The organism is Luteibacter sp. TLI7-4A (assembly GCF_056754745.1).
This window is the reverse complement of record NZ_JBPGWO010000001.1, coordinates 3,979,485-4,082,500: the sequence shown is the minus strand read 5'-3', so window position 1 is coordinate 4,082,500 and position 103,016 is coordinate 3,979,485. Positions and strand designations below refer to the sequence as shown.

The following is a 103,016-nucleotide window of genomic DNA, read 5'->3' as shown; positions in this document are numbered from 1 at the left end:
CCATCTATCCCAGCGACGGCAGCGCGCGCTATGTCCTGGAATTGCCGGCAGGCACCGCGGGCAAGCTGGGACTGAAGCTGGGCGAGCCACTCACGGTCGAGGGCGAGCCCGGCGCCATCCGCTGATCCGGTGAAAGGCCGTGCTGGCAGGGAACACCCACGTGATAGGGAACGAGCGCCGCCGGATCGATGCCGGCAAGCTCGTCCCACTGGTCGTCGAAGGGAATGAATCGCTGCATGACCGCTTCCTCCACGAGTCGGCCACGTTGCGTGGCCCTGGAACCATGGAAGCAGGTTTTTCTGCGCTGACGCTGGCGAAATGGGGCGAAAAGATGTCAGCCCCATCCCTTGATGCTGTGCGCCGGCGTCGTCAGTCCAGTTCGACCATCTCGAAGTCGTCCTTGGTCACGCCGCAATCCGGGCAGGTCCAGGTGTCGGGGATGTCTTCCCAGCGCGTGCCCGGCTCGATGCCCTCGTCTGGCAGCCCCAGGGCTTCGTCGTAGATGAAGCCGCAAACGACGCACATCCATTTGCGAAGGGTGGTTTCGGTGCTCTGGCTCATGGCTTTGCGTACTGTCGTGGAACGGGAAAGTCCCACATTCTGTCACCCCCGGCGCGGCGGCGATAGCGCGGCGCCGTCACATTCCGAAGGACCACCATGACCTCCCTCCTCCGATCCCCACTCGCCGGCAAGGGCGTCTACGCCATCACCGACGGGCCCCGCGACGATCTCTTCGCCGCCGTGGAAGCCGCTCTCGCCGGTGGCGCGCGCCTCTTGCAGTACCGCGACAAGACGGCCGACACCGACCGGCGCCGCTCCGAAGCCGACGAGATTTCACGCATTTGCGCCCGCTACGGCGTGCCCTTCATCGTCAACGACGACGTCGCACTCGCCCACGAGACCGGCGGCGGCGTTCACCTGGGCCGTGAGGACGTCTCCATCGCCGAGGCCCGCGACGTGCTCGGTCCGGACGCGATCGTCGGCGTTTCCTGCTATGGCTCCATCGAACGGGCCCGGCAGCTGGCCGCCGAAGGAGCCGACTACCTTGCTTTCGGCGCGATGTACCCGTCCACGACCAAGCCCCACGCGCCGGTCGCGCCACACGACGTATTGACGCAGGCACGCTCCCTGGGCCTTCCGGTCGTGGCGATCGGCGGGATCAGCGCCGACAATGCGCAGGCCGTGATCGACGCGGGCGCCGACTACCTTGCCGTGGTCTCCGCCATTTTCGCCGCGCCCGACATCCAGACGGCGACGCGCCGTTTCGCCGACCTTTTCGACCCACGCCCCGGAATCATTCGATGACCACGAACCACGAACTCTTCGACCGCGCCCGACAACTGCTGCCTGGCGGTGTCAATTCGCCCGTGCGCGCCTTCAAGTCGGTCGGCGGCGAACCGTTCTTCACCGCCCGCGCCGACGGCGCGTATCTGTGGGACGTGGAAGGCAAGCGCTACATCGACTACGTGGGTTCGTGGGGGCCGATGATCGTGGGCCACAACCATCCCGCGGTACGCGAAGCGGTCGAGCGCGCGGTGCGGGATGGCCTGTCCTTCGGCACGCCCTGCGCGGCGGAAGTGACCATGGCCGAGACGATCGTTTCGCTGGTTCCCTCGGTGGACATGGTCCGCATGGTGAACTCCGGCACCGAAGCGACGATGTCCGCGATCCGCCTGGCCCGTGGCGCCACCGGCCGCAACAAGATCGTGAAGTTCGAAGGCTGCTACCACGGCCACGGCGACAGCTTTCTGGTGAAGGCCGGCTCGGGCGCCCTCACCTTCGGCGTGCCGACCTCGCCGGGGGTTCCCAAGGCCGCGGCCGACCTCACCCTCACGCTTCCATACAACGATATCGACGCGGCGCGGGAACTGTTCGCCGAGCACGGCGACGATATCGCCGGTCTGATCATCGAGCCGGTCGCCGGCAACATGAACTGCATTCCGCCGAAGGACGGCTATCTCGCCGCGCTGCGGGAGCTGTGCACGCAACACGGCTCGCTGCTGATCTTCGACGAGGTGATGACCGGTTTCCGTGTCGCCCTCGGCGGGGCACAGGCCCACTATGGCATCACCCCGGACCTGACCTGCTTCGGCAAGATCATCGGTGGCGGCATGCCGGTCGGCGCCTATGGCGGCCGTCGCGACCTGATGCAGCAGATCGCGCCCTCGGGCCCGATCTACCAGGCAGGCACCTTGTCGGGGAATCCCGTCGCCATGGCCGCCGGGCTCGCGATGCTCCGGCTGATCCAGGCACCGGGTTTCCACGACGACCTCGCGGCACGGACCGTGCGCCTCACCGACGGCATCCTGGGCGCGGCGCGCAAGGCCGGCATTCCGTTCAGCGTGAACCGCGTGGGAGCGATGTTCGGGTTGTTCTTTACGAACGAGACGGTGGAGACCTACGCACAGGCCACCGTGGCCGATGTGGCGTCCTTCAACCGCTTCTTCCACGGCATGCTCGAACGCGGCGTGTACCTGGCGCCGTCGGCCTTCGAGGCGGGATTCGTGTCGAGCGCGCACGGCGAGGCGGAGATCGAGGCGACGATCGACGCGGCGGCGGCGGCGTTCGCCGCGCTGTAACGCGATCCGGCCGCACCGGGGAGGCCGATTCACTATGGAAGGCCAAATTCACTGTGGGAGGCCGATTTACTGAGGGGGCTGAATCACTGTGGGAGCCGCTTCAGCGGCGATGGGCGCTTGCGGCACCCTTGCCCGCTGCCGCGGGATCGCCGACAAGGTCGGCTCCCACACGTGAAGGTCGGCTCCCACACGTGCTTGCCTCGATCACACGTGCTTACCGCATGCGGGCGCTATCAGGCGACCTTCGCTTCCTGCGCGAACTCGGCCAGCGTGGCGTGCAGGCGCTCCAGGCCCTCGGCCACCTCTTCGTCCGTGATCGTCAGCGGGGGCACGATACGCAGCACGTCCGGCCCCGCCTGGAGGATCAGCAGGCCGTGGGCGGCGGCGATGTCCAGGATCTCGCCCGCGCGGCCCTTGTATGACGCGTCGAGGACGGCGCCCAGCATCAGGCCGCGGCCACGTACTTCCGAGAACAGCTGGAATTCGTGGTTGAGCTTGTCGAGGCCCTTGCGGATGTCGTTGGACTGGCGCTCCACGTTGAGCAACACCGCGGGCGAAGCGATCTTGGCCAGAGCCACGCGCGCCACCGCCGCGCCCATCGGGTTACCGCCGAAGGTCGTGCCATGGGCACCGAACTGCATGACCTCGGCCACCTTCGGCCCCGCCAGCATCGCGCCGATGGGAAAGCCGCCGCCGAGCGCCTTGGCCAGGGTGACGATATCGGGCGTGACATGGTCGTGGCTGTGCGCGAACAGCGTGCCCGTGCGACCCATGCCGCACTGGATCTCGTCGAGCACCATCAGCGCGCCGTGCTCGTCGCACAGTTCGCGCACCTTCTTCAGGAAGCCCGGCGCGGCCGGCATCACGCCGCCCTCGCCCTGCACCGGTTCGAGCATGACGGCGGCGACGCCACCCTGGGCGAATGCTTCTTCCAGTGCCGCGGGATCGTTGAAGGGCACGTAGCGGAAGCCCCCGGGCAGCGGCTCGTAGCCTTCCTGGTATTTCGGCTGCGCGGTGGCCGTGACCGTGGCGAGGGTACGGCCGTGGAACGAGCCCTTGAAGGTGACGATCACCCGCTCTTCCGGGGTACGCCCCTGCGAGGCCGCCCACTTGCGCACCAGCTTGATCGCGGCCTCGTTCGCCTCGGCGCCGGAATTGCACAGGAAAACGCGCTCGGCGAACGGCGCGTGGTCCACCAGCTCCTGCGCCAGGCGCAAGGGCGGCTCGGAATAGAAGACATTGCTGGCGTGCCAGAGCTTGTGCGCCTGGGCGACCAGCGCCGCGACAAGGTCGGGATCCTGGTGACCGAGCGAGTTCACCGCGATACCGGCCCCGAAATCCAGGTAGTCCCGACCTTGCGTGTCCCACACCCGCGCGCCCTTGCCGTGGTCGAGCACGACGTCGCGCGGACGGTAGACCGGCAGCCAGTAACGCTTGCCCAGGCCGAGAAGGTCGGAGGGATCGACAGGATGCGACGACATCGGAACGGACTCCCGGCCCCGGCGGCGCCGGAACCCATGCAAGGATGGATGCGCATGCACGCGCGTGAAAAACGCATCGTATAAGGCGATGGGCGCCTCGACAACGTGGGACGTGTGTCTCCCCTGCAACGGCGTGTTACACGTCGCTACACCGGCTGAACGGCCGGCGTCCGGGTCGTCGCGGAAAATTCCTTGCGAATCAAAGCATCGGCATGATGGCACGACGCTTGCTCCCATCCAGGGGCAAGGCCCTGTGAAGCCGCGTGGTTCGCTCGCCCGACGACCCTGCCAAGCCGGACGAACGAATGGGGACTCCCGGTCCTTCCGAGGACCGGGAGTTTTCTTTTCCGGGGCGGGTGGAACCGGTGCCGTCAACGCAACTGATCGAGGGCCAGTTGATGCTTCTTGCAAAGCCGATAGACGGTGACGCGGGAAACGCGCAGGCGGCGCGCGCATTCGCTGATGTTGAAGGCGCTCGCGCGCAGGCAATCGACGATCGCCTCGCGCTCGGCCGAGGTGCGCGCGCTGCCCAGGCTGTCACGATCGCCAGCGGTCGCGTCCAGGCTCAACTCCAGGTCTTCCGGCGTGATCAACGCATCCTCGGCGATCACCGCCGCGCGCTGCACGCGGTTCATCAACTCGCGCACGTTGCCGGGCCATGCGAACGCGTTCATCGCCTTGCGCGCATTCGCACTGAACGCGCGGGCCCGCGTTCCGTAACTCTCGCGGAAGGCATCGAGGAAATGCTGCGCCAGCACTTCGATGTCGCCCTGGCGCTCGCGAAGCGGCGGCATGCGCAGGCGCAGCACGTTGAGGCGGTAGAACAGGTCCTCGCGGAAACGCCCCTGCATGACCGCCTTTTCCAGGTCCACATGGGTCGCGGCGAGCACGCGCACATCCACCTTGATCGACTGGCAGCTGCCGATCCGCTCGATCGTTCCCTCCTGCAATACGCGCAGCAGGTTGGTCTGCGCGTCCAATGGCAGGTCACCGATCTCGTCGAGGAAGACGATGCCGCCGTCGGCGGATTCGAAGTGGCCGATACGCCGCGCGGTGGCCCCCGTGAAAGCCCCGCGCTCGTGACCGAACAATTCCGACTGCACGAGGTTGGCCGGCAAGGCGCCGCAATTGATCGCGGCGAACGGGCGGTCGCTGCGCGAGGAAATCTGGTGCAAGGCGCGTGCGGCCATCTCCTTGCCCGTACCGGTCTCGCCCGTGATCAGCAAGGGCAGTTCCACGGGCGCGAACTTGCGGATGTTCTGCGACAGCGCGCGGATGGCCGGGCTGCTGCCGGTCAGCATGCTGGGCTGGTCGTCGACAGCCGCCGTCCTGTCCCCGGGAACGCGGGCGAGGGCGCGGCGCAAGGCGCCGAACGACGAAGGACCGTCGATGATCTCGAACGCCTGCGGCAATACATGGCGAACGGAAGGATCGCGCGCTGGCGTTCGCGCGCTGGTCAGGCCGATCCACACCATGCCGGGATGCGACTCACGCAACCCGGCGAGGACTCGCACCGCGGCTTGCGCACTCGTGCGCAAGTCCACCACCGCGATGGCGGCGTCGCCGCATTCGGGCGGTTCCGCATCCTGGCGTGCCGGGTCGGCGACCAGCGTTCGCCAGCCTGCCCGGATCAGCCCGAAGTGTTCCTCGACGCTCGGTCTACCCACCCAAACGACGCAACGTCCCGTCGATTCCCCGCGCGACATGCCTGCTCCTCACCATTTCGTGGCCTGCTGCCGGCTTCGCGGGCTCGTCTTCGGACCCGCCGCCGGCACCCCTGCAGGCCGGCAAGCCCCACTTCGCCGCCCGCATTCCCAGCAGGGACGACCGGCCCGACGTTATACCCGCTTGCCGAAAGCGGCCATACGCCAAACGAGCTAGCCTGACGAGCGGCAGTCCATCGCTGACACCGTAGTCATAGAAACAGGTCGGGTAACAGCGTATTTCCCGGTGCGACCGCGTAACGGTCGAAGTCGCGCACGCCCTCTTCCCGCAAGACGTCTTCGTCGATGCAGAAATGGCCGGTGAAGTCGCGTGACGGCTTCGTGAGGATCGCGTGAGCGGCGTCTGCCACGATCCCGGGCGTGCGGCAATGCTCAGGACGCACCGTGTCGCCGAGCATGGCGATGGCGGCGGTCGCGATCACCGTTCGCGGCCACAACGCGTTCACCGCGATGCCCATCGGGGCGAATTCCGGCGCCATGCCGAGCACGCAATGGCTCATGCCGAATTTGGCGATGGTGTACGCCACGTGCGGCGCGTACCAACGTGGATCGATGCTCGGTGGCGGCGAAAGCATCAGCACATGCGGATTGGCCGCTTCCTTGAGGAACGGCAGGCACGCCTGCGTCGCGAGGAAGGTGCCACGCGTGTTCACCTCGTGCATGAGGTCGAAACGTTTCATCGGCGTGTCCTCCACGCCGGCCAGCCAGATCGCGCTGGCGTTGTTCACCAGGATGTCGATCCCGCCGAAACGTTCCGCGGCGGTGGCGGCCGCCATGCGCACTTCGGCTTCCTCGCGGATATCCACCTTGAGCGGCAGGGCCACGCCGCCGGCGGCTTCGATCTCCGCGGCGGCGGTATGGATGGTGCCCGGCAAGCGCGGATTGGGCACGTTGCTCTTCGCCGCGATGACGATATTGGCGCCGTCACGCGCGGCGCGCAGGGCGATCGCAAGCCCGATACCGCGCGATGCCCCGGTGATGAACAGCGTCTTGCCGGCGAGCGTCGTCATGGCCGATGCCTCATGCACGTTGGAAACGCGGAAGGATATCGCGCAGTTCCGCAAGGCGTTGCAGGGGATCGGCGAGTTCGAGCATGTGCTGGCACTCGTCCGGATCCAGCGGCAGCAGCTCGGACAGACGGAACCCCACCCAGCTCGCGTCGTCCGCCTTCGCCGCCACGTCGTTGCGCCACGGCGGCGACATCTGCTCGGAGAGGCGTTCCAGGATGGTCGCCAGCAAGCCGAATTCGGCCGGCAAGGGAATGGTTTCCTCGTCTTGCCAGGTGGCGATGTCGCCGCGCACCTGGCCGTCCGAACGCACGCGCGTGCGCATCACCCGGAAGCGCCGCCCGCCCTCGGCGACGATGCCGAGCAGGCCGTCTTCACGGGTGTGGAAATCGGTGATCGTGGCCAGCGTGCCCACGGCGGCGGGGACGGCGGGCTGACCCGCCTCGCGGCCTTCGAGGATCATGCACACGCCGAAGGCCCGGCCGGTGCGCGCGCATTCGCGCACCAGGTCGATGTAGCGCGGTTCGAAGATGCGCAATTGCAGGTGACCGCCCGGAAAGAGGACGTTCGACAGGGGAAACAGCGGAAGGTCGAGCGCGGGCGTGGTCGCGGCCATGCCCGTGAGTCTAACCCGCGTCCAGCGCCGCGAAGAAGCGCCGCGGCGCTCCTTCGAAGCCGCCATTGGACATGAAGACGACGTGGTCGCCGTCGCGTGCTTCCGCCGCCAGCGCCGCGACGAGTCCGTCCACGGTGGGCGAGGTGGCGCCGCGGCCGTCAAGCGCGGAGGTGACCTTCCCCGCATCCCAGGCAAGCTCGGGCCGGTGCAGGAAGACCACGCGGTCCGCGTCGGCCAGCGAAGGCGCGAGTGCCTCGGCATGCGCCCCGAGCCGCATCGAGTTCGAACGCGGTTCCAGCGCCACGAGGATGCGCGCGCCGCCGACCTTCGCCCGCAAGCCCGCCAACGTGGTGGCGATGGCGGTGGGATGGTGGGCGAAGTCGTCGTATACGGTCACGCCACGCGCCATGCCGATGAGTTCCATGCGCCGCTTCACGCTCGCGAAGTCGCCGAAGGCGGGCAGCAACGCGACGGGATCGGCGCCGGCCGCCGTCGCCGCGGCGAGCGCGGCCAGCGCGTTCATGACGTTGTGCCGGCCCAGCGATTCCCAACGGACCTCGCCCAGCGGCATGCCGGCGCGGTGCACGCGGAAATGCGAGCCATCGGAGGACAGAAGTTCGGCGCGCCAGTCGCCGGCGTCGATGCCGAAAGTCTCCACCGGCGTCCACGCGCCCATCGCCAGCACCTCGGCCAGGTAGGCGTCCTCGGCGTTGACGATCAGGCGGCCGTTGCCCGGGACGGTGCGCACCAGGTGGTGGAACTGGCGCTGGATCGCCGCCACGTCGGGGAAGATGTCCGCGTGGTCGTATTCGAGGTTGTTGAGGATCGCGATGCGCGGCCGGTAATGGACGAACTTGGACCGCTTGTCGAAGAAGGCAGAATCGTATTCGTCGGCCTCGATCACGAACGGCTTGCCTTCGCCACGCCGCGCCGAGACATCGAAGTTCCCCGGCACGCCGCCGATCAGGAAGCCTGGCGAGAGGCCGGCGGACTCGAGCAGGTGCGCCAGCAGGCTGGTGGTCGTGGTCTTGCCATGCGTGCCGGCCACCGCCAGCACCTCGCGCCCGCCGAGCAGGGTCTCGCCCAGCCATTGCGGCCCGGAGATGTAGCGCAGGCCTTCGTCGAGCATGTATTCCACGGCGGGGTTGCCACGCGTCATGGCATTGCCGACGACGACCAGGTCAGGCGCGGGCTGCAGGTGTTCCGCCTTGTAGCCCTGCATCAGGGCGATGCCGAGATCCTGCAACTGGGTGCTCATGGGCGGGTAGACGTTGGCGTCGGAGCCTTCGACGGTAAGGCCGAGTTCGCGCGCCAGCGCGGCGACGCCGCCCATGAAGGTGCCGCAGATACCGAGGATGTGGACGCGCATGTGGGGGCTCGTCTGGCGCGGTGCGCAGGCACCGCGGAGATCCGCCGGCGTGGCCGGCGGACCAGGGGGATCAGGCGCTGGCGGCCTTGACGCCACCGGGCAGTACGTCCAGCACGCGCTGGGTCACCTCGTCGAGCTCGCCGACGCCGTCGACGACCTGCAACTTGCCGCGCTGCTTGTAGAAGTCGGCCACGGGCGCGGTCTGGTCGGCATAGATGCTGAGCCGCCTCTTGACCGTGTCCGGGTTGTCGTCCGGACGGCCTTCCTTCTCGAAACGCACTTCGCAGCGGTCGACGATGGCCGAATCGGGCACGTCGAGCTTCACCACGACATCCAGCGGCTGGCCGATGCGGGCGAGCACGGTATCGAGCGCGTCGGCCTGCGCCAGGTTGCGCGGATAGCCGTCGAGGATGAAGCCCGGCTTCGCGTCGGGCTCGCCCAGGCGATGCTCGATGATGCCGAGCATGATGTCGTCGGGCAGCAGCTGGCCGGCGTCCATGAGGCCCTTGGCCTTGAGGCCCAGTTCGGTGCCGGCCTTGATCTCCGCGCGCAACAGGTCGCCGGTGGAGATGTGCGGTACGCCGAGGCGTTCCTTGAGGCGGGTGGCCTGGGTACCCTTGCCGGAACCGGGGGCGCCGAATAGCACGAGTCGCATTGATGCTCCGTTTCGTCGGACGCACGGGGCAAACCCGCCGCCGGACACGAGAAAATGGGTCTCAAGGTAACGGCAGCGGCGCCGCCGCGTCAAACGGCTGAAATACCGGCCCCGTTCAAGCCACCGTGACGCCGGGCGCGCTACCCTGCGCTTTCCGCCCACCAGAAGGATGCGAAGCATGGCCGCCGGCAAACTCCTCTACGCCCAGTCGGGCGGTGTCTCCGCCGTGATCAACGCCACCGCCGCGGGCGTCATCGAGACGGCCCGGGACAAGGGCATCGTGGTATATGCCGCGCGCAACGGCATCCTTGGCGTGCTGCGCGAGGAGCTCATCGACACCTCCAAGGAAGCCAAGGCCAACATCGCCGCGCTGAAGCACACGCCGGGCGGCGCCTTCGGCTCCTGCCGCTACAAGCTGAAGTCGCCGGAGGAGAACCGCGCCGAATACGAACGCCTGATCGAGGTCTTCAAGGCGCACGACATCCGCACCTTCCTCTACAACGGTGGCAACGATTCGGCGGACACCGCCAACAAGGTCTCGAAGATCGGCCAGGCGCTCGGCTACGAGGTGAACTGCATCGGCGTGCCGAAGACGATCGACAACGACCTGGTGGTGACCGACACCTGCCCGGGCTTCGGCTCGGTGGCCAAGTACACGGCGATCGCCGTGCGCGAGGCCAGCCTCGACGTCGCCTCGATGATGGATACCTCCACGAAGGTGTTCATCATCGAGGTGATGGGCCGCCACGCGGGCTGGATCGCCGCGGCGGCCGGCCTGGCCGGTTCGGCGGCGGGCGATCCGCCGCACGTCATCCTGTTCCCGGAGAACGTTTTCGATCCGGAAGCGTTCCTCGCCAAGGTCAAGGCCACCGTCGAGAAAGTGGGTTATTGCACCGTCGTGGTGTCCGAGGGCGTCAAGGACAAGGAAGGGAAATTCCTCGCCGAGTCCGGCGCGCGCGACGCGTTCGGCCATGCGCAACTGGGCGGCGCCGCGCCGGTGCTGGCGGCGCTGGTGCGCGAGAAGCTGGGCTACAAGTACCACTGGGCCCTGCCCGACTACCTGCAGCGTTCGGCGCGGCACGTCGCTTCCAAGACCGACCTCGAACAGGCTTACGCCGTGGGCAAGAAGGCGGTGGAATACGCGGCGGAAGGACTCAACGCCGTCATGCCGGTGATCGTGCGCACGTCGGACGAGCCGTACAAGTGGAAGATCGAGGCGGCGCCGCTGGACAAGATCGCCAATCACGAGAAGAAGATGCCGAAGAACTTCATCTCGAAGGATGGTTTCGGCATCACCGCGGCGGCGCGCCGTTACCTCGCGCCGCTGATCCAGGGCGAGGCCCCGCCGCCGTACGGGGCGGATGGCCTGCCGGTGTATGTGACGCTCAAGAACGCGGCGGTGCCGAGGAAGTTGAAGAAGTTCGCGATCGGGTGACATCGCGCTCCAGGGGTGGGGGAGCCGCTCGTTGTGGGAGCCGCTTCAGCGGCGATGGTGCTTGCGGTGACCTGGCTCGCTGCCGCGGGATCGTCGACAGAGTCGGCTCCCACCCGGCTCCACGAGTACTCATCTACCCCAACACCTCGCGCAACCGCTTGAGGTCGCGAACGAAATCCGCGAAGCCCTGCTCGCGTGCCTCATGCCCCGGCAAGCGCAGCAGGTACGACGGATGCACCGTGGCCAGTCCACGGCGTCCGTCCGCCAGTTCGATCCAGCGCCCGCGTTCCGCCATCAGCCGGAACGACGCGCCAAACACCGCCTGCGCCGCCATCGCGCCCAGGCATACGATGCCCTTCGGATCGATGCGGTCGATCTCCGCCGCCAGCCAGGGCCGGCATGCCGCCTGCTCCTCCGCGTTCGCCCGCTTGTGCAGGCGCACCTTTCCCCGCGGCTCGAACTTGAAGTGCTTCACCGCATTGGTGACATAGAGAGCACTACGTTCGATGCCCGCCGCATCCAGCGCGCGATCGAACAACTTGCCTGCGGGACCGACGAAGGGCTTGCCGGCCAGGTCTTCCTGGTCACCGGGCTGTTCGCCGATCACCACGATCCGCGCGTGCACCGATCCCTCACCGAACACCGTCTGCGTCGCCGGCTTCCACAGGTCGCACGCCCGGCACTCGCGTGCCTGCTTGCGCAAGGCCGCGATACTGCCTTGCGGCGCGTCCACGGCAGCCTTCTGCAAGGGCGTGATCTTCTTTCCACGAATCGTCGGCTGCTTGTCGACCATGGCTTCCATCCTCGGCAACGCGTCGGCGCGGCTTGCTCCGGGTCCGCAGGGAGACTCTCGCCGTCGCGGTGCGCGTTGCGTGACGGCGCCAGCAAGGATCGGTGCATGCCAATGAACCGGCAGGCCACCCTGTGCGGGCCAACGCGGTTGGCGATGACCCGGCGGCGAAGCGGCCGGTATCATGAAGCGTCATCCTTCCCGGACCCGCCATGGACCTCATCATCCGCCACGCCAGCCTTACCGACGGCCGCACGGACGTCGACATCGGGATCGTGGACGGCCGCTTCGCGGCGATCCAACACGGCCTGCCGGCGAAGGGAGCCGAGGAGATCGACGCACAGGGCCGGCTGGTCGCGCCGCCGTTCGTCGACGCGCATTTCCACATGGATGCCACGCTGTCGCTCGGCCTGCCACGCCTGAACGCCTCCGGCACGTTGCTCGAAGGCATCGCGCTGTGGGGCGAATTGAAACCCCACCTCATCCAGCAGGCGCTGGTCGATCGCGCGATGGCCTATTGCGACATGGCCGTGGCCCAGGGACTGCTCGCGATCCGCAGCCACGTGGACGTCTGCGACGATCGCCTCCTGGCGACGGAAGCGTTGCTCGAAGTGAAGCGCCGCGTCGCGCCGTACCTTCACCTCGAACTCGTTGCGTTCCCCCAGGACGGCCTGCTGCGCTCGCCGCATGCGAAGGCGAACCTCGTGCGCGCGCTGGACATGGGCGTGGACGTGGTCGGCGGCATACCGCACTTCGAACGGACGATGGCCGACGGTGCCGCCTCCATCCGCTGGTTGTGCGAACTGGCGGCGGAGCGCGGCCTGCGCGTGGACATGCACTGCGACGAGTCCGACGACCCGCTGTCACGCCACATCGAGACATTGGCTGCGGAGACCATCCGTACCGGCTTGCAAGGGCGTGTGACGGGCTCGCACCTCACCTCGATGCACTCCATGGACAACTACTACGTGTCCAAGCTGCTCCCGCTCATCGCGGAAGCCGGCGTGCACGCGATCGCCAATCCACTGATCAACATCACCCTGCAAGGCCGGCACGACACGTATCCGAAACGGCGCGGCATGACCCGCGTGCCCGAACTCATGGATGCGGGCGTGAATGTCGCCTTCGGCCACGATTGCGTCATGGACCCCTGGTACGGCATGGGCTCCGCCGACATGCTCGACGTGGCGCACATGGGCCTTCACGTGGCGCAGATGACTTCCACGGCGGGCGTGGCGCGCGCCTTCGCCGCCGTGACCGCCAACGCGGCGCGGGTGCTCGGCCTGGAGGGATACGGCATCGCGCCGGGAAACCGCGCCGACCTGGTGCTCTTGCAGGCCGGTGACGCCTACGAGGCCATCCGGCTCAAGGCGAACCGCCTGCTGGTGGTACGCGGGGGCCGGATTCTGGCCCGGACACCTGAACGGAGAACCGAGCTCCGCCTGCCGGAACGCCCGGAAAACCTCAGCCTGGAGTTCCGCCCGGGCTCGATTTCCTGAACGCGCCGGTTCAATAGCTGTCGCGGCAATGAACGCTTTCTTGAATCTTTCATTTCGTAGGACTTCGCGTTCAGCCAACGCTGCCTAGCATCCGAATCGTCGATCGGCCGTGGTGACCCGCGGGGTGACGATCGTCCTGGGAGACCTATGATGAAAACGATGCTTCGTACCGCGTTCGCTGTGCTGGCGCTGGCCACCACCACGGCGGCCTTCGCCGACGACCATGGGCGCGGCGACCGCGACCACGGCCGTGATCGCGACCGCCACGGCTACGACCGTCGCCATGACGACCGCGGCTGGCGCCACGACAACGACTGGCGCGGGTATCGTCCGCCGCCGCGTTATTACGGCCACGGCTACGACCACCGTTATGACCATCGCCCGGTCTATTACCACCGTCCGCCACCGCCGCGTTACTACGGCCATTGGGAGCGCGGGCATCGTTACTACGGACGCAACGTGGTCGTGTACGACTACGGCAGCTATCGCCTGCGTCCCCCGCCGCGCGGCTACCACTGGGTCCGTGAGAACAACGATTTCCTCCTGGTCGCCATCGCGACAGGCATCATCTTCGACATCGCCACGCGTTAACGGGAGACACGAATCATGAAATCGTTCGGCAAACTGGTCTTTTGCATCGCCACCCTGGGCGCGATCGCGCCTGCGTTCGCTTTCGATCCGCCGCGCGGTGGACCGCCAGGGCAGGATCGCCGCGATGACAAGCGCGACGACCGCGACTGGCACGACGACCGCGGCAATCATCGCGGCCCGCCGCCGCATGCACGCAGCTGGCAGCGCGGTCATCGCTACGATGGTCCCGTCATCATCGTGAACGACTATCGCGTGCGCCACCTGCGCGAGCCGCCACGTGGTTACCACTGGGTCCGCGACGACGATAGCGACCAGTACCTGCTCGTGGCCATCGCCACCGGCATCATCCTGGATATAGCCACGCGGTAACCCGAGCGTGCGCTGCGGCACCTACGCCGCAGCGCACAACGCCTTCCCCCGCCTCCCCTGCCTATACTCGGATCGGGCCCCATGTTGGGCTCCCACAATTCGGGGAGGCTTCGATGCTGCAGCAGTACGGTTTATGGATCGCGCTGGCATGTGCGGTCGTTGCGATTCTGTACGGCGCGTTTTCGGTCAGTTGGGTCTTGGCCAGGTCGCCGGGCAACGAACGAATGCAGGAGATCGCCGCGGCGATCCAGGAAGGCGCCCGCGCTTACCTCAACCGCCAATACGCCACCATCGGCGTCGTCGGCATCGTGCTTTTCCTGCTCCTCGGCATCTTCCTCGACTGGGGTACCGCGATCGGCTTCGCGCTGGGGGCGGTGCTCTCGGGGGCGGCCGGCTACATCGGCATGAACGTATCCGTTCGCGCCAACGTACGTACCGCCGAGGCCGCCAGGAGCGGCCTTTCTTCTGCCCTCGCGGTGGCCTTCCGTGGCGGCGCCGTCACCGGCATGCTGGTGGTCGGGCTCGGTTTGCTCGGCGTGGCCGGTTATTACGGCGTGCTCACCCACATGGGCTACGAGCGCACGCATGTCCTGCATTCGCTCGTGGGGCTCGCCTTCGGGTCCTCGCTGATCTCGATCTTCGCGCGCCTGGGCGGTGGCATCTTCACCAAGGGTGCCGACGTGGGCGCGGACCTGGTCGGCAAGGTCGAGGCCGGCATCCCCGAGGACGACCCGCGCAATCCGGCGGTCATCGCGGACAACGTGGGCGACAACGTCGGCGATTGCGCCGGCATGGCCGCCGACCTCTTCGAAACCTACGCGGTGACCCTGATCGCCACGATGTTGCTGGGCGGCGTGATGGCGACCGAGGTCGGTCCCTCGGGCGTGCTCTACCCACTGGTGCTCGGCGGCGCCTCGATCGTGGCGTCGGTCATCGGCACGTTCTTCGTGAAGACGCGCGGCGGCAAGATCATGAACGCCCTTTATGCCGGCGTGGCCGTTTCCGCCGTACTGGCGGCGGTCGCGTTCTGGCCCATCACCCAATCCCTGATGGCCGATTCCGCCTTCGGCCCGGGCCGCATCTATGGCTGCGCGATCATCGGCCTGGTGCTCACCGGCGCCATGGTGGTGATCACCGAATACTACACCGCGACCGAGTTCCGCCCGGTACGCCACGTGGCGCAAGCCTCGACCACCGGCCATGCGACCAACATCATCGCCGGGCTCGGCGTTTCGATGAAATCCACCGCGCTGCCGGTGCTCGCCGTGTGCGCGGCGATCTGGGGAGCATTCGCGCTGGCCGGCCTCTATGGCATCGCCATCGCCGCCACCGCCATGCTGAGCATGACCGGGATGATCGTGGCCCTGGATGCCTACGGGCCGATCACCGACAACGCGGGCGGCATCGCCGAGATGGCCGAACTCCCCGCCGAGGTGCGTGGCGTGACCGATCCGCTGGACGCCGTGGGCAACACGACCAAGGCGGTGACCAAGGGCTATGCGATCGGTTCGGCGGGCCTCGCCGCCCTGGTGCTGTTCGCCGATTACACGCATAACCTGAACCTGCATTTCGGCGGTACCGAGGTGCGCTTCGACTTGTCCAACCACTACGTGATCATCGGCCTGCTGATCGGTGGCCTGATTCCTTACCTGTTCGCCGCCATGGCGATGGAGGCAGTGGGTCGCGCCGCTGGCTCGGTGGTGGAAGAAGTACGCCGCCAGTTCCGCGAGATCGCCGGCATCATGGAGGGAACGACCAAGCCCGACTATTCCCGCGCGGTGGACCTGCTCACCCGTTCGGCGATCCGCGAGATGCTGGTTCCCTCGTTGTTGCCGGTGCTGGTGCCCGTGGTGGTGATCTTCGGCTTCAAGTGGCTGGGCGGCCCGGAGGCCGGCGCGCAGGCTCTGGGCGGCGTGCTGATCGGCACGATCGTCACCGGCCTGTTCGTGGCCATCTCCATGACCACGGGAGGTGGCGCCTGGGACAACGCCAAGAAGTACATCGAGGATGGCCACTTCGGCGGCAAGGGCTCCGATGCGCACAAGGCGGCCGTCACCGGCGATACCGTGGGCGATCCGTACAAGGACACGGCGGGGCCGGCGGTGAACCCGCTGATCAAGATCATCAACATCGTGGCGTTGTTGTTGATTCCGTTGCTGTAGGGGCATCGCCGGCTTCAGGAGCATCGCCGACAGGGTCGGCTCCCACCAGAGCCCGGCCCACCCGGTTGTCTCCCACCAGGCTTGCTTCGCCCTGCTGCGAGGCTTGCCTCGCCTTGGTGGGGGTTTGCCTCGCCTTGGTGGGAGGTTTACCTCACCCTGGTGGGAGCCGACCTTGTCGGCGATCCCGCGGCAGCGGGCCAGGTCGAGGCAAGCACCCATCGCCGCTGAAGCGGCTCCCACAGTGAAGTGGCTCCACTGACATGCCGTCCCGGGATGGACACATCCCAGGATAGGTAGGAAGTCATGGCATCCACCGTGATGCCGCTGCGTTAAGGTCGGGCTTTCACCCCAGGATCACCGACCCATGCATCGACGCTGGATTGCGCTGGCCATCGCCCTTACCTTCAGTGGCATGACCCAAGCCCACGAAACACCCAAGACCGCCGCGCCCGCCATCGAAGCCGGCGCCGATGACGAAAACCTCTGGCTCGACGACATCGACGGTGCCAAGCCACTGGAATGGGTCAAGGCGCGCAACGCCGAGACCGTCGCCAAGTATGCGGAAGGCGAGGATTTCAAGACCCTCGACGCGCGCATCCTCGAGGTGCTCGATTCCGACGCGAAGATTCCCATGGTGTCGAAGATCGGCGACCACTACTACAACTTCTGGCGCGACAAGCAACACCCGAAGGGCCTCTGGCGGCGGACGACACTAGCCGAGTACCGCAAGGACAAGCCCGCCTGGGAGACGGTGATCGATCTCGACGCGCTCGCCGCCTCCGAAAAGGAGAACTGGGTGTGGCATGGCGCCCAGTGCCTCAAGCCCGACAATCGCCGCTGCCTCGTCTCGCTCTCGCGCGGCGGCGCGGACGCCGACGTGGTGCGTGAGTTCGACCTGTCGACGAAGAACTTCATCGAGGGTGGTTTCACCCTGCCCGAGGCGAAGAGCCAGGTCGCGTGGATCGACGACGACCACATCTACGTCGCCACGGACTTCGGTCCCGGCTCCATGACGACATCGAGCTACCCGCGCATCGTGAAGGAGTGGAAGCGCGGCACGCCGCTGTCGTCCGCCACGACGGTATACGAGGGTAAGCCGAGCGACATGTCGATCTCGGCCTTCCGCGATCTCACGCCCGGCTTCGAACGCGACTTCGTGCAGCGTGCGCTGGAGTTCTACAACTCGGAAACCTTCCTTCGTGGCAAGGACGGCAAGCTCGCGAAGGTCGACGTCCCCAACGACGCCGAGACCGACGTCGAACGCGAGTGGCTGTTGATCGAGCCGCGCACGCCGTGGACGGTCGGTGGCAAGACCTACCCTTCCGGCGCGTTGCTGGCGGCGAAGTTCGACGATTACATGGCCGGCAAGCGTGACATCACCGTGCTTTTCACGCCCGACGAGCACACCTCGCTGTCGAGCCACTCGTGGACGCGCCATCACCTGATCCTCAACCTCATGCGCGATGTCGTCAGTGAGATCCAGGTACTGACGCCGGCCTCCACGGGTGCATGGAAGAGCGAGACACTGAGCGGCGCGCCCGCGCTCAGCACGATGCAGGCCGGCGGCATCGACGCCGACGAGAGCGACGAGTATTTCCTCACCGTCTCCGGCTTCCTGCAGCCCACGACGCTCTACTACGGCACGCTGGGCAAGGGCGAGCGCGAGGCGCTCAAGCACAGCCCGGCGTTCTTCGACGCGTCGCGGTTCGTCGTGAGCCAGCATTTCGTCACGTCGAAGGACGGTACGAAGGTGCCCTACTTCGAGATCGCGCCCAAGGCGATGAAGGCCGACGGCAACAACCCGACCCTGGTCTACGGTTACGGCGGCTTCGAGATTTCCCTGCAACCGATGTATTCCGCCGGTGTCGGCCGCGCATGGTTGGAAAAGGGCGGCGTCTACGTCATCGCCAATATCCGCGGCGGCGGCGAGTACGGCCCGCGCTGGCACCAGGCGGCGCTGAAGGCGAACCGTCCGCGTGCCTACGAGGATTTCGCGGCCGTCTCGCAGGACCTGATCGACCGCAAGATCACCAGCCCGCGCCACATGGGCATGATGGGCGGCAGCAATGGCGGCCTGTTGGCCGGCAACATGCTGACGAAATATCCGCAGCTCTATGGCGCGATCGTGAGCCAGGTGGCCCTGCTGGACATGAAGCGTTATCCGCACATGTCGGCCGGCGCCTCGTGGATGGCCGAATACGGCGATCCGGACAAGCCGGAGGAATGGAAGTACATCCAGACCTTCTCGCCGTACCAGAACCTGCGCAAAGGCACCAGGTACCCGCCCGTGCTGTTCACCACCTCGACCCGCGACGACCGCGTGGGACCGGTTCATGCGCGCAAGATGGCCGCCCGCATGCAGGCCATGGGCTTCGACGCCAGCCTCTACGAGAACATCGAGGGTGGCCACGGCGCCGCGGCGGACAACAAGCAGTCGGCGTTCATGAACGCCCTGGCCTATACCTACCTCTGGGAACACCTGAAGTAAGGGAGCGCCCCGCCCCGGGGTTTCCCCCGGGGCGGGTGGCCCTATCCTATCCGGCCGACTTATCCCCGAAGAATCAAGGAATCCCATGGGTCTGCACCTCGTTCCCGCCGGTCGCAACGTGCCGGATGAAATCAACGTCATCATCGAAATCCCGAAGGATGCGGAGCCGGTCAAGTACGAAGTGGACAAGCAGAGCGGCGCGATCTTCGTCGACCGCATCCTCTCCACGCCGATGCGCTATCCCTGCAACTACGGCTACGTCCCCGGCACGCTCGGTGGCGACGGCGACCCCCTCGACGCCCTGGTGATCCTCCCCCTGTCCCTGGTCCCGGGCTCGGTGATCCGCTGCCATCCGGTCGGCATGCTGAAGATGACCGACGAGGCCGGCGCGGACGAGAAGCTCGTCGTGGTGCCGGTGGAGAAGGTGTTCGCGGGCTACGCGCATATCCGCGACATCAAGCAGGTCTCGGGCCACTGGCTGGAGCGCATCGGCCACTTCTTCGAGCACTACAAGGACCTGGAGAAGGGCAAGTGGGTCAAGGTCGACGGCTGGGTCGGCGCAGAAGAAGCCAAGGCCGAGATCGTGTCGGGCATGGAACGCTACAAGGTCGATAACTGATCGTGATCGATGTGGGTGCTTCTGCCGGTTTTGGCGAGCACCCATCGCCGACAAGGTCGGCTCCCACCAGGACCCGCGCAGGTCCTGGCGGGAGCCGATCCTATCGGTGATCCGCGCGCAGCGCGGCCCGTTCACCGCACCCCATCACCGTCACCCGCGCCCCAGCAAGCCCCGCAGATCGATGATCGCCGCGTTCGCCCGCGATATGTAGTTCGCCATCACCAGCGAATGGTTGGCGAAGAAACCGAACGGCGAACCGTTGAGCACCACCGGGCTACCCAGCGCCTTCTGCGACTCTTCCAGTTCCCGGATCACCTGTTGCAGGCTGGCATCCGCGTTCTTGCTGCGCAGGATCGGGGCGAAGTCGTGGCGGATCGCCTTCAGCTGCTCCAGCAAGGTCCAGGTATAGCCACGCGCTTCGTAGAAGTTGTCGTCGATCTTGTTCCAGGGGGTCTTCACATACACGGCCTTGGCCGGGCCCGCGTTCGCGGCCACGTCGGCATTCGGCGCGGCATCCACCTTCAACTGGCCGACACTCGCCGAAAGCCGCTGCGAGAGCGAACCAAGGCGTGCTGACACCGTCTGCAGGTAATCGGCCAGGTTGTCGGCGCGCGCGTAGAAATGCGCGTTCGCGTCCTCGGCGTCCGACAGCCGCGAGAGGTACTTTTCGAGATCGTCCGTGGCCTTCGCATACTGCGACTCCGAACTCGGCAGCAGCCATCGGTCGTTCGGACTGTTGAGCAGCGGATCCGCCTCGCCCAGGTCCTTGTCCTCGGTGGACTGTGTCTGCGAACGGCTGAAGTCGTTGCGCAGCGATCGCGCCAGGTCGCGCGAGGCGACCAGCGAGCCGAATTCCCAGTTGGGCATGTTGTCCATGAACACCCCGGGCGGCAGCTTGTCGTTGCTGAGGTAGCCACCGCGTTTGTCCAGCAGGGTGTCGACCGAGCGGATCAGTGTGTAGGTGGTGACGGCACCCGTGCTCAACGGGCGGCCGATGTCCTTCATGTGGGCCGTGGTGACGGCGACCGGATCGAACTGCTCGGGCTCCTTGTCCCACCACCACATCATGATGAGGATCAGCAGCACGAGCACCGCGACGAGCAGCGCGATCGCCATGCTGATGGGGTTCCGTCGGCGCCTGGCCGGCGCGGGCGTGGCGGTCGCATTCATGGGCCATCCTTATCGTCGCGAACGTGGGCGCCTAGCTTACCGTCAATGCGACGAGGGTGCCGCCGGCTCGCCCTTGGCGCCAAGGTTCTCCAACAGGGTCGCCATGTCCTCGGCGTGCTCTTCCTCCTGCGCGAGGATGTCCTCCATGATGCGCCGGGTGGTCGGGTCGTCGTCGCCGATGTATTGCACGATCTCGCGGTAGCTGTCGATGGCGATGCGCTCGGCGACGAGGTCTTCCCTGATCATCTCGACCAGCGTGGTGCCTTCGACGTAGTCGGCGTGGCTGCGCGACAGCAGGCCTTCCGGGTTGAAGTTCGGCGTACCGTCGAGCTGGGTGATCCGCTCGGCGATGCGGTCGGCGTGGGCCTGTTCCTGGTTGGCGTGTTCGAGGAACTCCGACTTCACGCTTTGCGAATGTATGCCCGGCGCCATGTAGTAGTGATACTTGTAACGCAGCACGCAGACGATTTCCGTGGCCAGCGCTTCGTTGAGCAGCTTGATCACCGTTTCGCGATCCGCACGGTATCCCGTGGTGACGGCGCCACGGTCGATGTGTTCACGGGCGCGCTTGCGGATGTTCTCGATGTCGCTGACGAAGGGCTTGCCGTTGGCCATTGCCTGTCTCCTCGGGAGAGTGGGTAGGAATGGCGGGAACGTTAGGACCGCTGCCGGGAAGGGCGGGTGAAGATGACGGCGGGATCGCCGCTGAAGCGGCTCCCACCACGGCATCGGCCGTCACCAGAGCACCTGCTGTCACCGGCAGGGCACATCGGTCCCCACCAGGGAACCGGCTGTCGCCGGAGCACCGGCACTCATGCCTTGTGGTAGACCTCCGCGCCTTGCGCCAGGAATTCAGCCGACTTCTCCGCCATGCCGCGCTCGGCCAGCGCGATCGCGCCCTGTTCCGCCGCGTAGTCGCGCACGTCCTGGGTGATCTTCATCGAGCAGAACTTCGGCCCGCACATCGAGCAGAAATGGGCGGACTTGTGCGCGTCCTTCGGCATCGTCTCGTCGTGGAATTCGCGCGCCTTGTCCGGGTCCAGGCCGAGGTTGAACTGGTCGTCCCAACGGAACTCGAAGCGGGCCTTGGACAAGGCGTTGTCGCGCACCTGCGCGCCCGGGTGGCCCTTGGCGAGGTCGGCCGCGTGCGCGGCGATCTTGTACGCGATGATGCCATCGCGCACGTCCTGCCGGTTGGGCAGGCCCAGGTGTTCCTTCGGCGTGACATAGCAAAGCATGGCGGTGCCGAACCAGCCGATCATCGCCGCGCCGATCGCGCTGGTGATGTGGTCGTATCCGGGCGCGATATCGGTGGTCAGCGGTCCCAGCGTATAGAACGGTGCTTCATGGCACTTCTCCAGCTGGCGCTCCATGTTCTCCTTGATGAGATGCATGGGCACGTGCCCGGGGCCTTCGATCATGCACTGCACGTCGTGTTTCCAGGCCAGCTGCGTGAGTTCGCCGAGCGTATCCAGTTCGCCGAACTGCGCGGCATCGTTCGCATCGGCCACGCACCCCGGACGCAATCCGTCGCCGAGGCTGAAGGACACGTCGTAAGCCTTCATGATCTCGCAGATGTCCTCGAAATGCGTGTAGAGGAAATTCTCGCGATGGTGCGCAAGACACCACTTGGCCATGATCGAGCCACCGCGCGAGACGATGCCGGTGACGCGCTTCGCCGTGAGCGGGACGAAGCGCAGCAATACGCCGGCGTGGATGGTGAAATAATCCACGCCCTGCTCGGCCTGCTCGATCAGCGTGTCGCGGAAGATTTCCCAGGTGAGGTCCTCCGCCACGCCACCGACCTTCTCCAGCGCCTGGTAGATCGGCACGGTGCCGATGGGCACCGGCGAATTACGGATGATCCACTCGCGCGTCTCGTGGATGTGCTTGCCCGTGGAGAGGTCCATCACGGTGTCGCCGCCCCAGCGGATCGCCCAGACCAGCTTCTCCACTTCCTCCGCGATGCCCGAGCTCACCGCGCTGTTGCCGATGTTGGCGTTGACCTTGGTGAGGAAGTTACGGCCGATGATCATCGGCTCGGCTTCCGGGTGATTGATGTTGGCGGGGATGATCGCGCGACCGCGCGCGACCTCGTCGCGCACGAATTCCGGGGTGATCCGCGCGGGCAGCGAGGCGCCGAAGGCCTCGCCGGGGTGCTGCATGCGCAGCGTGCTGTCGGCCAGCGCATCGACAAGCTGGTTCTCGCGGATGGCGATGTATTCCATCTCCGGCGTGACGATGCCACGCCGCGCATAGTGCATCTGGGTGACGTTGGCGCCCGCTTTCGCGCGCAACGGCGCACGCGCGGAGGCGAAGCGGATGGCATCCAGCCGTGGATCGCTCGCCCTGTTCCGGCCGAAGCTCGACGACAGCCCGTCCAGGCGCTCGACATCGCCGCGCTCGGCGATCCAGGTCGCGCGCAACGTTGGCAAGCCGGCGGCCAGGTCCACCACGTGTCCCGGATCGGTATACGGGCCGGAGGTGTCGTAGACGACGATCGGCGGATTGTCCTCGCCGCCGAACAAGGTGGGCGTGGCGGCTTGGGCGATCTCGCGCATCGGCACGCGCAGGTCGGGCCGGCTGCCGGTGACGTGGATCTTTCGGGAGCCGGCGATCGGCGCGGTGACGGACTGGGACAGCTCGCGCGCGGCGCGGGCCAGGTCGGTGGGCAAGGCATTCATCGGCTTCTCGTTCCTCACAGGGGAAGGGAGAAGCGGACGGCGCCGTCACGAGGCACGACACGTGCCAGGAGGGCACGCACGTCGACCGTGGACGAAGCTTCCTACGCCGGTACGGACCGGATCAGGTTCGAAGGGACTCTCTCAGCCCGCGCGTATCGCATGGGCACCCCCGCTTCGCCGGGGATTCAACCACGAAGCGGGCCGGGAAGCGAGCGTCAGACGCTCACGTGGCGCGGCGAGTACGCGCGCATGAACATGTCCACCGCGGCCAGGGCATTGGCCTTGACCTCTTCGGCGAACTGCACGGCGCAGTCTTCGCAACCGAACAGGCGCCGGATCAGGAGGTCGCCCTTGAGCAGGGCGAGGAACTGGGTGGTGGCACGCGACACGTCGGGGATGTCGAGCTGACCGCGCGATGCGGCGCCCTCGAGCAGGCGTTGCATCAACTTGTGCATGCGCGCCGGACCCTCTTCCCATACCAGGCGGCCGAAACGCGGATTGCCGCCCGACTGGCAGTCGGAGAGGATCGCGCGGAAGGTGCCCACCGATTCCGTGTTGGTTTCCATCGCCGCATGGCGGCTGGCGATGTTGGTCAGGGTGACGCGGATGTCGGCGCCCGGATTGAAATCGAACAGGTCGTCCGGCAGGCGTTCCTGCACGTGCGCGCGGATGACCTCGCGGAAGAGGTTGTCCTTGTCGCCGAAATGGCTGTACACGGTGAGCTTGGAAACGCCGGCGGAAGCCGCGACGGCATCCATGCTGGTGCCCGCGAAGCCGCCATGGGTGAAGAGCGACTTGGCCGCGTCGAGGATGGCCGCGCGCTTCTCCATGTCCTTCGGACGCCCCGGACCCTGGGTCTTCAGTTTCGGGCTGGCGTTCATGGCTGCACCTTCACAAACAGAAATTATGACTTTATTATACGCAGCGGTTCAGTTATTTCCAGCAGGCCGGAAAAACGCTGGCCGCACCGCTCGTCTACCTTAGAATGACAAGTGGGGGCGTTCGGGCGGTTACCCATGGCGGCCAAGGGTGGGCGCCGGCGCCCGTTCAGGCGCCGGCGTACGTTACCGGCGGCGTGGACCATGACTTCCGTCAGGCCGGTCCGGTGACTTCCGGCACTTCGCCGGATGGCGTCGGCACCGCAGCCTTAACACATTGGGAAAACGGGCGCTAAGCGCTTATCCTTCCGAATCTTTTTGCAGCTTTCGTACGGGATCCAACACATGGCGATGAATTTCGAGCAGGCGCGGCAGAACATGGTCGAGAACCAGGTTCGCCCCTGGGAAGTCCTCGACGCCGACGTCCTCGAGACCCTGAAGATCGTGCGCCGCGAGGATTTCGTTGCGCCGGCCCACCGGAACGTGGCATTCGCCGACCTCACCCTGCCCCTTGGGCATGGCGAGGTGATGATGAAGCCAGTGATCGAGGGCCGCGTGCTCCAGGCCCTGGCGCTCAACAAGACCGACGAGGTCCTGGAGATCGGCACGGGTTCGGGTTACCTCACCGCCTGCCTGGCCCGCCTGGCTGGCAAGGTCACCAGCATCGACATGCACGCCGATTTCGTCGAGGCCGCGCGCCAGCGCCTGGCCGCCGCGGTGGTGACGAACGTCTCGCTGGAAACCGCCGAGGCCGTCAACGGTTACAAGCCCACGGGCGTTTTCGACGCCGTCGTGGTCACGGGAGCCGTGCACACGGTGCCCGAGAAGTTCGTGCGCTGGCTGAAGCCTGGCGGGCGCATGTTCGTGGTACGCGGCGACTCACCCGCGCAAACGGCGGTGCTCCTTACCCACGAGGGTGAGGGCCGCTTCCGCGAGGAGTCGCTGTTCGAAACGGACCTTCCCTACCTGGCGCATGCCGCGCCGGTGAAGCGCTTCGTGCTCTGACCCACCAGATTCCCTATCACCCACGAGGCGAAACCATGCGCTTGAAGCTGCTCACCGTCGCGCTGGCATTGGCCGCGATGCCGTTCGCGAGCCATGCGGAAGACCTGCTCGACGCCTACCGGCAGGCACGGGCCAACGACCCGGTGCTGTCGCAGGCCGACTCCACCCGTCTCGCCACCGGCGAGAGCGTGACGCAGGCCCGCGCGCTGTTGCTGCCGCAGATCAATGCCCAGCTCAGCCTTAACCAGAGCGACCCGAACGGGCCCTCCCGCTCGATCGTCACCGACGCCGCCGGCAATCCGGTGGTCGACGGCGCCGGCAACCCGGTGCTCACCTCCGATGCGGGACACACCCGCACCCGCGAGCTGGGCGCCACCATCAGCCAGAGCGTGGTCGACTTCAGCAAGTACGCCGACCTGAAGGCGGCGCGCTCCTCGTCGGAGGCGCAGGACGCCACCTACGAGGCGGCCTTGCAGCAGCTCGCCACCCGCGTCGCCACCGCCTATTTCCAGGTGCTGACCAACGACGACGCCCTGACCTTCGCCAAGGCGAACGAGCAGGCGCTGGCCCGCCAGCTCGAACAGGCCCAGCAGCGTTTCGACGTGGGCCTTTCCGCGATCACCGACGTGCAGGACGCCAAGGCCCAGCACGACACCGCCGTGGCCGCGGTGATCACCGCCGAGAACACGCTGGCGGATTCGCGCGAGGCGCTCACCCAGATCACCGGCAAGCCGGCCGACAACCTGAAGAAGCTGCGCGAGCAGCTGCCGATGGACCCGCCCTCGCCCAACGATCCGAAAGCCTGGGTGGCCGAGGCGGTCAAGAGCAACCCGACCATCATCGCCTCGCAGTACAACGTCGAGTCGGCGGAGCACAGCATCTCGTCCGCGCGCGCCGGCCACCTGCCCACGCTCGATGCGACGGTCGGCTACAGCAAGAGCACGGCATGGACGCAGAACGCCGGCACCGCTTCCAGCGCGGGCACGCTCGGCAGCAGCAACGGCCGCGGAGCGACCAGCGTGGGCCTGACCCTCAACGTGCCGATCTTCTCCGGCGGCGCCACCCAGTCCCGCGTGCGCCAGTCGATCTACCAGCGTGACGCGGCACAGGATTCCCTGGAGTCGTCCCGCCGCCAGGTCGTGCGCGACACGCTGAACTACTACCGCTCGGTCGTCGCCGGCATCAGCAAGGTCGAGGCGACCAAGGCGGCCGTCGAGTCGTCCGAAAGCGCACGCGACGCCACGCAGGCCGGCTTCGAAGTCGGCACGCGCACCATCGTCGACGTGCTGATCGCGCAGCAGAACCTCACCCAGGCGCTCAGCGACTATTCGCAGGCCCGCCATCAGTTCATCCTCGACAAGCTGCTGCTCAAGCAGACCGCGGGCACGGTGGACGTGAAGGACCTCGAAGCGATCAACGCGCTGCTGCAGTAATTTCGCCAGGCGCGCGATGGAAGAAGAAAAGGGCCCGCGTGATGAACGCGGGCCCTTTTTTATGATCTTTGGCGGGAGCCGACCCTGTCGGCGATCCCGCGGCAGCGGGCCAGTCGAGGCAAGCACCCATCGCCGGCAGGGTCGGCTCCCGTCACTTCCTTAGCTTTGCCTTGGCATCGCTCCGGAATCGGACTACAGCTTCCTGAGTCTATCGCCTGCATTGGCGCCACTGCGCTGGATACATCATTCGTCAGCCCGTTCCGGGCGATCACGACCAAGGACGATCATGAAAATCCCCTTCCTCATCGGCGCCCTCGCGCTGGCCTCCTTCGCCACGGCCGCGAACGCCGAATCCGATCCGTACGAACCGTACGAGTACGAATTGACCTACCACGGCAGCGGCAAGCGACAGGCCTACGACCACGTCATGGCCGAGGCTCCCAGGAAATGCGACGCGGAAGGCGGTTTTGTCGCCAGCGTGCGCTACGACTACATCGGTGGCTGGGGCGCGGCGGCCAACATGCATTTCCTGAAGGCCACCGTCGTGTGCAAACCGACGCGCCCCGAGGTTCCGCCGCGGCCGGTCGCTGACCTCTCGCGCCCTGGCGCCTCGATCCTGCGGTAACGCAACGGCCCGCTCCATCGCCGAAGCCGCGCCCGCCGTCGAGGACATGGCGGGCGCGGTTATTCCTGCAGCAGGCTGTCGACCAGCTTCATCACCTTGCCGACCGAGCCCCGCTCGCTGTCGAACACATGACGTGCCGCCTCGCCCATGTGCCGACGCCGGACAGGATCGCGCAGCAGCGACAGCACCTGTTCGCCAAGCTCGTCGCCATCGTTCACCCGCTGCCCACCCTCTTCGTCGAGCAGGGCCTGGGTGATTTCCTCGAAATTGAACGTGTACGGACCGACCAGCACGGGCTTGCCCAGCGCCGCCGGTTCGAGGACGTTGTGGCCGCCGATCGACACCAGGCTACCGCCCACGAAGGCGACGTCGGCCGAAGCGAAGAAGCGCAGCAACTCGCCCATCGAATCGATGACGAAACACTGCGTGGTGTGGCTGGGAACGCCGTCACCGCTGCGCGTGGCGACCTGGAATCCCAGGCTGCGCACGGACGCCTCCACGGCCTTGAAGCGCTCGGGATGACGCGGGGCGATCAGCAGCAGGGCGTCGGGCAGGCGGCGCATGACGTCGAGGTGGGCTTCGAGCACGCACATCTCTTCGCCTTCATGGGTACTGGCGGCGATCCATACGGGACGCCCGGTCCCCCAGGCCTCCCGCATCGCCGTGCCCGCCTCGAGTGCGGCCTGCGGCACGGGCATGTCGAACTTGAGGTTGCCGCAGACCGTGAGCTGGCTGGGCTCCGCGCCCAACAGGCGGTAGCGCGCCGCGTCGGTACGCGACTGCGCGGCGATGTGGCTGACGCAACGCAACGCGCGCTTCACCAGCGAACTCATCCGCGCATAGCCGCGCAACGAACGCTCGGAAAGCCTCGCGTTGGCGATCAGCAGCGGAATGCCGTGGCGGCGGCAGGCGAAATAAAGGTTCGGCCAGATCTCCGTCTCCACGATCACCGCCAGCCGCGGCCGGGTGCTGCGCAGGAAACGCTTCACGGCGAACGGCAGGTCGTAAGGGAGGTAGACACTGTGCACGCTGTCGCCGAAGAGCTGGCGGACACGCTCCGAGCCTGTCGGAGTCACCGTGGTCACCAGCATCGGTGCCTGCGGGTAGGCCTCCATCAGCGCCTTCACCAGCGGCTCGGCCGCATTCACCTCGCCCACCGATACCGCATGCACCCAGAGGCAGCCGGCCAGCCGTGGTTCGCGGAAGCGGCCGAAGCGTTCGCGCCAGCGCACGTGGTAGTCGCCATAACGCATGCCACGCGCCATCAGGCGGAGCATCACCAGCGGCGTGAACAGGTACATGGCGAAGTTGTAGAGCAGGCGCAGCAGCACGCGGATCCCTGGTATTGCCATCGACCGGGCAGTATAGCCGCCCCCATTCGCTACAATGACCGGCCATGCCCGGTATGCCCCGCCCCCATCTCACGCGCCGCCTGCTCACGCCCAGCCACTGGCCGGCGTGGCTGGGCGTGGCCTTCATCTGGCTGATCGCGCGCCTGCCCTTCCGCCTGCTGATGCGCCTGGGCCGGCTGGCGGGCCGCCTGGCCCTGCACCTGAACCCGGAGCGGCGACGCATCGCGGCGACCAATATCGCGCTTTGCTTCCCGGAACTGGACCCGGCCGCGCAACAGGCGCTGGTCCGTGCCAACCTCTGCGACGTCGGCATGATGCTGGCCGAGTTCGCCCTCGGCTGGATGGGGTCCGACCGCGCCATCGCGCGCGTGCCGGTCACGGTGGAAGGACTGGAGCACCTGGAGGCGGCACGCCGCGCCGGCCGTGGCGTCCTGCTCGTCGGCGGCCATTTCTCGCATCTGGAACTGTGCGCGCGCTTGGTTTCCCAGCGCATCCGCATCGCCGGCATGTACCGCCTGATGGATTCGGACGTCTTCGAATTCACCGTGCTTCGCTCGCGCCTGCACTACGCCGACGCGATGTTCGAGAAGGACGACATCCGCGGCACGGTGAAATACCTGAAGGCGGGCGGCACGCTCTGGTACGCGCCCGACCAGGACATGCGCAGCAAGGACAACGTCTTCGTCCCGTTCTTCGGCGTGCCCGCGGCGACGATCACCGCCACGCACCACCTCGCCCGGCTGTCCGGCGCGCTGGTGATCCCCTTCTTCCATCGCCGCCTGCCCGGCGACGCCGGCTACGCGATGCGCCTGGACGCGCCGCTGGAAGATTTCCCCAGCAAGGACGCCGCCCTCGACACGGCGCGGGTGAACGCGCAGATCGAACAAATGGCCCGCGAAGCCCCCGAGCAATACCTCTGGGTGCACAAGCGCTTCAAGACCCGTCCCCCGGGCGAGCCGAAGATCTACTGAGCCACCGGACACCCGAAACGACTCACAGGCAAGTCGCGAGCTTTCATCGGACTTTCCCTGATCTTTCGTGATGCATAACGCCTGCACAACGACGAACCTTTCGTCCGAAATAACGAAAGCCTCGCGAAAAAACGCCAGCGTAGAAAGTGCGTCGTGCCCACAAGACGGACCTTTGCCATGCAGTCGTTTTTTCGTTTCGCGCGATCACTACGCGGCCGTGCCGGATGGCACAGCACGCGCACGCATGCCATCGGTGCGGTACTCACCTATGCGCTGCGCTGCGTGTCCCGGTGGCGCGCGCACGATGCATGGCTGGCCTTTCTCGAGAAGCCGCCGATGGCCGGCATTTCCTCCGTCGACAGCGTACTGATAGAGCGCTACCAGCATCGCTACATCAGCAAGGCGTGGAGCAGGGAGCGTCGCCTGAAGGCGCTGCGCGATCACTACGACTTCGCGCTGGCTCGGTTTCCGCGTCCGTTCTTCCACACCCTCTACCGCGAGCGCCAGGTGCTGGCCGGACGGGTGACGCTGCGCGACGGCGGCGCGCTTTCACTGATCGTCAAGGCGCCATTGCGCCGGGGCCGCGAGGGTGAACTCAGTCTTTCGCTCACCGACGAGAGCGGGCTGCAGATCTCGTACGCCACGATCTCCTTCATCGATGAAGGCCGCACGATCGTCATCGGCTGCCTGCAAGGCGCCGCGAACAACGCGGGCCGCGATGTCGTGCGCGAACTCACGCGCCAATGCCACGGCCTTCGCCCGAAGAACCTGCTGTTGTCGATGATCCGCGCCCTGGCCGACGCCTATGCGGTGGAACGCGTGCTCGGTATCGGCAACGCCGCCCATGTGTTCGCAGGCATTCCGGACAAGGTGAAGGCCGACTACGACGCCTTCTGGATCGAGTCCGACGGGGTCGCCGGTGAAGACGGCTTCTACGAGCTTCCTCCACGCGAACCCGTGCGTTGCGCATCGGAGATCGAAAGCAAGCGCCGCAGCGAGTTCCGCCGTCGCGAGGCCTTGCGCCGCGAGGCTTGCGAACTAGTCGTCGCCGCGTTCGGTTTCGAGCGGGCCGCGGCCGTCGCGCTGGCCGCCTGACCGGCGCAGTTCGTACAGCTTGGCGTACTTCAGGAACGCATAGAACGCGTGCACGCGCGCCGCGACGAAGCCCGCCCAGCCGCCGCGCCAGTGACCGCGCCAGAAGTAGTAACGGGCGAACGCCACCGCCGGGTAGAACACCATCCGCGTACGCAGGAAGCGGGGTGCACGGGTATGCCGGTCGCGCACCTGTAACGACGAGTAACGATTGGCCTTGTCGACGCGTCCTTCGATGTCGCGCTCGCCATGGTGGTCGATCACCGCATCCAGCCGCTGCACGGGGCCATCGACGACGACGCTTTCATGCACCTCGTGACCGCTCATGCGCGCCCGCGTGCGGTCGAACAGGCGCACGTAGTGGTTGAGCCGCGCTCGCTCCGGTTGCCAGCGCCAGAACACCCACTCGCGGCGGAGCAGCACGTAACCGGCGGCTTCCGGCGCGTCGAGCGCGGCACGGATGCGTTCCGCGGCCATCGCAGGTACCGCCTCGTCGGAATCGAGCAGCAATACCCATCGATGCCGGGCCAGGTCGATCGCCGCCTGCTTCTGGGCGCTGTAACCGGCGAACGGCTGCACATGCACACGGGCACCGTGGCCGGCCGCTATGTCGCAGGTTCCATCCGTCGAACCGGAATCGAGCACGACGATATCGTCCGCGAAAGCCACCGACGCCAGGCACGCCCCGATCGTGGCCGCGTTGTCGAACGTGGTGACGACGACCGATAGCGGCTCACGCGACATGCCTGGCCTCCACATCGGGAAGGTCGGCGAACAGGGCCGCGCACCACACCGACAGCAACCATGCCGCCAGCAGGCCCCACCATGCCGAATAGAACGCCATGTGGGTATTCAAGGGAAACAGGATGGCGGCCAGCGCCACCGTCGGCGGAAATGCGCGCGCACGGGCGACCGCACCGGCACGCCACCAGGCGCGCATCGCGTACACGGCGGCAGCGAACCAGGCCAGGAGGCCGAGGGTGCCGGTTTCCGTGGCGACCTCGAGCACGACCTGGTGCGCGTGGCAGGCGCCCTCGCCTTCCCCGCATTTCTCGATCGTCAGGAAGTGGTCGCCCGGTGAGGCCAGTGAAGGATAGGCGACGCGGAAGCCACGCACGCCCACGCCGTTCACCGGATGCGCGGCGTACATGCGCAGCGACGTTGTCCAGATATCGAGGCGACCCGTCAGTGCCGCGTCCATGCCCGCGGAGGTGCCCGACAATGCCGGAAGCGTATGCGCCACGCGATCGCGGAAGCGCGGCGACACCTGCCACGCCAGCACGAGGGCAAGGGCCACGACCACTCCGGCAGCGGCGCACGCCATCGCGAAGCGGCGGAACGACCCGGCTTCGCGCCAGACGAAGCACAGCGTGACGATGGCGTAGCAAAGCCACGAGGCGCGCGACCCGGACAAGAGCACCGGCCCCAGCGCGAACAGGAAGGCGGCGATGAGCCCGCGCCGGCCCCAGCGTTCACCAGCGGCCCACAACAGGAACGGTGCCAACGCGGACAAGGCGGGGCCGAGTTTCAGGTTGTCCGCGCCGAAGATGCCGGAGAGCCGCTCCGCGTCCGAGGCTCCCGCCAACCCGTAGCCCGTGAGCGCCTGCACCCAGGCATCGGCCACCCAGACCGCGACCACCGCGGCCGTGGCGAGGTAAAGCGCATGGACCTTTCCCGGCCGGCGCACGGCGAAGCAGGCGTACACGCCCAACGGGGCGAAGCGCAGGATGCCGGCGACCGTGCCCCAGCTCTTGCCGGGCGCCACCGCGTCCACCGCGGAAACCAGCGCGGCTCCGGCATAGGCCAGGAACAACCACAGGAACAGTTTCGCGCCCGGATGATGGCGCAGCGCCTGGGGCTCGCGCACGAGCAGGAGGATGCTGCCAATGAGGGCGAGGAAGACCCCGAGTTCGGCGCTGCGTCCGAACGGCAGCAAGGCCGGTACCAGCCAGACCGGCAGCAGCGGCGAGGCAAGCCCCGCCCGGATCGCCGCGCCGAAGCTAGGCCCGCTCACGCGGCTGGCACGCCTTCCACCACCTCCGCGTACAACGCCAGGGTGGCCGATTGCATGTCGGACAGGCGATAGCTGCGCGGCGGCGGGATGGACGGGGCGAAGCGAAGCAGCTCCGCGGCCCGTTCAACCAGCTTCTCGCGGTCGCCCAGCGGGACGCGGCCGGCGGGATAGAGTTCGGCCAGCAATTCGCCCACGCCGCCATGGGCGTAGCCGATCACCGGACGGCACAGCGCCAGGGCTTCCACCACCGTGCGACCGAACGACTCGGGGCGCCTGGAAAGCTGCAGCACCAGCGTCGACATCGCATAGATATCGCGCACGTCCGACCGCTGCGGCGAAATCACCACCTTGTCGTCGAGCCCACGCTGGTGGATCAGGTTGCGCAGCTCGGCCACATAGGCCTCGCGACCGGGTTCGTCGGCACCGAGCAGGAGCAGGCGGACGTCGATGGCCCGATGGGTGAGGTCGGCGATCAGCTCGATCGCATCCGCATGGCCTTTCAGCCGCGTGCCCCGTCCCGGCAGGGTGAGCAGTGGCGCACCGGCCAGCTGCGGGTATTCCTCGAAGAACGCGCGCTGCCAGCTGTCGTCCGGGCGGTAACCGTAGGGGAACGCGTCGGTATCGATTCCGCGCGGGATCACGGTGATGCGCGAGGTCTCGATATCCTTGGGATAGTGGCGCAGCACATAGTCGCGCAGGGTCTGCGAGACCACGATCACCCGTTCGCCGCGCAGGAGGATCGCGCTGTAGCGGCTTGGCGTGTTCAGGCCGTGCACGGTGGTGACGAAGTGCGGGCGCGGCTTGACGCCCCGCATCGCCCACCAGCCGATCCAGGCCGGCAGGCGCGAGCGGGCGTGCACGATGTCCGGCTGGATGTCGCGCAGCACGCGGCGCAGCTTGCCCACGGTGAACAGGGTGGCGAAAGACTTCCTGCCGATGGGCAAGGCGATGTGTTCGCTGCCTTCGGCCTCCAGCTGTTCGACCATCCGCCCGCCGGCCGAGACGACGATCGAGCGATGACCGGCCTGGACCAGGGCCCTGGCGATTTCCAGGGTCGAGCGCTCGGCGCCACCCGAATACAGGGCGGGGATGAGTTGTACGACGGTCATCGTCCGATTGGGAGAGACGGTGGCCATGGGTCGGTCCGTTTGAGAGGGTACGAAGGCAATGCACGAAACATGCCCGCGCGGGGGCCGATCAGTCTTTCAGGACGTAGGTCGCGCCGCAATAGGAGCACTTCGAGGTGCCGCCGTCGTCCTCGATGGAGAGGTAGACACGCGGATGCGAGTTCCACAGGTACATGCCCGGCATGGGACAGGACAGCGGCAGGTCGGCGCGGGTCACTTCGTAACGATTTTCGGCGTTCGCCGGGATCAGCGGGGCGGCCGCGGGATTGGGGCGCATGGGAAAACTCCGACGATGCGGTGGAACCGGGGATAGAAGGCGATGTTAGCAGGAACGAAATGCCCGGCGTGACGATGCGGCAGGACGCGATGGCCCGCCGGAAACGAAAAAACCCGCGCCGTCGCCGGCGCGGGTTTCCGATGCCCCGGCAGGGGCGGCCGGCTTACTTCTTTTCGGCCGAGGCGTCGTGCGCTTCGGTCGTGATGCGGATCTTGATCTCGTCGGAGACGTTCGGCACATACGCGCCCACGCCGAAATCCGAGCGCTTGATCGTGGTGGTGGCGTCGAAGCCGACCGTCTGCACCTTCATCATCGGGTGCGGGCCGACCTTGTTCAGGCTGACGTCGAGGGTGACCGGCTTGGTCACGCCGTGGACGGTCAGGTCGCCGGTGACCTTCAGCTTGCCCTTGCCCGCCGGCACGACCTTGGTGCTCTTGAAGGTGACGGTGGGGTACTTGGCGGCGTCGAGGAAGTCGGCCGACTTCAGGTGCTCGTCGAGCTTGGGCACGAAGCTGTCGAGGCCGGAGAGCGGCAGGGTCGCCTCGACGGTGGCCTTGGACGGATCCTTTTCGTCATAGACGAGGGTGCCCTGGACCTGGCCGAGGTTGGCCGTCGGATTGGAGAAACCGAAGTGGTTCCAGCTGAACAGGACCATCGTATGGCCCGGGTCGAGCGTGTAGGTGACCGGGGCGGCGACGGCGCTGCCGGCGGTGGCCAACAGGGCGGCGAGGGCGACATAACGAAGAGCACGCATGGTGTATCTCCTGCAGTGAGGTGGGTACGGCGGGTGACAGCGGGACCGTGCGGTCACCGCGGGAAGAGTCAGGCGATTCGTACGGCTTCGTCGAAGTCCAGGCGAGGCAGGCGTTCGAACAGGTTCTTGCCGGGATCGCCGTAGCCGATGTTGACCAGGAAATTCGACTTGACCTGGGTGCCCGCGAAGAACTCGGCGTCGACGCCGGCCTGGTCGAAACCCGACATCGGGCCGCAGTCCAGGCCCAACGCGCGGGCGGCCATGATCAGGTAGGCGCCTTGCAACGAACCGTTACGCGTACCCGACGACTGGATCATCGGCTCGTTGCCGACGAACCATACACGCGCATCGGCATGCGGGAACAGCTTGGGCAGCTTCTCGTAAAAGGCGAAATCGGTGGCGACGATCGCGGTGACCGGTGCCTGCATGGTCTTTTCGACGTTGGTCTCGGAAAGGTGGGGCTTGAGGCGCTGCTTCGCGTCCTGGGACTTCACGAAAACCACGCGCATCGGCGAGGAGTTGGCGGCGGTGGGGCCGAATTTCGCCAGGTCGTACAGCCGGTGGAGCTGTTCGTCGGTCACTTCCTTCGGCAGCCACGCGTTGTAGGTGCGGGCCTTGAGGAAAAGCTGGTCGAGCGAAGCATCGGTCAACGGAGCACTCATGGATATCCTTGTACAGTGGGTTCTACCGGAGCACCGGGATCACAACAGTGTAAGCGTCACGACGCGATCGTGGACCAGTCTGCCAGGGAACGAACTGTGCCGAAATCGATAACAATCGGCGGCGGGAGCGCCACGTGAACACCCCGTCGCGCGAGTCCTGCTGGGTGGTGACCGATGGCGCCGCCGGCAACCGGCGCCAGGCCCTCGCCCTGGCCGAGGCGCTGACGCCGGCGATCCGCGAGATCGTCGTCCAGTTGCGCGCGCCCTGGTCGTGGCTGGCGCCGCGGAACCTGCCGGGCGCGCGGCTGGCGCTCGGCCGGAACGAGGACAGCCTGCTGCCGCCGTGGCCGAAACTGGCGATCGGCTGCGGTCGCCAGGCCGCCTGGACCACCCGGCAGATCCGTCGCTGGTCCGGCGGGAGGTGCCTCACCGTGCAGATACTCGACCCCAGGATCGATCCGGCGCACTGGGACCTCGTGGTCACGCCCCGGCACGATGGCTTGAGTGGCGACAACGTACTCCATTCGCTGGGGTCGCTGAATCCCATCGACGACGCGTGGCTCGCCGACGGGCGCGATGCGTTCGCTCAGTTCGCCCTGTTGCCCCGGCCGCGACTGGGGGTGTTGATCGGCGGGGACCGGCACGGCACGCCATTCGACCCGGCCGAGGCAGACGCCTTCCTCGCCGCGATACGTACCCGGCACGCGTTGGACGGTGGTTCGATCCTCGTCGCGGTATCGCGGCGCACGCCGTCGGCCATCCTGCCTCGCATCCGCGAGATCTTCGCCGGCCTGCCGGGCGTGGTCTGGACCGGCAGCGCCGATGGCGCGAACCCCTACCCCGGCATTCTCGGCTGGGCCGACCGGCTGGTCGTGACGCCGGACTCGGTGAACATGCTCTCGGAAGCCTGTGCCACGGGATGTCCCGTCCACACGACCGCTCCGGCGTCCCTGCGAGGAAAACTCGCTCGCTTCCACGATGAACTGCGCGCCGCGGGGCTATTGCACGACATCGATGCGAATACCCCCGCCACGCAGGCGCCTCTTCGCGAAACGGCCGTTATCGCAAGAGAGGTGGCGCGACATCTCGGCCTGGGCTGACGCTCCCATACGGCGCGCACCGGCGCGCGATATCAGACAACCCCGACGAGCTTCACTCGCCATGGCGAAGGTGACGCTTTTTCAGAATCGTCTGATGGATAGCCCTGAACAGGAGGGGATAACTTGTCGACGCGCGTCGATAACGGCAACCCGATTGCCCGTAACGACGCGCGTCCACTTCAACGACAAGGTAGTTTCATGCCGATATCCTCGATTCGCCATTCGTGGCTCGCGCTGCTTTGCGGCGGCGCCGTGCTCTCGCCCGCCATGGCGCAATCCGTACAACCCCGAGCCGTCTTCGCCGCGCACGTGGATGCCGCCGGCAACGTGATCACGGGTGCCGACTGGGTCGAACGCGTCGACGTCGTCCTCGGCGAATTTCGTCCTTCGTTCTACACCGTTCGACTGTCGCCCGGCGTGTTTGCCGAGGCGCCCATCTGCACGGTCTCGCTGATCCACGAAACCGATTTGCAGGACGTCATCGGCAACGTCGCGGTGCTCAAGGCGCAACCGACCCCTTACGAGGTTCTGGTACGCATAACGGCCACCCGCATGCCGAACACCGACCCGGAACTGCTCAACCGTCAGGCATTCGATCTCGTCTGCACGTCGATGGACGGCGCGGCACCCGCGGCGGGCCGGCCTTGAATCGCCGCGGACTTGCGGCAAGCCTGCTGTTCGCCCTGTCCACCACGACCGCGAGCGCCGCATCGCCGAATACCGCGAAGCCCGTGTACGCCGCCCATATCTCCCGGGATGGCGCGATTCTCGCGGGTGCCGACTGGATCAGCGGCGTGACCATCGAAACGCGGGTCGTGGGCGGCTCGGCCTACCATCTCGCCCTGTCCAGCGACCTCGCGCCTTTCACGCCACTGTGCACCGCGTCGTCGGTCACGGACGACCTGAACCTCTACGACTACGTCGACACACGCATCGAGCCTTCCCTGCCCGGCCATGTGACGGTGAACCTGCACGCCGGCAGCCGGTTGCCGGGAGTGCCCAGTGAGGAAGTCGATCGGGCGGCGTTCCACCTGCTCTGCTTCATGCCGGGCTGAACGGGCGACAGGGTGCTCAGGCGTCCACGTAGCGGGCGGCGGCACCCACCCAGCGGGCGATCAGCAATTCGCAGCGCGCGGCGTGGTCTTTCATCATGGCCTCGGCCACGCGCTGCACTTCTGGCATAAGGTGTGCGTCGCGCGCCAGATCGGCGATGCGGAATTGAAGTTGCCCCGTCTGGCGGGTGCCGAGGACTTCACCGGGACCTCGCAGTTCGAGGTCCTTCTCCGCGATGCGGAAGCCATCGTTCGTCTCCCTCATCACTTGCAACCGCTCCCTGGCCAGACGCGACAGCGGTGTCTGGTAGAGCAGCACGCAATTGGACGCGATCGCGCCACGCCCCACCCTGCCGCGCAGTTGGTGCAACTGCGCGAGGCCCAGGCGCTCGCTGTTCTCGATCACCATCAGGCTCGCGTTGGGCACGTCCACGCCCACTTCGATGACCGTGGTAGCGACCAGCACGGCCAGCTCGCCGGCCTTGAAGGCGTCCATCACCGCCTGCTTTTCCTTCGGCTTCATGCGTCCATGGATCAAGCCGACGGCGAGATCGGGCAAGGCGGCGGTGAGTTCGGCATGGGCCACCTCCGCCGCCTGTGCATTGAGTTGTTCGGATTCCTCGATCAGCGTGCACACCCAGTACACCTGGCGGCCCTGCATGCATGCCGCGTGGATGCGCTCCATGACGTCGAAGCGCCGCTCGTTCGACAGTGCCACGGTCTGCACGGGCGTGCGTCCCGGTGGCAGTTCGTCGATCGAGGAGACGTCGAGATCGGCATAGGCACTCATCGCAAGCGTGCGTGGTATCGGCGTGGCCGTCAGGACGAGCTGGTGGGGGATAAGTTCGCCTTCAGCGCCCTTGTCGCGCAACGCCAGCCGCTGGTGTACGCCGAAACGGTGCTGCTCGTCGACGATGACGAGACCCAGCTTCGCGAAGGCCACGCCCTCCTGCATCAACGCATGCGTGCCGACGACGACATGCGCTTCGCCGCTGGCAGCGCGATCGAGCGCCTTCTTGCGCGCCCTGCCCTGCACCTTGCCGGCCAACCATTCCACTTCCAGCCCCAGCGGTTCGAGCCAGGCGCGGAAGTTGCGCAGGTGCTGCTCGGCAAGCAGTTCGGTCGGCGCCATCAGTGCCACCTGATAGCCGCTCTCCACGGCGGCGACGGCAGCCAGCGCGGCGACCACGGTCTTGCCGCTGCCGACGTCGCCCTGCACGAGGCGCAGCATGGGATGGGCCCGTGCGAGATCGCGCGCCACCTCCTTCGACACGCGCGCCTGGGCCCTGGTGAGGGCGAACGGCAGCGCCTCCAGCAACCGGTCACGCAGCGCGCCGGCACTTTTCAACGCCGGTGCCTTGCGCTTCTTCACCGCCGCGCGCATGCGCCGCAGGGTGAGGTGCTGGGTCAGCAATTCCTCGAAGGCGAGGCGTTTCTGCGCGGGGTGCCTGCCTTCGCCGAGTTCGCGGAGATCGACCTCCGGTGGCGGGCGGTGCACGTAGAGCAAGGCCTCGCGCAAGGACGCCAGGCCCATCGGACGACCGATCGACTCGGGGATGAGTTCCAGCCTGTCGTCCGCGGGCAAGTGGGCCAACGCCCGCGAGACGAGGCTGGCCAACCGTCGTGGGCCGAGACCTTCGGTGGTCGGGTACACCGGTGTCAGCCGCTCGTCCACCACCACCGGCTCGTCGGGTTCGATGCGCTGGTATTGCGGATGGACGATTTCCAGGCCTTGTGGCCCCTGGCGCACTTCGCCGAAGCAAAGCAGGCGCGTGCCCTTCGGCAACTGGTCGACCTGCGACTTGCGGAAGTGGAAGAAGCGCAGCAGCAGTACGCCGCCGGACTCGTCGCCAATGACGACCTTGAGTTGCGGCCGGAAGCGGAAGCCACGCTCGACGAACTCGACGATGCCTTCCACCTGCGCGCGGTCGCCGGGGCGCAGGTCGGCGATGGGCCGCACCTGGGTGCGGTCCTCGTAGCGCAAGGGCAGATGGAACCAGAGATCCTGCACCTCGCGCAGCCCGAGCCTTCCCAGCGTCTCGGCGAGCGCGGGCCCCACGCCGCCGAGCGTCGTCAGCGGCGCGCGCCCCGGATCCGCCACCGGCGCGGCGGGAATCGGCGATGCATGGCGAGCCACGGAAACCGCGCTATGGCTTACGGCAGGACGAGGATCGCGTCGACCTCGACCTGGGCACCCTTGGGCAGGCCCGAGACCTCGATGGTCGAACGCGCCGGGTACGGCTGCTGGAAGTACTCGGCCATCACCGCGTTCACCGCGGCGAAATTGCCCAGGTCGGTGACATAGATACCGACGCGGACGATGTCCGACAGCTTGCCGCCCGCGGCCTCGGCGACGGCCACGAGATTGTCGAACACACGGCGGGTCTGCGTGGCGATGTCGCCTTCGACGAGGTTGCCGGTGGCCGGATCGAGCGGAATCTGGCCCGAGAAGTACACGGTGTTACCGGCGCGCACGGCCTGCGAATACGGGCCGATGGCCGAAGGTGCCTTGTCGGTGGCGATGGTGCTGCGGGTCATGAAATGTCCTAGAGCGGGTGGCGGTAGACGCCGCTGACCACGCCGGTGCGGCGCACGCGGCGCATCACGTCGGCGAGGTGCTTGCGGTCCTTCACCTCGATGGCGAAGAGTAGCGTGGCCGCGGTGCTGTCACGCTCGATGTATTCGACGTTCTCGATGTTCGAACCGGCGTCGGCGATCGCGGCGGCGACGGTGGCGAGCACGCCCGGGCGGTTGAGTACCTCGATGCGCAGTTCCGCGCGGTAGTCGCCGGTGACGTCGCGATCCCATTCGATGGCGACGATGCGTTCCGGCGTCTTGCGGAACTCCGCCACGTTGGGGCATTCCACGCGATGCACGACGATGCCCTTGCCCGAGGACAGGAAACCGACGATATCGTCGCCCGGCAGCGGATGGCAGCAGTTGCCGAAGCTGAGCACGCCGCGCTCGGCGCCACTGATGCGGATTTTCTCCGCCGAATGTTCGGCGGGCGCCGGCGGGCGGCTCTCGTCCGGACCGAGCAGCGCCACCAGCTGCGTCGCTACCTGGTCGGCGAAACGGTTCCCCAGTGCGATCTCGGACAGGAGTTCCTCCAGGCGCTTGAACTTGGAGTCCTCGAGGAAGCGGTCGAGGGTGGCTCCGGGGACCGCGTCCAGGCTGAGGCCACGGGCATCGAGCGCGCGGTCGAGCATGCGGTGGCCGAAGTCCACGGCATCCTCGTGCTGCAGGTGCTTGAGGTATTGGCGGATCGCCGTGCGCGCCTTGCCGGTGACCACCGCCTCGAGCCACGCGGGGTTGGGCACGGCCGATGGCGCGGTGATGATCTCCACCTGCTGTCCGGACACCAGGCGCGTGCGCAAGGGCACCAGCTTCTTGTCGAGGCGCGCGGCCACGGCGTGATCGCCCACGTCGGTATGCACGGCATAAGCGAAATCGAGTGCCGTGGCGTTGCGCGGCAGCGAGAAGATGTCGCCGCGCGGCGTGAACAGGTAAACCTCGTCGGGGAACAGGTCGATCTTGACGTTCTCGAGAAACTCCGACGCCGATGGCGTGTTCGCCTGGCTGTCGGCCAGCGCGGACAGCCACTCGCGCGCCCGCGCCTGCGCACTGTTCGCCGGGCCGGAATCGCTCTTGTACGCCCAGTGCGCGGCCACGCCACGTTCGGCCACCGACTCCATCTCCGAGGTGCGGATCTGGATTTCGATCGGCGCACCGAAGGGGCCGAGCAGCACGGTGTGCAACGACTGGTAGCCGTTCCCCTTGGGAATGGCGATGAAATCCTTGAAGCGGCCATCCACCGGCTTGTACAGGCCGTGCACGGCGCCGAGCGCCATGTAGCAGTGCATGGCCGAATCGGTGATGACACGGAACCCGTAGACGTCCATGAGTTGCGCGAACGACTTGTGCTCGTTGCGCATCTTCGAATAGATGCTCCACGCCGACTTGATCCGGCTTACCGCGCGGCCGGGAATCTTCTCCGCGGCAAGACGGCCCTCGAGCGCCATCTCGATCTTCGCCATCGCCTCGCGGCGATTGCCCAGGGCGGCGCGGATGCGCTCGCCGATGATCCGGTGACGATCGGGGTAAAGCGCCTTGAATCCGAGGTCCTGCAGTTCGGCCTTGAACTTGTTCATGCCGAGGCGTTGCGCGATGGGCGCGTAGATCTCCAGCGTCTCGCGCGCGATGCGCCGGCGCGACACGGCATCCTTCGCGCCGAGCGTGCGCATGTTGTGCAGTCGATCGGAAAGCTTGATCAGGATGACGCGGAGATCGCGCGCCATCGCCAGGAGCATCTTCCGGAAGCTCTCGGCATCGGCTTCGGCACGACTGGAAAAGCGCATCTTGTCGAGCTTGGTGACGCCATCGACCAGTTCGGCCACGGTTTCACCGAAGGCGCCGGCCAACTCCGCCCGTTCGAGCTTGGTGTCTTCGAGCGTGTCGTGCAGGATCGCCGCGATGATCGTCTCGGCATCGAGGCCGAGTTCGGCGAGCACATGGGCCACGGCCACCGGATGGGTGATGTACGGCTCGCCTGACTTGCGGGTCTGCCCTTCATGGGCGGCGGCGCCGACCAGGAAGGCCTTGCGGATACGCAGTACCTGGTCGTGTGGCAGGTAGGCACCCACGCGGTCTTCCAGTGCCTGCACATAGGGAGGCACCGGTCCGTCATCGACCACGTCGGTCAGTTTTTTCGCAGGGATGACTTCCATGGGAGAACCTCGCGCCCTCAGGCCGCGGAGCCTCCCGCACGCGGCCTGGCAAGCCGCGCGTCAGCGTGCGCAGGGTGAGGATGAATGCAGGGCCGACAACGACCCGGCGTCATCAGTCATCTCCGCCCTTCGAGAGGTCGTCGTCCACTTCGGTGGCGGCCCACTCGAGGGCTTCACGCTCGGCACGTTCACGGGCGGCGCGGTCGATCTCGTCGATCATTTCGTCGCTGACGCGACGATCGGCGATCTCGCGCAGGGCGAGCACGGTCGGCTTGTCGTTGTTCGGGTCGAGGGTCGGTTCGGCGCCCTTGGACAACTGGCGCGCGCGCTTGGTCGCCATGAGCACGAGCTCAAAGCGGTTGTCGACTACCTCGAGGCAGTCTTCGACGGTAATACGGGCCATTTCAAATCCTTGACAATAAAGATACTTCTGACCGTGCAGTTTAGCCGCCCGGCCCGTTGGCTGGCAATCGGGGTAGGGGTATCATGCGCGGTTCTGACCAGGACGGACGGGCCCTTCGTGCAAATAATAATACCGCGCGGTACACTAAAGCACCGCCCCACCCCCAAAGCCACATCGATGCGCCCCAGAACCCTGCAACGGATCGTCCAAACCGCGCTAGGCCTCGTCGCCGCCACCCTGCTGGCCGCCTGCCACATCGCGCCCCCGCGTACCGACGACCCGAACGAGAAGTTCAATCGCAAGGTCTACGCCTTCAACGATTCGCTGGACAAGGCGATCATCCGTCCGGTGGCCGTCGGCTACCGGAAGGTGACCAATCCGCCCGTGCGCACGGCCATCAGCGACTTCTACACGAATATCCGCTTGCCGGTGACGGTGGCCAACGACCTGCTCCAGGCCCGGCCCAAGCAGGCCTTCCTGACCACCAGCCGCTTCGTGGTCAACCTGACGATCGGCTTCCTGGGCTTCAAGGATCCAGCCAGCCTGCTCGGCCTCCCTCTGGAGCAGAACGACTTCGGCGTGACCCTGGCCCGCTGGGGCGTGCCCGAGGGCGACTACCTGGTGCTCCCCTTCGTGGGCCCGACCACGGTCCGCGACGTCTGGCGCCTGCCGGTCGACAGCTATTTCTTCGACCCGCTCAGCTATTACACGCGTAACCACGACTTCAAGTACGGCCAGCAGTACGTGCCGCAGGTGCTCTATCTCGTGACCCTGCGCTCGCGCGGCATCGACGCGGAGAGCTTCCTGGCTTCCGCCTACGACCCGTACGTGTTCATCCGCGACGCCTATCGCCAGCAGCGCCTCTACAGCATCTACTACGGCAACCCACCGCCGGAAGCCATCGAGCAGATGCAGGGCCTGAATGACAGCAAGGACTTCGACCCGGACAAACTGCTCGACGAGCAGCACACCTGGGAACGGCAGAACGGCGAAAAGCCGCAGTGACGAAAAGGGCCCCTCGGGGCCCTTTTCTTTGGTCCTCGCAGAAGCTTTGGGACGGCGTTTCGGCTCGGCTTCGCCCTCGCGTTGGTCGTGTGCGGCGAGGGGAGCTGCCGGGCGCCACCCTCGGCGCGACGGTAGTCGCCGTCCCTTGGGAAGGGATGCCGCTGCGCGGCCGTGTTTGATGGCTGCGCCCCGGCGGGCTCGGACGGTCGGGCGGGGGTTTCCGATTCGCCTTCCTGGCTCAGCGGAAACGGCCGGCCATCCTTGGCCGGCCCCCTGACGGGCCTTTTCCGCCCGCCCGTCCTCGGCTCCTAATGTCGCGCCGAGGGTGGCGCCCGGCAGCTCTCTCGACCCTGGGGTGGATTGGTGGGAAGAGCACCGCTCGCCGCGTGTCGCGTGCCGCACCCGGTGGGAAGCGGGCTGGCCCGCGATTCGCCACCCTAATTTCGAGCGAATGAGGCTGTGCATCGCAACCGAGCCAGCGGTGACAAGCCTCGCCCGATCATCGCGGCCTCCTTCGCACCGGAGAGATTGAGGCCTCGCGGGCCAGCCCGCTTCCCACCCGCGTGAGGGTGTTTCACACGGAGAGGGCGTCCACCCGAGTCGCGGGCGTTGCCTTTGTCGCACGACCCCTCAGTGCCTGGGAGAGCCGTCGGCCGCCACCCTCGTCGCGACTTGTGGAACCGAGGAGCGACGGGCGAGAAGGCCCGTCAGGGGGCCGGCCTGGACGGCCGGCCGTTTCCGCCGAGCCATGGAAGGCGAGTCGGAAACCCCGCCCGGCGCGACGGGCGCGACGGGGCGCCAGCCATAGAACATGGCCGCGCAGCGGCTTCCTTTCCCGAGCGACGGTGCAACCGGAGCGACGAGGGTGGCGGCCGACGGCTCTGCCCCACGCCGCCCGCTGCCGCGGGGTCGCCGACAGGGTCGGCTCCTACCAGGTGTCGGGGCGCACTTGGGCTACAGGGCCCCATCGAGGCCACATTGGTGAATTAGAGGAAGGAGTCGACGCCGGATACGCGGGCCAGGGCTTGCAGGCCGGCGGGGGCGTGGGTGACGGATAGCGCCCTGCCCTGGCTGCGGGTGTGGGCCAGCAAGGCCAGCACGGTGGCGAGACCGGCGCTGTCCACATGGGACAAGCCGGCCAGGTCGAGATTGACCTGCCGGCCGCCATCCAGCTGGCGGCGAGCGGCATCCAGCGCTTCGGCCGCGGTGGCGAACGTGAGCGCGCCGGAGACCGTCAGGGTCTCCGGCGCCGGATTGCCCAGCTGGAAGCCCGGCTGGCTCACTTGCGGGCGCCGCCGGTCTGCTGCTGCATTTCGTCGATGGCGGCCGAACCCTTCTGCTCCAGGTCGGCGGTCAGCTTGTCCAGGCCTTCTTTCTTGATCTCCGCGTCGACCTGGTTGCGGTAGTTCGTGATGTACGAAATACCCTCGATGATCACGTCGTAGGCCTTCCAGTCGCCCGTCTTCGACTTGCGGAACGCGTAGTCGACCGAGACGGACTTGCCGTCGTCGAGCATCACCTGGGTACGCACGACGGTGCGCTTGTTGTTGAGGTCGCCACTGAACGGCAGGACCTTCACGCGGCCACGGGTGTAGTTGAGCAGGCCTTCCGCATAGCGGTGGGTGATCGAGTTGTAGAAGGCCTTGGCGAAGCGCTCGCGCTGCTCGGGAGACGCCTTGGAGGCGTTCTGGCCGAGCACGAGGATCGACGCGTAGTCGATGTCGAAGTGCGGCAGGAAAACGTCGTCGATGACGGCGATGAGCTTTTCCTTGTCGCTCTTCAGTTCGGCCTGGTGGCCCTCGATGGCCTTGGCGAGGTCGTCGGAGATGGTGGTGACGATGCCCTGCGGGGACTGCGCGTCGACCGCCGCGGCAGGTGCGGGCGCGGCCTGTGCGAAGACGGGCGCGGCGACCACCGTGGTCATGGCGAGGGCGAGGGCGAGGGAAAGCTGACGCAACATGCGGTGTCTCCTGGTCCGGCCTTACTTCTTGCCGGCGTTGTCGGGTTGGGTGGAGCCCTGGGCGCCACCGGACTTGTTGTCGCTCGGCGAACCGTTCACCAGGAACTTGCCGATCAGGTCTTCCAGCTGGAGCGCGGACTGCGTGAGCACGAAGCTGTCGCCTTCCGCCAGGTATTCCGGCGACCCGCCGGGTTGGATCGCAACATACTGGCTACCGATCAAACCGCTGGTGAATACCGCGGCCGACGAGTCATCGGGTATCTGGGAGTAGCGCTTGTCGATCGCAAGGGTCACCGTGGCTTCGCTGCTGCCGGGCTTGATCACCACCGAATCGACGCTGCCGATGGGCACGCCGGCCATTTTCACCGCCGCGCCGGGCTGCAAGGCGCCCACGTTGGTGAATTCGCCGGTCACGTGGAAGGTGCCGCCGAGGCGGTCCGGCGCGCTGCCGCCACCGAAGAACTTGCCGAGCATTTCCTCCAGCTGCTGGGCCGGACGGGTCAGGCCGATCTCGCCGCCTTCCTTCACCGGATTCTTGGAGCGGCCGAACTGGATGCCCACGTACTGGTCGCCGAGCAGGCCGCTGGTGAAGATCGTGGCGACGGAATCGTCCGGGATGTCCTTGTGCCGGTCGTCGATGGACAAGGTGACCTTGGCCTCCTCCTTGCCTGGCACCAGTTCGATCGACTGCACGGAGCCGACGCGCACGCCGGCGATCTTCACCGGGGCACGGGTCTTCAACTGGCCGACGTTGGCGAAGTGGGTTTCCACCGTGTAGCTGGAACCCTGGCTGGCGTTGGCCACCGAGGTGGTCTGCGTGGCGAGGTAAGCGAGGGCGGCGAAACCGAGCACGATGAACAGGCCGGTGCCGACGGCATAGGAACGTCTCTGGGTCACGGCACGATCCTCGAATGGGCGATGAAGGAATGACGGGTCATGGCGGGTCTCCGGTGCCTCAGATCAGGAACGAGGTGAGGACGAAGTCCAGCGCCAGGATGGCGATGGACGAGGCAACCACCGTACGGGTCGTCGCATAGGCGACGCCCTCGCTGGTGGGCGGGGTGGTGTAGCCCTGGAACACCGCGATCAGGGAGACCACGATGCCGAAGGCGATGGATTTGAGCAGCACGCCGTCGATGATGTCCTTGTGGACGTCGACGGTGGCGGTCATGTTCGACCAGAACGTACCGTTGTCGATGCCCAGCCAGGTGACGCCGACCAGGTGGCCGCCGAACACGCCCATAGCGCAGAACACCACGGCGAGCAGGGGCAAGGCGATGACGCCGGCGAGGAATCGCGGCGCGGCGACGTAGGCGATCGGATCGACCGCCATCATCTCCATGGCGTCGAGCTGATCGGTGGCGCGCATGAGGCCGATCTCGGCGGTGACCGAGGTGCCGGCACGGCCGGCGAACAACAACGCGGTGACCACGGGGCCGAGTTCGCGGTAGATCGCGATGGCGACGACGGTGCCGGTGGCTGAAGTACCCCCGAAGATCGAGAGCACGTCGTAAAGCTGCAATCCCAGCACCATGCCCACGAACAGGCCGCAGGTCATGACGATGGTGAGGCTCATCGCGCCGACGAACCAGATCTGCCGGATCGTTTCGCGGCCATGGCGCAGGCTGCGCGGGATGGCGGCGAGGATGGTCAGCAGGAAGAGCCCGCAGGCACCGATCTGCGTCAGGCTGCGAATGACGACGTTGTCGTCCTTGGCGGTCATGCCTTGCCTCCGGGGAAACCGAGCGCGGTGGCGTAGTCGCCCGCGGGATACTGGAAAGGAACCGGACCGTCGGGCTCGCCACCGAAGAACTGCGCCGTCCACGGCGAACCGTCGTTGGCGAGGGAATCGGGCGCGCCCTGCGCCACGACCTTGCCGTTGGCGATCAGGTAGACGCGGTCGGCCACTTTCTGCACGGCAGCCAGCTCGTGCGCCACCAGCACGCTGGTGATGCCCAGGGTCTGGTTGAGCGTACGGATCAGCAGCAGCACCTGGTTCAGGGCGATCGGGTCCAGCCCGACGAAGGGCTCGTCGTAGAGGATCAAGGCGGGATCGAACACGATGGCGCGCGCCAGCGCCACGCGACGGGCCATGCCGCCGGAAAGCTCCGTGGGCATCAACCGGGCGGCACCGCGCAGGCCGACGGCCTGCAGCTTGTTCAGCACGATGTTGCGAATGAGTTCTTCCGGCAGCCGGGTGTGCTGGCGCAGCGGAAACGCCACGTTCTCGAAGACGTCGAAATCCGTGAGCAGCGCGGAGTTCTGAAACAGGTAGCCGATGCGTTCGCGCAGGTCGAACAGTCGCTCGCGCGACAGCGCCGGCACGTTCTCGCCGTCCACCTCGACGCTGCCCGCGTCGCCGCGCATCTGCCCCGTGATGTGCTTCAGCAGCGTGGTCTTGCCCGTGCCGCTGGGCCCCATGATCGCGGTGACCTTGCCTCGCGGGATGTCCAGGTCGAGGTTGTCGAAGATGGTCTTGCCGTTGAGGACGGTGGTCAGGCCGCGGATGCGGACGATGGCGTCGTCGGTCATGGTGCGAGCAACTCCTCGATCAGCGATTCGTGGCGGCGGGCCGACCACGGCGTGCGCTGGCGGACGGCGCGGACGATCGCCTGGAGATCGCCCAGGGCGTCCTCGAAGCGGTCGTTGACGATGATGTAGTCGAACTCGTGCGCATGCGCGATTTCCTCGCGGGAGTTGAACAGGCGGCGCTCGATCACCTCCGGCGCATCCGATCCTCGACCCCGGAGACGGCGTTCGAGTTCCCCCGGGAGGGCGGCAGGATGAACACGCTGACGCAATCCGGCTTGCCCTTGCGCACCTGGCGCGCGCCCTGCCAGTCGATCTCCAGCAGGACATCGGCGCCTTCGGCCAGCTTTCCCTCCACCACGGTACGCGAGGTGCCGTAAAGGTTGCCGTGCACTTCGGCATGCTCTAGGAAGATGCCGTCGACGATCTCGCGTTCGAAATCCGGACGCTCCACGAAGAAATAATGCCGGCCGTATTCCTCGCCCACCCGCGGCGGCCGCGTGGTATGCGACACGGACAGCGATATACCGGGCTCGCGCTCCAGAAGCGCGTTGACCAACGTGGACTTGCCCGCCCCGGAGGGCGCGGCCACCACGAACAGGGTGCCTTCGATCATCCGCGGCTATCTCGTTGGGGGTTCATGACTCGCTCCCGGTGGCACCGGCGCACCGACCGGGCAAAAGGCGATTGTACCGGGTTTCGGCTATCGGCCACCTTTCGCCCGGGCGATCCGGGTCTCAGTCCGGCCGCTTGTAGACCACCCCGCCCTTCATCACGAAAGCGACGTGCGCGAGCGTCCCGATGTCCTTCGTCGGATCGCCGGGCACCGCGATGATGTCGGCTTGCAGCCCGTCGCGCAGCTGGCCGATCCGGTCCTGCTGGCGAAGCACCCTCGCGTCCACCGCCGTCGCGGCCAGGAGGGCGCGGGCGGGCGCCATGCCATCGCGCACCATCCACTCCAGCTCCTTGTAATTGGTGCCGTGCGTGAACACGCCCACGTCGCTGCCGTTGCCTATGGTCACGCCGGCGTCCATGGCCAGCTTGAACGCCTTCGCCGACCTTGCCATCGCCTCGGTCGGTGGCTGGCCGGGTTTCCAGCCGCCAAAGTATTCGGCATAGGCGGCGCTCGCTTCGAGCGTGGGCATGTAGGCCACGTCGTGCTTCTTCATCAGCGCGAAGACTTCCGGGGTACCGTCGTAGCCATGCTCGATGGTCTCGACGCCAGCCATGACCGACCGCCGCATGCCTTCGGCGGTCGAGGAATGCACCGCCACCGGCAACCCCAGCGAGTGCGCGGTCTCGACGGCGGCGTTCAGTTCCTCCTGGCTCAACGTCGGCATCGAGCCCTTGGCCTTGCCGCAGTGGTAGTCGGCGTAGAGCTTGATCCAGTCCGCGCCATGCGCCGCCTGGTCACGCACGGCGTCGATCATCTGCGCGGTACCGCTGACCGGCGCCGCGCCCTGCGGCAGGTCGATGTCGTCGCGGAAGCCCAGCGGACCCGGCCCATAACAATGCCCGGCCACGATCGCGCGCGTCGCCACGAACAGGTGCGGGCCCGGGATGAGACCCTTGTCGATGGCTTGTTGCACGTCCACGTCGGCATAGCCCGCGCCTTCCGTGCCCAGGTCGCGCAACGCCGTGAAGCCGCTCATCAAGGTATCGCGCGCATGCTTTACCGCTTGCACCGTGCGAAATGCCAGCGTCTCCTTAAGAACGTGGTCGTTCCACAATGTTTCGTTGTACGGATGAAGGAAGACATGCGAATGGGCATCGATGAGGCCCGGCAGCAAGGTCATGCCCGGCAGGTCGATGGTCTGCGTGCCCGGCGGTGCGGAAACCTTCGCGGACGGACCGACATCGGCGATCTTGTCACCCTGGACGAGGACCACCCAACCGGCATGCGCCTGTTCGTCACGGGCATCGAAGACGCGGTCGGCCTTGAGCAGCCACGCGTGGTCCGCACGCTGACCGGCAGCGGACGGCACGTCGGCGGCAAGCGCGAGCGTCGACGCCGCGATGCCGGACAACGCGAGAAGCACCTTTCGAATCCACTTATCCATGCGTCATGTCCCCTCACCTACCCGGATGGTACGTCCGCTCCACATGCCCTTCGAGTTCTTCAGGCCAGAAATACACCGTACGCAGGTTACCGGTGGTGTAACGCTCGGCCTCGTCATCGAAATGTTTCGACGATGGGTCGCCGCTTTCACCGCCGGCGGTGATCGCCCGCGCGTGCACCTTGTCGCCGAATTCGACCACGGCGACGAAGCTGTTGCCGCTGGTGCCGTAGTAGCGCTTCGTGCCGGGCCAGCGATGCGCACCGAACGAGGCCAGCGAGCCCCAGCGTGATGACGTGAACGGCACGGGGATGCTCGGCTTCGCATCGTCGAAGCGTTGCTTGATCGCGCCGTCGACGCGCTGGAAGCGATTGACCTCACCCCAGGGGACGCCCCAGCTGCCGAAGTCCTTTTCCAGCCGATCCGTCGCCTCGGCCAGGGCGTTCAACCGTACTTTCGGGCCCGCCTTCTCCGCCATCACGTCGTACACGGACAACCCCTCGGCCGTGTCCAGCTTGCTCGCCTTATCCCACAGAATGTCGCCCCAGAACACAGCGAGCGACGTCGGCATGGAGGCGATGCCCCAGCGGTAATCCCAGGTGCGCAGGAGCGCGACCGGACCGGCGAGCCGCCGCTTCAGGGGATCGGTGGCGGGAAGCGCGTCGTAATCGGCGATCAGGATCGGCAGTTGGCGCGCGAACGCCGGCAGGTACGGATCGAAGGCGACGTCGATCAGCGAAGCCAGCGTGAAGTCGCGCCTGCCCGTAAGGACGCGTGTCGCGTGCAGGCCACGCGGATTCTCGCCGACGGCATCCATGTAACGCGGAAAGTCGGCCTGCTTCGGGCTGTCGGGACCGGCGGCCGAGTACGGCCAGTCGTTGGTGTTGAAGATCCACCCGGTCGGCGGATCGAGCAGGTGTGGCGCCTTGTCCAACGGAAGTATTCCCTTCCAGTCCGTCGCCGGGTCGCTGCCGTCGACGGGTTTCGTATAGTCGAAGCGGTCGTCGCGGTTCGGGATGAACTGCGGATGCAGGTAGGCGATGTTGCCCTTGTCGTCCGCGTAGATCGTGTTGTTCGACGAGTTCGCCTTGAACCCGGCCACCTTCATATAGGTCGCGTAATCGTCGGCCTTGGTTCGCAGCCAGCTCTGTTGCAGGGCCTCCAGTGGTTTGTCCATCAGCGCCACGGCGATCCACTTGCCACCTTCCGACCGAACCACGGGACCGTGGTGCGTCGCGTAGACGGTGAAGCGGCGCTCCGAAAGCGATCCGTCGGCCATTCGCACCGGCACCGCGATCTCGCGAGACGTCACCGGACGTAGCTCCTTGCCATAGCGATAGAACAGCTTGCCGTCCTTGCGCTGGATGGTCTCGGCGAATTCGTCCACCACGTCGGCACCGGTGGAGGTGTGCATCCAGCCGATATGCTTGTTGAAGCCCTGGTAGATGAAGAACTGGCCCCAGGTGACCGCACCGTAGGCATCCAGTCCTTCGTCGCTCGACATCTGCAATTCGGAGCGGAAGAAGAACGAGGTATGCGGATTGATCAGCAGCAACGCGTGTCCGTTCGCCGTGAGCTTCGGTGCGATGGCGATGCCGTTCGAACCCGTCGGCTCGGCCCAGCTCGACGGCGGCACGAACTGCGCCAGGGCGCCGGCGGGATCCTTCCCGTAGAACGCCTGCAAATCGGCCGTCTTCACCCGCTCTATGTCACCGCCGATGCTGCCTTCGCTGAAGCTCAACGCCATCCACGGCTCGAAGCGCCGGATCACACGCGGCTGCACCTCCGGGTGGCTGGCAAGGTAATAGTTGAGGCCGTCCGCCCAGGCATCCATCAACCGCTTGAGCCACGCCGGGCTCCGCCTGTAGTCGGCCTTCAACGTCTCCGGGTCGACGAACAGTTTCTGCCGCAGGTCCCGCCACAACGCGGATTCCCCTTCTGCCTCGGCCGTGCGGCCCAGCGAAGTGAGATAGTTGGTTTCCACGCGGTTGAAGTCGTCCTCGGCCTGGGCATAGGCCATGCCGAAGACGGCGTCGGCATCGCTCTTGCCGTGGACATGCGCGATGCCCCAGTCGTCACGGACGATGGTGACGGCCTGGGCTTCGTGACGCCAGCGGGCCGTGTCATCCGTGGCGGCATGGACGCCAGGGGTGGCGAGCAAACCACCCAGCGATACGGCGAGCATGATGTGACGAACGGACATGGGCGCATCTTCCCCTGGATGGATCGTCGATCCTAGCCGTGCGGATCGAGGGTACGTCAAGTGCCGGCAAGGCCGATTTGCGGTACGTTTGCCCGACACTGCCTGGAGACGTCCATGCGCATCGCCCTGCTTTCGTCGTTGTTGCCCGCCCTGCTCGTCGTCAGCATGCCCGCCGCGTCTGAGGAGAAGGACGACCTGCGGAATATCCTGCAAGCCGACCACGACATCTGCGCCGCCTTCGAACGCGAGGACGCCGACTGGCTGGAGCGGCACCTGGACCCGACCTTCACGCTCACCAGTTCCACCGGCAAGGTCACCACGCGAGCCGACGAGGTCACCGATCTACGCAACGGAACGAAGTACGACGTGTTCCGCAACCGCGACGTGAAAGTGCGCCTGTATGGGGAGGCGGCCGTCGCCACCGGCATCACCCGTGTGGAGGGCAAGGCCGAAGGCAAGCCTTACGCCCTGGATTTCCAGTTCACGGATACGTACGTGCGCAAGCCGGGTGGCTGGGTGCTGGTAGCCAGCCACGCGTCACGGTTGCAAACGCCCCGGTGACGTCAGCCGTGTGCCAGCGCGTAGTCGATCGCCGCGCGCACCGCCGCCACCTGCGCGTCGTTGCACTGCTGCGGCGTGGCCCGCTGGCTGTCCGGATACACCTCGGTGGTGGTCGTGTAGCGTGCGCCGGTGATGCCCGCGCACAAGCCCAATGCCTTCAAGGCATATTCGATGACACCCGGTGCCACCTGAGGTGAGCCGATGATCTCGCCGCGCGCATCGGCGGGCGCGATATGGGTGACCTTGGCCACCGCTTCGATCACCGCCTGCTGGAAAGCGGGCTGGGGGTTCTCCGTATCGTCCACGAGGTAGAAGCCATCGGGAATCTCGCCCGGCTCGAAGTCCTTGCCATCACGTGCGGCGAGGGCGGGACGGAATTCGGATTCGTCGGAGTCGGTCGTCTCGTGCAGGTCGATGTGCATGAGGACGCGTCCGCGCAAGGGTGCCAACAGGTTCACCAGGGCCGCCGCCTCGCCCGACGGGCTTCCCTCGCGGAAATTCCGGTTGGGATCGATCGCATCGGGGTTCCAGCGATGAATGCGTTCATAGGCCCAGGGACTGACGCAGGGCACCACCAGCAGGTTCGCCCGTCCTGCATAGTCCTGAGCGTGGTCGCGCAGGAACTGCAATGCGCCGTGCACGCCGCTGGTCTCGTAACCGTGCACGCCACCCGTCACGAGCATGAGCGGCAGATCCTCGCGCCAGTCACGGCTACGGACGGCCATCAGGGGGTAATGCTCTCCTGCGTAGTCGAGCGCGCCGTATTCCGTGATGTCGAAGCGTTCGCGCAGGGGCTCCAGCGCCTGCAGGACATCGGTGGCATAGCTGCGCCGCTTCACCTGTCGCGAACGCCAGTCGGCGATTTCCACGGCACCCCACGGCTGCCCGTGGTTACCGATGGGATACGACGGCTGGCTGTTCATGGCGGCGGGAATCCTTTGTCGAAAGGACCGCCACTTTATCACTGGGCCGTAACGAATTCGTGCGGCCTGGCGATCGGGTAGGATGCATTCCTCAACAAGGGGGGACGAGATGCGACTCAGGACACGCATGGCGGCAGCGGCCGTCGCATGGGGAATTGCCGTCGCCGCGCACGCCGTCGTCATCAGCGATGTCGTGCCGGCCTCTTCTGGACGCGACGGGAAGGAGGCGGCCACCGCCTTCGCGCGACAAATGGATGCGGCGGAGGTCGACAAGGTCACCATCGACTTCAGCTGGGCCACGCTAGGCGCCGGCGCGGGTGAGACATACACGCTGACCAAGGGCCCGACGGGCTACGTCCTCAACGGCGACGCGGATGCGTCGCAGAGCACGTACGACGACAGTGGCGACGGGACGAGTTCGGACCGCGCGAAGATCACCGGTCGGCGCACGCTGAAACAGGTGAATGCATTGCGCGATCTATGGCGCGCCCGCCCGATATCACGCGACAGCGCGCTTGGCGTGGTCGCGAACGACGATTGGGCGAAGGAGAATGAAGCCTCCGCCTTTGCATCGCTCTATCTCAATCGGTGCGCGGAGTCGGAGGGGGCGTTCGCCAGGCAGTTCATGGACGCCGGCAAACGCATCGCCGCGGCGGCGGATTACTTCGAAGGCGGCTGGACCGACGACTATCCGACTTATCGCGTAAGCATCGTTCTTTCCAGCGGAAAAACGCTGTCGATGCAAAGCCGCATGCAAGCCACCCCGACCATTCAATGGTCCCTGGACGGTGTGGAAACCTGGAATCCCGACATCCCGAACCGCATCGCGGCCTTGCTTCCCGCGTGGTCGACGATGGGGCGGCGCATGACCTCGCGACTCGAAGGCAGGAACATCGCCCGTGGGTTCCGCGAGGACGATGCCATCCAGCAAGCCAGCGCGCATTGCCTACTGAAGCACTGAGGCCCGTCAGCCCGCCGGACAAGCCGGAACCGATCGGACCCTACTCGATATTCTGAACCTGCTCGCGCATCTGCTCGATCAACACCTTGAGCTCCACGGCGGCGTTGGTCGTGCGCGAATCCACCGACTTCGACCCCAGCGTGTTCGCCTCACGGTTGAATTCCTGCATGAGGAAATCGAGCCGGCGTCCCACCGGCTCCTTCAGGGCCAGCACGCGGCGGGCTTCGGAGATGTGCGTGGCGAGGCGGTCGAGTTCTTCGTCCACGTCGATGCGGGTGATCTGCAGGACCAGTTCCTGCTCCAGGCGGCCCGGTTCGACCGGCTGGCGGATATCGGCGAGGCGGGTTTCGAGGCGGGCGCGCAAGGCCGCGCGGATCTCCGGAATCCACCCGCGCACATCTCCGACGATCCTGTCGACGGCGTCCAGGCGTTCGCGCAGCATGTCGCCCAGCTTGGCGCCTTCGCGGCCGCGGGTATCGCCGAGGACGGCGAGCGCACGGTCGAGCACGTCGAGGAGCGCGCCCTGCAACGCGTCCGCATCGGTTTCCGGTTGCTGCAATACGCCGGGGAAGCGAAGCAACTCGGTGAACTCGACATGCATGCGCGGGAACCGCTGCTCCAGGTCCAGCGCCAGCTCGGACAGGCGCGACAACACCGAGCCGTTGATCCGCAGGCCTTCGCCCGAGCCCGGTTCGGAACGCAGGCGGACGGTGACGTCGACCTTTCCGCGCGACAGCCGCGCGGCGATCCGCTCGCGCACGGCGCTCTCGAAACCACGCATCTCCTCGGGCAGGCGCGGGCTGATCTCGAGGTAACGGTGGTTGACCGTGCGCAGTTCGCAGGTCAGCGTGCCGGACGGGCCGGCGCCCTCGGCGGAGGCATACGCGGTCATGCTGCGGATCATCGGATTGCCTTCGCTCACGCGTGGAGGAAAGGGGGCAATGGTAAACTGACCCACCGTCCGTGCCCAAATCAGGCCTCACATGACCTTTTCCCGTCCGAGCGGCCGCACCGCCGACCAGTTGCGCGCCGTCAGCATCGAACGCCACTACACCCGCCACGCCGAGGGCTCCGTGCTGGTGTCCTTCGGCGACACGAAGGTGCTCTGCACCGCCTCCGTCGAGGAGCGCGTGCCACCGTGGCTGCGCGGCAAGGGCGAGGGCTGGGTCACCGCCGAGTACGGCATGCTGCCCCGCGCCACCACCGACCGCACCCAGCGTGAAGCCGCCCGGGGCGGCCAGGGTGGCCGCACGATGGAGATCCAGCGCCTGATCGGGCGCTCCCTGCGCGCCTGCGTGGATCGCGCCGCCCTCGGCGAGCGCGTGATCACGCTGGATTGCGACGTGATCCAGGCCGACGGCGGCACGCGCACGGCGGCCATCACCGGGGCCTACGTCGCCCTGGTGGACGCGGTGGCGACGCTGACCCGGCGCAATGCGATCAAGCGGAATCCCATCCTCGGCGCCATCGCCGCGGTATCGGTCGGCATCTACAACGGCGTGCCGGTACTCGACCTCGACTATGCCGAGGATTCCAACTGCGACACCGACATGAACGTCGTCATGAACGACGGCGGTGGCTTCATCGAGGTGCAAGGCACGGCCGAGGGCCATGCCTTCCGCCGCGAGGAAATGAACGTGCTGATGGATCTCGCCGCCAAGGGCATCGACGAACTGGTCGCCGCGCAGCGCGCCGCCCTCGAGGCCACCCCGTGACCGTGGTCCGCGCCGCCACCGCCACCGACCTGGAGACGATCCTCGCCGTGCACCGTGCCGCCTTCGGCCGCGACGCCGAGGCCGGCCTGGTCCGCCGCCTGGTGGCGGCCGGCCGCGACACGATCTCCCTGGTGGCGGTGGACGAAGGCGATGCCATCCTCGGCCACGTGCTGTTCTCGCCGGTGACCGTGGAGGAAGGCGACGACGGAAAGGCCCTCGGCCTCGCCCCGGTGGCCGTGCTGCCGGAACACCAGCGCCAGGGAGTGGGTCGCGCCCTCATCGAGGAAGGCATCGGCGCCTGCTTCGTGCGCGAGGCACGCGCCATCTTCGTGCTCGGCTCGCCGGTCTATTACGCGGCGTTCGGTTTCAGCAAGGCGTCCAGCCATGGCCTGCACGACGCCTTCGAAGGCGGTAATGCCTTCCAGGTGCTGCCACTGACGGTCGATGGACTCGCCGGTTACCGCGGCCGCGTCGAATACGCTCCCGAATTCTCCGAAGGGCTCTGACCCGATGCGCATCGTCCTGGCTTCCGGCAACGCCGGCAAGGTGATCGAACTGGAACAGTTGCTGGCCGGCAGCGACGTGGAACTCGTGGCGCAGACGTCGCTCGGGGTCGACGATGCCGACGAGACCGGCCTCACCTTTGTCGAGAATGCCCTCATCAAGGCACGCCACGCGGCCCGCGCCACCGGCCTGCCCGCGCTGGCCGACGACTCCGGCATCTGCGTCGACGCGTTGAATGGCGCGCCGGGGCTCTATGCCGCGCGCTACGCGGGAACCCATGGCGACAGCGCCGCGAACAACGCGAAGCTCCTGCGCGAACTCGGCGGCGTGCCGTCGGAACGGCGCAGCGCCTATTTCATCGCCGTGCTCGTGCTGCTGCGCCATGCGGACGATCCCGCGCCGTTGATCGCCGAGGGCCGTTGGCATGGGCGCATCCTTGAAGCGCCGCGCGGCGAAGGTGGATTCGGCTACGACCCTCTGTTCCTCCCCGATGGCCACGACGTTTCGGCCGCGGAACTGGAGCCGGCGCGGAAGAACCGCCTGAGCCACCGCGGCCAGGCCCTGGCGTTGCTCAAGGCGCGTTTCGCCGAACTGGCATGAACCTGATCCCACCGCCGCTCTCGCTGTACGTGCACATGCCGTGGTGCGTGCGCAAATGCCCGTACTGCGACTTCAACTCGCATGGTGTACGCGGCACGCCCGCCTATGCGGATTATGTGGATGCCCTCCTGGCCGACCTCGACGCGGACCTGCGCGATTTCGGCACGGCCCTCGACGGACGCCGCATCGCCACCGTGTTTTTCGGCGGCGGCACGCCCAGCCTGTTCGCTCCGGAACTGGTCGGCCGTTTCCTCGATGGCGCACGCGAACGCCTGCCATTCGCGTCCGAAGCGGAGGTCACCCTGGAAACCAATCCGGGCACCGTGGAACACGGGCGCTTCGACGGTTACCTCGCGGCCGGCGTGAATCGCATCTCGTTCGGCGTGCAAAGCTTCGACAACGACAAGCTGCGCCGCCTGGGCCGTATCCACTCGGCCGGTGAAGCGGCCGACGCGGTCCGCCAGGCGCAGGATGCCGGCATCGGCAACATCAACATCGACTTGATGTACGCCCTGCCCGAACAGACCCTGGACGGTGCGATCGACGACGTCGATCGCGCCGTCGCGCTGGGGCCGACGCATGTCTCTCACTACCAGCTCACCCTGGAACCGAACACCGCGTTCGCCGCCAACCCGCCGCCACTGCCCGACGACGACGCCGCGTGGGCGATCCAGGAAGCTTGCGAGGCCCGGCTCGGTGAAGCGGGATACGGGCAATACGAGGTGTCGGCATATGCCCTGCCGGGGCGGCGCTGCGCGCACAACCTGAACTACTGGCGTTTCGGCGATTACCTGGGCATCGGCGCCGGCGCGCACGGGAAGATCACCGACGCGAACGGCGTGCGCCGTCGCTGGAAAACCCGGCTGCCCGCGGCCTACCTCGCCAGCGCCGGCCAGCCCGCCAGCATCGGCGGCGATAACCTCGTCGCCCTCGACGACCTGCCGTTCGAATACATGCTCAACGCGTTGCGGCTGATCGACGGGGTTCCGATGGCGGATTTCGCCGAGCGAACCGGCCTGTCGCAGGCCGTCATAGCCCCCGCCCTGGCGACCTGCGTGGCGAAGGGCTGGCTGGTCCACGATGACGCGACACTGAGGACGACCGCCCTGGGCCAGCGCTTTCTGAACGACGTGATCGAAGCGTTCATGGCCTGACCGCCCCGCGGCCTAGTCCAATCGCCCTAAGCCATAAGCGGGCCGTCGATGCGCTGGCGCCTGCATGGGATGGACTCCTAAACTCGCAGGCAAGGTCGGGGAGGACCTCTCGAATGACTGCAGGTACGCAACCGCCGTACGGCCGGACGGGACCGCATCCCGTCGCCCTGTCGCCGCGTGCGGAACGCGAAGCGCAGCAGGGGCTTTCGCTGTGCCTGACCTGGCTGGACATGCCCTTGCGCGACTCGCTGCGCGATTTCGACCAGCGCCTGTTCGCCGCCGCGGAAAGCAGCCGCAACCATCTCGAACAACAGGCCTGCTTCGAAAGCCGGACTATCGTCGAACGCGATGGCCCGGGCTTCAGGAACCGGTTCGCCGCCCATCTGTCCGAGCGCTTCCGCCGGCTCGGCGACATGGGCGAACAGAAGGCTTCCACCGCGGGCGAACACCTGACGCTCAGCCTGGTCGATCCCGAGGAGCAGGAACAGGCCGACGCGCTGGCGAGCATGGCGGCGCGCGGCGAAGCGCGCAGCGCCAGCAGCCTGTTCGAACTCGGCTACCGGCTCGCGGTATTGGCCGGCACGCCTCCATTGGAGGGCGAGGCCCTGCCCGCCGGTCCACGAGCGCTCATCGCCGCGCTGAAGGACGCTGTCATGCCGATGCCCTTGTCGATCGCGCACAGGCTGCTCCTGTTCCACGCGGTGGATGCGCGCGTGCTCGGCCACGGCGAGGCCTTCTACGGCGCACTCAACGAACATTTCCGCACGCGCGGCATCTTGCCGGGCTTCCGCGTCTACCCGAACGTGCGTGTCAGCCCGGCGCCCGCCACCGACCGCCGCGCGAACGCCACCGAGCCAGGCGCCGGCGGCCCGCCGCCCGATGCGGGCGCCGCCACGCTCGTCGAAGGCCATATCGGTGTACTGGAGGGCCTGCGCAGCCTGCTCGCCCGGCGCATGGAAACCGGACGCGGCGCGGGTTTCGCACCGGGCCGGCTGGCGTCGGACGACGAGTTGCAGACCGCCCTGCTCGCCCTGCAGGGCCATGTCGTCGACGTCACCGACGCGGCGCAACGCGAGATCCGCAGCGCGCAGGCGCTGCGCGACGAATTGATCCATCAGTTGAACCGCGCGCGTCCGGCCGGTTCACCGCCCGCCGAACTCACCCTCGAGCAAGGCGACACCGTCGAACTCACCGCGCGCCTGTTCCAGAGCCTGGGCCAGCAGCTCGGCGCGGCAAGCCCCGGTCACGCCGTCCTCGGCGGCCTGCAGTGGCCCATGTTGCGCGCGGCGGTGAACGATCGCGGTTTCTTCGACCAGCCCGAGCACCCCGCGCGCCAGTTGCTCGATACCGTGAGCGAGGCGGCGCACCACTGGCTCGACCCGGCCGAAGGCGAACCGGACGCGGCCCTGGTCCACCGCCTCGAACGACTGGTCGTGGAAGCCAGCCACGCCCAGGTGATCGACCCCGCATGGCGGGCCGACATCGAGCAACAGATCGCCCTGTTGTCGCGCAAGGCGCATGTCGCCGAGCGACGCCAGATCGAAGCCATGGAAGGACGCGACCGGCTGGAACGGGCACGCCAGCGCGCCACCGACATCATGGCCGAACGCATGGTCCGCGGCGCCGCACCGCGGGGCGTACTGCGCATCCTGCTCGAACGCACATGGGCCGACGTGCTCGCCCTGCATATCCTGCGAGGCGGCGAGAACGGCGAGGCCTTCCTCTATTGCCTGGGCGTCACCGACCAGTTGCTCGGCCGGCGGCCCATTCCCGACGCGCGCAAGCTGCGCCAGGACGTGGAGCGCGGGCTGGAGCACCTGGGCATGCATCCCTCTGAAGCCGCCCAGGTCGCGGCCGGCCTGTTCGATGGCCCCGCGCGGCATGGCGACGATAGCCTGACACCCACGGATGTCGCCGTGCGGCTCAAGCAGCGTCCACGCCTGGGCGAAGGCACCGCGCACGGCGAGCCCGCGGGCCCCGTGCGGCCGACCCCGCTCGATCCGGCCGCGCGCGCCGTGTACGACGGCCTCGCCAGCCTGCGTTTCGGCACCTGGTTCGAGTTCGTCCAGGCCGACGGCGGCATCGCCTTGCGCAAGCTCGCGTGGTTCTCCCCGACCACCGGCCGCTGCCTGTTCGTGAACCAGCGCGGTGGCCGCGGCGAGGACATGGATCTCACCCGCCTCGCCCGGCTGATCGCCAAGGGTGACGCGCGCGAATGGAAGGAACAGAAGATGTCCATCGTCGACCGCGCATGGCAGGCGGTGGCACGCAACCTCCGCCGCGAAGGCGCAGGCGATACACGCCAGGCGGGCCGCGCATGAAATCCGGATTCGAACAACGCCGCGCGCCGCGCAAGCGGGCCAGCTCGCCGATGCCGGTGATCGACGTCATGAGCGAAGGCGTGGTCGGTCAGCTCGGCAACCTCTCGGCCACCGGCCTGATGCTGCTCGTCGGCCATGCGCCGCGCAGTGGCGTGGTGCAACAGGTGGTCTTCACCCTTCCCGATGCCCAACATCGCGAACACAGGGTCGAAATCGGCATCCAGGAGCAGTGGCACGAACCGGCCGCGTCTGCGGGACAGTACTGGGCCGGATACCGTATCGTCGCGGCGAGTGAAGACGACGTGCGCGCCATCGACGAATGGATCGGACCACCCGCGGACTGAACGGAAGGCTCTCCCATGCTTTACGACGCCCCACATGGAGGACCACCATCGCTTCTCATGAGCGATGCCACCACCATCCTGGTCGACACCGACCTCGAGCGAGACGACGCCGCGGCGGCCGCGACCAGCCTGTACCTGCACCTCGTCGGGGACGGCACCATTTCACCCCTGCCCACCGGCGACGAGGAAACGCGGTTCCGCGTGCTCGACGAGCGGCTCGTGGCCGACACCGGGATCCGGGCCATCGGCCTGCATGCCAGCGGACACCGCTGGTGCGAGGACGGCAACGGCGGCGCGCGGATGGTGGACGGCGGCCGCGAGAACGGGATCTTCTGCCGCTACGACGGCGGCTTCGTCATCCGCTGTCCCGAATGCCGGGAGACACTGGCCCCCGGCGACGAGGGCAGCGAAGCCCTGGAGGAAGCACTCGCGGTATGGTGCGACGCGCCCGATTCCGCCTATGTGGCCTGTCCTTCCTGCGCCACATGGACGCCCCTGCACCTGTGGCGGTCGCCCGCCAACGATTTCGCCGTGGGCCACTTCGCCATCACCTTGTACGGCGCGCACCTCAAGGGCCTCACCCGCGACGGCGACGAACATGCCGCCACCGCGTTGCGACAGCGCCTGGGCGATATCGCCGGCGACTACACCGTGGTGTTCGCCAAGGCCTGAATGGCGTTCCGGGGTTGGCGATGGGCCGGCGGAGGCGCACCATTGCGGTTTGCCCCACGCCCCCGGAGACTCCCGATGAACGATGCGCTGGCCGCGCTTTATCCGCAGCACCTCGCCACCTTGCGCGAGCGCACCGATACCGCGCTTGCGCGCGGCGGTTTCGACCACCTGGTGGTACCGGCCGGCCGCCCGATCACCAAATTCCTGGACGACCAGGATTACCCGTTCGTCACCAACCCCCATTTCAAGCACTGGCTGCCGCTGACCGACGCCCCCGGAAGCTGGCTGGTCTACACGCCCGGCGAGAAGCCGAAACTCGTGTTCCTCCAGCCACGCGATTACTGGCACGTCGTGCCCGAGGCACCCTCCGGCTACTGGGTCGATCATTTCGACATCGTCGTGGTGCGCAAGCCCGCGGACGCCATCGCCGAGCTTCCGGCCGCCCTCTCGCGTTGCGCCATCATCGGCGACCAGTTCTGCAACCTGCAGGACGTGTGCGCGAACAACCCGGCCGCGGTGATCGACCACCTGCACTACCACCGTGCGTACAAGACGCCGTACGAACTCGAGCTGATGCGCGAAGCCAGCCGGCGCGGCACGCGCGGCCACCGCGCCGCCGAGCGAGCCTTCCGTGACGGCGAAAGCGAACTGGGCATCCACCTCGCCTACCTCACCGCCGTGGGCCAGATCGATGCCGAACTGCCCTACGCCAGCATCGTCGGCCTCAACGAGCACGGCGCGGTGCTGCACTACACGAACTTCGACCGCAAGGCGCCGGCCGAAAGCCGCGCCTTCCTGATCGACGCAGGCGCCAGCGCCGCGGGTTACGCCAGCGACATCACGCGCACGTACGCGGGTGCGCACGCGAGCGAATTCCAGGCCCTGATCGACTCGGTGGATGCCGCCGAGCAATCGTTCGTGGCCAAGGTGCGTGCGGGCCAGAGCTATCCGGAGCTGCATGTGCACGCCCATCACGTGCTGGCCGGCGTGCTGCGCGAGCACGGCTTCATCCGCATGAGCGCGGAAAGCGCCGTCGAATCGGGAGTCTCGGCCGCGTTCTTCCCCCACGGCCTCGGCCATGGCATCGGCTTGCAAGTGCACGACGTGGCGGGATTCCAGGCATCCGAGACCGGCGGAACGATCGCCAAGCCGGAGGGGCATCCGTACCTGCGCCTCACCCGGAAACTCGAGCCCGGCATGGTGGTGACGATCGAGCCCGGCCTCTACTTCATCGACATGCTGCTGGCCGAACTCAAGAACAAGCCGTTCGCGGCGGATATCGACTGGGTGAAGGTGGAGGCGTTCCGCAAGTACGGCGGCATCCGGATCGAAGACGACGTGGTCTGCACGGCGGATGCGCCGGAGAACCTGACCAGGGACGCGTTCGTGCTTCAGACCTTCAGGTAGATCCCGCGCCGATCCATCCAGCGCACCACCAGCCACCACACGGTGACGAAGACGACACCCCAGGCGGCCGACGGCACATACGGCCCGAACAAGGGCGTCATCCACGACGCGAAGGCATGGCGGTACAACGGGGCCGCCATGCCCAACGCGATCAGCAGGTACACCATCAGGCCCGAGCCGGCATACGCGGCGATCGCGTTGAGGCCGAAGGCACGGCCGGGCAGGCGCCAGCCGCGGCGATCGACCAGTTCGTGGACGACCGCCAGCAACGCGAACGACCAACCACCCGTCCACAGAACGTAGCTTGGCGTCCACAGGTTCTTGTTGAACGGCCACAGCCCCTGCGCCAGCCATCCCAGGACAAGGCACGCGACCGCCGCCGCTGCCAGCTTCCTTGTATCGCCCGCGCGTAACCAGGCACCCGCACGCATGCCGAGCAAGGTCGTCGCCACGGACGGCAGCGTCGCCAGGAGTCCTTCCGGGTCGTGCCCACGGCCGGTGGCCGGATCCGTCGCATAGACGAATGCCCCGAACACCGTCGAGTCCAGCCGGCTGGCGAGGTTCGTCCACGGCGCCATGCCGCCGGCCAGCAGCACCACCCCATAAACGGCAAGAAGAGCGACGAACAGGACATCGCGCGTGCGTGGCCGCGTGTGCACCGCGAGCAGGGCCGCCGCCGCGAAGCAGATCCCGATCCGCTGCAGCACGCCCGGAAGGCGAAGGTGTGCCTCGGGGATCGCAAGCCAGGCCACGAGGTTCAGCAGCAAGCCCAGCCCGACGATGCGCAGCGCTCGGCGCATGGCCGCCTGCCGAATAAGCGCCTTCGCGGCACCGGCCTCGATCCGGGGCACGATGGCCAGCGACACCGACGTCCCCACGATGAAAAGAAACAACGGAAAAACGAGATCGGTCGGCGTACAGCCATTCCATGCGGCGTGTTCCAGCGGCCACCAGACATGGCCCCAGTCGCCGGGATCGTTGACCAGCAGCATGGCCGCCACGGTCATTCCGCGCAGCACGTCCACTGAGGCGTAACGCACTTTACTCTCGGCCATGGAGGGATATGCTGCGGCAAAAGGGGGAAGTGGAAGGATACGCGGTCAGCCGGTTGCGACAATCGGCCACCGGCCGCGCGGGGCATGCCCGGCTTACGATGCCGTGCAGATGTTCGCAGGAACGAGGGAGTCGCACCGATGGTTGTCGACAGTCCACCCAGGCGCCGCCGATGGCGTGACAAGCCACTGCGAAAGCTCGTCTTCGAGCTTTCCGTGATCGTCGTCGCCAAGCTCGCCGTGCTCATGCTCATCTGGTACGTGGCCATCCGGCCCTTGCCCCGCGCGGACGTCTCGCCCGCCGGTATCGGCCGGGTGCTCGCGCCCGCTTCCGCCTCCACCCAGGGAATCAAGCCATGATCGTCGACCCCGATGTCGTCGGCCTGTCACGCCTGCAATTCGCATTGACGGCGCTCTACCACTTCCTCTTCGTTCCCCTCACGCTCGGCCTGGCCTTCATGCTCGCCATCATGGAAAGCGTGTACGTGATGACGCGGCGCGAGATATGGAAGCGCATGACCCAGTTCTGGGGCGTGCTGTTCGGCATCAATTTCGCCATGGGCGTCGCCACGGGCGTCACCATGGAATTCCAGTTCGGCACCAACTGGGCGTACTACTCGCACTACGTGGGCGATATCTTCGGCGCGCCGCTGGCGATCGAAGGCATGATGGCCTTCTTCCTCGAAGGCACCCTGGTCGGCCTGTTCTTCTTCGGCTGGGATCGCATCTCGCCCGTCAAGCACATGCTGGTGACCTGGTTCCTCGCGCTCGCCACCAGCCTCTCGGCGTTGTGGATCCTCATCGCCAACGCCTGGATGCAAAACCCCGTCGGCGCGGCGTTCAACGCGCAGACGATGCGCATGGAAGTCACCTCGTTCAGTGAAGTGATCTTCAACCCCGTGGCGCAGTCCAAGTTCGTCCATACCGTGAGCGCCGGCTACACGATGGGCGCGATGTTCGTGCTCTCGATCAGCGCCTGGTACCTGCTGCGCGGGCGCAACATCGAGTTCGCCAAGCGCTCGATGACGGTCGCCGCGAGCTTCGGCCTCGCCGCATCCTTGTCGGTGGTGGTGCTCGGCGACGAGTCCGGATACACCGTGTCCGAAAACCAGAAGATGAAGATGGCGGCCATCGAGGCCATGTGGGAGACGGAGCCCGCGCCGGCCTCCTTCACGCTGTTCGGCCTGCCCGACGTCAAGACCCACGAAACGCATGCGGCCATCCGTATTCCCTGGGTGATGGGCCTGATGGGTACGCGGTCCCTGGACGAACCGATCATCGGCATCGCAAGCCTGGTGGACGATGCGAAGCTGCGCATCGCCGACGGCATCAAGGCGTACGATGCGATGCTCGTCCTGCGCGAGAACAAGGACGATGCGCAGGCCCGGGCGATCCTCGCCGCGCATGACAAGGACATGGGTTACGCCCTGCTGCTCAAGCGCTTCATCGACGATCCGCGAAAGGCCACCCCGGCCGATATCCAGAAGGCCGCCGACAGCACGATCCCGAACGTCCCCGTGCTGTTCTGGTCGTTCCGCATCATGGTGGCCTGCGGGCTCTACTTCATCGCGTTGTTCGCCTATGCGTTCTGGCGTGCCAGCAAGCGCCGCCTCGACGGACGTGGCTTCCTCCGCGCCGCGTTGTGGAGCCTTCCGCTGCCATGGGTCGCCGCGGAGCTGGGCTGGATCGTCGCGGAATATGGCCGCCAGCCGTGGGCGATCGAAGGCGTGCTGCCGACGGCACTGGGAGCTTCGTCACTCACCGCGGGGCAGGTCTGGATCTCGCTCGGCGGCTTCGTGCTCTTCTATACCGCCCTCGCCATCATCGATGGCTACCTGATGGTGAAGTTCGCCCGCAAGGGCCCCGACGGTCTCGGCATGTGGCCGAAGCAAGCGGACACCCTCCCCGTTACCGCGCAGACGGCCTGAAGGAGAACCTCATGTTCGACTACGACACCCTGCGTATCATCTGGTGGGCGCTCATCGGCGTCCTCCTGATCGGTTTCGCGATCATGGACGGCTTCGACTTCGGCGTGGCGGCACTGTTGCGCGTGCTCGGCAAGGACGAGCACGAGCGCACCGTGCTACTGGAAACCATCGAGCCCACCTGGGAAGGCAACCAGGTATGGTTCATCCTGGGTGGTGGCGCGGTATTCGCCGCGTGGCCGCTGCTGTACGCGGCATCGTTCTCCGGCCTGTATGTCGCCATGTTCGTGCTGCTCGTGGCCTTCATCATCCGGCCGGTCGGCTTCAACTTCCGCGAGAAGATGCCCGATCCACGCTGGAAGGCCGTATGGGACTACAGCCTGATCGCCTCCGGCGTCATCGTGATGCTGGTGTGCGGCGTGGCCTTCGGCAACCTCTTCCTGGGGCTGCCCTTCCGCTACGACGGCGACCTGCGCATGTCGTGGGAAGGCGGGTTCTTCGGCCTCTTCCGTCCGTTCGCGCTGCTTTCCGGGCTGGTCAGCCTCAGCATGCTGCTGGCGCACGGTGCGAGCTGGGCGGCGATGAAGGCCGACCACGTCATCGCGGAACGTGCGGCGAAGATCGCGCGCATCGCCTCGCTCGTTTATCTCGTCCTCTTCGTGCTGGCCGGCGTGTGGCTCGCCTACGGCATTCCCGGGTACGCGATCTCCGGACCGGTGGTGGCGGGCGGGCTGTCCAATCCGCTGGCGAAGCAGGTGGCGGTAGGCGCGTCGTGGTTCACCGGGTACATGACCCATCCCGCGTTCTGGGCCGCGCCGGTACTCGCCTTCGCCGGTGCGCTCGGCGTGCAGCTGTACGTCGGCCGACGCGGCTTCGGCGGCTTCTTCTCCAGCTGCCTCGCCGTTGCCGGCACGATCCTTTCGGCGGGGCTCGCGCTGTTCCCTTTCCTGATGCCGTCGTCGCTGGATCCCGCGTCGAGCCTTACCGTGTGGGATGCCTCGTCCAGTCGCGGCACGTTGCTCATCATGCTCGGCGTCACCGTGGTGTTCATTCCGATCATCCTGCTCTACACGGGCTGGGTCTATCGCGTGATGCGCGGCCGCGTCACCCTCGAACACGTGCGCAAGTCGCACGACCTGTACTGAAGGAGCAACGCCATGTGGTATTTCGCCTGGATTCTCGGCCTGGGGTTGGCCTGCACCTTCGGCATCCTCAACGCGGTGTGGTTCGAGGTGCACTCGGACGACGAGGCGAGCCGTGCGCGTGAGCCGATGTCGAAGCGCGAGGGGACTTGAGGCAGGGCATCGCCGACAGGGTCGGCTCCCACTGGGCCAGGCAGGGTCTCTCTCATCAGGAAGAAAAGGCGGCTCCTGGTGGGAGCCGACCCTGTCGGCGATGGGGCTTGACTCAACCTTGCCCGCTGCCGCGGATCGCCGCTGAAGCGGCTCCCACACGTTCTGCTGATTTCTAAAAGGTCCGCCGATTCCCACAGGGTTTGCCGGCTCCGACAAAGTCTGCCGGGTTCCACAAGGCCTGCTCAGTGCTCCAGGGCCTCGGGGGACTTGGGAACCATCGCCGTCATCACCTCCGGAGCGCCCTTCGTCACCACCACGTCGTCTTCGATGCGGATACCGATGCCGCGCCAGCGCTCGTCGACGCGCTTATCGTCCAGGGGAACGTAGATCCCCGGCTCCACCGTGACGACCATGCCTTCTTCGAGGACGCGTGGTTCGCCGTCGATGCGGTAGTCGCCCACGTCGTGGACGTCGAGGCCGAGCCAGTGGCCCGTCTTGCTGGGGAAATAGGCCTTGTAGCTGCCTTCGGCGATGATCCGGTCGGCGCCGCCGCGGAGGATGCCCACCGCGCAGAGGCCTTCCGCGATGACGCGAACGGCGGCGTCGTGGGCATCGCCGAACGAACGGCCGGGCCGGACCGCGTCGATCGCCGCCAACTGGGCCTGGAGCACGATGTCGTAAAGCGCGCGCTGTTCCTTGTTGAACCGCCCGCCGACCGGAAAGGTGCGGGTGATGTCGGAAGCGTAGCAATCCACTTCCGCCCCCGCGTCGACCAGGAGCAGGTCGCCGTTCTTCAGGATGGCGCGGTTCGCCTGGTAATGCATGATGCAGGCGTTGGCACCGCCAGCCACGGTGGGTGGGAAGGCGGGCACCGCGCCACGGCCGCGGATGGTGCGGAGGATCTCGCCCTCCACCTCGTACTCGGCCACGCCGGGCCGGGCGATGGCCATCGCGGCGAGGTGGGCCGCACCGGCCACCTCGCCGGAACGGCGCATGAGGGCCAGTTCGTCACGTGACTTGAACAGGCGCAGGTCGTGCAGCAAATGCCCCAGGGCCACCAGGTCCTTGGGTACGACGCCACCTCCCCGTGCCGTGCGCAAGCGGCGCATCCAACCGAGCAGGCGGGCGTCGAAATCGGGTTCCTGGCCGAAATGGCAGTACACGCGCGCCCGGCCCTCGATCATGCCCGGGAGGATGTCGTCGATATCGTCGATCGGGAAGGCATCGTCCAGGCGCAGTTCGCGCGCGGCGCGGTCGGTGCCCATGCGCTCGCCGTCCCAGCGTTCGCGGTCGGCGTCGCGCTCGCGGCAGAACAGCACGGTTTCACCGTGGGCGCGCCCGGGGAGCAAGGCCAGTACGGCCTCCGGCTCGTCGAAACCGGTGAGGTAGTGGAAATCGGAATCCTGCCGGTACGGCCAGGGCGCGTCGGCGTTGCGCATGCGCTCCGGGGCGGCGGCGAGGATCAGTACCGCGTCCCCGCCGGCCATGCGCATCAGCTCCCGGCGGCGCCGGGCGTACTCGGCCGCGGCGATCAATGCAGGGTGTCGTTGGCCGGTCGGGACACGCGGCTCAGCTCGGCGTGCAACAGCATGGCGCCGGCGCGGACGAATTCCTCGAGTTCGATCAGGCTCTCGTCATTGATGTCGTCATCCGGATCGAACTCGAAATCGGCCGTTGCGATGCCGGCCATGTCCTGCAGGACTTCCTTCGCATCGTCGCTCATGCCCCGGTTGACCTCCACCGAACCGCCCAGGCCGAAGCCACCGAGGAAACCCTCGACCCACTCGCTGAGGCCCTCGGCGCGTTCCGGGATGGGCGCGTCGTCGTCGGGCAGCCAGGGCGAGAAGGTCAATTCGGGGTCGGCCAGCCATTCCTCGGTCTGATGCCGAAGGCGGGTAAGCATGGCCATTTCCTTGTCGCTCGGTGCCGGGTCGGGCTCGAGTTGCAGTGCCTCCAGCACGGAGCCATGCGGAAAGTGGCCACCGGCGCTGAGGTAACCCACCAGGGCACCATGGAATTCGCTGACCGACACGGACAGCTTGCAGCGGGCGATGAGCTCGGCGATCTCTTCCGGATCGACGGTCTGGTTGGCCGACATGACGGCTACTCCTGGATACGCGAAACCGAAGTCTAATGCAGGCGACTTCACGCCGCTGGCGCCTTCGCCTTCACGGGCTGCCGACAAGGCCCGACATCCTGTTATATAGTCCGCGCATGACGAACCCGGATGCCTTCAAGACCGAACTGGAAGCCCTGAGCGCGACGCTCGACCGGCTCGTCGATACCGTCCGCCGGCTGACCGAGGAAAACCGCAGCCTGCGGCACAGCCAGGAACAGCTGGCGAACGAACGTGCAGGGCTGATGGCGCGCAACGAACAGGCGCGTAGCCGTGTGGAAGCGATGATCCAGCGCCTGAAGGCGCTCGAGAACACGGGCTGATACCTCCTATGAATGCCACCGCCAGCGAACCGGTATCCCTGCGCCTGCTCGACCGCGAGTTCCATATCGCCTGCGCTCCGGAAGAGCGCCCCGGGCTGATCGCCGCCGCCCAGTTCCTCGACGGCAAGATGCGCGAGCTGAAATCGAACGCGAAGGTTCCCGGTTTCGACCGGATCGCCGTACTGGCGGCCGTGAGCATCGCTCACGAGCTCCTCACGCTGCGCAAGGAGCACGACTCGCAGGAACAGGTGCTGACCGACGGATTGGCTTCCCTGCGAAGAAAGCTTGATGGTCTGCTCGACGCATCGGTAAAATAGCGCCGGGCGTTCCCTGCGGTGTTCGCCAGCGCACTTTACATTTGCCTTGTTCCTACATACGACCCCGGGTCGGCTTTTCGCGACTGTTGTGCATGTCCGCCTCGTACGGAAAGCCTCGAAGTTGCGTAGCCCTCCCACCTGATCCTTTGGATCAAGGTCGTTTGGTGCGCAGCGGCATCGCGGAGAACGCCTCCTTATTTCCCCGGCCGGCCGGTTTCTGACCGGTCAGCGTCCCCTCCGCGGCACCGGAGGGGGCGGCTCGACGGCAACCTTGCCTGTGCCGTTCGGCTGAACGACCCATGTCAAAGCTACCCGAGAGACGTGAACTGCGAGCCGACCTCGTGCAGCGCCGCCGCCAGCTGAAGCCGGCGGAGCGTGTCGCCGCGGCACAGGGACTGCGCCAGTCCCTGGAGCAGTTGCCCGAATTCCTCACCGACGAACACGTGGCCGGCTACTGGGCCACGGGTGGCGAGCTGCCGCTCAACCTCGCCATCGCGCCCATGGCGGAGCGCGGCCAGACCTTCTACCTGCCCATCGTCACCAAGTCGGGTGGCAAGCGCCGGCTCACGTTCGCGCCCTGGACCACCGGCGAGGACGTCGAGGCCAACGAAATGGGCATTCCCGAGCCGAAGGCCGCCGAACGCATCATCGAGGCGAGCAAGCTTGACCTCGTACTGGTGCCGTTGCTGGGCTTCGACCGGCGCGGCAATCGCCTCGGCTTCGGCGGTGGCTATTACGACCGGAGCTTCGAGTTCCTCCGCGGACAACCCCGTCCGGCACGGCCGTTGCTCGTCGGCGTCGGCTACGATTTCCAGGAACTGGACGCGATCGAGACCGCCGAGTGGGACATCTCGCTCGACTACATCGCGACCGACAAGGAACTGATTGACTGCACGGGCGTCGACGCATGAAATACTGGCTCATGAAGTCCGAGCCGGACACCTTCTCGATCGACGACCTCAAGCGCAAAGGCATCGAACCCTGGGATGGCGTGCGCAACTACCAGGCGCGCAATTTCATGCGCGACGGCATGAAGGTCGGCGACAAGGTTTTCTTCTACCATTCCAACACGGACGATCCCGGCATCGCCGGGATCGCCACGGTGGCCTCGCCCGCCTATCCGGACGAGAGCCAGTTCAACCCCAGGTCGAAGTACTACGACGAGAAGAGCACGCGCGAGGAACCTCGTTGGGTGCTGATCGACGTGAAGTTCGAGCGCAAGCTCGCGCGCACGATCTCGCTGGAGGAACTGAAGGGGTACGACGAACTCGCCGACATGCCGCTCGTGCGCAAGGGCAACCGCCTGTCGGTGATGCCCGTGGCAAAGAGCGATTGGGACTTCATCCTGAAGCTGGAAAAGTCATGAGCCAGGACAACGAGAAGCGTCTAGCCGCCGAAACCGCCGCGTTCCGCTACGTCGGCAATGGTGGTTTCAAGGACGGCGTCATCGGCGTGGGTACCGGCTCCACGGTGAATTTCTTCATCGACGAACTCTCGCAGTACCGCGACCGCATCAAGGCCGCCGTATCCAGTTCGGAAGCCTCCAGCGCACGCCTGCGCAAGCTCGGCATCGACGTGATCGACCTCAACGCGGCGGGCCGGCTCGACCTCTACGTCGATGGCGCGGACGAATGCGATCCGCACAAGCGCCTGATCAAGGGCGGCGGCGCCGCCCTCACCCGCGAAAAGATCGTGGCCGCCGCGTCGGATACCTTTGTCTGCATCGTGGATGCGAGCAAGCTGGTCGACGTGCTCGGCAAGTTCCCGCTGCCGATCGAAGTGATCCCCATGGCGCGCAGCCACGTGGCACGCGAGATCGTCGCCCGAGGGGGCAACCCGGTGTGGCGCGACGGCGTGGTGACCGACAACGGCAACTGGATCATCGACGTGCACGGCTGGCGGATCGCCAATCCGGTGGAACTGGAAGCCGATCTCAACCAGGTCGTCGGCGTGGTCACGGTCGGATTGTTCGCCAGGCGCCCGGCCGATGTCGTCATCGTCGGCAATCGCGAGCTCTGAGACGCCCATCCCCCAGTCTGACGACGCCTCCTGTGGGAGCCGCTTCGGCGGCGACGGCTTCGCCAGGAGCCACCAACACAGGTACCCTCTCGCTCCATGACGCTCGAAACCATCCTCCTGATCGCCCTGCTGGCCGTCGCCCTGGCCTGCCTGGGCCTGCTGATCGCCCTGCTTTCCCGTGGCGGGCAGGACGATGGCAGCGCGCTTCGCCTCGACGCGCTGCGTGAGGACAACCGCCGGCTGGAAGGTGTCATCCGCGAAGAACAGCGCGCGGGCCGCGGCGAACTGGGCGAGAGCTTCGGACAATTCCGCGGGCACGTGCAGGAACAACTGCAGATCGCCGCCGAACGCCAGCATGAGCGCATCGAGGGTTTCGGCCGCCGCCTGGACCAGCTCACCGAGCGTACCGACATCGGCCTGCAATCGCTGCGCCAGGGATTGGCCGACGATTCGCGCAAGACCCGCGAGGAATCCGCCCTCACGTTGAAACATTTCGGCGAATCGATCGACCAGCGTTTCGCCGCGCTCACCGCCGAGAACGAAAAGCGCCTTGGCGATATCCGCGCCACCCTGGAAACGCGACTTGCCGCGATCCAGCAGGACAACGCCGCCAAGCTGGAGCAGATGCGCGCCACCGTGGACGAGAAACTCCAGTCCACCCTGGAGACACGGCTGGGCCAGTCGTTCCAGCTGGTGTCGGAGAGGCTGGAAGCCGTGCAACGCGGGCTCGGCGAAATGCAGGCGCTCGCCGCCGGCGTGGGCGACCTGAAACGCGTGCTGACCAACGTGAAGACCCGTGGCACGTTCGGCGAAGTGCAACTGGGCGCGTTGCTCGAACAGATCCTCGTGGCGGAACAGTACGCGTCCAACGTGGCCACGGTGCCCGGATCGAGTGAACGCGTCGAGTACGCCATCCGCCTGCCCGGCACCGAGGAAGGCACGCCGGTCTGGCTGCCGATCGACGCGAAATACCCCGTGGAGGATTACCAGCGCCTGCTCGACGCGCAGGACGCGGCCGATGCCGAAGGCGCGCTGCTCGCCGGCAAGGCGCTGGAATTGCGCGTGCGCGAAGAAGCCAAGCGCATTCGCAGCAAGTACATCGCGCCGCCGCACACCACCGATTTCGCGATCCTCTTCCTGCCCACCGAAGGCCTCTATGCAGAGGTGATCCGCCGCCCCGGGCTTTCCGAGCAGTTGCAGCGCGAATGCCGCGTCACCGTGGCGGGCCCCACGACGCTTACCGCCCTGCTCAACAGCCTGCAGATGGGCTTCCGGACACTGGCGATCGAGAAACGCTCGTCCGAGGTCTGGCACGTGCTGGCGGCGGTGAAGAACGAGTTCGGCAAGTTCGCCACGGTGCTGGAGAAGACCCGGAAACAGCTGGACACGGTACGCAACAGCATCGACAGCGCGGGCATCCGCACCCGCGCCATCGAGCGCAAGCTGCGCGGGGTGGAATCGCTGGGCGCGGACGAGTCGCAAGTCCTGCTCGAACTGGCGCCGGGCCTGGACGATACCGACGCCGAGGGCGAAGCGGCCCCCACCCCACCCTCCGAAGACTGATAGCCAGGTGGGAGCCGACCTCGTCGGCGATGGGTGCCTGCCTCGCCCCTGCCCCTTGTGGAAGCCTGGCCCCTTGTGGGAGCCGGCTATGCCGGCGATGGGTGCTTGCCTCGACCTGGCCCGCTGCCGCGGGATCGCCGGCAGAGCCGGCTCCCACTACAATGGCCCCTTTGCTTTCACCAAGGAATCCGTCCCGATGAGCGACGACGCCAAGTACCGCCCGGTCAGCCGTGAACAGGCCGAGGAGGCCGTGCGCACGCTGTTGCTGTGGGCGGGCGAGGATCCGAACCGCGAGGGCCTGCTCGATACGCCCAAGCGCGTGGTCAAGGCCTATTCGGACTGGTTCAAGGGCTACGACGAAGACCCGGCCGACTACCTGCGCCGCACCTTCGAGGAAGTGGCCGGGTACGACGAGATGATCGTCCTTCGCGACATCGAGTTCGAAAGCCATTGCGAGCACCACATGGCCCCGATCATCGGCCGCGCGCACGTGGGTTACGTTCCCACCGATCGTGTCGTCGGCATCAGCAAGCTCGCCCGCGTGGTCGACGGTTTCGCCCGTCGCTTCCAGGTGCAGGAAAAGCTCACCGCGCAGATCGCGCACTGCATCGAAGACACCCTGCGCCCGCGCGGTGTCGGCGTGGTGATCGACGCCAGCCACGAATGCATGACCACCCGTGGCGTGCACAAACGCGGCGTATCGATGATCACCAGCCAGATGCTCGGCAGCTTCCGCGAAGATCCCCGCACGCGGGGCGAGTTCCTCCGCTTCGTCGGCGTCGACCGCCGCTGACCTTGAACGGTCCGGTCGATACCACCGTCCACGACGAACGCCTGCAGGATCTTTTCCGCGACGGCATCGTCGTCGAGGACCTTCCTTCCGTGTTCCCGTTGTTGCGGGGGCGCGGCCTGCTGCGCACGTTCTCCACGTTGTTCCACGGCAGCGAGGCACAGGTGCTGCTGCGCCTTCTGGTGTTGCGCACGCTGGGTGGCCGCTCGCATGCGACGGAATGGACGCCGCAGGAGATCCGCGACCACCTGGCTTTCGTCGACCCGGTGAAACTCGAGACGGTGGTCCAGCGGCTGAAGGACCACGACCTGCTGGTCTACGACAGCGAGACCCAGCGCTACCGGGTGGGCCCGCTGGGCCGCAAGGCGCTTGGCGCGCTCGCGGCGATGCTCGAGTTCGAGAACGACGACGATGACGGCCTCGGCTACCTCACGGCGCAACTCGCCGCGGGGCAGGCCATGGGGCGCGTGTCGGTCGACGAACTCGGCCACCTGCTGTCGCGCCTGACCGAACTGAAAGAGGACTTCGACCGCGCGGTGCTGTCCGGGTCCGAACACCGTATCCGTCAGGCCGCCGAACGCCTCGATTCGGTCTGGACATGGGTGGAGAAAGGCACCGAGGTGGTCGCCGGGATCACGGAGAAAGACGACCTGGAGCCCGCCGCGCATCGCCTGGCCCAGGCCGTCGGCCGTGCGCAGAGCGCCTTGTTGCGCCAGGCCGGCACGTTCCAGCGCGAACTCAACAAGATCGACCAGCACCGCGTGCACCTGGGCCGTACCGGCCTGTCCTCGTCGGACCTCGTCGGCTGGCTGCGTGCGCAGGACATCGACACGCTGGCCGCCTTCGAGGACGGCCAGCTCCTGCTGCCCTTGCCCGCCCCCTTCATCCATGACCAGATCGCGCTCGACGTCGCCGAGTTCGAGTTGCTGGAACGCGAACGGCTCGCGGCCGAGAGCACCGCGCTGCCAGGCGCGGAAGAACCGCCCGATACCGCCGACCTGCCGATGGACGAGGAAGACCTGCGCTTCCTCGACGACTGGCGCGCCGAACTCGCGACCATCGACGAACCGCGCGAACTCGAAGACACCCTGATCGGCGACGACTATGCCCTCTCCGCCTATCGCCTCTCCTTGCTTGGCCTGCTGGGCGACCCCGAGTCGGCGGCACTGGAAGGCGGCACCGCCGACCTCGCGCGCCTGCCGCTCGCGCTGGAAATCGAAGCACGACTGATCGAGACCGACCTGCCCCAGATCGCGCTGGTCAGCGCCGGACGGCTGCGTCCGCGCGACGCCGCGAAGGACACCCATGATGCATGACGATACCGCCAGCCTGATCACCCGGCTGCTCGCCCAACGCTGGTTGCCGCGCGACGACGCGCAGGCACGCAAGGCGCTGCTCGACGAAGGTTTCCGTGAGGAACTCGACCGCCGCCTGGAAGCTGTCGGCCTCGAATTGCGCGAACATCCCTATGCCGCCTACATCGGCCTCGCCGTGGCGCGAAAGAGCGAGCGCACCGTCTTCGGCGGCAGCGACAGCTGGATATCGAACACCTTGCAACTCGACCGCGATGGCGTGGCCCTGCTGGTCGTCATCTGGGCGCTGATCGTGCTGCCGAAGCGGCAGCGCCAGGTCGAGCGGCAGGATGCGGAAGCGGCCGCTTCGCAAAGCCAGATGTTCGCCGAGGACAAACCCATACCGCGCGATCCGGCCATCTCCCCCGTGATCGCCGAACGCACCCTGCTCGCCGATTTCGGCAACAAGCTCGGCGGCAAGACGCGCGTGGGCTTCAACCTGGGCACGCTGAACCGCCTCGGCTTCATCGTGCGCCGCAAGGGCGAGGTGGCGGAGGGTCCGCTGCTCGACCTCGCCTTCGACTACGAACGCACGGCACGCCGAATCCTCGATGGCGCGCTCGGCGACCTGCTCGCGGATGCCGCCTCGCGTCCCGCCGGGGAGAACATCGATGTTTGATTTCCGCAGCCTCGAAGTGGTGCATTGGGACTACTGGCAGCGTTTCAGCCTGCCGCTCGATACCAACATCGTGACCGTGGTCGGCCCCAACGGCTCCGGCAAGACGACCTTGCTCGATGCCTTGCGCACCCTGCTCACCATCGACTGCGCCGGCAACCGCGACTACAAGAGCTACCTGCGCCACAACGGCAAGCCTTTCGCGTGGCTGCGCGCCCGCGTGGGCAACACGCCAGGCCCGAACGGCGAGCGCCCGTTCTTTCCGCTGATGGACCGCGAGGTGACCCTCGCCTGCCGCATCCAGAAGAAAGGCGGCGAGTGGACGCGCCAGTACGCCGTGCTAGGCGGCGACGTGAGCGTGGAAGAGATCGAGGCGCGCGGCGATTTCCTCGGCCTGCGCGAGTACCGCGTGCGCCTGGAAGGCGCCGGGCTGTCGCAGGCGATCCGTCGCGTGCTCACCCTGGAGCAAGGCGCGACGGACAAGCTCTGCCAACTTCCGCCCAAGGCGCTGCTCGACCTCGTCTTCGACGTGTTCGGCGACAAGGCCGTGCTCGACGACTACCAGCGCGCGCGTAACGAGCAGGCCGAGGCGGATCGCGAGCAGCACGGGCTGGAGCACCAGCTCTCGCTCATCGGCGTGAGCTTGCAGGAAGCCGAGGCACGGGCGCGCTCGTACCAGGAATGGAATGCGCTCAAGAGCGAACGCATCGAACTCGTCGCCGACATCCTGCCGCGCACGGAACTGGCCGAGTTGAACGCGGGTATTCGTGGTGCGCGCCCACAGCTCACCGGCGTGAAACGCCGCGTCGCGGAACTCGAGCGGCGTGACATGGAACTGACCCGTCAACTGGGTGAATTCGACGCCACCGGTGAAGCATTGCGTGCGGAACAGCACGAGGCCGACCTCGCACGCCAGCAAACCCAGAAGAGCCTCGATGCGGCTCGCGCGGAACTCGCCCAGAACGACCTGCTGATCAAGCAGGAGACGCGGCTGCGCGACATGGTCGCCGCCCAGGGCGGTGCCGATCACGAACGGCTCGCCGACGTCGCACGGGACGCGCGGGCCCGCGTCAACGCGCTGCAAGCGGAGGAGACCCGCTTGCGCCAGGACCTCGCGACCCTGACGACGCAGCTTTCCGCCTGGCGTAGCGGCAGGCGCTACACACCGGATTTCGAAGCGTCGTTCCGCCGCGCGCTCGACGAGGCCGGCATCCGTCACAGCATGCTCAGCGAGATTGTCGAGATCGTCGAACCGCGCTGGCAACCGGCCGTGGAGGCCGTGCTCGCGGGGTATCGCCATGTCGTCCTGCTGGACGACCCGCGTGATCGCGAGAAGGCATGGAAGCTGGGCGAGCAACATCGCTACAAGCATTTCGTCGTGGCCGACCGTACGCCGGCCAGCGCCGCCACGCGCGGGTCGTTGCTGGAGGTGGTCGAGTTCTCGGCCGCCGCGCCCGATTGGTTGTTGCGCAACCTCGATCGCATCCGCCGCGTGGAGGATGTCGCGGACGGGGCACGCGTCGGCAAGGACCAGGACTGGATCACACCACAGGGTTACTTCCGCGAACGCCGGGGCGGACGCCACCTTGGTGTCGACGACATGTACTTCGGCTCCGGCGCACGCGAGCGCCAACTGAGGGACGGCGAAGCCAGGCTGCGCGAGATCGAGGACCGCCTGCGCGACATCGCCACGGAACGCAAGGACACCCTCGCCCGTGCGAGCGATGCCGAAGCCGTATTGCGCGGCGCCAGCGCCAGCAGCCAGCTCGCCGATCGCGCCGACGAGTTCGCGGAAGCACGCGAGCAGCAGGCACGCCTGCGCGAAGACGTGCAGCGCACGGCGGACAGCCATGCGGCGGCGGAAGTCCATTACGAGGCGGTGCGCGAGAAGCGCCTGAAGACATCCAACGCGCGCGACAATGCCGCGCGCGAACAGCGCTCGATCCAGAACCAACTCGCCGACGCCGTGCGCCAGCATCATCAGTTGCGTGGCGAGCAGGTCGACCGGCTGAAGGCGTTCCGGCTGAAACGTGCCCACGTCGCCCTTGTCCATCGCACGCGCAGCGCCATGGCGGCGCTCCGCGAGCGTTATGAATCCCCCTCCGCCGTGCGCCGGGAAATCGACCGCATCGAGCGCCGCCTCGAGGAAGGTCATTGGGAGCAGGATGCGAGCGTCCTCGCCCTACGCGAAAAATTCTGGGCCGACCACGAAGGCCTGAAGCAGGACCTGGAAAAGCGCCGCGTGCATCTGGAGCGCGCGTCGCGAACCACCCACGAAGCGCGCGGCGCGTACATCCAGGTGCTGCGCAACACCGTCCGCCGCTACGCGAAGAACCTCAAGGTACTGGCCGAACTGGCCGGCATCGGCGTGGATGTCGATCTGCCGGAGTTGAGCAACGACGACCTCGCCCTCGCCTCGGCCGCATTACATGTGCGGTTCGAATTCGACAAGAAGGGCTGGATCGGCATGGACGATGGTGAAGCCTCCGGCGGCCAGCAGGTCATGAAATCGCTGTTGCTGCTGGTGGCCCTGATGCGCGACGAGGATCGCCCCGGCGGCTTCGTCTTCATCGACGAGCCCTTCGCCCACCTCGACATCTTCAACATCGACAAGGTCGGCGCCTTCCTCAAGAGCACCCGTGCGCAGTACATCCTGACCACACCGGCGACCCACAACGTCAACGTGTTCCAGCCCTCGGAACTGACGCTGGTCACCAGCAAGCGCCGCCCCGGCGCCACCTGGGCCCAACCACTGGCCGTACTGCGCAGACGCTCGAACGCGGCATAAGGCATAGCCGGAACTGGCGAATGCCTGGTAGGAGCCGGTACCCGATGCCTGGTGGGAGCCGACTTGTCGGCGATCCCGCGGCAGCGGGCCAGATCGAGGCAAGCACCATCGCCGACAAGTCGGCTCCCATAACAGCTGCCAGTACAACCGGTTAGTACAACCCCGTCTCGCCCGGAATCGGGTTGTCCTCGCCCGATCCATCCAGCGCGTCGCCACTGCTGTTCGTCGGTCGCTGCCGGGTCGGGTCGTGTTCGTCGTGTTCGTCATGCAAGCGCGCATGACGCCGGGCCAGGAGATACGCTGTCGCCAGCGCGCCAAGGCTGGCGCCGATGGCGATGCTCAAGCCCACGTTACGGCGAACACCGCGTCCTGCGACACCCATGGCCTGGGTCGCCAAGGCACCGGCCTGCCCCGCGTACTCACGCGCGGCACCCAATGCTTCGCGGGGATGATGGCCGGTAAGGGCGCCCGCGACGCGGTGCGCGCGCCCGAGGACTTCTTCGCCGATGCTCTTGCTACGGAACAGGGTCATGGTGGGTATCCTCCTTTCGAAGGGCCTACCGTGACGGGTCAGGCGTGATGGAAACGCAGTGCGTTTGTAAGCCGCCGATGATGGTTCACCGGCGGCGTCACGGTTGTCACGGCAGGCTGTTCAGCCATGCATCGTCCGACCCTTCCTCGACACCTTCGAACAAGAAGGTGGAAAGGTATCGTTCGCCAGTGTCCGGCAGCATGGCGAGGATGACGCTTCCCTCTTCCACGCCCTCGGCGTACTTCAAGGCCGCCGCCACGGTGGCGCCGGCCGACACGCCGACGAAGATGCCTTCCTCCTGGGCGAGCCGCCGCGCGGTGTCGCGCGCCAGCACCTCGTCCACCGGCAGGTTCACGTCGAAAATCTTCCGGTTGAGCACCTCGGGCACGAAGTCCGGTGTCCAGCCCTGGATCTTGTGCGGGGACCACGGCTTGTCGGCAAGCAATGGCGCGGCGGTGGGTTCGGACACGACGATCTTCACCTCGGGACGGGCCACCTTCAGCACCTCGCCCACGCCCGTGAGCGTGCCGCCCGTCCCCCAACCGGTGACGAAGGCATCCAGCCGGCGGCCGGCGAAATCCTGGAGGATCTCCGCGGCCGTCGTATTGCGGTGGTAGGCCGGATTGGCAGGATTCTGAAACTGACGCGGCAGGAACCAGCCATGCTTCGCGGCCAGTTCCTCCGCACGCTTCACCATGCCGCTGCCGCGTTCGGCGGCGGGCGTGAGAATCACCTTGGCGCCATAGGCGCGCATCAGCTTCCGGCGCTCCACCGAAAAGCTGTCCGCCATCGTCGCGACGAACTTGTAACCCTTGGCCGCGCAGACCATCGCCAGCGCGACACCCGTGTTGCCGGAGGTCGCCTCGACCACGGTGTCGCCCGGCTTCAGCAGGCCCTTCCGCTCGGCGTCGAGGATCACGGCGATGGCGAGGCGATCCTTCACCGACCCGCCCGGGTTGAACGATTCCACCTTCGCGTAGAGGGTCACGCGGGGCGGGGCCAGCCGATGCAGGCGCACGATGGGCGTGCGGCCGATGGTGTCCAGAATGCTGTCGTGGATCATGGGCGACTCCCTTGGCGAAAGGTGCAAGGGTCCAAAGGTACTCCCGTTTCCCACGGGGCGACAAACGGGCGGGGATCGAGCAGACTGCCGGCCTATGAATCGACGTCCATACGGCTTGCTGGCCACCTTGCTCCTGATCGCCCCGGCATTCGGCCAGGACTTTCCGCGAACACCCACGGAGTATCTTCACCGCATGGACGGCAATGGCGACGGCCGGATCGACGAGGCGGAGTATGTCCGTTACATGAGCCAGGGCTTCCTGCGCATGGACGTCAACGGCGACGGCGTGCTCGGCGCCAACGATGGTCCGATGCGTCCCGGTGCGAAGCCGGTGCACCTGGACGAGTTCCAGCGCAACCTGATCCATCAGTTCCACAAGCTGGACCGGAACGGGGATGGGGTGCTGGATGCCCGGGAGCTTTCGCAGCCGCCGCGGTAAGAGCATCGCCGACAGGGTCGGCTCCCACCACCACACCGGCTCCCACCACACGGGCTCCCACCGGGGCCGACTTCCGCTACCCTCTGGCGAGCCTGGGGAGGGTGAATGAATACGACCGAATTGTTCCTGATCGCGATGACGATCATTCTTGGCGTGCCGTATCTGGTCTGGCGCGTTTTCCGGACGGACTATTGGGCACCCCTGGTGGTGGTGCAGATCGTCACCGGCATCCTGTTGGGCCCCGGTGTACTCGGCAAGGTGTTTCCGGATTACTACGGCACGGTGTTCGCGCCGCCGGTCATCGGCGCCTTGAACGGCATCGCCTGGTGGGCGGTGATGGTGTTCGTCTGGATCGCCGGGATCGAGCTGGACCTGCGCGAGGTCTGGAAGCAGCGCCGGGAGTGCGGCACCACGGCGGGACTGGCGCTGGCGGGGCCCCTCGTCGCGGGCTGCCTCGCCGCGCTGGCGATGCTGGCGTGGCGAGACGGATGGATAGGCGAAGCGGCGACCACCTGGCAGTTCGTGCTGGGCGTGGGCATGGCCTGCGCGGTGACCGCCCTGCCCATCCTCATCCTGCTCCTCGAGAAGCTGGACATCCTGCGCCGGCCGCTCGGCATGCGCGTGCTGCGTTACGCCAGCCTCGACGACCTCGCGATCTGGGGCGTGCTCGCGATCATCCTGCTCGACTGGAAGCGGGTCGGGCACCAGGCGGCGTTCCTCGCCGGATTCGCCGTGGCGGCCTGGCTGTTCCGCCAGCTGATGGCACGACTGCGAGAAAGCGATCGCTGGTATGTCGGCCTGATATGGCTCGCCGCCTGCGGGTATGGCGCCGACTGGTGCGGCCTGCACTACATGGTCGGCGCCTTCCTCGCCGGCGCCATCATCGACCGCGACTGGTTCACGCTCGATCACCTGGACAAGCTTCGCCACCACGTGTTGCTGGTGGTGATGCCCGTGTTCTTCCTCTCCACCGGCCTGCGCACGAACTGGTCGGTCGGTGGCACGGCGGTGTTCGTCGCCGCGGCATTGCTGCTGGTGGCATCCGTGGCGGGCAAGCTCGCCGGCGTGGGACTCGCGGGCAAGCTTCTGGGTTGGGCGCGTGGCGATGCATGGATGATCGGCTGGCTGTTGCAGACCAAGGCGCTGATCATGATCATCTTCGTCAACATCCTGCTCGATCGCCACGTGATCACGAGCGAGACCTTCACCGCATTGCTGCTCATGGCGGTGGCGAGCACGATGCTGACCGTGCCTATCGTGGCGCCACGCCTGAAGCGACTCCTGGACTGACCACGGACACCATGGAAACGAGTACCCACACCCCCGTGCGCCGCGCCGCCGTGATCTTCATCTTCATCACGGTGCTGATCGACATCCTGGCGTTCGGCATCATCATCCCGGTGCTGCCGCACCTGATCGAGCAGATGACCGGCAACACGGTGTCGAACGCCGCATGGTGGGTGGGCGTGTTCGGTACCGTGTTCGCCATCGTGCAGTTCATCGCCTCGCCGATCCAGGGTGCCCTGTCCGACCGGTTCGGGCGGCGGCCCGTGGTGTTGCTGTCGAACCTCGGCCTGGGGCTGGACTTCGTCTTCATGGCCGTCGCGCCTTCGCTATGGCTGCTCTTCGTCGGACGCGTCATCTCCGGTGTCACCGCGGCGAGCTTCACCACGGCCAACGCCTATATCGCGGACGTGACCCCGCCGGAGAAACGCGCGGCCGCGTTCGGCATGCTCGGCGGCGCCTTCGGCATCGGCTTCATCGTCGGCCCGGCGCTGGGCGGATTCCTCGGCGGAATCGACCTGCGCCTTCCGTTCTGGGTGGCGGCGGGGCTGGCACTGACCAACTTCCTGTATGGCTTCTTCATCCTTCCCGAGTCGCTGCCTCCGGAGAAACGGGCGGCACGCTTCGAGCCGCATACGGCCCATCCGTTCGGCGCGCTGAAGATGCTGCGCCGCCACCGCGAGGTGTTCGGCCTTTCCATCGTGATGTTCCTGTTCTACCTCGCCCATTACGTCTTGCAGACGGTATTCGTCCTCTACGCGGACTATCGCTATGGATGGGGACCGCAACAGGTGGGTTACGTCCTGGCCCTGGTCGGTGCCTGCGACGGGACCGTGCAGGCCTTCCTCACCGGCCGTCTTGCCGCCCGCTTCGGCGAGCGGCGCGTCCTGCTTGCCGGCATGGCCTTCGGCACGGCCGCGTTCGCGGTGATGGGACTGGCTCCTGTGGGCTGGGCCTTCCTGGTCGGCATCCCGCTGATGTCGCTATGGGGCCTGGCCGGCCCACCCATCCAGTCGATCATGACCCGCCATGTGGAGCCGGACGAACAAGGGCGCTTGCAGGGTGCCGTCACCAGCCTGGGCAGCTTCGCAGGAATTTTCGGTCCCTACCTGTTCGCCCAGATCTTCGCGTTCTGGATTTCGCCGGCACGCACCGTCCACCTGCCCGGCGTTCCCTTCCTGGTGGCCGCGGCCCTCGTGGCCTTCGGCATCGTGGTGGCTGCGCGGGCCACGCGGGACGAGCCAGAGCCCGCTTTGGCGGGGAAAAACGTGAGCTAATTCGCAAACTTCATCGTATCATGCGATCCGAATCGGCAAATAACGCGACGGTTGGGACGTGCGTTTGGACAACCAGCTCTGGGAAAGCAAGTATCACGAAGCCGTGGAGCGGTTGACCCGTGAAGAGGCGCAGTGGCGCACCGCGGAGTCCCTCCTGCGCCAGCTGGTCGGCTGCCTCGGCCGCGTCGCGCATGGCGCGCACGACCAGGTCGATCCACATATCGAGCGCCTGTCCGCCGCGTTGAGCGGCACCATGGAACCGTTGGCACTCGAACCGCTCGTCAACGAACTCGCCGAAGCGATCGAGGGCCTCGGCGCCCGGCCCCGTGGCGTGAACGACGAGCGGTCCATTCCCATCACGCGCCCGCAGCGCACCGAGCACGGCTCGTCCGTGCAGTCGTCGCTGAGCCGCCTCGTCGACCGCATCGTCATCCTGCCCCGGCTCGCCGACCGTGCCAACGACCTGCGCCACGATGTCGCCGACGCGGGCGACCTGGTGGCGCTGGCCGTCTGCGGCGACCGCCTGGCCGACCTCGTCAACGAACAACGCATCGGGCTGCAACGCGAGATCGACGCCTTGCAGGCCGTGCTCCGCCACGTCACCGGCCGCCTCGACGAGATGAGCCAGTACATGTCGCGGGAACTGGCCGATCAATCCACCGGCGAAGCGAACGGGCAAGCCCTGGACGCGTCGGTGGCGCACGAGATGCGCCTGCTCGGCGAAGCCGCCCTCGAGATCGACGACATGCACGAGCTGCGCGAGCGCGTGAACCAAAGCCTCGAGACCATCTCGCATTGCTTCCGCGATTTCCGTGACCGCGAGGGCATCCGGCTCACGGCCTATCGTGAACGCGCGGAGCGGATGCGCCTGCGCATCGAACAGCTCGAGACCGAACGCAACACCTTGCAGCGCTCCCTCGAACGCGAACACGAACTCGCGCAGACCGACACGATGATCGGCATGCCCAACCGCCTCGCCTACGAGAAGCGGATCGAGGCGGCCTACGAGAGCTGGCAGGCCACCATGCGGCCGCTGAGCATCGCGGCCATCGACATCGATCATTTCAAGAGCATCAACGATACCTACGGCCATACCGCGGGCGACGCGGTGTTGCGCATCATCGGCCAGGCCCTGTTGAAGCACATACGCCCATGCGACTTCGTCGCCCGCTATGGCGGCGAGGAATTCATCGTGATCTTCGATGGCGCCGACGAAGCGGAATCGCTACAGGTGTGCGAGCGGCTGCGGGGCAAGATCCAGCACCTCGCCTTCCACGCAAGCCGGCAACCCGTTCGCGTCACCGCGTCGATCGGGCTGACCCAGTTCCGACCGGGCGACACGCCACAGTCGGTGTTCGACCGCGCGGACCTTGCGCTGTACACGGCCAAGAACGGCGGCCGCAATCGTTGCGTGGTGGGTTGAAAGCCTCGGTGACCGCTTAAGCCGCCACGCCGAAAAGACGTCCCACCGCCGCCGTCAATGCCATCGCCGCCGCACCCCAGAACACGACACGGGTGACGCCGCGGCCGATGCTCGCCCCGCCGGTCCAGGCAGACACCGCGCCGAGGATCGCCAGGGCGACGAGGGACACGGCCACCGTCACCATGGTGACCGATTCGCGCGCCGACAACGCCGCGGCGACGATGGGCAGGAGGGCCCCGCTGGCGAAGCTCAACGCCGACGCCGCGGCGGCCTGCAACGGCCGCGCCGCCGTGGTCACCGACAGCCCCAGCTCATCGCGCGCATGCGCCTCGAGCGCGTCGTGCGCCATCAACTGCTCCGCCACGCGATCGGCCAGTTCACGGTCCAGGCCGCGGCGAACGTAGATCTCGGTGAGTTCCTTGTGCTCGCCGTGGGGATCTTCGCGCAACTCGCGCGATTCCAACGCCAGCTCGGCTTTTTCGGTATCCCCCTGCGAACGGACCGAGACATATTCGCCCGCCGCCATCGACATGGCCCCGGCAACCAACCCGGCCACGCCAGCGATCATGATGTCGCCCGGCCCTGCCCGCCCCGCCGATGCCACGCCCACCAGCAGGCTGGCCGTGGAGAGGATGCCGTCGTTGGCACCGAGCACGGCGGCACGCAACCAGCCGATCCGGTCAAGCCGATGCCGCTCGCGGTGGCGCGTTCGAGAGATCATGGTGCCTCCGTTTCCTGTTTGCGGTCCGCATGTTCTTCGAGGCGCGACACCATCCACCCGATGGCGAGCGCACAGAGCGTGCCGAGGATGACCTCGCCCAGACGGTACAAGGGAACCTCCCATCGAGGCCCCTGGCCAGGGACAAGCAACACGATGGCGGTGGTGATGCCACCGATACGCGCGGCCGGTCCCGCGTTCGCCGTCCAGCAGGCCAGCGTGACCAGCCCCAGCGCCAGCCCGAATGAAAGCATGTCGCCACTGCCCCCGATCCACAGGCCGAGCAGGCCGGCGACGCCACCGAAGATCGTGCCCAGGCAGCGATCGCGGCCTGCGCCGCGGGTATCGCCAAAGTGTGGCTGGGTTACCGCCACGGCGCTGATCGCGGCCCAGAACGCCTGTTCGGTATGCAGCGCGTGTCCGATCGCGTAGGCGACCAGGGCGGAGAGCACGGTCTTGAACGCCATGAACACCCCGGTACGGACCCGGCGGCCGAGCGGCAACGAACGAAACAGTCCGTCCAGCGCCCGTTGCGCCCGGCGCAGGCGAATCATCCGCAAGGCGGCGTCGGTACGGGAGGGGTGCGCATCCGGTGGGCTCATGCGCCCATCCTAACCCGCCTCCGTCGACGCGCCGCCAACGACCCCGCACAATACGTCGCCGCGGCCGGCCGGCCGACACCCACCACAAGAGTTTACGAAGCCATGTCCATCACGATGTACCAGACCTGCGTGCCTGTATTGGTCCGTGCCCTGACCAACCTCTCCGGCGTGCTCGCCAAGGGCGCCGCGCACGCGGCCGAGCGCAACATCGCGCCCGAGGTGCTGCTCAACACGCGTATCACGCCGGACATGTTCCCGCTCATCCGGCAGGTGCAGATCGCCACGGACATGAGCAAGGGCGCCGTCTATCGCCTGGCCGGCGAAGAGCCGCCGAAAATGGAAGACAACGAGGCGACCTTCGAGGACCTGCAGGCCCGCATCGCGAAGGTGATCGGGATGCTGGAGTCGTTCAAGCCCGCGCAGTTCGAAGGCAGCGAGGAGCGCCAGATCGTGCTGAAGATGCGCAGCGGCGAGATGCGCACGCGCGGTCAGGACTACCTGCTGAACTTCGTGCTGCCGAACGTGTATTTCCACACCACCACGGCCTACGCGATCCTGCGTGGCGTGGGCGTGGTGCTGGGCAAGGCGGATTTCCTCGGCAAGGCGTGAGCCGGGAAGCCGCTGGGGTCCCGCGCACTCGGGACTCCAGCGGCTTCGTTCCGATTACGACTTCAGCTTCCAACCCGTGCGGAAGATCCACCACACCACCGCGAGGCAGACCAGCAGGAAGCCCACCGTCATGCCCGCGCTGACCACCACGTTCACATCCGCCTTGCCGTAGAAGCTCCAGCGAAACCCGTTGACGAGGTACACGACCGGGTTGAACAGCGTGATCTTCTGCCAGACCGGCGGCAGCATCGAGATCGAGTAGAAGCTGCCACCGAGGAAAGTCAGCGGCGTGATGACCATCAACGGCACGACCTGCAGCTTCTGGAAGTCGTCTGCCCACAGGCCGATGATGAAGCCGAACAGGCTGAAGGTGACGGCGGTGAGCAGCAGGAAGGCCACCATCCAGAACGGATGCAGGATCTCGTAGTCCACGAAGAGCCGTGCGGTCACGAGGATGAGCAAACCCAGGATGACCGACTTGGTCGCGGCCGCGCCGACGTAGCCGAGCACCACTTCCACGTAAGACACAGGCGCCGAAAGCAATTCGTAGATGGTGCCGGCCCACTTCGGCATGTAGATGCCGAAGGCGGCGTTGGAAATGCTCTCGTTGAGCAACGACAGCATGATCAGGCCGGGAATGATGAAGGCACCGTAGCTCACGCCACCCACCTCGCCCATGCGCGAACCGATGGCGGCGCCGAAGACGACGAAGTAGAGCGACGTGGAAAGCACCGGCGAGGCGATGCTCTGCATCAGCGTGCGGAAGGTACGGGCCATCTCGAAGCGATAAATGGCGCGGATCGCGTAGACGTTCATGCGCGGGCCCTCACCAGGCTGACGAAGATGTCCTCGAGCGAACTCTCGCTCGAATGCAGGTCCTTGAAGTCGATGCCGAGCTCGCCGAGCTTGCGCAACAACTCCGCGATGCCGGTGTCCTGGCCCTGGGTGTCGAAGGTATAGATGAGGCAACCGCCATCGGCCGACAACTCCAGCGGCCAGTTCGCCAGGCCTTCCGGCACGGACTGCAACGGTGTCTGCAATTGCAGCGACAGCTGCTTCTTGCCCAGCTTGCGCATCAGCGTGTGCTTTTCTTCCACCAGCACCAGTTCGCCACGGTTGATGACGCCGATGCGATCGGCCATCTCTTCCGCTTCCTCGATGTAGTGCGTGGTGAGGATGATGGTGACGCCCGATTCACGCAGGCGATGGACCATCTGCCACATGTCGTGACGCAATTCCACGTCCACGCCGGCGGTGGGTTCGTCGAGGAAGAGCACGCGCGGCTCGTGCGCCAGCGCCTTGGCGATCAGCACGCGGCGTTTCATGCCGCCGGACAAGGTCATGATCTTCGAGTCGCGCTTTTCCCACAGCGAAAGCTCGCGCAGGATCTTTTCCAGGTAGTCCGGGTTCGCGGGCTTGCCGAAGAGCCCGCGGCTGAACTTCACCGTGGCCCACACCGTCTCGAAGGCATCGGTGGACAGTTCCTGCGGCACGAGGCCGATCAGCCCCCGCGATGCGCGGTAGTCGCGTGCGATGTCGTGGCCGTCGACGGTCACGCTGCCCTCGCTGGCATTGACGATGCCGCAGACGATGCTGATCAACGTCGTCTTGCCTGCGCCGTTGGGGCCGAGCAGGGCGAAGATCTCGCCCCGGCGGATTTCCAGGTCCACGCGCTTGAGCGCCTGGAAACCGGTCTTGTAGGTCTTGGAGAGGCCGCGTATCGCGACGATGGCGTCGGGCGCGGAGGTGGTGGCATCGAGTGGCGGCATGGGGACCCGCGGGATCGGTGGGTAAGGCGGCCGATGGTAGACCCGAACGATCCCCGGTGCGAGGCTTGGTGGCAGGCTTGGTGGGAGCCAGGCAAGCCTGGTGGGAGCCGACCCTGTCGGCGATGGGTGCTTGCCTCAATCTGGCCCGCTGCCGCGGGATCGCCGACAAGGTCGGCTCCCACAGGTCTGTTCCCAAGCTCCCACCAGGTCTTCCCAACCGGTCTACTCGATGGCTGTTGTGGGAGCCGCTTCAGCGGCGATGGGTGCTTGCCTAACCCCGGCCCGCTGCCGCGGGATCGCCGACAAGGTCGGCTCCCACCAGGGCGTCGGGCTTGTCGAAACCTTGTGGCATCCCCACGTCGAACCGGGTCGCCCACCTCAAGAGACACCGCCGCATGAGCATCTCCACCTACGACGCCTCCGTTCCTGTCTTCGTCCGCGGCTTCCGCGTCCTCTCCGACCTTCTCGCCAAGGCGGAGGCACACGGCGGCGACTCCCTGGTGGAAGCCCGGCTCGCCCCGGACATGCTGAATCTCGCTGGCCAGGTCCAGCGTGCCAGCGACACGGCGAAATTCGCCGTCGCGCGCCTTGGCGACGTGCAGCCACCGTCGTTCGAAGACAACGAAGCCACCGTCGCCGACCTGCGCAAGCGCATCGACGCCACGGTGGCCTGGATTCAATCGGTGGACCGCGCAGCGCTGGAAGCCGGCGCCACGCGCGAGATCTCGCGCAAGTTCAAGGACACCGAGCACAGCTTCACCGGCGCGTCGTACCTGCTGACCTTCGCCATCCCCAACTTCTTCTTTCACGTGACCACCGCGTACGACATCCTCCGCCACAACGGTGTCAGCGTGGGCAAGCTCGATTACCTGGGTTTCGGCGGGTAATCGATGGTGAATGCGCGAGCCGCCGCGTGACGCTTCCCCTCGTACGCTGCCCCTGGGGCGACGCCGACGACCTCATGCGCGGGTACCACGACCGCGAATGGGGCGTGCCCGAGCGCGACAGCCGCAAGCTCTGGGAGAAGCTGATCCTCGATGGCTTCCAGGCGGGACTCTCGTGGCGAACGATCCTCGCCCGCCGCGAAGGTTTCCGGCAGGCCTTCGATGGCTTCGATCCGGAGCGTGTCGCCGCCTATGGGCCGCGTGACGTCGAACGCCTCCTGTCCGACGCCGCCATCATCCGCTCGCGAAGCAAGATCGAGGCGGCGATTCGCAATGCCAGGGCGTATCTGGCCATGCGCGACGCCGGCGAGGATTTCGCCCGCTTCGCCTGGGGCTTCGTCGACGGCGAGCCCCTCGTCTGGGAGGGCCCGGTGCCGCCGAACAGTCCCTTGTCCGAGCGGGTATCCAAGGCCTTGCGGGCCCGCGGATTCACTTTCGTCGGACCCACCATCGTGTTTGCCTGGATGGAGGCCACCGGCCTCATCAACAGCCATGCCCCTGACTGTTTCCGGCGCTGGGAAGTATCCTCGAACCCTTTGTCCGCCAAGGGTTAACGGGTTTTTTAGCCGATTTGGCGTAGCGTGGAACGCGAGGCCGCAGCGGCGGCCTCGCCCGTCTGGCACACCCACCATCGAGAGGGTCCCATGGCTTCCAGTTCCGCCCAACTGTTCATTCCATACAGCGAATCGACACAGGAACCGTGGATCGTGCGCCGTGCCTCGCTTCCTCTGGGCCGGTATGCCTCGCAGGCTGCGGCGATCTCCGCCGCGGAAGCCTTGGCCCCGGGCCTGTCCGACAGCCTCGGCCGTCCCGTCGAGATCCATGTGCAGCAGGCCGACGGAACGTGGGAAGAACATACCTTCGTGGTCGCCGGACTCGTTCCCGGCCTTCCCACGCCGTCCACCGGAATGAACCGCCACGCCTGAGCCTCGTGGGCTGAGACGACGATAGGGTAACCTTGCAAGGTTGCCCCGCACGTTCCCATGCCTGCCCGATGCTCACCGACGACACCAAAGCCGCGATCCGCGCCGCCTATGCGCGGCTGAAGGACGGCCTTGCGGGGTTCCGTGGGCGCGCCTCGCAGCTGAAGATGATCGCCGAGGTGGCCAAGGCGCTGGCCGAGCCGGCGGGCGCCGCCGTGATCGAGGCACCGACCGGCACGGGCAAGTCCATGGCTTACCTGATCGCCGGGCTCGAAGTGGCTCGCGCGCAGAAGAAGAAACTGGTGATCGCAACGGCCACGGTGGCGTTGCAGGAACAGCTCGTCCAGCGCGACATCCCGCAATACCTCACCTTGTGTGGCGTGGAAGCCAAGGTGGCGCTGGCCAAGGGCCGTGGCCGTTATCTCTGCCCACGCAACCTGCGCGCGGCGGGCGCGGAGCCCTCGGCACAGGGCGGCTTCGAGTTCGACGCCGATCTCGCCTTGTGGTCGCGCCCGCCCGCCGAGCGCGACACCAAGGCCATCGAGAAACTCGGCAAGGCGTTCGAATCGCGAGAGTGGAACGGCGACATCGATACCAGCCCCGAGCCGCTCTCCGACCTCGTCCGCGGCATGGTCACCACCAGCGCCGGCGGTTGCACGGGCCGCAAGTGCGGCGCCTTCGCCGTCTGTCCGTTCTTCCTCGCCCGTCGTGCCATCGGCGAAGCGGACATCGTCGTGGCGAACCAGGACCTCGTGCTGGCCGACCTCACCATGCCACGCGACGAAGACACCTTCGGCGGCGTGATCCTGCCCAAGCCGGAAGACACGCTGTACATCTTCGACGAAGCGCACCACGTCCCCGGCAAGGCGATCGACCGTGGCGCCGCCGACGTGCACCTCGCCACCGCCGTGCGCCGGATCGGCCGCCTGCAAAACCAGATCCATGGCGCCTATTCGCTCACCGACAAGGAAAGCATCGGCAACCTCACCCTGGAAGCGGGAGACGAGAAGCTGCTGGCGATGTCCAACGCGCTCGAGGAGATCGAGCGCGAGATCCGCCTGTCGTGGACGCCCTCGTCGAGCGAGACCGACCCGGTGTTCCGCGCGTCGCTCGGCCAGCTTCCGGAAAACTGGAAGATGCACGCCGAGCACCTGCACCTCATCACCAAGGACATCCAGCGCTGGTTGCGCACCGTGCGCCGCACCGTGGTGGAAATGGAAGCCGGCGGCCCGACACAGGAAGCCTTGTCGCGCGAACTGGGCGTGGCGTTGGAGCGCCTCGATCGCCAGGTACGCACCTGGTACGCCTGGTCCACCGACGACCGCGAAAACAATCCACCCCTGGCCCGTTGGGTCAGCATGACGCCGGAACAACAGCTGGTCTGCCACGCCTCCGCCGTCTCGGCCGGCGGGCTGCTGCGCAGCGTGCTCTGGGACAATGCGTCCGCGGTGGTGATGACCTCCGCCACGCTGAGCGCCGGAGGCAACTTCCGCGGCTTCGCGGATTCGGTGGGCCTGCCCAACGACGCCATCACGCTCAGCCTGCCTTCGCCGTTCGACCTCGAGAAGCAGGCCAGGCTCGAAGTACCCGCGCTGAAGACCTTGCCGGACGACCGCGAAGGCCACGCACGCGAAGTGTCCGAGTGGCTGGCCAAGCACCTCGACTGGAACGCGGGCAACCTCGTGCTGTTCACATCGCGGGCGAAGCTCGATCGCGTGCTGCAGATCCTGCCGATCGAGTTCGTGCGCAAGGTGCGCGCGCAGGGTTCGTTGTCGAAGTCGCAACTCATCGCCGAGCATTGCGAAGACATCGACGCCGGAAAGGGAAGCACCCTGTTCGGGCTCGCCTCGTTCGGCGAAGGCCTGGACTTGCCAGGCAAGCTCTGCGAGACCGTCGTCGTCACTCAATTACCGTTCGCCGTGCCCACGGACCCCGTCGGCGCCACATATGCGGAATGGCTGGAATCGCGGGGACGCAATCCCTTCATCGAAGTGAGCGTACCGGATGCCACGCGCCTGCTCACGCAGTACTGCGGCCGGCTCATCCGTACTGAAACCGACACCGGCCGCATCGTGCTGCTCGACCGTCGCGTGATCACGAAACGCTACGGCACGGGCATGCTTCGCGCGCTGCCACCCTTCGCCCGCGAGATCGAGCGCGTCGCATGACGATCCTTCGTTTCGATGACCTCAAAGCGGTGCCGTGGAAGAACGGCCTCGGTGTCACGCGTGAGATCGCCGTGGAGCCAGCCGGCGCGTCGATGGACGATTTCCTCTGGCGCGTCAGCATCGCGGATGTCGACACGGCTTCGCCGTTCTCCACGTTTCCGGGCATCGACCGCACCATCGTGCTGCTGGAGGGCGATGGGTTCACGATGACGCTGGACGGGGAGCGTGAGCATGCGCTGACCGTTCCACTCTTGCCCTTCGATTTTCCGGGCGAAGCTCGCGTCGACGTGACGTTAGCGGGTGGCGCGACGCGCGACTTCAACCTCATGGTGCGACGTGGTGTGCGGTATGGGCGTGTCGATGTCATGCGCGGGCCTGTAAGTGCGACGTTGGCGAAAGACGCCGTACTCCTCCATGCGGCTCGCGGCGAGGCGTATATCGACGGGCAACTCTGCCGTCAGGGTGATTCGGTTGTTGGACAGGCTTGCGCCCAGGGTGACTTGGCCGGGGCGCCTCGCCATCTCGAGTTGCCGCACGGCGCCACGGCGCTCGTCGTCGTGATTGGCGAAGCCTGACGTTCCTGTCGGAGTGCTATCGCCGATAAGGTCGGCTCCCACCAGACCGCCGCGACCTGATCGTCCGCCGCAACCCGCTCGGTGGGAGCCGACCCTGTCGGCGATGCTCTTCCCCACCAAGATCATCAACGCCCCGACGACCTCACGCCGCACTATCCACCACGTCACCCTCGCCACCCGACGCACCCGCCGACGCCCGCGTCCAGAGATCCACCGACGTCAGCTGGAACGCCACCGGCGGTACGGCACGCTGCCAGTACTCGATCCCAGGAAAATAAAGTCGCAGGTCATCGACCAGCACGGCGAAGCCCTTGTCCATTTCCGACACCACGAGTGTTTCTTCCCCCTCGACGTGGAAGAAAAGAAACACCGTGTCGTACGCGGCATCGTCGCGATTGCCGGCTTCAATGCGCACGATGCGATCGATCGACACTTCCCGCATCCGCAAGCGCCCCGGACACGCGACGATGGCGCCCGCGTCGCGATCGAACCGCACCGCCACCCGCGCGACAAGACGCTCCCGCAACCGCCTCAGCAGCGGTCGGCGGACGAGAGGTGGATTCCTGTCCATGCGATGGCATGCCCCGATGCAGAGCGGTTCAAACGACGTTCACTCCCCGTGGGCATCGTAGGGGGTCGTCCCGAAGGAATCCAGCCATGCGCTCCGTATTCATCGCCCTGATCGGCTCCATGGCCACGGGCACCGTCGTCGCGACCACGCCGGTGACCGCCGTCCCCCACCTGGACCTCGCCCGCTACGCCGGCACATGGCACGAGATCGCCCGCCTGCCGATGTACTTCCAGCGCAAGTGCACAGGGCCCGTCACCGCGCGCTATGCGCCACTGCCTGACGGTACCGTTGCAGTGCACAACGAATGCGTCACCGCCGAAGGTACGACCATCGCCAGCGACGGCGTGGCACGTCGGCCGGAACCCTTCGCCCAGGGCAGGCTGGAGGTGCGCTTCGCGCCGAAATGGCTGTCGTGGCTACCGCTGGCCTGGGCGGACTATTGGGTCGTGGCGCTGGACGATGACTACCAGTGGGCCATGGTCGGGCAACCGGGACGGAAGTATCTCTGGATACTGTCGCGGCAGCCGACGCTGGATCGGAAGACGTTCGAGATGTTGAAGGCGCGAGCCGTGGCGATGGGGTATGACTTGTCGGGGTTGATCGTGTCTGGGGAGGTGATTTAGCCACACTCAGCTGCTACCGCTTGGCCAATAGTCGTCGGCCCCGCACCCGCGAACTTCCACTCGACATTACTTAGCTGGATACGAAAGCGCAGTCGACCGTATCAGCTTAACTGCGAACAGTCGTAGCTACTTGCCACCCTCGGCTTGACAGGCAGAAGGTGGCAACCCTTGGGGGGAATACACTGAAGCTAGACCTTCCCTTTCAACGCGTACACATTGCTTCCCGTTTTATATCCACGTTTCAGCAGTCCGTCGATCGACAAAAATTTCCATACTTGTACGGTTTTTTGACCGTACAGCAAATCGAAAGAAGTCATCGATTTCTCCGAGCGCCGTAACCGATGCACCGCCTACTGCTTCGCTTCGTTTGGGGATACTTTTCTCCGCCACGGTCTTTGCCTCCTCGATTGAGAGCGGCACACCAGAATTTTCAGCATCGATGCAAAGACGCACTGGATTAGACTTTATCTCATCGTCGAATGCGGCAAAGTTACTTGCCATTTTATCGCGGTATATCACAGAAATGTCGTAGCAGCCGACGCCCATCCCGTACATATGCGCGATGAACCACTTTCCGAAAACTTGACCGTGAACAAACCCCGTCGGTAGCCGAATATACGTTTCCTCTGTAGGAAGATTGGGATTGATGTGCGCGGACAACGGCAGTTCAGTCGCACCCTTACGGACCTTGAAACTCAAACTTCCGACTAGCGAATCAAGAAGAAAGTTCGTCCTCACCTTAAGAGCCTTATCACCATGATTGCTTAGCAGCACGTAGACCACGCCATCATCCACGAGCATTTTCAGGGCCGGTCCATTCGCTGCCATTGCACTAGACATGACAGCAATCATCAACGATACACAAAGTCCCAGCCTGAGCTTGCGCATATCAATAGCTCGTATCGTGATGATCTGTTCTTCGGTATACCGCTTCTTCATGAGCTCTCCTTGCTGTTTTCAGGATAGAGAACCCACCTTCCGATTGGCTACACGTTTTGTCTCAGGTCAATGGCGCGGCCACTTGACCGAAATTATCCACTCGGGCGCTAAGCATACTTAGCGCCGACATGGCTGTCGTGGCTACCCCTGGTCTCAGAAACTTAGGCAAAGCGGCATGGCGCGACCTTCCGCAGCCGACACCATCGCGGTTTCTGCAAGCAGCATGCTACGAGCGAGCACATTCTTCTAGTCGCCCTCTTAGTAAGTTACATCACAGCGCTCCGACACCGAAGGCAACACACGGCTCGACTTGCCTTCAATAACGTCGATAGCGTTCTCAATTTGCGGAATCGCGCTTATGCCGAGAATCAAGGTTCCAGCCTCAGGATGCTTTTTTTTATCCAAGAGCTTACGCATAGCGGGCAGAGAGCTAGACGCTTGCGATCCGATCAACGCAAGGCTCCGCACTGCAAAATAGCTGACACCCTCATCATCAGAATCTAAAGCCTGTGCTAGATCATCCACCAATTGTTTGGATGCTATGTTGTGCCCCCTTGTCGCCGCGACCAAAGTGCATATGTGGATTGCTGCTGTTCGCGCATCTTCTACATTTTTTGAATGGACAAGCATCAGCCGCTGCTGCTCTAACTCTGCATAACGCGAACTTACTTCACTTGCAACTGCATATCCATTTGCAAAGAGCAGCAGAGCTGTCAGAAGTGCGTGGATCACGTTCATTGTGGCCAACTCGTAGTGTAGTCGAAATTTAGGATATTGCTGGACGGCGAACCCAGGTGTGGATCAATCGATGTAGCCGGAGCCCTTCCCGCTTCTTTTACGCCACCATCAATAAAGCTTGAGGGCAGCTTTAGCCCTTCGTAGAACGCGGCCTGTCCGGTCCATGTTATGGAACCAGACGCCAATCCACTTGGGGCACCTTTAAAGTAAAACGTATCATTACTATCTGCGATGTTGTTACCTGGAAGCACTCGGAACGCCTCCCAGAAGGTTGTATCGCGATGGAGAACAACCTTTCCATCTGAATTCTTTCCAATAATGACAGCTCGTAACTTCTGCACCACATAACCTCCCGCAATCGAATCCGCATCTAGATTCCATTCGCGGACAAGCTGTACACCTCCATCGGAAGCGGGAAGCGACTCCGATATTGTAACGGTCGAAAGAACCCTATCATTACGTATACCCCAAACCTCATTCCCTTTTTTTCTGTTGTCTTCCTGACGTTGCCGCTTGCACTCGATATTACAACCTTCAGCGGCGTCACGTCCGTCGGGATCTGTATATCTGAAAGGATTATTTTCTGCATAAGTAAACCGCTCTGGCGCAGACGCTGATACGGGATCAACGGAAATAAAGCGCCCAATTTCAGGAAAGTAGTAACGCGATTGCATGTATAGAAGGTCGGTACCATCATCAGCTAGATGGCCAGCGAACGACGGCCCTTCTACCGGGGCGCCCAATACCCTCGTTCCATAGGGAGCATAGTCAGACGAATCTATCTCAGCCCCCTGGGCATCTGTCGTCATAAGGATATTACCCTGCTGATCCGAGTAATAATATGTGACAGATTTGCTCGCAAGCACAGGGCCACTCACCACTAATAACAGCGTAAGAATAGAAAGTGATCGAGAGAGTGCCATTGGAACTAGAACTCCACGCGCGGCAAGAGGTAAGCCACCGTATTCAGCACCCGATGATGACCCGCGCCCATCTTTGATGTTGCCCATTCTCATCGACACCCGCCGATATATGACAAGTCTAACGATGCCAGTTAACCACACGCGGACGGTTTGTTTAGGCCGATACTTCGAGGGAAAAAAACGTACGGAAGTTATCAGGCGCCATCGCCAGATCGCACCCCATGCGAACCTTCGAGGCCTGTCCGTAATATGCTTTCTTAGGATGATGAAATTCCACGATTGACGATACATCGCTAGCTCATCAGTCATAAACATCCCCCCCAGTGACCCAAGCAGAACACCCCACCGCATTACATGCCCGTACCTGATAGCTGTGATACGGCAATGTGCCGGGCGTCCCACCTTCCATCAAAAATGACAATGTTGTTGACGGCAACCCTTGAGCCTTTATCTGCTGCACCGTCACGTCGAAGATGTCGAACGACGTGGCCAGGGGCGTAGCGTTCCATGTAAGGGTCAAAGTCTCGCGCTTCACGTTGACGATGTGGTCATGGAGAAGGACATTCGTAGGACTCGGTGGCACGAGCGCGACCGTTACGGTGATCTGATTGCTCCACGGCCCACATCCGCCCGCGTTGCACGCCTGCACCGCGTAGACGTACGTGCCGTTCGCCTTGCCACTGAGGTTCCAGATGCCGGCCTGCGTATTGCCGAGCTGGACCCAGCCGGCGCCGTTCGCGTTCTCGAACACGTTGTACGAAGTCGCTCCCGCCACGCCATTCCAGCCGATCGCGTAGCTGCCGTTGTTGCTGGTGCCACCGCCATTGATGGCCGGCGCCGACGCCGGCGGCACCGTGATGCCCACCGCATTGCTCAACCGATAGCCGCTGCATCCGCTGCTGTTGCAGGCCTGCACCTGGTACTGGTACGTGCCGCTGGCCGGCGTGCCGAACGCCGCGCTGGTGGCCGCGCCGTCGTACACCGTGGTCCAGGCCCCGCCGTTGACCTGCTGGATGACCACGTAACGCGTCGCCGTCGCGCTCGCCGCCCAGCTCAACGTCACCGGTCCGGCGACCGGGGCCGAGGCGCTGGCGCTGCCTGGCACCGGCGGTGGCAGCAGCACGCTGACGGTCCAGGTCGGCCCGAACGGCGCGCAGCCGCCCGAGGCACAGGCCTGCACCTGGTAGCCGTAGGTGCCCGTGGCGCGACCGCTGGCCGACCAGCTCGTCGCCGTCGAGGCCGAGACCGTCGTCCACGCACCGCCGTTGACGCTTTCCCGCAGCGTGTAGGACGTCGCGCCAGCGATCGGCTGCCAGCTCATCGCGACGCTGCCGTTGGCGCTGCTGCCCGCACCGCTCAGCGAGACATACGGCCCGGCCACCAACGGCGTGAAGCCGAAGCTCTGGAACCAGGCGATACCCTCCTGCACCGGCTCGAACTGCACCCGGCGCCCATTGCCCAGCAGGAGCGCGGACGGCGTCGCGATCGTCACCGCCGCGTGCTGGCCCGGGGCGATCTCCGGGATGCCCTGGCGGGTGACGTCGAACTGCACGGCGTTGCCGGCCGCGTCGATCAGATGATTGCCCAGGTTCACCGGATGCGGCGCGGCCGAGGCCAAGGTCACCGTGCCGTTGTTGGCGATGTCCACCGTGGTCAGCACGCTCTGCCCGTCCGCCGACAGCGAGGGCGCGGCGGTGATCGTCAGGGTCACGTTGACCTGCTCGCGGCTCAAGCCGGTGACGTTGTTGCAGAGGTTGCCGGTGCCGGCCGTGGGGCAGGCCGAGTACGGGCCGGCGTCCACGGTCGTGTTGTTCGGCCAGTCCTGGAACCAGCCCACGCCGGCCTGCAGCAGGCTGAAGCGGATGCGCTTGCCGGTGCCCAGCACCGCGGGCGCGGCGACATGCAGGGTGATCGTGCCGTGGCCGCCGACCGGGATGTCCGCCGCCAGGTTCACCCCCGCTTCCGGCTGGGTCGCGGCACCGGCGCTGTCCAGCAGGTGATACCCCATCTGCACCGGGTACTGGCTGTTGGCCGTGAGCGGCCGCGTGCCGTTGTTGGCGATGTCCAAGGTCACGTCGATGGTCGTGCCGTCGAGCGAGAGGCGCGGCACGCCGACGATCGCCAGCGCCGTCCTGACCTGGGCGGGTTTGAGGATGTCGATGTTCTCGGTCGCCTTGGCGACCAGCTTCTTGCCCAGGTAGACGTACGCGCTGCCCAGCCGCGTGGCCGGATCCAGCTCCCACATCAGCTGCCCGGCGCTGTTGTACGCGTAGTAGGTGGTGCCCGCCGGGGTGACCTTCTTCACCCGGCGGCCGGCCGCGTCGTAGGTGTACTCGCCCTTGCCCGGGATCGCCGTCAACCGGTTGGCCAGGTCGAAGGTGAGCCCCTGCCCGTCCTTGTTCACCGTGTTGCCGCGCGCGTCGTAGACGAAGGCATGCACCGTGGTCGCGCCGTTGACGATCGCGGTCAGCCGGTTGCTGCCGTCGTAGGCGTAAGTGTTCGTGCCGCTGCCGTTGCTCAGGCTGCGGATGTTGTTCAAGGTGTCGTAGGTGTAGCTCTCCGTGCCCCACAGGTTGCTCGCCGTGGCCGAGAGCAGGCGGTTCAGGCCGTCGTAGCCCATCCCCTTGGTCCGCTGGCCGTTGGCCCGGTCGAGGATCTGGCTGACGTTGCCGTTGCCGTCGTAGGTGAAGTCCTCGCTGACATTCAGCGTGGCGCCCTGGCCGTAGGTGAAGTTGCTCAGCAGGTTGCGCGCGTTCTTCTGCGCCAGGTAGCTGCGGCCGTTGCCCAGCGTGTACGAGCGCACGTCGCCGTCGGCGAAGTAGGCGATGCCGTTGGCGTAGCCGCCCACCGTGGTCGGCCGGCCCAGTGCGTCGGGGTTGTAGGCCATCACCTCGCCGTCCGGGTACAGCACGGTGCTCAACGCCCCGTTGGGGTCGTAGCCGTAGCCCAGCGCCCAGCGCCAGCCGTCCACCGCCAGCACCTCGGCGGTGAGCAGGCCCAGCTTGTTGCGGCCGAAGGTCCAGCCCACCGTGCCCGAGGTGGCCGTGGCCGGGTTGCCCAGGGCGTCGTAGGTGAAGGTGCTGGGCGCGGTGCCGGTGGGATAGACCACCGAGGTGACCCGGTTCATCGCATCGTAGGCGCGCACCGTCCGGGCTGTCTCGGCGACCTGGTCCTGGCCGCAGCCGGCGCCGTTGAACGAGGCACCGGACACACTCCAGGCCAGGTTGTCGGCCCCGTCGTAAGCCAGGATCTCGCTGCCGGACTCCGGCTCCCACGTGCGGCACAGGCGATGCTCGCTGTCGTAGGTCATGGTCTTGGTGACCGACTGGCCGGCGCCGCCCTGGGTGATCGACAGCGGGTTGCCATAGACATCGCGGGCGATGGTCTGCACCACGTTCTCCGGCGCCTGCACGCTGACCACGTTGTCGTAGGCGGGCTGGTCGAAGACCTGGTACCAGGTGGTGGTGACGTTGCCCTTCGGATCGGTCACGCGCTTGGCCGCGCCGGACAGGTACTGCGTGGTGGTGGTCAGGTTGCCCAGCTCGGAACTCTGCGTGGAGCTCGTCGGCCGACCCAGGGCGTCGTAGCCGGTCGCCACGCCGGCGACGATGTTGGTTAGGTCCACCGCGCCGTCGACCGGGTAGGACGCGAACACCTTGCGCCCCTTCCAGTCGTAGTCGGTGCGCGAGGACACGTAGAAGGCCTGGTCGCTGGCCCGCGCCGAGCCGGACATCACCGGACGCAGCATCGCGTCGAAGTCGGTGCGCTGGAACCGGTCGCCCTGGTAGACGATCCGCACCCAGTGGTTGCCGTTGACCCCGCGCGCGGGGCCCACGTAGCTGTACTGGAAGGTCTTCGGCGCCCAGGCCACGGCGTCGCCGGCCGGGTAGTCGATCCGGGCCAGGCGGCCGATCGCGTCGTAGCCGTAACTCGTGGTCGCGCCGGCCTGGTTGGTGATCGCGGCGATCTGCCCGAAGTCGTCCACGCTGAGCGTTTGCGAGGTGGCGTCCGGGTAGCCGATCGCCTGCGGGATGCCGCGCTTGTAGTTGCCCAGCGTGGTGGTCTTGCCGTTGCCGTCGGTGAAACTGGCCAGCTGGCCCTGCGCGTTGAAGGTGTAGCCCATCACCTTGCGGCCGAACCGGTAGCGCTCGGACAACGTCAGGCTCGCTGGGTCGTAGACATTGCGGCTGACGGTCTCGCCCGTGGTCAGGTTGTCGCTTTGCGCCGGAAGGCCGACGACCCAGCGCGTCGCATCGTCGAGATAGGTGGTGCGCTCGTCGACCGAGTAGCCGGCGCTGCTGGAACGGCGAACCGATGTGGGCCGGGCGAAGGCGTCGAAGTCCAGTGCCTGCCAGTTATAGCTGTCGCCGTCGACGTAAATGTGCTGCTCGGACAACGGTGCTTCACCCGTCGCCTTGGCACCGTTCGCATAGATACTGAAATTGCCACCGTACTTCGCCGGCCAAGGGCCGCGATCGAACGCCGCATATGCAAAAGTCTCGACGCGAACAGGATTGGCTGATACCGCTCCCTGGTAATACTCCGTCCGCAAGGGCTTGCCTTCCGTCACATCCGCGCGATTGCTGAAGATGTATCGCGTCGTATTGTTTGATGGGTCGATAACATCGCTGTAGGTGGTGTAGTTGCACGCAGTTACGGCGCACTCCCTGCTCCAAGATGCCGTGGCGACGGGATAGCTATAACTCCACGTTTGAGTCGATAGCCCGGCACCCGCAATGACTTTGCGGCGAAGCGCCAGGTTATTCGTATATCTCGGTGAACGCTCGTAACCACTGGTCGTATCGTTGGGAGCATCGCAGTATTCCCATACGCCGCTGCGCCCATGACGAGTTGGCCGAGCCTCGAACGTTCCCTGTAAACCTGAAGGCGCCGTAATGGTCCCCGTTTTGACGATACTTTCGTCGGGCAAGTAAGGATCGTTGCAGTGACCCGGCACCGCTGTCGACTTCACGTTATAAGTCAACTCGGACAAGTTATAGCCCCATCCACTACCATCGGGTAGGGTCACGCCCGTCAGGGTCTGTCCCGTCTGGCTCGGCGCATAGCTATAACTCCAACTCCGAGTCGCGCCACCAGCAACCACAGTGACTCGC

At 66.3% G+C, this 103,016-nt stretch carries 100 protein-coding genes, 1 other RNA gene, 1 pseudogene and 1 riboswitch (1 of these 103 only partly in view); of the genes and pseudogenes, 55 read left to right on the top strand and 47 right to left on the bottom strand.

Annotation, left to right across the window (positions count from 1 at the left end):
• Positions 1-125 carry the 3' portion of a DUF192 domain-containing protein gene (locus ACR9Y6_RS17890; protein ID WP_481282506.1) on the top strand. It extends 325 nt beyond the left edge of the window, so 125 of the gene's 450 nt are visible here — the last part of the coding sequence; its start codon lies off the left edge, out of view; the stop codon is at positions 123-125.
• A 244-nt stretch (positions 126-369) separates the two neighbouring features.
• On the opposite strand, the gene ACR9Y6_RS17885 is transcribed toward ACR9Y6_RS17890, so the two are convergent.
• The gene (locus tag ACR9Y6_RS17885; RefSeq protein WP_036116149.1) at positions 370-561 is read right to left on the bottom strand and encodes a rubredoxin; all 192 of its coding nucleotides are present in this window, start codon (positions 559-561) and stop codon (positions 370-372) included.
• A 96-nt stretch (positions 562-657) separates the two neighbouring features.
• On the opposite strand from ACR9Y6_RS17885, the gene thiE reads away from it, so the two are divergent.
• On the top strand, positions 658-1,305 hold the full coding sequence (thiE, locus tag ACR9Y6_RS17880) for a thiamine phosphate synthase (RefSeq protein WP_481282505.1): 648 nt from the start codon (positions 658-660) through the stop codon (positions 1,303-1,305).
• Positions 1,302-2,579, top strand: coding sequence for a glutamate-1-semialdehyde 2,1-aminomutase (gene hemL / locus ACR9Y6_RS17875; RefSeq protein ID WP_481282504.1), 1,278 nt, complete (start codon positions 1,302-1,304; stop codon positions 2,577-2,579). The genes thiE and hemL overlap by 4 nt, the downstream gene beginning before the upstream one ends.
• Before the next feature lie 233 nt (positions 2,580-2,812).
• Here hemL and ACR9Y6_RS17870 read toward each other — a convergent pair whose 3' ends face one another.
• The 6 genes from ACR9Y6_RS17870 to ACR9Y6_RS17845 form a co-directional block, all read right to left on the bottom strand.
• The gene (locus ACR9Y6_RS17870) at positions 2,813-4,060 is read right to left on the bottom strand and encodes an acetylornithine/succinylornithine family transaminase (protein ID WP_481282503.1); all 1,248 of its coding nucleotides are present in this window, start codon (positions 4,058-4,060) and stop codon (positions 2,813-2,815) included.
• Between the two features lie 371 nt (positions 4,061-4,431).
• Positions 4,432-5,766, bottom strand: coding sequence for a sigma-54 interaction domain-containing protein (locus ACR9Y6_RS17865; RefSeq protein WP_481282502.1), 1,335 nt, complete (start codon positions 5,764-5,766; stop codon positions 4,432-4,434).
• A gap of 209 nt (positions 5,767-5,975) precedes the next feature.
• Positions 5,976-6,794, bottom strand: coding sequence for an SDR family oxidoreductase (locus ACR9Y6_RS17860; RefSeq protein WP_481282501.1), 819 nt, complete (start codon positions 6,792-6,794; stop codon positions 5,976-5,978).
• 10 nt (positions 6,795-6,804) lie between these two features.
• Positions 6,805-7,407 (bottom strand): LON peptidase substrate-binding domain-containing protein, encoded by a 603-nt coding sequence (locus tag ACR9Y6_RS17855; RefSeq protein ID WP_426285674.1) that lies wholly within the window; start codon positions 7,405-7,407, stop codon positions 6,805-6,807.
• Between the two features lie 10 nt (positions 7,408-7,417).
• Complete coding sequence (mpl, locus tag ACR9Y6_RS17850) at positions 7,418-8,776, bottom strand: UDP-N-acetylmuramate:L-alanyl-gamma-D-glutamyl-meso-diaminopimelate ligase (RefSeq protein WP_481282500.1); 1,359 nt, start codon at positions 8,774-8,776, stop codon at positions 7,418-7,420.
• Between the two features lie 70 nt (positions 8,777-8,846).
• Complete coding sequence (locus ACR9Y6_RS17845) at positions 8,847-9,431, bottom strand: adenylate kinase (RefSeq protein ID WP_481282499.1); 585 nt, start codon at positions 9,429-9,431, stop codon at positions 8,847-8,849.
• A 178-nt stretch (positions 9,432-9,609) separates the two neighbouring features.
• Here ACR9Y6_RS17845 and ACR9Y6_RS17840 point away from each other — a divergent pair, with 178 nt between their 5' ends.
• The gene (locus ACR9Y6_RS17840) at positions 9,610-10,866 is read left to right on the top strand and encodes a 6-phosphofructokinase (RefSeq protein WP_481282498.1); all 1,257 of its coding nucleotides are present in this window, start codon (positions 9,610-9,612) and stop codon (positions 10,864-10,866) included.
• A 133-nt stretch (positions 10,867-10,999) separates the two neighbouring features.
• On the opposite strand, the gene ACR9Y6_RS17835 is transcribed toward ACR9Y6_RS17840, so the two are convergent.
• Positions 11,000-11,842 carry a UdgX family uracil-DNA binding protein gene (locus ACR9Y6_RS17835; protein WP_481282497.1) on the bottom strand — a complete coding sequence of 281 codons (843 nt, stop codon included), beginning with the start codon at positions 11,840-11,842 and terminating at the stop codon, positions 11,000-11,002.
• Between the two features lie 26 nt (positions 11,843-11,868).
• On the opposite strand from ACR9Y6_RS17835, the gene ACR9Y6_RS17830 reads away from it, so the two are divergent.
• The 6 genes from ACR9Y6_RS17830 to ppa all read left to right on the top strand — a co-directional run bounded on the left by ACR9Y6_RS17830 (position 11,869) and on the right by ppa (position 19,384).
• Positions 11,869-13,155: an amidohydrolase family protein gene (locus tag ACR9Y6_RS17830; protein WP_481282496.1), complete on the top strand. Its 1,287-nt coding sequence runs from the start codon at positions 11,869-11,871 to the stop codon at positions 13,153-13,155.
• Between the two features lie 150 nt (positions 13,156-13,305).
• The gene (locus ACR9Y6_RS17825; protein WP_481282495.1) at positions 13,306-13,746 is read left to right on the top strand and encodes an RcnB family protein; all 441 of its coding nucleotides are present in this window, start codon (positions 13,306-13,308) and stop codon (positions 13,744-13,746) included.
• A 15-nt stretch (positions 13,747-13,761) separates the two neighbouring features.
• Positions 13,762-14,115: an RcnB family protein gene (locus ACR9Y6_RS17820; RefSeq protein ID WP_481282494.1), complete on the top strand. Its 354-nt coding sequence runs from the start codon at positions 13,762-13,764 to the stop codon at positions 14,113-14,115.
• A 113-nt stretch (positions 14,116-14,228) separates the two neighbouring features.
• Positions 14,229-16,277, top strand: coding sequence for a sodium-translocating pyrophosphatase (locus ACR9Y6_RS17815; protein WP_481282493.1), 2,049 nt, complete (start codon positions 14,229-14,231; stop codon positions 16,275-16,277).
• 364 nt (positions 16,278-16,641) lie between these two features.
• A complete protein-coding gene (locus tag ACR9Y6_RS17810) occupies positions 16,642-18,765 on the top strand; it encodes a prolyl oligopeptidase family serine peptidase (protein ID WP_481282492.1) in 2,124 nt (707 codons plus the stop codon).
• Between the two features lie 85 nt (positions 18,766-18,850).
• The gene (ppa, locus tag ACR9Y6_RS17805) at positions 18,851-19,384 is read left to right on the top strand and encodes an inorganic diphosphatase (protein ID WP_481282491.1); all 534 of its coding nucleotides are present in this window, start codon (positions 18,851-18,853) and stop codon (positions 19,382-19,384) included.
• 150 nt (positions 19,385-19,534) lie between these two features.
• Here ppa and ACR9Y6_RS17800 read toward each other — a convergent pair whose 3' ends face one another.
• From ACR9Y6_RS17800 to ACR9Y6_RS17785, 4 genes are all read right to left on the bottom strand, one after another.
• Positions 19,535-20,554 (bottom strand): DUF2333 family protein, encoded by a 1,020-nt coding sequence (locus ACR9Y6_RS17800; RefSeq protein ID WP_481282490.1) that lies wholly within the window; start codon positions 20,552-20,554, stop codon positions 19,535-19,537.
• A gap of 42 nt (positions 20,555-20,596) precedes the next feature.
• Positions 20,597-21,169: a ferritin-like domain-containing protein gene (locus ACR9Y6_RS17795; protein WP_481282489.1), complete on the bottom strand. Its 573-nt coding sequence runs from the start codon at positions 21,167-21,169 to the stop codon at positions 20,597-20,599.
• Between the two features lie 197 nt (positions 21,170-21,366).
• Positions 21,367-23,238 carry a phosphomethylpyrimidine synthase ThiC gene (thiC, locus tag ACR9Y6_RS17790; RefSeq protein WP_481282488.1) on the bottom strand — a complete coding sequence of 624 codons (1,872 nt, stop codon included), beginning with the start codon at positions 23,236-23,238 and terminating at the stop codon, positions 21,367-21,369.
• A gap of 81 nt (positions 23,239-23,319) precedes the next feature.
• Positions 23,320-23,419, bottom strand: a riboswitch (TPP riboswitch).
• Positions 23,420-23,453: 34 nt separating this feature from the next.
• On the bottom strand, positions 23,454-24,119 hold the full coding sequence (locus ACR9Y6_RS17785; protein WP_371022545.1) for a TetR/AcrR family transcriptional regulator: 666 nt from the start codon (positions 24,117-24,119) through the stop codon (positions 23,454-23,456).
• Between the two features lie 342 nt (positions 24,120-24,461).
• Here ACR9Y6_RS17785 and ACR9Y6_RS17780 point away from each other — a divergent pair, with 342 nt between their 5' ends.
• The 3 genes from ACR9Y6_RS17780 to ACR9Y6_RS17770 all read left to right on the top strand — a co-directional run bounded on the left by ACR9Y6_RS17780 (position 24,462) and on the right by ACR9Y6_RS17770 (position 27,179).
• Positions 24,462-25,121 (top strand): protein-L-isoaspartate O-methyltransferase family protein, encoded by a 660-nt coding sequence (locus ACR9Y6_RS17780; RefSeq protein ID WP_481282487.1) that lies wholly within the window; start codon positions 24,462-24,464, stop codon positions 25,119-25,121.
• 35 nt (positions 25,122-25,156) lie between these two features.
• The gene (locus tag ACR9Y6_RS17775) at positions 25,157-26,554 is read left to right on the top strand and encodes a TolC family outer membrane protein (RefSeq protein ID WP_481282486.1); all 1,398 of its coding nucleotides are present in this window, start codon (positions 25,157-25,159) and stop codon (positions 26,552-26,554) included.
• A 286-nt stretch (positions 26,555-26,840) separates the two neighbouring features.
• Positions 26,841-27,179 (top strand): hypothetical protein, encoded by a 339-nt coding sequence (locus tag ACR9Y6_RS17770; RefSeq protein ID WP_481282485.1) that lies wholly within the window; start codon positions 26,841-26,843, stop codon positions 27,177-27,179.
• A 59-nt stretch (positions 27,180-27,238) separates the two neighbouring features.
• On the opposite strand, the gene waaA is transcribed toward ACR9Y6_RS17770, so the two are convergent.
• Positions 27,239-28,504 (bottom strand): lipid IV(A) 3-deoxy-D-manno-octulosonic acid transferase, encoded by a 1,266-nt coding sequence (gene waaA, locus ACR9Y6_RS17765; protein ID WP_481282753.1) that lies wholly within the window; start codon positions 28,502-28,504, stop codon positions 27,239-27,241.
• 71 nt (positions 28,505-28,575) lie between these two features.
• Here waaA and lpxL point away from each other — a divergent pair, with 71 nt between their 5' ends.
• Both lpxL and ACR9Y6_RS17755 read left to right on the top strand, forming a co-directional pair.
• Positions 28,576-29,502 carry an LpxL/LpxP family Kdo(2)-lipid IV(A) lauroyl/palmitoleoyl acyltransferase gene (lpxL, locus tag ACR9Y6_RS17760; RefSeq protein WP_481282484.1) on the top strand — a complete coding sequence of 309 codons (927 nt, stop codon included), beginning with the start codon at positions 28,576-28,578 and terminating at the stop codon, positions 29,500-29,502.
• Between the two features lie 177 nt (positions 29,503-29,679).
• Positions 29,680-30,597, top strand: coding sequence for a DUF535 family protein (locus tag ACR9Y6_RS17755; protein ID WP_481282483.1), 918 nt, complete (start codon positions 29,680-29,682; stop codon positions 30,595-30,597).
• On the opposite strand, the gene ACR9Y6_RS17750 is transcribed toward ACR9Y6_RS17755, so the two are convergent.
• The 6 genes from ACR9Y6_RS17750 to ACR9Y6_RS17725 form a co-directional block, all read right to left on the bottom strand.
• Positions 30,541-31,338 (bottom strand): glycosyltransferase family 2 protein, encoded by a 798-nt coding sequence (locus tag ACR9Y6_RS17750; RefSeq protein ID WP_481282482.1) that lies wholly within the window; start codon positions 31,336-31,338, stop codon positions 30,541-30,543. The genes ACR9Y6_RS17755 and ACR9Y6_RS17750 overlap by 57 nt on opposite strands.
• Positions 31,328-32,608, bottom strand: coding sequence for an O-antigen ligase family protein (locus tag ACR9Y6_RS17745; protein ID WP_481282481.1), 1,281 nt, complete (start codon positions 32,606-32,608; stop codon positions 31,328-31,330). Before ACR9Y6_RS17745 ends, ACR9Y6_RS17750 begins: the two co-directional genes overlap by 11 nt.
• Positions 32,605-33,744: a glycosyltransferase gene (locus ACR9Y6_RS17740; protein WP_481282480.1), complete on the bottom strand. Its 1,140-nt coding sequence runs from the start codon at positions 33,742-33,744 to the stop codon at positions 32,605-32,607. Before ACR9Y6_RS17740 ends, ACR9Y6_RS17745 begins: the two co-directional genes overlap by 4 nt.
• A 61-nt stretch (positions 33,745-33,805) precedes the next feature.
• Positions 33,806-34,012: a zinc-finger domain-containing protein gene (locus tag ACR9Y6_RS17735; RefSeq protein WP_429199074.1), complete on the bottom strand. Its 207-nt coding sequence runs from the start codon at positions 34,010-34,012 to the stop codon at positions 33,806-33,808.
• A 163-nt stretch (positions 34,013-34,175) separates the two neighbouring features.
• Positions 34,176-34,766 carry a YceI family protein gene (locus ACR9Y6_RS17730; RefSeq protein WP_481282479.1) on the bottom strand — a complete coding sequence of 197 codons (591 nt, stop codon included), beginning with the start codon at positions 34,764-34,766 and terminating at the stop codon, positions 34,176-34,178.
• A gap of 68 nt (positions 34,767-34,834) precedes the next feature.
• Positions 34,835-35,428 carry a malonic semialdehyde reductase gene (locus ACR9Y6_RS17725; RefSeq protein WP_371022534.1) on the bottom strand — a complete coding sequence of 198 codons (594 nt, stop codon included), beginning with the start codon at positions 35,426-35,428 and terminating at the stop codon, positions 34,835-34,837.
• Between the two features lie 134 nt (positions 35,429-35,562).
• On the opposite strand from ACR9Y6_RS17725, the gene ACR9Y6_RS17720 reads away from it, so the two are divergent.
• From ACR9Y6_RS17720 to ACR9Y6_RS17710, 3 genes are all read left to right on the top strand, one after another.
• Positions 35,563-36,528 carry a mitochondrial fission ELM1 family protein gene (locus tag ACR9Y6_RS17720; protein WP_481282478.1) on the top strand — a complete coding sequence of 322 codons (966 nt, stop codon included), beginning with the start codon at positions 35,563-35,565 and terminating at the stop codon, positions 36,526-36,528.
• Between the two features lie 198 nt (positions 36,529-36,726).
• Positions 36,727-37,176 carry a hypothetical protein gene (locus tag ACR9Y6_RS17715; RefSeq protein WP_481282477.1) on the top strand — a complete coding sequence of 150 codons (450 nt, stop codon included), beginning with the start codon at positions 36,727-36,729 and terminating at the stop codon, positions 37,174-37,176.
• On the top strand, positions 37,173-37,583 hold the full coding sequence (locus ACR9Y6_RS17710) for a hypothetical protein (protein WP_481282476.1): 411 nt from the start codon (positions 37,173-37,175) through the stop codon (positions 37,581-37,583). The genes ACR9Y6_RS17715 and ACR9Y6_RS17710 overlap by 4 nt, the downstream gene beginning before the upstream one ends.
• Positions 37,584-37,599: 16 nt before the next feature.
• Here the strand turns inward: ACR9Y6_RS17710 and recG are convergent, their stop codons facing one another.
• From recG to rpoZ, 4 genes are all read right to left on the bottom strand, one after another.
• Positions 37,600-39,717, bottom strand: coding sequence for an ATP-dependent DNA helicase RecG (gene recG / locus ACR9Y6_RS17705; protein WP_481282475.1), 2,118 nt, complete (start codon positions 39,715-39,717; stop codon positions 37,600-37,602).
• A 17-nt stretch (positions 39,718-39,734) separates the two neighbouring features.
• Entirely contained in the window at positions 39,735-40,118 is a 384-nt protein-coding gene (locus tag ACR9Y6_RS17700; RefSeq protein ID WP_448098899.1) for a RidA family protein, read from the bottom strand.
• Between the two features lie 8 nt (positions 40,119-40,126).
• Positions 40,127-42,307 carry a RelA/SpoT family protein gene (locus ACR9Y6_RS17695; RefSeq protein ID WP_481282474.1) on the bottom strand — a complete coding sequence of 727 codons (2,181 nt, stop codon included), beginning with the start codon at positions 42,305-42,307 and terminating at the stop codon, positions 40,127-40,129.
• A gap of 112 nt (positions 42,308-42,419) precedes the next feature.
• Complete coding sequence (gene rpoZ, locus ACR9Y6_RS17690; RefSeq protein ID WP_306849349.1) at positions 42,420-42,710, bottom strand: DNA-directed RNA polymerase subunit omega; 291 nt, start codon at positions 42,708-42,710, stop codon at positions 42,420-42,422.
• A gap of 177 nt (positions 42,711-42,887) precedes the next feature.
• Between rpoZ and ACR9Y6_RS17685 the strand changes: the two genes are divergently transcribed.
• Positions 42,888-43,715 (top strand): MlaA family lipoprotein, encoded by an 828-nt coding sequence (locus ACR9Y6_RS17685; RefSeq protein WP_426285706.1) that lies wholly within the window; start codon positions 42,888-42,890, stop codon positions 43,713-43,715.
• Between the two features lie 986 nt (positions 43,716-44,701).
• Here the strand turns inward: ACR9Y6_RS17685 and ACR9Y6_RS17680 are convergent.
• From ACR9Y6_RS17680 to ACR9Y6_RS17645, 8 genes and pseudogenes are all read right to left on the bottom strand, one after another.
• Positions 44,702-44,998 carry an STAS domain-containing protein gene (locus tag ACR9Y6_RS17680; protein WP_481282473.1) on the bottom strand — a complete coding sequence of 99 codons (297 nt, stop codon included), beginning with the start codon at positions 44,996-44,998 and terminating at the stop codon, positions 44,702-44,704.
• The gene (locus ACR9Y6_RS17675; protein WP_481282472.1) at positions 44,995-45,675 is read right to left on the bottom strand and encodes an MlaC/ttg2D family ABC transporter substrate-binding protein; all 681 of its coding nucleotides are present in this window, start codon (positions 45,673-45,675) and stop codon (positions 44,995-44,997) included. Before ACR9Y6_RS17675 ends, ACR9Y6_RS17680 begins: the two co-directional genes overlap by 4 nt.
• Positions 45,676-45,696: 21 nt before the next feature.
• Complete coding sequence (mlaD, locus tag ACR9Y6_RS17670; protein ID WP_481282471.1) at positions 45,697-46,572, bottom strand: outer membrane lipid asymmetry maintenance protein MlaD; 876 nt, start codon at positions 46,570-46,572, stop codon at positions 45,697-45,699.
• Between the two features lie 58 nt (positions 46,573-46,630).
• Positions 46,631-47,398: a lipid asymmetry maintenance ABC transporter permease subunit MlaE gene (gene mlaE, locus ACR9Y6_RS17665; RefSeq protein WP_481282470.1), complete on the bottom strand. Its 768-nt coding sequence runs from the start codon at positions 47,396-47,398 to the stop codon at positions 46,631-46,633.
• The gene (locus ACR9Y6_RS17660) at positions 47,395-48,207 is read right to left on the bottom strand and encodes an ABC transporter ATP-binding protein (RefSeq protein ID WP_481282469.1); all 813 of its coding nucleotides are present in this window, start codon (positions 48,205-48,207) and stop codon (positions 47,395-47,397) included. Before ACR9Y6_RS17660 ends, mlaE begins: the two co-directional genes overlap by 4 nt.
• Positions 48,204-48,820, bottom strand: a pseudogene (gene gmk, locus ACR9Y6_RS17655) (guanylate kinase). Before gmk ends, ACR9Y6_RS17660 begins: the two are co-directional and overlap by 4 nt.
• Positions 48,821-48,941: 121 nt before the next feature.
• The gene (locus ACR9Y6_RS17650; RefSeq protein ID WP_481282468.1) at positions 48,942-50,264 is read right to left on the bottom strand and encodes an amidohydrolase family protein; all 1,323 of its coding nucleotides are present in this window, start codon (positions 50,262-50,264) and stop codon (positions 48,942-48,944) included.
• 13 nt (positions 50,265-50,277) lie between these two features.
• Positions 50,278-52,464 carry a penicillin acylase family protein gene (locus ACR9Y6_RS17645; protein WP_481282467.1) on the bottom strand — a complete coding sequence of 729 codons (2,187 nt, stop codon included), beginning with the start codon at positions 52,462-52,464 and terminating at the stop codon, positions 50,278-50,280.
• 114 nt (positions 52,465-52,578) lie between these two features.
• Here ACR9Y6_RS17645 and ACR9Y6_RS17640 point away from each other — a divergent pair, with 114 nt between their 5' ends.
• A complete protein-coding gene (locus ACR9Y6_RS17640; protein WP_481282466.1) occupies positions 52,579-53,025 on the top strand; it encodes a nuclear transport factor 2 family protein in 447 nt (148 codons plus the stop codon).
• Between the two features lie 2 nt (positions 53,026-53,027).
• On the opposite strand, the gene ACR9Y6_RS17635 is transcribed toward ACR9Y6_RS17640, so the two are convergent.
• A complete protein-coding gene (locus ACR9Y6_RS17635; RefSeq protein WP_481282465.1) occupies positions 53,028-53,948 on the bottom strand; it encodes a M14 family metallopeptidase in 921 nt (306 codons plus the stop codon).
• A 127-nt stretch (positions 53,949-54,075) separates the two neighbouring features.
• On the opposite strand from ACR9Y6_RS17635, the gene ACR9Y6_RS17630 reads away from it, so the two are divergent.
• A complete protein-coding gene (locus ACR9Y6_RS17630) occupies positions 54,076-54,909 on the top strand; it encodes a hypothetical protein (protein WP_481282464.1) in 834 nt (277 codons plus the stop codon).
• Between the two features lie 40 nt (positions 54,910-54,949).
• Here ACR9Y6_RS17630 and ACR9Y6_RS17625 read toward each other — a convergent pair whose 3' ends face one another.
• On the bottom strand, positions 54,950-55,813 hold the full coding sequence (locus ACR9Y6_RS17625; protein WP_481282463.1) for a YicC/YloC family endoribonuclease: 864 nt from the start codon (positions 55,811-55,813) through the stop codon (positions 54,950-54,952).
• A gap of 79 nt (positions 55,814-55,892) precedes the next feature.
• On the opposite strand from ACR9Y6_RS17625, the gene rph reads away from it, so the two are divergent.
• The 8 genes from rph (at position 55,893) to pepQ (ending at position 63,626) form a co-directional block, all read left to right on the top strand.
• On the top strand, positions 55,893-56,624 hold the full coding sequence (gene rph, locus ACR9Y6_RS17620; protein ID WP_481282462.1) for a ribonuclease PH: 732 nt from the start codon (positions 55,893-55,895) through the stop codon (positions 56,622-56,624).
• The gene (locus ACR9Y6_RS17615) at positions 56,621-57,130 is read left to right on the top strand and encodes a GNAT family N-acetyltransferase (protein ID WP_481282461.1); all 510 of its coding nucleotides are present in this window, start codon (positions 56,621-56,623) and stop codon (positions 57,128-57,130) included. The genes rph and ACR9Y6_RS17615 overlap by 4 nt, the downstream gene beginning before the upstream one ends.
• Before the next feature lie 4 nt (positions 57,131-57,134).
• On the top strand, positions 57,135-57,728 hold the full coding sequence (gene rdgB / locus ACR9Y6_RS17610; RefSeq protein ID WP_481282460.1) for an RdgB/HAM1 family non-canonical purine NTP pyrophosphatase: 594 nt from the start codon (positions 57,135-57,137) through the stop codon (positions 57,726-57,728).
• On the top strand, positions 57,725-58,882 hold the full coding sequence (gene hemW, locus ACR9Y6_RS17605; RefSeq protein ID WP_481282459.1) for a radical SAM family heme chaperone HemW: 1,158 nt from the start codon (positions 57,725-57,727) through the stop codon (positions 58,880-58,882). The genes rdgB and hemW overlap by 4 nt, the downstream gene beginning before the upstream one ends.
• Positions 58,883-58,995: 113 nt before the next feature.
• Positions 58,996-61,203, top strand: coding sequence for a DUF1631 family protein (locus ACR9Y6_RS17600; RefSeq protein WP_481282458.1), 2,208 nt, complete (start codon positions 58,996-58,998; stop codon positions 61,201-61,203).
• Complete coding sequence (locus ACR9Y6_RS17595) at positions 61,200-61,547, top strand: PilZ domain-containing protein (protein ID WP_481282457.1); 348 nt, start codon at positions 61,200-61,202, stop codon at positions 61,545-61,547. The genes ACR9Y6_RS17600 and ACR9Y6_RS17595 overlap by 4 nt, the downstream gene beginning before the upstream one ends.
• 57 nt (positions 61,548-61,604) lie before the next feature.
• Positions 61,605-62,219 (top strand): hypothetical protein, encoded by a 615-nt coding sequence (locus ACR9Y6_RS17590; protein ID WP_481282456.1) that lies wholly within the window; start codon positions 61,605-61,607, stop codon positions 62,217-62,219.
• A 75-nt stretch (positions 62,220-62,294) separates the two neighbouring features.
• Positions 62,295-63,626 (top strand): Xaa-Pro dipeptidase, encoded by a 1,332-nt coding sequence (pepQ, locus tag ACR9Y6_RS17585; RefSeq protein ID WP_481282455.1) that lies wholly within the window; start codon positions 62,295-62,297, stop codon positions 63,624-63,626.
• Here the strand turns inward: pepQ and ACR9Y6_RS17580 are convergent.
• Positions 63,611-64,681 (bottom strand): acyltransferase family protein, encoded by a 1,071-nt coding sequence (locus tag ACR9Y6_RS17580; RefSeq protein ID WP_481282454.1) that lies wholly within the window; start codon positions 64,679-64,681, stop codon positions 63,611-63,613. The two genes, pepQ and ACR9Y6_RS17580, sit on opposite strands and share 16 nt — an antisense overlap.
• A gap of 138 nt (positions 64,682-64,819) precedes the next feature.
• On the opposite strand from ACR9Y6_RS17580, the gene cydP reads away from it, so the two are divergent.
• Genes cydP through cydX form a run of 4 tightly spaced genes read left to right on the top strand, consistent with a single transcriptional unit; the run spans position 64,820 to position 67,898 of the window.
• The gene (cydP, locus tag ACR9Y6_RS17575; protein ID WP_481282453.1) at positions 64,820-65,038 is read left to right on the top strand and encodes a cytochrome oxidase putative small subunit CydP; all 219 of its coding nucleotides are present in this window, start codon (positions 64,820-64,822) and stop codon (positions 65,036-65,038) included.
• Complete coding sequence (locus ACR9Y6_RS17570) at positions 65,038-66,606, top strand: cytochrome ubiquinol oxidase subunit I (RefSeq protein WP_481282752.1); 1,569 nt, start codon at positions 65,038-65,040, stop codon at positions 66,604-66,606. The genes cydP and ACR9Y6_RS17570 overlap by 1 nt, the downstream gene beginning before the upstream one ends.
• Before the next feature lie 11 nt (positions 66,607-66,617).
• Complete coding sequence (gene cydB, locus ACR9Y6_RS17565) at positions 66,618-67,748, top strand: cytochrome d ubiquinol oxidase subunit II (RefSeq protein WP_481282452.1); 1,131 nt, start codon at positions 66,618-66,620, stop codon at positions 67,746-67,748.
• Between the two features lie 12 nt (positions 67,749-67,760).
• Positions 67,761-67,898 (top strand): cytochrome bd-I oxidase subunit CydX, encoded by a 138-nt coding sequence (gene cydX / locus ACR9Y6_RS17560; protein WP_481282451.1) that lies wholly within the window; start codon positions 67,761-67,763, stop codon positions 67,896-67,898.
• Positions 67,899-68,140: 242 nt separating this feature from the next.
• Here cydX and ACR9Y6_RS17555 read toward each other — a convergent pair whose 3' ends face one another.
• Both ACR9Y6_RS17555 and ACR9Y6_RS17550 read right to left on the bottom strand, forming a co-directional pair.
• A complete protein-coding gene (locus ACR9Y6_RS17555) occupies positions 68,141-69,433 on the bottom strand; it encodes an aminopeptidase P N-terminal domain-containing protein (protein WP_481282450.1) in 1,293 nt (430 codons plus the stop codon).
• Positions 69,430-69,996 (bottom strand): UPF0149 family protein, encoded by a 567-nt coding sequence (locus tag ACR9Y6_RS17550; RefSeq protein WP_481282449.1) that lies wholly within the window; start codon positions 69,994-69,996, stop codon positions 69,430-69,432. The genes ACR9Y6_RS17555 and ACR9Y6_RS17550 overlap by 4 nt, the downstream gene beginning before the upstream one ends.
• A 116-nt stretch (positions 69,997-70,112) precedes the next feature.
• Between ACR9Y6_RS17550 and ACR9Y6_RS17545 the strand changes: the two genes are divergently transcribed.
• From ACR9Y6_RS17545 to ACR9Y6_RS17495, 11 genes are all read left to right on the top strand, one after another.
• Positions 70,113-70,337, top strand: a complete 225-nt coding sequence (locus ACR9Y6_RS17545; RefSeq protein WP_036116258.1) for a TIGR02449 family protein — start codon at positions 70,113-70,115, stop codon at positions 70,335-70,337.
• 8 nt (positions 70,338-70,345) lie between these two features.
• Positions 70,346-70,654, top strand: coding sequence for a cell division protein ZapA (locus ACR9Y6_RS17540; RefSeq protein WP_167031288.1), 309 nt, complete (start codon positions 70,346-70,348; stop codon positions 70,652-70,654).
• A gap of 7 nt (positions 70,655-70,661) precedes the next feature.
• Positions 70,662-70,844: non-coding RNA, 6S RNA (gene ssrS / locus ACR9Y6_RS17535), on the top strand.
• Between the two features lie 109 nt (positions 70,845-70,953).
• Positions 70,954-71,565 carry a 5-formyltetrahydrofolate cyclo-ligase gene (locus ACR9Y6_RS17530; protein WP_481282448.1) on the top strand — a complete coding sequence of 204 codons (612 nt, stop codon included), beginning with the start codon at positions 70,954-70,956 and terminating at the stop codon, positions 71,563-71,565.
• Positions 71,562-72,020 carry an EVE domain-containing protein gene (locus ACR9Y6_RS17525; protein WP_481282447.1) on the top strand — a complete coding sequence of 153 codons (459 nt, stop codon included), beginning with the start codon at positions 71,562-71,564 and terminating at the stop codon, positions 72,018-72,020. The genes ACR9Y6_RS17530 and ACR9Y6_RS17525 overlap by 4 nt, the downstream gene beginning before the upstream one ends.
• The gene (gene rpiA, locus ACR9Y6_RS17520) at positions 72,017-72,673 is read left to right on the top strand and encodes a ribose-5-phosphate isomerase RpiA (protein ID WP_481282446.1); all 657 of its coding nucleotides are present in this window, start codon (positions 72,017-72,019) and stop codon (positions 72,671-72,673) included. The genes ACR9Y6_RS17525 and rpiA overlap by 4 nt, the downstream gene beginning before the upstream one ends.
• A 96-nt stretch (positions 72,674-72,769) precedes the next feature.
• A complete protein-coding gene (locus tag ACR9Y6_RS17515; RefSeq protein WP_481282445.1) occupies positions 72,770-74,236 on the top strand; it encodes a DNA recombination protein RmuC in 1,467 nt (488 codons plus the stop codon).
• A 196-nt stretch (positions 74,237-74,432) separates the two neighbouring features.
• Positions 74,433-75,029, top strand: coding sequence for a GTP cyclohydrolase I FolE (gene folE, locus ACR9Y6_RS17510; protein ID WP_481282444.1), 597 nt, complete (start codon positions 74,433-74,435; stop codon positions 75,027-75,029).
• A 2-nt stretch (positions 75,030-75,031) separates the two neighbouring features.
• Positions 75,032-76,342, top strand: coding sequence for a hypothetical protein (locus ACR9Y6_RS17505; protein WP_481282443.1), 1,311 nt, complete (start codon positions 75,032-75,034; stop codon positions 76,340-76,342).
• On the top strand, positions 76,332-76,997 hold the full coding sequence (locus tag ACR9Y6_RS17500) for a hypothetical protein (protein WP_481282442.1): 666 nt from the start codon (positions 76,332-76,334) through the stop codon (positions 76,995-76,997). The genes ACR9Y6_RS17505 and ACR9Y6_RS17500 overlap by 11 nt, the downstream gene beginning before the upstream one ends.
• Positions 76,990-79,782 carry an AAA family ATPase gene (locus ACR9Y6_RS17495; protein WP_481282441.1) on the top strand — a complete coding sequence of 931 codons (2,793 nt, stop codon included), beginning with the start codon at positions 76,990-76,992 and terminating at the stop codon, positions 79,780-79,782. The genes ACR9Y6_RS17500 and ACR9Y6_RS17495 overlap by 8 nt, the downstream gene beginning before the upstream one ends.
• Before the next feature lie 151 nt (positions 79,783-79,933).
• Here ACR9Y6_RS17495 and ACR9Y6_RS17490 read toward each other — a convergent pair whose 3' ends face one another.
• On the bottom strand, positions 79,934-80,314 hold the full coding sequence (locus ACR9Y6_RS17490) for a hypothetical protein (RefSeq protein ID WP_481282440.1): 381 nt from the start codon (positions 80,312-80,314) through the stop codon (positions 79,934-79,936).
• A 106-nt stretch (positions 80,315-80,420) separates the two neighbouring features.
• A complete protein-coding gene (cysK, locus tag ACR9Y6_RS17485; RefSeq protein ID WP_481282439.1) occupies positions 80,421-81,377 on the bottom strand; it encodes a cysteine synthase A in 957 nt (318 codons plus the stop codon).
• Positions 81,378-81,471: 94 nt separating this feature from the next.
• On the opposite strand from cysK, the gene ACR9Y6_RS17480 reads away from it, so the two are divergent.
• The 4 genes from ACR9Y6_RS17480 to ACR9Y6_RS17465 all read left to right on the top strand — a co-directional run bounded on the left by ACR9Y6_RS17480 (position 81,472) and on the right by ACR9Y6_RS17465 (position 85,800).
• Positions 81,472-81,816 (top strand): EF-hand domain-containing protein, encoded by a 345-nt coding sequence (locus ACR9Y6_RS17480; protein ID WP_481282438.1) that lies wholly within the window; start codon positions 81,472-81,474, stop codon positions 81,814-81,816.
• 105 nt (positions 81,817-81,921) lie between these two features.
• On the top strand, positions 81,922-83,106 hold the full coding sequence (locus tag ACR9Y6_RS17475) for a cation:proton antiporter (protein WP_481282437.1): 1,185 nt from the start codon (positions 81,922-81,924) through the stop codon (positions 83,104-83,106).
• A gap of 11 nt (positions 83,107-83,117) precedes the next feature.
• Positions 83,118-84,377: a TCR/Tet family MFS transporter gene (locus tag ACR9Y6_RS17470; protein WP_481282436.1), complete on the top strand. Its 1,260-nt coding sequence runs from the start codon at positions 83,118-83,120 to the stop codon at positions 84,375-84,377.
• A gap of 58 nt (positions 84,378-84,435) precedes the next feature.
• A complete protein-coding gene (locus tag ACR9Y6_RS17465) occupies positions 84,436-85,800 on the top strand; it encodes a GGDEF domain-containing protein (RefSeq protein WP_481282435.1) in 1,365 nt (454 codons plus the stop codon).
• 16 nt (positions 85,801-85,816) lie between these two features.
• Here the strand turns inward: ACR9Y6_RS17465 and ACR9Y6_RS17460 are convergent, their stop codons facing one another.
• Positions 85,817-86,521: a VIT1/CCC1 transporter family protein gene (locus ACR9Y6_RS17460; RefSeq protein ID WP_481282434.1), complete on the bottom strand. Its 705-nt coding sequence runs from the start codon at positions 86,519-86,521 to the stop codon at positions 85,817-85,819.
• Positions 86,518-87,120, bottom strand: coding sequence for an FUSC family protein (locus ACR9Y6_RS17455; protein WP_481282433.1), 603 nt, complete (start codon positions 87,118-87,120; stop codon positions 86,518-86,520). The genes ACR9Y6_RS17460 and ACR9Y6_RS17455 overlap by 4 nt, the downstream gene beginning before the upstream one ends.
• Positions 87,121-87,222: 102 nt before the next feature.
• On the opposite strand from ACR9Y6_RS17455, the gene ACR9Y6_RS17450 reads away from it, so the two are divergent.
• Positions 87,223-87,729, top strand: a complete 507-nt coding sequence (locus tag ACR9Y6_RS17450) for a DUF1993 domain-containing protein (protein ID WP_481282432.1) — start codon at positions 87,223-87,225, stop codon at positions 87,727-87,729.
• 54 nt (positions 87,730-87,783) lie between these two features.
• On the opposite strand, the gene ACR9Y6_RS17445 is transcribed toward ACR9Y6_RS17450, so the two are convergent.
• Together ACR9Y6_RS17445 and ACR9Y6_RS17440 are read right to left on the bottom strand one after the other, a co-directional pair.
• Positions 87,784-88,545, bottom strand: a complete 762-nt coding sequence (locus ACR9Y6_RS17445) for an ABC transporter permease (protein ID WP_481282431.1) — start codon at positions 88,543-88,545, stop codon at positions 87,784-87,786.
• A complete protein-coding gene (locus ACR9Y6_RS17440; RefSeq protein ID WP_481282430.1) occupies positions 88,542-89,498 on the bottom strand; it encodes an ABC transporter ATP-binding protein in 957 nt (318 codons plus the stop codon). Before ACR9Y6_RS17440 ends, ACR9Y6_RS17445 begins: the two co-directional genes overlap by 4 nt.
• Positions 89,499-89,893: 395 nt before the next feature.
• On the opposite strand from ACR9Y6_RS17440, the gene ACR9Y6_RS17435 reads away from it, so the two are divergent.
• The 5 genes from ACR9Y6_RS17435 (at position 89,894) to ACR9Y6_RS17415 (ending at position 94,108) form a co-directional block, all read left to right on the top strand.
• Positions 89,894-90,385, top strand: a complete 492-nt coding sequence (locus tag ACR9Y6_RS17435) for a DUF1993 domain-containing protein (RefSeq protein WP_481282429.1) — start codon at positions 89,894-89,896, stop codon at positions 90,383-90,385.
• Between the two features lie 26 nt (positions 90,386-90,411).
• Positions 90,412-90,996, top strand: coding sequence for a DNA-3-methyladenine glycosylase I (locus ACR9Y6_RS17430; RefSeq protein WP_481282428.1), 585 nt, complete (start codon positions 90,412-90,414; stop codon positions 90,994-90,996).
• Positions 90,997-91,086: 90 nt separating this feature from the next.
• On the top strand, positions 91,087-91,368 hold the full coding sequence (locus ACR9Y6_RS17425; protein WP_481282427.1) for a DUF2188 domain-containing protein: 282 nt from the start codon (positions 91,087-91,089) through the stop codon (positions 91,366-91,368).
• A 68-nt stretch (positions 91,369-91,436) separates the two neighbouring features.
• Positions 91,437-93,533, top strand: a complete 2,097-nt coding sequence (gene dinG, locus ACR9Y6_RS17420; protein WP_481282426.1) for an ATP-dependent DNA helicase DinG — start codon at positions 91,437-91,439, stop codon at positions 93,531-93,533.
• Positions 93,530-94,108: a HutD/Ves family protein gene (locus tag ACR9Y6_RS17415; RefSeq protein ID WP_481282425.1), complete on the top strand. Its 579-nt coding sequence runs from the start codon at positions 93,530-93,532 to the stop codon at positions 94,106-94,108. The genes dinG and ACR9Y6_RS17415 overlap by 4 nt, the downstream gene beginning before the upstream one ends.
• Positions 94,109-94,250: 142 nt before the next feature.
• Here ACR9Y6_RS17415 and ACR9Y6_RS17410 read toward each other — a convergent pair whose 3' ends face one another.
• Entirely contained in the window at positions 94,251-94,541 is a 291-nt protein-coding gene (locus ACR9Y6_RS17410; RefSeq protein ID WP_481282424.1) for a hypothetical protein, read from the bottom strand.
• 224 nt (positions 94,542-94,765) lie between these two features.
• Between ACR9Y6_RS17410 and ACR9Y6_RS17405 the strand changes: the two genes are divergently transcribed.
• On the top strand, positions 94,766-95,302 hold the full coding sequence (locus ACR9Y6_RS17405; protein WP_481282423.1) for a lipocalin family protein: 537 nt from the start codon (positions 94,766-94,768) through the stop codon (positions 95,300-95,302).
• Positions 95,303-95,530: 228 nt separating this feature from the next.
• Here the strand turns inward: ACR9Y6_RS17405 and ACR9Y6_RS17400 are convergent, their stop codons facing one another.
• From ACR9Y6_RS17400 to ACR9Y6_RS17385, 4 genes are all read right to left on the bottom strand, one after another.
• Positions 95,531-96,241, bottom strand: coding sequence for a hypothetical protein (locus ACR9Y6_RS17400; protein WP_481282422.1), 711 nt, complete (start codon positions 96,239-96,241; stop codon positions 95,531-95,533).
• A 258-nt stretch (positions 96,242-96,499) separates the two neighbouring features.
• Positions 96,500-96,979, bottom strand: coding sequence for a hypothetical protein (locus tag ACR9Y6_RS17395; RefSeq protein ID WP_481282421.1), 480 nt, complete (start codon positions 96,977-96,979; stop codon positions 96,500-96,502).
• Entirely contained in the window at positions 96,976-97,989 is a 1,014-nt protein-coding gene (locus ACR9Y6_RS17390) for an RHS repeat-associated core domain-containing protein (protein ID WP_481282420.1), read from the bottom strand. The genes ACR9Y6_RS17395 and ACR9Y6_RS17390 overlap by 4 nt, the downstream gene beginning before the upstream one ends.
• Before the next feature lie 214 nt (positions 97,990-98,203).
• A complete protein-coding gene (locus ACR9Y6_RS17385) occupies positions 98,204-102,472 on the bottom strand; it encodes a fibronectin type III domain-containing protein (RefSeq protein ID WP_481282419.1) in 4,269 nt (1,422 codons plus the stop codon).
• Between the last annotated feature and the right edge of the window lie 544 nt (positions 102,473-103,016).

What these genes read in the sequence shown, in the direction of transcription:
- ACR9Y6_RS17500 (WP_481282442.1), top strand. Translation starts at nt 76,332, where the DNA reads ATGATGCATGACGATACCGCCAGCCTGATCACCCGGCTGCTCGCCCAA.
- ACR9Y6_RS17730 (WP_481282479.1), bottom strand. Translation starts at nt 34,766, where the DNA reads ATGCGTGCTCTTCGTTATGTCGCCCTCGCCGCCCTGTTGGCCACCGCC.
- ACR9Y6_RS17515 (WP_481282445.1), top strand. Translation starts at nt 72,770, where the DNA reads ATGACGCTCGAAACCATCCTCCTGATCGCCCTGCTGGCCGTCGCCCTG.
- ACR9Y6_RS17775 (WP_481282486.1), top strand. Translation starts at nt 25,157, where the DNA reads ATGCGCTTGAAGCTGCTCACCGTCGCGCTGGCATTGGCCGCGATGCCG.
- pepQ (WP_481282455.1), top strand. Translation starts at nt 62,295, where the DNA reads ATGAACGATGCGCTGGCCGCGCTTTATCCGCAGCACCTCGCCACCTTG.
- rdgB (WP_481282460.1), top strand. Translation starts at nt 57,135, where the DNA reads ATGCGCATCGTCCTGGCTTCCGGCAACGCCGGCAAGGTGATCGAACTG.
- ACR9Y6_RS17650 (WP_481282468.1), bottom strand. Translation starts at nt 50,264, where the DNA reads ATGGATAAGTGGATTCGAAAGGTGCTTCTCGCGTTGTCCGGCATCGCG.
- ACR9Y6_RS17810 (WP_481282492.1), top strand. Translation starts at nt 16,642, where the DNA reads ATGCATCGACGCTGGATTGCGCTGGCCATCGCCCTTACCTTCAGTGGC.
- rph (WP_481282462.1), top strand. Translation starts at nt 55,893, where the DNA reads ATGACCTTTTCCCGTCCGAGCGGCCGCACCGCCGACCAGTTGCGCGCC.
- hemW (WP_481282459.1), top strand. Translation starts at nt 57,725, where the DNA reads ATGAACCTGATCCCACCGCCGCTCTCGCTGTACGTGCACATGCCGTGG.
- ACR9Y6_RS17660 (WP_481282469.1), bottom strand. Translation starts at nt 48,207, where the DNA reads ATGACCGACGACGCCATCGTCCGCATCCGCGGCCTGACCACCGTCCTC.
- ACR9Y6_RS17455 (WP_481282433.1), bottom strand. Translation starts at nt 87,120, where the DNA reads ATGAGCCCACCGGATGCGCACCCCTCCCGTACCGACGCCGCCTTGCGG.
- ACR9Y6_RS17820 (WP_481282494.1), top strand. Translation starts at nt 13,762, where the DNA reads ATGAAATCGTTCGGCAAACTGGTCTTTTGCATCGCCACCCTGGGCGCG.
- ACR9Y6_RS17740 (WP_481282480.1), bottom strand. Translation starts at nt 33,744, where the DNA reads ATGGCCACCGTCTCTCCCAATCGGACGATGACCGTCGTACAACTCATC.
- ACR9Y6_RS17635 (WP_481282465.1), bottom strand. Translation starts at nt 53,948, where the DNA reads ATGAACAGCCAGCCGTCGTATCCCATCGGTAACCACGGGCAGCCGTGG.
- rpiA (WP_481282446.1), top strand. Translation starts at nt 72,017, where the DNA reads ATGAGCCAGGACAACGAGAAGCGTCTAGCCGCCGAAACCGCCGCGTTC.
- ACR9Y6_RS17540 (WP_167031288.1), top strand. Translation starts at nt 70,346, where the DNA reads ATGAATGCCACCGCCAGCGAACCGGTATCCCTGCGCCTGCTCGACCGC.
- mpl (WP_481282500.1), bottom strand. Translation starts at nt 8,776, where the DNA reads ATGCGCGTCCACATCCTCGGTATCTGCGGCACCTTCATGGGCGGCGTC.
- ACR9Y6_RS17395 (WP_481282421.1), bottom strand. Translation starts at nt 96,979, where the DNA reads ATGAACGTGATCCACGCACTTCTGACAGCTCTGCTGCTCTTTGCAAAT.
- cydX (WP_481282451.1), top strand. Translation starts at nt 67,761, where the DNA reads ATGTGGTATTTCGCCTGGATTCTCGGCCTGGGGTTGGCCTGCACCTTC.
- ACR9Y6_RS17440 (WP_481282430.1), bottom strand. Translation starts at nt 89,498, where the DNA reads ATGCCGCCACTCGATGCCACCACCTCCGCGCCCGACGCCATCGTCGCG.
- ACR9Y6_RS17780 (WP_481282487.1), top strand. Translation starts at nt 24,462, where the DNA reads ATGGCGATGAATTTCGAGCAGGCGCGGCAGAACATGGTCGAGAACCAG.
- ACR9Y6_RS17400 (WP_481282422.1), bottom strand. Translation starts at nt 96,241, where the DNA reads ATGAAGAAGCGGTATACCGAAGAACAGATCATCACGATACGAGCTATT.
- ACR9Y6_RS17580 (WP_481282454.1), bottom strand. Translation starts at nt 64,681, where the DNA reads ATGGCCGAGAGTAAAGTGCGTTACGCCTCAGTGGACGTGCTGCGCGGA.
- ACR9Y6_RS17845 (WP_481282499.1), bottom strand. Translation starts at nt 9,431, where the DNA reads ATGCGACTCGTGCTATTCGGCGCCCCCGGTTCCGGCAAGGGTACCCAG.
- ACR9Y6_RS17825 (WP_481282495.1), top strand. Translation starts at nt 13,306, where the DNA reads ATGAAAACGATGCTTCGTACCGCGTTCGCTGTGCTGGCGCTGGCCACC.
- ACR9Y6_RS17525 (WP_481282447.1), top strand. Translation starts at nt 71,562, where the DNA reads ATGAAATACTGGCTCATGAAGTCCGAGCCGGACACCTTCTCGATCGAC.
- ACR9Y6_RS17755 (WP_481282483.1), top strand. Translation starts at nt 29,680, where the DNA reads ATGCAGTCGTTTTTTCGTTTCGCGCGATCACTACGCGGCCGTGCCGGA.
- ACR9Y6_RS17885 (WP_036116149.1), bottom strand. Translation starts at nt 561, where the DNA reads ATGAGCCAGAGCACCGAAACCACCCTTCGCAAATGGATGTGCGTCGTT.
- lpxL (WP_481282484.1), top strand. Translation starts at nt 28,576, where the DNA reads ATGCCCGGTATGCCCCGCCCCCATCTCACGCGCCGCCTGCTCACGCCC.
- ACR9Y6_RS17700 (WP_448098899.1), bottom strand. Translation starts at nt 40,118, where the DNA reads ATGACCCGCAGCACCATCGCCACCGACAAGGCACCTTCGGCCATCGGC.
- ACR9Y6_RS17840 (WP_481282498.1), top strand. Translation starts at nt 9,610, where the DNA reads ATGGCCGCCGGCAAACTCCTCTACGCCCAGTCGGGCGGTGTCTCCGCC.
- ACR9Y6_RS17750 (WP_481282482.1), bottom strand. Translation starts at nt 31,338, where the DNA reads ATGTCGCGTGAGCCGCTATCGGTCGTCGTCACCACGTTCGACAACGCG.
- ACR9Y6_RS17715 (WP_481282477.1), top strand. Translation starts at nt 36,727, where the DNA reads ATGCCGATATCCTCGATTCGCCATTCGTGGCTCGCGCTGCTTTGCGGC.
- ACR9Y6_RS17855 (WP_426285674.1), bottom strand. Translation starts at nt 7,407, where the DNA reads ATGGCCGCGACCACGCCCGCGCTCGACCTTCCGCTGTTTCCCCTGTCG.
- ACR9Y6_RS17870 (WP_481282503.1), bottom strand. Translation starts at nt 4,060, where the DNA reads ATGTCGTCGCATCCTGTCGATCCCTCCGACCTTCTCGGCCTGGGCAAG.
- ACR9Y6_RS17595 (WP_481282457.1), top strand. Translation starts at nt 61,200, where the DNA reads ATGAAATCCGGATTCGAACAACGCCGCGCGCCGCGCAAGCGGGCCAGC.
- ACR9Y6_RS17545 (WP_036116258.1), top strand. Translation starts at nt 70,113, where the DNA reads ATGACGAACCCGGATGCCTTCAAGACCGAACTGGAAGCCCTGAGCGCG.
- ACR9Y6_RS17685 (WP_426285706.1), top strand. Translation starts at nt 42,888, where the DNA reads ATGCGCCCCAGAACCCTGCAACGGATCGTCCAAACCGCGCTAGGCCTC.
- ACR9Y6_RS17415 (WP_481282425.1), top strand. Translation starts at nt 93,530, where the DNA reads ATGACGATCCTTCGTTTCGATGACCTCAAAGCGGTGCCGTGGAAGAAC.
- ACR9Y6_RS17490 (WP_481282440.1), bottom strand. Translation starts at nt 80,314, where the DNA reads ATGACCCTGTTCCGTAGCAAGAGCATCGGCGAAGAAGTCCTCGGGCGC.
- ACR9Y6_RS17590 (WP_481282456.1), top strand. Translation starts at nt 61,605, where the DNA reads ATGAGCGATGCCACCACCATCCTGGTCGACACCGACCTCGAGCGAGAC.
- ACR9Y6_RS17480 (WP_481282438.1), top strand. Translation starts at nt 81,472, where the DNA reads ATGAATCGACGTCCATACGGCTTGCTGGCCACCTTGCTCCTGATCGCC.
- ACR9Y6_RS17550 (WP_481282449.1), bottom strand. Translation starts at nt 69,996, where the DNA reads ATGTCGGCCAACCAGACCGTCGATCCGGAAGAGATCGCCGAGCTCATC.
- ACR9Y6_RS17675 (WP_481282472.1), bottom strand. Translation starts at nt 45,675, where the DNA reads ATGTTGCGTCAGCTTTCCCTCGCCCTCGCCCTCGCCATGACCACGGTG.
- ACR9Y6_RS17625 (WP_481282463.1), bottom strand. Translation starts at nt 55,813, where the DNA reads ATGATCCGCAGCATGACCGCGTATGCCTCCGCCGAGGGCGCCGGCCCG.
- ACR9Y6_RS17390 (WP_481282420.1), bottom strand. Translation starts at nt 97,989, where the DNA reads ATGGGCAACATCAAAGATGGGCGCGGGTCATCATCGGGTGCTGAATAC.
- ACR9Y6_RS17645 (WP_481282467.1), bottom strand. Translation starts at nt 52,464, where the DNA reads ATGTCCGTTCGTCACATCATGCTCGCCGTATCGCTGGGTGGTTTGCTC.
- ACR9Y6_RS17495 (WP_481282441.1), top strand. Translation starts at nt 76,990, where the DNA reads ATGTTTGATTTCCGCAGCCTCGAAGTGGTGCATTGGGACTACTGGCAG.
- hemL (WP_481282504.1), top strand. Translation starts at nt 1,302, where the DNA reads ATGACCACGAACCACGAACTCTTCGACCGCGCCCGACAACTGCTGCCT.
- ACR9Y6_RS17445 (WP_481282431.1), bottom strand. Translation starts at nt 88,545, where the DNA reads ATGAACGTCTACGCGATCCGCGCCATTTATCGCTTCGAGATGGCCCGT.
- ACR9Y6_RS17865 (WP_481282502.1), bottom strand. Translation starts at nt 5,766, where the DNA reads ATGTCGCGCGGGGAATCGACGGGACGTTGCGTCGTTTGGGTGGGTAGA.
- ACR9Y6_RS17425 (WP_481282427.1), top strand. Translation starts at nt 91,087, where the DNA reads ATGGCTTCCAGTTCCGCCCAACTGTTCATTCCATACAGCGAATCGACA.
- ACR9Y6_RS17815 (WP_481282493.1), top strand. Translation starts at nt 14,229, where the DNA reads ATGCTGCAGCAGTACGGTTTATGGATCGCGCTGGCATGTGCGGTCGTT.
- ACR9Y6_RS17405 (WP_481282423.1), top strand. Translation starts at nt 94,766, where the DNA reads ATGCGCTCCGTATTCATCGCCCTGATCGGCTCCATGGCCACGGGCACC.
- ACR9Y6_RS17435 (WP_481282429.1), top strand. Translation starts at nt 89,894, where the DNA reads ATGAGCATCTCCACCTACGACGCCTCCGTTCCTGTCTTCGTCCGCGGC.
- thiE (WP_481282505.1), top strand. Translation starts at nt 658, where the DNA reads ATGACCTCCCTCCTCCGATCCCCACTCGCCGGCAAGGGCGTCTACGCC.
- ACR9Y6_RS17530 (WP_481282448.1), top strand. Translation starts at nt 70,954, where the DNA reads ATGTCAAAGCTACCCGAGAGACGTGAACTGCGAGCCGACCTCGTGCAG.
- rpoZ (WP_306849349.1), bottom strand. Translation starts at nt 42,710, where the DNA reads ATGGCCCGTATTACCGTCGAAGACTGCCTCGAGGTAGTCGACAACCGC.
- ACR9Y6_RS17450 (WP_481282432.1), top strand. Translation starts at nt 87,223, where the DNA reads ATGTCCATCACGATGTACCAGACCTGCGTGCCTGTATTGGTCCGTGCC.
- cydP (WP_481282453.1), top strand. Translation starts at nt 64,820, where the DNA reads ATGGTTGTCGACAGTCCACCCAGGCGCCGCCGATGGCGTGACAAGCCA.
- ACR9Y6_RS17770 (WP_481282485.1), top strand. Translation starts at nt 26,841, where the DNA reads ATGAAAATCCCCTTCCTCATCGGCGCCCTCGCGCTGGCCTCCTTCGCC.
- ACR9Y6_RS17835 (WP_481282497.1), bottom strand. Translation starts at nt 11,842, where the DNA reads ATGATACCGGCCGCTTCGCCGCCGGGTCATCGCCAACCGCGTTGGCCC.
- ACR9Y6_RS17630 (WP_481282464.1), top strand. Translation starts at nt 54,076, where the DNA reads ATGGCGGCAGCGGCCGTCGCATGGGGAATTGCCGTCGCCGCGCACGCC.
- ACR9Y6_RS17695 (WP_481282474.1), bottom strand. Translation starts at nt 42,307, where the DNA reads ATGGAAGTCATCCCTGCGAAAAAACTGACCGACGTGGTCGATGACGGA.
- ACR9Y6_RS17600 (WP_481282458.1), top strand. Translation starts at nt 58,996, where the DNA reads ATGACTGCAGGTACGCAACCGCCGTACGGCCGGACGGGACCGCATCCC.
- ACR9Y6_RS17460 (WP_481282434.1), bottom strand. Translation starts at nt 86,521, where the DNA reads ATGATCTCTCGAACGCGCCACCGCGAGCGGCATCGGCTTGACCGGATC.
- mlaE (WP_481282470.1), bottom strand. Translation starts at nt 47,398, where the DNA reads ATGACCGCCAAGGACGACAACGTCGTCATTCGCAGCCTGACGCAGATC.
- ACR9Y6_RS17470 (WP_481282436.1), top strand. Translation starts at nt 83,118, where the DNA reads ATGGAAACGAGTACCCACACCCCCGTGCGCCGCGCCGCCGTGATCTTC.
- folE (WP_481282444.1), top strand. Translation starts at nt 74,433, where the DNA reads ATGAGCGACGACGCCAAGTACCGCCCGGTCAGCCGTGAACAGGCCGAG.
- ACR9Y6_RS17800 (WP_481282490.1), bottom strand. Translation starts at nt 20,554, where the DNA reads ATGAATGCGACCGCCACGCCCGCGCCGGCCAGGCGCCGACGGAACCCC.
- ppa (WP_481282491.1), top strand. Translation starts at nt 18,851, where the DNA reads ATGGGTCTGCACCTCGTTCCCGCCGGTCGCAACGTGCCGGATGAAATC.
- ACR9Y6_RS17475 (WP_481282437.1), top strand. Translation starts at nt 81,922, where the DNA reads ATGAATACGACCGAATTGTTCCTGATCGCGATGACGATCATTCTTGGC.
- thiC (WP_481282488.1), bottom strand. Translation starts at nt 23,238, where the DNA reads ATGAATGCCTTGCCCACCGACCTGGCCCGCGCCGCGCGCGAGCTGTCC.
- ACR9Y6_RS17860 (WP_481282501.1), bottom strand. Translation starts at nt 6,794, where the DNA reads ATGACGACGCTCGCCGGCAAGACGCTGTTCATCACCGGGGCATCGCGC.
- ACR9Y6_RS17830 (WP_481282496.1), top strand. Translation starts at nt 11,869, where the DNA reads ATGGACCTCATCATCCGCCACGCCAGCCTTACCGACGGCCGCACGGAC.
- ACR9Y6_RS17795 (WP_481282489.1), bottom strand. Translation starts at nt 21,169, where the DNA reads ATGGCCAACGGCAAGCCCTTCGTCAGCGACATCGAGAACATCCGCAAG.
- ACR9Y6_RS17785 (WP_371022545.1), bottom strand. Translation starts at nt 24,119, where the DNA reads ATGAACGCCAGCCCGAAACTGAAGACCCAGGGTCCGGGGCGTCCGAAG.
- cysK (WP_481282439.1), bottom strand. Translation starts at nt 81,377, where the DNA reads ATGATCCACGACAGCATTCTGGACACCATCGGCCGCACGCCCATCGTG.
- cydB (WP_481282452.1), top strand. Translation starts at nt 66,618, where the DNA reads ATGTTCGACTACGACACCCTGCGTATCATCTGGTGGGCGCTCATCGGC.
- ACR9Y6_RS17725 (WP_371022534.1), bottom strand. Translation starts at nt 35,428, where the DNA reads ATGAGTGCTCCGTTGACCGATGCTTCGCTCGACCAGCTTTTCCTCAAG.
- ACR9Y6_RS17640 (WP_481282466.1), top strand. Translation starts at nt 52,579, where the DNA reads ATGCGCATCGCCCTGCTTTCGTCGTTGTTGCCCGCCCTGCTCGTCGTC.
- dinG (WP_481282426.1), top strand. Translation starts at nt 91,437, where the DNA reads ATGCTCACCGACGACACCAAAGCCGCGATCCGCGCCGCCTATGCGCGG.
- ACR9Y6_RS17735 (WP_429199074.1), bottom strand. Translation starts at nt 34,012, where the DNA reads ATGCGCCCCAATCCCGCGGCCGCCCCGCTGATCCCGGCGAACGCCGAA.